Consider the following 97,710-nt stretch of genomic DNA (forward strand, 5'->3'; position numbering starts at 1 on the left):
GCGATTGGCGCAGCGGTAGCGCGCTTCCCTGACACGGAAGAGGTCACTGGTTCGATCCCAGTATCGCGCACAGCAAAACGGCTTGTCACCGCAGGGTGACTGGCCGTTTCTTGTTTTCCCAAACCCCGCCGCGTGTTCCTCGTGTGTTCAGAGACTCGACCAGCGGCCCGCAGCGCTTCAGCGCGGGCCTGAGTTGGTACGCAAAAGGCCACTGATCGAGGCGGTTCTTGGTCTTTTGCGTACCGAATGAGGACGAATGCGGACCGCAGGTGGAAGCACCACGACGGGGCGGGTGCTCCGCCGTCGTGGTTACTGACTGGCGTGAGGCGAAGCATCCCCCGGAACTACCAACCCGCATGAAAGGCCCGCTGCGTCCCCACAGGCCGTAGTCCCGTCGGTTTTGCCCTGAGCAAACACGGCCTGGTCAGGAGGGCAAGGTGCTGGACAAGCAAGGATCACTCCAGCAGAGTTGTGGGAGTCAGATTGATGACGAGCTGACTGATCCCAACCGAAAGGAGACAACCCATGGTGGACCTCGGAGGATTTGCAGACAAGGCCAAGCAGGCCGCTTCGGACAACCCGGACGCCGTCAACAAGGGCGCTGATTTCGCCAATGACAAGACTGGTGGCAAGTACGAAGACCAGATCAATCAGGCGAAGGATTCCCTGAACGGCGATTCGGACAACAACTGATCGCTTGAGGTGTGGCGGTTGCTGTGAAGCAACCGCCACACCTCACAGGCAAGGCGCCCATCCCTCACGGGGTGGGCGCCTTGCTCATGTCCGGGTCTCACATGGGTGCAACCAACGAGGTGCATCCACCATGAGAGGTCGTCGCCCGTGGCACGCCTGCCAGGTCGGTCAGGTCTCGTGCTGTGCCACAGCCATCAGAGCGCGACGACCCATTAGGACCGCACCGGATCGGCGTTACACTTATTGCGACTGATTCGATAGTTACGATTGAGGGGGTGTCTGATGAGTGACATTGCCATTCTTGTCCCCGAGCCCACAGATGCGGCGTTGGCGGCCTCCGCTTTGCGCAGCCTCGACGGCGCGCGGGATGCGAGTATCCCGGTGCTGCTTTGCCTGGGTGGTTCGGACAGGGAGGTAGAAGTGCCGGGATCGGTGCTGACCGCACTCCTACGTGTGCTGGACAGCTTCGCCCACGGTGAGGGCGTGGCCCTCGTACCGGCAGAGGCGGAACTGACCACTCAGCAGGCAGCGGATGTGTTGAATGTGTCGCGTCCATTCCTGATCGGCCTGCTCGATGACGGGCAGATCTCCTACCGCTCAGTTGGTACCCACCGTCGAGTGAAAGCAGCCTCTCTGGTGCGCTACCTGCGGGAGGACGACACCCGTAGAACAGCGGCTGCGGATGAGCTGGCTGCGGAGGCCCAGGCGCTTGGAATGTCCTGATGCCGCAGGTCGTTGTCTATGACGCGAATGTGCTCTACCCGTCCACGCTGAGGGATGTGCTGATCCGGGCCGGGTTGGCGCGGCTGGTGCAACCCAAGTGGACGGATCGGATCCTTGATGAGGTGTTCAGCAACCTCCAAACCAACCGCCCAGACCTGGATCCAACCAGGCTGAAGCGCACCCGGTTGCTGATGAACCAAGCGATCCGCGATGTGACGGTCAGCGGCCATGAGCATCTGATCGAGCAGCTCGAACTTCCCGACCTCGACGACAGGCACGTACTGGCTGCTGCAATCCACGCCGGAGCACAGACGATTGTCACTCGGAATCTACGTGACTTTCCCGACGACGGTCTGGGCCCATGGGGTATTCAGGCGCAGCACCCGGATGCCTTTCTCACTCGGCTACAGGAAACCCACCCCGATGCGCTGAGCAGGATCGTGACTGAGATTGCCCGCGTCTGGGGTGGTGATACAGCAGCGTCAGCTGTGCTAGATCGCCTGGCCGTCGATGCACCACAGGCTGCAGACATGATCCGCCAGGCGCTAGAAAACCCCACCGCGTAATCACGATGCATCGTCAAACCTCGTGTTTGGCCCCTTGGGGGATCGCTGCCCAGCGGAGACGGGTCAGCCTTCTGCCAAGCCTTCCCGGGCCAGCGCGGTGAGGCGTGACACCGCCCGGTAGTACTTCTTCTGGTAGCCGCCGGCCATCATCTCCGGGGTGAAGATCTGATCGAACGAGGCACCGGAGGCCACAATCGGGAGGTCGCGGTCATACAGACGGTCGGCCAAGACCACCAGGCGTAGCGCCAAGGCCTGCTGATCTACCGTGTGGACGTTACGCCACACAATGCCGTCCAGATCCTTGATCAGGTGCCGATACCTGGACGGGTGGACTGCACTGAGGTGTTCCACAATGTCACTGAACTCATCCACGGCTATTGCCTGGGAGTCCGCAAAGCGCTGCTGCATGACGGACTCCACCTGATCGTCCGTCAGGGACGCCGGAGCTTCAGGCAGTCCGCGGTGGCGGAAGTCCTCCCCGTCAATGCGCAAGACCTCGAATTGATCTGCCAAGACCTGAATCTCGCGCTGGAAATCGGCAGCGGCAAAACGGCCTTCCCCCAGGGAACCTGGCAGCGTGTTGGAGGTGGCAGCCAGTTTCACGCCGGCATCGGAGAGTTCGCGCATGAGACGGGACATCAAAACGGTGTCCCCCGGGTCATCGAGCTCAAACTCGTCAATACACACCAGGCTGTACTGGCTCAAGGCCTGAACGGTCTTGGGAAATGTCAGTGCGCCCACCAGATTGGTGTATTCCACAAAGGTGCCAAAGGACTTCAGCCCCGGGGCTTCATGCCACAGGGAAGCCAACAGGTGGGTTTTACCCACGCCAAAGCCACCATCCAGGTAGATGCCTTGTTTGGAGCTGGTGGCAGCACCTCCCCCACCGAACATGCGCGCAAGGAACCCACCGCCTTTACCCGAACCACCCTTGGGGCCCGTGATGCCACCGGCAAAACGCTGCAGTTCGGCCACGGCCTGAGCCTGAGTTGGTTGCGCGGGATCTGGTCGGTACGTCTGAAAGGAAACTTCACCGAATCTCTCCGACGGCCGGAAGCCATCCAGGAGCTCTTCGGCCGACACTGCCGGACGGCGATCAACCAGGCGTTGGATCTGCGGGGACACGTAAACCTCTTTCCGCACTCACGGGTGCACAGCAGGCCTGGACACCACAGTGAGCTTACCGGCTTGCCTGCGGTTCGCCGCCCGCGCACACGGGAACTAGACGCAGGACCAAGCACCTGGACGGGGATACGCTGGTGACCAGTCCTGTACCGAATAGACCAGTCCCGCTACCGCATGGTCCCAAGCCGGTACCGGATGGCCCCAACCACATCGCATCGTCACCTCTGAGGGAGTCGCATCATGTCCGTGGAAGTAGACACCACCGATCCGAAGTTCAGCGAATACGCGCACCCCGAGCGTCTGGTTTCCACGTCCTGGGTGGCTGAGCACGGTCGGGAGGAGGGCGTCGTCGTCATTGAATCGGATGAGGACGTTCTGCTCTACGAAACCGGCCACATCCCAGGAGCCCTGAAGGTCGATTGGCACACGGACCTCAATTTGCCAGACGTGCGCGATTATCTGGACGGCGAGCAGTTTGCCCAACTCATGAGCGCCAAAGGCATCAACCGGGAAGACACGATCGTGGTCTACGGAGACAAGTCCAACTGGTGGGCGGCCTATGCGCTGTGGGTGTTCACCCTGTTCGGGCACCAGGACGTGCGGCTCATGGACGGCGGACGGGACAAGTGGATTGCCGAAGGCCGGGAACTGACCACGGAAACTGCACCACGCCCGCGCACGGACTACCCCCGCGTGGAGCGCGACGACGCCCCCATCCGCGCCTACCAGCCGCAGGTTTTGGAGGCGCTGGGAACCATCCCGTTGATTGATGTCCGCTCGGAACCTGAATACACCGGACAGCGGACCCACATGGCCGAATACCCCCAGGAAGGTGTCTTGCGCGGCGGTCACATTCCCACCGCCGCCTCTGTGCCGTGGGCACGGGCAGCCGCACCTGATTCCACCTTCAAGCCCCGAGCCGAACTGGAAGCGATTTATCAGGAGGAGATCGGCCTGAATCCGCAGGAACCAGTCATTGCCTACTGCCGAATCGGTGAGCGCTCTGCACACACCTGGTTTGTCCTCCAGTTCTTGTTGGGCTTCCCCAGCGTGCGCAATTACGACGGCTCGTGGACTGAATGGGGTAATTCTGTGCGAGTGCCCATCGTGGCCGGTGAGCAGCGGGGACAAGCGCCGGAGAGCAACCGATGACCGCCTCATCCCACACCGAACTACCCGAATCCGTGGCGGAGTTGGTGGAGGATTTTGCCGCCGTCCCCCAACAGGACAGGCTGCAATTGCTGCTGGAGTTCTCCCGGGAATTACCTGCCCTACCCGAACGCTACGGCGAGCACCCGGAGGAACTGGAGCAGGTGGTGGAGTGCCAGTCTCCGTTGTTCTTGACGGTGGAATGGGAGAATCAGGCCCCAACCGGTGATGATTCCACCCCCGTGCGCCTGTTTTTCTCTGCACCGCTGGAAGCTCCCACCACCCGCGGCTTTGCCTCCATTCTGCACAGCGGCCTGGACGGGCTCACCGCTCGGCAGATCCAGGACTTGCCTGCGGATCTCACCGAACGGTTTGCCCTGACCCAGTTGGTTTCCCCGCTGCGGATGCGCGGCATGTCAGCCATGTTGGAGCGCATCCGCCGCCAGGTCAGCAGCCTGCCCCGTACCGCAGCGTGAGGGGCTGATGGCAGTGTCCAAAAAGGCCAGGAAATCAGGGGCGCGCTCCCCCAGTGAGCCAGACGGCACAGCCGCTTTGCGATTCCTCACCGAGCACGGCGTTGTGTTCAGCCAGGCCGCCTATCACCACGACGACGCCGTCACCGACTTTGGTGCCGAGGCCGCCCAGGCGTTGGGGGTACCTCCCGATCGGGTGTTCAAAACTCTTGTGGTGAGCCCCGCGGATCACACCGAGGCGCGGGGCCAGTTCGGGGTGGTGGTGCTGCCCGTGGATCGGCGGGTGGCCATGAAGGCTGCAGCCGCCGCCTTGGGGTGGAAGAAAGCCGCCCTGGCTGATGCCATAGTGGCGGCACGCCGGACCGGTTACGTGGTGGGTGGCATATCTCCCTTCGGGCAGAAAACACCGTCTCCCACCGTGCTGGATGCTTCGGCCCTGAACCACGGGAGCATCTACGTCTCCGGGGGTCGGCGCGGTCTAGATGTTGAGGTGGCACCGCAGGATCTGATCACGGTCCTGAGTGCCTCCGTGGCAGAGATCAGTTCCTCACCCGGCGCGCACGGCTGAGCGCCCCACCTGAGCCGACAACGGCGCTGGAGCTCCGGCGTCGTCGGGCATGGGGGCTCAACGGTGCTGCATCAGCGGTCAGGTGGTGCCCTGCAGGCGCGCAGCCAGCCAGGGGCGTACCGCGTTGTCCCAGCGTTGCGAGTCCACATTCCATTCCTTGGTGTGGCGGGCTTTGCGAAAGGCCACAAAGTCCACCAGCGGAGACAACCGGGAAAGCTGCCGACCAGCGGTGTACGGCACAAATTCATCGTCCTTGGAATGCAGGATCAAAGTTGGTGTACGCAGTTCCCGGTAGCGGCTCACCCAATCCAAACTGGCCAGGTCAACAGGCGCGGCCAGCCCGGTCAGATGTCGTCCACGCCGTGAACTGATCAGTTGAGAGGCCAGCCGGCCAATGCCCTGCGGCAATTTTCGGTTGGCGGTGTGATGGGTGAACAACGTGAACCAGTCCACCACGGGACCGGTGAGGACCATGGCCGCAATGTCATCCCGGTAGAAGGATTGGTCTGCGGTGGCCATGCAAATTGCGCCACCCATGGACCACCCGAACAGCACGATCTGGGTGGCGCCACGGGACTTGGCGTAGGAGATTGCCACCTGGACGTCTTTCCACTCCGTGAAACCCAGGCCGTAGCGGCGATCCGCAGAAGACGGTGCTTCCCGGTCATTCCGGTAAGAAATCAGCATGGAGGTCAATCCGAGTTCCTGCGCCACCGCCACCGCGCGCAAGCCCTCCATCCGCTGCGCCCCACGACCGTGAACCATGATGGCCCACGGTCCCGCGATCATCCGCGGCCGTTGTCCATGGGGGGTGACCTGACCGTCTGCCGGCACCACCCACGCCGGAGCCAGCCCCACCTCAATGGGGATCTCCACGTCCTCGAAGGCGTACCCGGCATGAGCGGGATCGGGGAACACGGTTCCAGACCACCACCCTTTGGAAGCTGCGCTCAGATCACCCGAATAAACCTCTTCCACGGTGCGGACCACTTCCGAGTCGGCAGGGGACCAGGAGGTGATGGCGCCGATCCGCGCATGGCCGGCTCCGGCGTCGAACCGCAGGCTGTAGACCCCGTCCACGGTGGTTTCCACGGTGGCGGCCAAAGTGACTTCCCCCGCCCCGGGGAGCAGTCCGGCGCCGTCCTCCGGTGGGGCGGCCGGGGTGTAGCGGATGATGCTCAGATCCTCCGAACGATAGCGCGGCGGGACCACCACTTGACGGGCAAGATAGGCAGCCACCGCTGAGGTCAGCCCAAAAGACAACGACGCCGTACCCGCCATGGCCGCCGCCCCCACCACCGCGCCGCGCTTCCAGCCGGAGGGTGTGGCCTTGGTGGGGGCCGCACCAGCAGCACAACCTGCGGACCTGCGGGGGAATCGACCTTGAGTCATGCGGCCATCCTCCCACGGCATAAGCGGCCGAACGGGGGTGTTGTGTCAGGAGCAAGGCATCTGCCGAACATGAAAGGTGACACATGTCTGATTTCAGCGGATCCACAAGCCCTCAGTCCGAGCCCACCCCGGTCCCCCGGGTCAACCACACCGATGAACAATGGCGGGCCATGCTCACCCCGCAGGAGTTCCACGTGCTGCGGGAGGCCGGTACGGAGCGACCCTTCACGGGCGAGTACTGGGACACGGAAACGGAAGGCGTCTACAGCTGCCGCGCTTGCGGTGCTGAGCTGTTCCGCTCGGAGACCAAGTTCGGCTCCCATTGCGGCTGGCCTTCCTTCTACCAGCCGTTGGCCGAGGACCGTGTGCGCTACATCCGGGACACCACCATGGGCATGGAACGCGTGGAGGTCCGGTGCGCGGCCTGCGATTCCCACCTGGGGCATGTTTTCTCCGGTGAGGGCTACCCCACCCCCACTGACCAGAGGTATTGCATCAACTCGGTGTCCATGCGACTGACCCCTACGGGCGAATAGGCTCCGGACGCGCCTCCGAGCGACTTGGTCACAGTGGCGGCTTGGCGGCGTGCCACCGCGCAGCCGCCGTGAGCTGCCCCTACCCTGGAACGCGTGAGCGTGGTGACTGATTTGCACGGAGGGCTTGGCCGCTTCAGGGCGGCTGTGGCTTCCCTGCGTGCTGCGCAGTGCCGTCATGACATTGACCTCACGGAAATCACCGTTCCCATGGGGCCCAGTGACTCGGTGGCTTTTTCGGCCACCGTCACGGACGCCACCGATTCCGGCTACCGTCCGGAGCAGGTGGCGGCATGGCATGGTCCAACACTGCCCGCCACTGCTGTGGCTTCCATGCCACGCGCCTGTTCGGATGAATTGGCCACCGGCCGCTTCATCCTCAGCCATGCACCGTCCCGCCGCAGCGAGTGGGGTGGTGAGTTCCGCATTGTCACCTTTGTGAAAGCTCAGGTGGAACGTGATCTGGGGCATGATCAAATGCTGGCTTCCGTGGCGTGGAGCTGGCTGTTGGAGTCCCTGGATCGCAACGGTGCCGCATACACCGGCGAAGGTGGGACCGCCTCTCGTGTCCTGGCCGAAGGGTTTGGCCAGTTGGCGGACACGGGTGAGGACATCGACGTCGAACTGCGTGCCTCCTGGACACCCACCGATCAAGACTTTGGTGCGCATCTGGAGGCGTGGGCTGACATGGTGTGCACCTTTGCCGGGCTACCCCCGGTCACCGACGGCGTGGTACGCCTCACGGGGCGCTAGCCCACAGTTTTCTCCGGCCGGGCCACCGGCCAGGTGCCTACCGTAGGCACTGACCAGGCACAGATGTGGCCGAGCAGCGGCCGTTGGATATGAGGAATTGACCGAACCTGTGAGTGATCCCAGCCCCAACACAGCAGCGGCATCACCGGACATTGTGGTGCCGGGCTTTGAGGACTTCACCGTCCCGCAGACCGTGCACCTGGACCGTCCGCACGAGGGCATTCCGCGGGTGCTCAATTCAGTGTCCCAAGTGGAACGGGCAGCCCGTGAGCTGGAGGCCGGTCACGGCCCCGTGGCCGTGGACACCGAACGGGCCAGTGGCTTCCGCTACGGTCAACGAGCCTTCCTGGTCCAGCTGCGCCGTGAAGGTGCGGGAACAATACTGATTGATCCTGAAGCAGTGGGCTCACTGGGCATCATCAATGAGGCTCTGAGCGGCGTGGAATGGGTCCTGCACGCGGCAACCCAGGACCTTCCGTGCCTGCGGGATCTGGACATGTGGCCGGACAAGCTCTTTGACACCGAGCTCGGAGGTCGCCTGGCCGGATTGCACCGCGTGGGCCTGGCAGCAGAGACCGAAGAACTCCTGGGCTTCACGCTCTCCAAAGAGCACTCGGCGGTGGACTGGTCCAAACGCCCCCTGCCCGAGTCCTGGCTCACCTACGCCGCGCTGGATGTGGAAGTCCTGGTCCAACTGCGCTGGGCCGTGGAAGACCTGCTGCGCGAACAGAACAAACTCGACTGGGCGCTGGAGGAGTTTGAAGCCATCCGCAGTGCCGATCAACCAGTACCCCGGAAAGACCCGTGGCGGCGCACTTCTGGAATCACCAAGGTACGCAATCGCCGTCAACTCACTGCTTTGCGAAACTTGTGGTCAGCCCGTGAGGATCTTGCCCGCCACCGGGACATTTCGCCGGGGCGGCTGTTGCCCGACTCTGCGCTGGTGGCAGCTGCCATCACCATGCCGCGCACCGTGCCCCAACTGCTGAAAACTCCAGGCTTTCACGGCCGCGCCGCCTCCAGGGAGGCCCCGCGCTGGCTGACCGCTCTGCAGGCGGCCCGGCATGAGGAAGATCTGGTGCCATTCACCATCGCATCGGATGCCCTACCACCCGTCAAGGCCTGGGACACCAAACGGCCCCCTGCTGCTGCACGGCTCAAAGTTTTCAAGCCTGCCATCGCTGACTTGGCTGCAACCCATTCCATGCCCACGGAAAACTTGTTGGTGCCTGAGCACCTGCGCCGCTTTGCCTGGGAGCCACCCACGGAGACATCCGAGGAAGCCGTGGGGGCTGCCCTGGCGGAGCTGGGTGCCCGGCCCTGGCAGATTCGCCTGACCGCGCCAGTTCTGACCGAACTCTGGGCCACGCTCAGATCCCAGCCCTGAACCACACTGCGGCAGTCCCGCCCATAACCCTGAATGCACCACCAGCCCTGTCCCAAGAAAGATCTGCCCCGCACCGTGACGGTGCGGGGCAGATCTTTGCGGAGGCAGCCATCGTGGCTGCCGGGTGGTTCAAATTCAGCTGGTGGAACCGGGCAGAGGCTGGGTGGGGCCAGGCTTGGGGGTGCCGGTGTCCTGCGTGGTGCCGTCCAGGTTGGACGTGGCATCTGAGCCATGGTGGGCCTTGTCCTTGGCCGCGTCCTTGGCACCGCCCGCAGCGTCCTTGGCCTTGGCGGTGGCGGACTTGGCCACTTCCGCGGCCTTCTCCCCCACCACGGGTGCCTGTTCCTTGACGGTTGCGGCAGCCTTTTCTGCACCTTCCTGAACCTTGCGGCGGACCTCCGGATCCTCCACCACGCCGGTCACCTTGGCCTGGACCTTTTCATACGGTTCGCGGCCCATGTAGGAACCGACCAGGAAACCAGCTCCAAAACCCAGCACGAATGCAGCTTTCTTCAACATCGCTTGGTCCTTACTCCTTGTCCGACGGGTGCAACCCGCTGTCAATATCTCAGCCTACTGACAAGTGACGCGTGCGACAACGCGGGTCACCGCACGTGATTGTGAGTCTCCGCGCTGTCCTCCACGGGCCGGGCATAAGGCACCTTTGTGCCCAGTACGGAGGCCAATGTGTCTTGCGCAATGCGCTGGGCGGTCAAACCCACCCGCTGCAAGATCTGATCCCGGGAGGCATGGGTCAGGAACTCCGTGGGCAAACCCACTTCATTCAAGGCGGTGTCCACACCGGCGTCGCGCAGACTTTGCCGCACCAGGGACCCAATGCCACCGGAGCGCACACCGTCCTCCACCACAACCACAATGCGGTGCCTGGCAGCCAATTCAGCCAACGACGACGGCACCGGCAACACCCAGCGCGGGTCCACCACTGTGGAGGTCACCCCGTGGGCCTCCAACCGCTGCGCAGTTTCCAGGCAGATGGGTGCCATGGAACCCACGGAGACCAGCAGGACATCGCGGTCATGATCCGGGACTTCCTGCCCGGTTCCGGTGCGCAGGAGGACGTCCACGCCGTCGTCCAAGCGCTGGACTGCTGGAATCTCAGGTCCCACGTTGCCTTTGGGGTAACGGATCACCGTGGGTGCGTTGTCCACGGCCACGGCCTCCCGCAGCTGTTCCACCAGACTGGGTTCATCACGCGGAGCTGCCAGGTGTAGGCCGGGCACGATTTGCAGGAGCGCCAGATCCCACATGCCGTGGTGGCTGGGACCATCCGGTCCCGTCACACCCGAGCGGTCCAGAACCACTGTCACCCCCGCTTTGTGCAGCGCCACATCCATCAGCAGCTGGTCAAAGCCTCGGTTGATGAACGTGGCGTACAAGGCCACCACGGGGTGCAATCCGCCAAAGGCCATGCCCGCAGCCATGGTCAGCGCATGCTGTTCTGCAATGCCCACATCCACCACACGGTCCGGGTGCGCGGCCTGCATCTTTTGCAAGCCCACCGGAATCAGCATGGCACCCGTGACGCCCACAATGTCCTCGCGGTGATCCGCAATGGCGGCGATCTCATCACCGAACACTGCCGTCCAGGACCGCCCGGAGCTGGCTTTCATGGGCTGACCCGTCTCCGGGTTGATGGTCCCCACGGCGTGGAACATGTCCGCCTCATCGGCCAAAGCAGGCGGGTAACCGTGTCCCTTCTCCGTGATGGCGTGCACAATCACCGGTCCGCCAAAGTTCTTGGCATTGCGCAGGGCTTGCTCCAGGGCTTCCTGGTCGTGCCCATCCACCGGACCCACGTACTTCATGCCCAGATCCGCAAACAGACCGTGGGGCACCACCACGTCCTTGAGCCCCACCTTCATGCCGTGCAGCCCGCGGTAGGCGGCCTGCCCGATCGGGCCGGCATTCTTCAAACCATCTTTGACGGTGGTCAGCAGTTCCTCGTACCGCCGGTCCGTGCGTACTGCGTCCACACCCTGCTGAACGTCTGCCTTGAGGTTGTGCAGTTGGCGAGCCAACCCACCCACCGTGGGTGCATAAGACCGGCCGTTGTCATTGACCACAATCACCACACGCCGGTCAGGGTCGCCCGCAATGTTGTTGGCAGCCTCCCAGGTCATCCCACCGGTCATGGCGCCGTCGCCCACCACGACGACGACCGTGCGGTCATCCTGACCCGTCATGGCATAAGCGCGGGAGATGCCATCCGCCCAAGACAGGGAGGATGACGCATGGGAGGACTCCACGACGTCGTGCTCCGACTCCCCACGGTCCGGATAACCGGCCAGGCCCCCCTCCTGACGCAGCGTGGTGAAGTCCTGGCGGCCCGTGAGCAGCTTGTGAACGTAGGACTGGTGGCCGGTGTCAAAAACGATCGGGTCCTGTGGCGAGTCGAAGACCCGGTGCAGAGCCAAGGTCAGTTCAACCACACCCAAGTTGGGACCCAGGTGCCCACCCGTGGCGGACACATTGGTGACCAGGAAACCCCGAATTTCCTGTGCCAACTCGGCCAATTCGGCCTGCGACAGCGCGTCTAGATCCCGCGGACCGTTGATGCTCTCAAGCAGGGTCATGATTCTCCTCCCGGTGCCCCGTTGGTTTCTCACATGAGGCAACCCGTATCCGACGATCGTACGCTGTCGGTCCGCCCCATGCCCTTCAAGCCGTGCGCAGTTTGATACCGCATCAGGGCTGATGGGGTATCAAACTGCGCACGGCTTTGGCTTGAAAGGCAAGTTGGCCCGCCCCGTCTGGACGGAGCGGGCCAACACTGACTGGTGAATCAGTTGGCTGCGATCTGACGCAGCACGTACTGCAGGATGCCGCCGTTGCGGTAGTAGTCGGCCTCACCTGGGGTGTCGATGCGGACGTCGGCATCGAACTCCACGGTGGAGCCGTCTTCCTTGGCTGCAACAACCTTGACGGTCTTGGGGGTCTGACCGTCGTTGAGAGCGGTCACCCCGGTGATGGAGAAGGTCTCCGTGCCGTCCAGGCCCAGAGAATCAGCGGACTCACCGGCGGGGAACTGCAGCGGCAGCACGCCCATGCCGATCAGGTTGGAGCGGTGGATGCGCTCGTAGGACTCGGCGATCACGGCTTTGACGCCCAGCAGGGCAGTGCCCTTGGCGGCCCAGTCACGGGAGGACCCGGAACCGTACTCCTTGCCCGCCAGGACCACCAGCGGGGTGCCGGCAGCCTGGTAGTTCTGGGAGGCATCGTAAACGTAAGCCTGCGGGCCACCCTCCTGGGTGAAGTCGCGGGTGAAGCCACCCTCCACACCATCCAGCAGCTGGTTCTTGATCCGGATGTTGGCAAAGGTGCCGCGGATCATGACCTCGTGGTTACCACGCCGGGAGCCGTAGGAGTTGAAGTCCTTGCGCTCCACACCGTTTTCCACCAGGTACTGACCGGCCGGAGTGTCCGACTTGAAGGAACCTGCCGGGGAGATGTGGTCCGTGGTGACCGAATCGCCCAGCTTCAACAGCACGCGGGCGCCGTCGATGTCGGAAACCGGGGTGGTCTCCATGGTCATGCCATCAAAGTACGGTGGCTTGCGCACGTACGTGGAGTTGGCATCCCACTCAAAGACCTTGCCCGTGGGGGTGTCCAAGTTCTGCCAGCGCTCATCGCCGTCAAAGATGGTGCCGTATTCACGGGTGAACATCTCCGTGTCAATGGAGGCGTCAATGATCTTCTGCACCTCAGCGGGGTCCGGCCAGATGTCCTTCAGGAAGACATCGTTGCCGTCAGAATCCTGGCCCAGGGGCTCGGACTCGAAGTCAAAGTCCATGTTGCCCGCCAGAGCGTAAGCGACCACCAGCGGCGGTGAGGCCAGGTAGTTCATCTTGACGTCCGGGTTGATACGACCCTCAAAGTTACGGTTACCGGAAAGCACCGAGGTCACGGCAAGGTCGTTGTCCTGGATCGCCTGGGAGATCTCATCTTCCAGCGGCCCGGAGTTGCCAATGCAGGTGGTGCAGCCGTAACCCACAATGTAGAAACCGAGCTCCTGCAGGGACGGCACCAGACCGGACTTCTCGTAGTAGTCGGTGACCACCTTGGAGCCCGGGGCAATCGAGGTCTTGACCCACGGCTTGGCCTTGAGCCCCTTCTCCACCGCGTTCCGGGCCAACACGGCAGCAGCCATCATGACCGACGGGTTGGACGTGTTGGTGCAGGAGGTGATGGAAGCAATCGAAACTGCACCGGTCTCCAGCTCGAACTCACGGCCATCCGCCATGGACACGGACGCGGAATCCACACCCTTGGAGGACGGGTAGTTGGTGATGTCGGAGGCGAACTGTTCCTTGGACTTGGACAGCTCGATCCGGTCCTGCGGGCGCTTGGGTCCGGAGATGGAAGGCACCACGGTGGAGAGGTCGAGCTCCATGTACTCGGAGAACTCGATCTCCCGGGAGGGATCGTGCCACATGCCCTGTTCCTTGGTGTAAGCCTCCACCAGAGCAACCTGCTCATCGGAGCGGCCGGTCAGGCGCAGGTAGTCCAAGGTGACATCGTCAATCGGGAAGATCGCGGCGGTGGAACCGAATTCCGGGCTCATGTTGCCGATGGTGGCGCGGTTGGCCAGCGGCACAGCGCCCACACCTTCACCGTAGAACTCCACGAACTTGCCGACCACACCGTGGGCGCGCAGCATTTCGGTAATGGTCAACACCACGTCCGTGGCGGTGGCACCGGAGGGGATCTCACCGGTGAGCTTGAAGCCCACAACGCGCGGGATCAGCATGGAGATGGGCTGACCCAGCATGGCAGCTTCGGCCTCAATGCCACCCACGCCCCAGCCCAGAACGCCGATGCCGTTCTCCATGGTGGTGTGGGAGTCCGTACCAACGCAGGTGTCCGGGTAGGCGCGGTTGACACCGTCCACCTCGCGGGTCATGACCACGCGCGCCAGGTTCTCAATGTTGACCTGGTGGACAATGCCCATGCCCGGGGGGACCACCTTGAAGTCGTCAAAGGCGGTCTGGCCCCAGCGCAGGAACTGATAGCGCTCCCCGTTGCGCTGGTACTCAATGTCCATGTTGCGCTCAATGGCCTGGGAATTGCCGAAAGAGTCGATCTGCACGGAGTGGTCGATCACCAATTCGGCCGGTGCCAGCGGGTTCACGCGGGAGGGGTCCCCGCCCAGATCCGCAATCGCTTCACGCATGGTGGCAAGGTCCACAATGCAGGGCACGCCGGTGAAGTCCTGCATGATCACGCGAGCCGGGGTGAATTGAATCTCCGTGTTGGGCTGGGCCGAAGCATCCCAGTTGGCCAGTGCATCAATGTGCGCCTGGGTGATGTTTGCGCCGTCTTCCGTGCGCAGTAGGTTCTCCAAAAGAACTTTGAGGCTGAACGGGAGCTTCTTGGCCCCTTCCAGCACGTTCAGACGGTAAATCTCATACTCGTTGCCATTGACGTCTAGAACGCCTTTGGCCCCGAAACTGTCCACGGTGCTCATATTGCCCGGAACTCCTCTCGCCACGGTTGTGCTGTACCGCAGACGCCAAGGGCCGCAAGATGACCGGTGCCATGACCGGTTGGACGGCGTCGGCGTCGACGGCAGTCATGGCCCAATATACCGCTTTCAGACACCTGCACAGGTTGCCACCCCTGCCCTCCCCGCTATTTGACGACAATTTGTCAGCCAGCCCCCGGGTGAATCTGTCAATCGCCGCTGGGGTGCTCCCCGTCAACGAACCAGCGTCACCAAAGTCTCCAGGTGATGGGTGTTGGGATACATGTCCAGTCCACGCACGGCTTCCAGCTGCCAGCCGTGGTGACGGAAGCGGGCCAGGTCCCGGGCCAGCGTGGCGGGATCGCAGGACAGATACACCACACGACCCGGCGCCAGTTGATGGATGGCATCCACCACGGGCTTGCCCGCACCGGCACGCGGCGGATCAAGGACGACGACGTCGGGGCGCCTGGCCGCCGATCCCGTTCCCCGACCGCCCGTGCTGTTGGCATGCCTGCCGCGGTTGCCCTTCCCCCGGTTGCCCGTACCTGACCTGCCGCGACTTGATCTGCCGTGGCGCGGTGCTGCGATCAGGTCAGGCCAGTGGTGGGCCAGCACCCGATCCACCGCACCGCGACGAACACCTACCTGCGGCCACTGCTCAAAGGTGGATTCCGCATCGGCACTGGTCACCGGTGATCCTTCCACGGCCAGGACCGCACCGGATTCGCCGACTGCACGGGCCAGACCGGCGGTGAACAGTCCCGCCCCCGAGTACAAATCGAGGGCACATTGACCCTCTTCCAGCTGCGCGGCCTCGGTGATGGCGGGCAACAGCACGGCCGGCGCTTGCCGGTGGATCTGCCAGAATCCGCCCGCAGAGACCCTCCACCGGAGATTGCCCACCGTCTCGTGGAGAAAACCCCGCCCCATGAGCACGTGGGGCGTGCCCCGTTCGCCGTCGGCAGTGCCCAGCACCACGGAGGCATGCGGAGCCACCCGATTCAGGTAGGGCAACAACTGCTCGGTGAGATGCGCTACCAGCTGTGCATCACCTGCCTCCCGCGGCGTCACCAGGATCAGGGGGCCAGCCAGCGCAACACCGTCGGCTTCTGGCTGCTCGGCCGGTGCGGCCAGGTCCAGTCGTTGCACGCCATGCAGATCCACCTCCGCCAGGTGCAGATTCTCCAAGGCCTGTACCATCAACGGAAAAGATTTCACGGGGACGGGTTGGTCACTGCGGTGCGGATACATGGCGACGGCGCCGTCGTCCGTCACCGTGAAATGAGCCCGTGTCCGCCAGCCCAGACCCCAAGGGTGTTCCTGCGGCAGCGCGGTGACCCGTGGCGCCAGACGGTCCAGTTCTGCAGCGGGCACTGCGCCGATACCAGCCAACAGCTCGTTGAGGACGCCGGTTTTGATCTCCCGCTGCCGTGGCAACTCCAGGTGGCCCAATTCGGCCCCTCCCACGGGCAAGGTGCCGTTGGAGGCGCACAGTAGCGCATCCGCGGGTGCCCAGGGATGGGCCTGCCGCCGATGCGGGCTGGCCTCCACCACCTCCACGGTGTCCCCGCGCCAGAACTTGGCCTCCGGCTGGTGCTCCGTCAGGCGGACCCGCACCCGCTCCCCCACGTCTGCATGCCGCACGAACACCACGCGGCCATCGTGGGTCCGCGCCACGGTGTGGCCACCGTGGGCCCAGGCATGTGGGGTCACGGTCAGTTCCGGGGCCTCCGATGAACCGGTGGCGGATTGCTGGTGGTGCAAGGTGTTCACGGACCTTCCGTGGTGGGTGGGGGTGGTACGGATTCAACTCGGCCAGACGCGGGTGGCTGCCCACGACCGTGCGGCGGACCAGGGTCAAGTGCCTAACCAGGACCAAATGGCTGGCCAGGACCGAGTGACTGCCCAGGATCGTGCGGCTCACCGGCATCCTGCGGCTGAAATGTATCAACGTGCCACGGTACGGAGGCAATCATCACCCCCGGTTCCAACCTCAACTTGTGCGCCAAAGCCCGAGTGGACTGATTATGCAGGGCCCGCTCCCACCAGGAACCCACCACGTATTCGGGAATGTAGACCACAAAAAGATCCCGCGGTGAGCGCCTGCGGATACGCCGCAGGTGGTCAATGACGGGCTGAACGGAGTCCCTGTACGGGGCGTCCAGGACGGTCACCGGAACCGGAACATCCAACCGTTGCCATTCCTGAAGAATCCGGCCTGTCACTGCCGGGGAGACATCCACCACCAGCGCTTCCAACGTGGAGGGGCGGGAAGCCCGTGCATAAGCCAGCGCTCGCATGGTGGGTTTCCTGACGGAGGGCACCATGATCATGGCGTGCACCCGGGAGGGCAGTGCCCTGGCGGAGGAATCTGCGGCCAGTTTCAGATCACGATCCACGGAGTCGTAGTGCCGCCGAATGGCCAGCATGAGACCGGCCAGCACCGCCATGGCCAGCACGGTCACCCAGGCCCCCTGAGCAAATTTGGTCACCAGGACAATCACCAGGACGGTGGCGGAAAGCACCAAGGCCACGTAGGCCAGGATGGCGGGACCGATCAGACGACGTCGTTCGGCGGGATCGTGCACGTAGCGGCGCTGACGTTTCCAGTGCCGCACCATGCCGGCCTGGGTCACGGTGAAGGAGGTGAAAACCCCCACCACGTAGAGCTGCACAAGGTCGTTGACGTTGGCCCGGAAGATCACCACCAGGATGGCTGCCGCCACCAGCAGCGCAATGATTCCGTTGGTGAACGCGAATCGGTCCCCGCGGGCCTTCAACTGACGTGGCAGGAAGGAGTCCCGGGCCAACCGAGATCCCAGCGCGGGAAAACCAGAGAACGCGGTGGAGGCAGCCACCACCAGCACCAGCACGGTGGCGGCGATGACCACGTAGAACAGCGGGGTGTCCAGGCCGAAAACGGTGCGGGCCAGTTGCCCCAGAAGGGGATTCTGATAGAACTGCTCGTCCGGCACCCGGCCATCAATACGCAGCTGGGTGGCGGGGTCGGCAACCACCACGGCACCCGTGCGTTGGACCAGGTACATGACTCCCAACAGCAATACGGCGGAGATGGCGCCCATGATGATCAGGATGGTGGCGGCATTGTCTGCCCGCGGTTTCTTCAAGTACTGCATGGACCCTGCCACGGATTCCACCCCGGTCACCGCAACCGCACCGGAGGAGAAGGCCCGCAGAATCAGCATGACCATGCCCAAGGTGGTCCACACGGTCTGCGAGCCCCCTGCCGGTACCACCTCCCACGAGGCTGAGGTGGCCTGTGCCAAAGTCCCGTTGAAGGACTCCACCACGCCGGTGCCGATCAGCACCAGCATCACGGCAATGAACACGTAGGTGGGGACACCGGCTGTCCGCCCGATGAAGCGCAGACCCCGTAGGTTCAACAGACCGGCCACCAAGATTCCCGCCAGGGCCACCACCACCCGGTGCTCGATCAAGGACGGAAAGCCCGCAGCCAGGTATTGCGCGGCGGCTGACATGGAAACCGCCACCACCAGGGTGAAATCCACCATCAGGGCCGCGCCCACCACCACGCCGGCCCGCCGGCCCAAGTTTTTGGACGCGATTTCAAAATCTCCCCCGCCGGAGGGATAGGCCTGGAGATTTTGCCGATAGGCCGCCACCACCACCGCCGTCACCAGCACCACGGCCAGACCCACCCACGGAGAGATGGTCACCGCGGCCACACCGGCCAGGGCCAAGGTGAGCACAATTTCATCCGGGGCGTAGGCCACGGAGGACAGGGAATCTGCGGAGAACACGGGCAGCCCCGCGCGTTTGGACAGCGTGCTGTCAGCAAACCGTTCGTTGTGCAGCGGTCGGCCCACCAACGCAGTGCGCGCCACCTTAAAAATACTCACGGGCACAGGCTAGTCCCGGCTGGCACTACCCTGAAGCCATGCCGCATTTTGTGATCATGGGGGCGGGCCGCGTGGGAATCATGTTGGCTCACGCTTTGGAGGATTCAGGCCATTCCGTGGCCGTCATTGATCAAGATGATCGGTCACTGCGCCGTTTGCGCACCACTTTTGCCGGTAAGAAAGTGACCGGGCACGGCTTTGACCGTGATGTTCTGCGCCGAGCGGGAATTGAGGAGGCTTACGCCTTTGCCGCGGTTTCCAGCGGAGACAACACCAATATCCTGGCCACCCGCGTGGCGCGCGAAACCTTTGGGGTGCAGCGTGTGGTGGCCCGGATTTATGACCCCGCCCGGGCGGAGTTCTACCAGCGGTTGGGCATCCCCACGGTGGCGGCTGTTCGCTGGTCTGCCGATCAGGTGTTGCGGCGGATGTTGCCGGAACAACGCATTGCCGGGGACTGGCGGGAGGCCTCCGGGCGACTTCAACTCGGTGAACTCTCCCTGGATGATTCCTGGTCGGGATTTCATCTGGATGCCATTCAGGAGGCCACGGGGGTTCGGATCGCCTTCATCACACGCTTTGGCGAAGGCATCCTCCCGGGGCCATCCACCAGTTACCAAAAGGGCGACATTTTGCACGCCATGATGCACATCAACGCCATCGACGACGTCGCCCGCGTGCTCACCCAGCCGCCCACAGCTGAGATTCGGGAACTGGCTCAGTCCATGCGCCTGGGTGATGACAACGATGAAGGAGTGCAGCAAGCATGAGAGTGACTGTGGTGGGGGCAGGCTCCGTGGGTGCCTCCATTGTCCGGGAGCTGTGCGGCCACGGGCACGACGTTGTGGTCATTGACGAAAAGCCCGAGGCCATTGGTCGTTCGGACTTGCACAACAGCCATTGGATTGTGGGGGACGCCTGTGATCCCGCCATCCTGCGGGAGGCCCAGTTGGAACAGGCTGACGTGATGGTGGCTGCCACCGGGGATGACAAAGTCAACCTGGTGGTCTCCCTGATGGCACGCTCCGAGTTCGGGGTGCCCCGCACCGTGGGCCGGGTCAACAATCCCAAGAACGAATGGATGTTTGACCAGGCCTGGGGGGTGGACGTTGCGGTCTCCACTCCGCGGCTGATCACAGCACTGGTGGAGGAAGCTGTAGAGGTGGGTGACGTGGTACGGCTGCTGAATCTGCAGTCAGACCGGGCCACTCTCAATGCCTACACCGTGCCCCACGGTCACCGCGTGATTGCCTCCACCGTGGGAGATGTGCCCTGGCCACCGGATGCCACCTTGGTGGCGATCCTGCGCGATGGCACCCCGCTTGCCCCCACGCGTGATGACGTGATCGAGTCGGAGGACGAACTCTTTTTCCTGGCCACCGGCCACGGTGAATCCCAGCTTCAGGAGTTGTTCGCCCGCTGAATCGGACGGGAAACCATCCAGGCCAGCCACAGCACCATGGCGTACAGGGGAACCCCCATGACAAGGCGAGCAATTCCCAGGGCGGCGACGTCGTCGGCCAGATACAGCGGAAGCTGCACCGCCAGGCGCGCGGCAAACATGGCCACCACAAACCACGTGGCCAAACGGTAGGCCTTCATCCGAATCGGGTCTTGGCGCCAGGCAGTGCCCTCACCCCTGATGTAGCCGAAAACCACGCCCAAAATGGGCCACCGCGCCACAATGGAGATCAGCAGCGCCAGGCCATAGCCTGCGTTGATGAAAAACCCGGGAGTGTAATAGTCGCGGGCCTCCCCGGTGGTGTTGGCAAACAGGGCACAGATCCCCACCCCCACCAACCCGGAAACGGCCTGCACCAGAGTCTGTTGCTGGATCAGACGCACCACGGTGAACAGTCCGGCAACGGCCAAAGCCGCCACCAGCGCCGTCCTCAGCTGCCCGGTCACGATCAACACCACCAGGAACAGGGCACCCGGCAGCAGAGCTTCGATCAGACCGCGCCAACCCCCGATGGCGTGCATGACATCGAGTTGGCCCGCCGCATTACGGCGCATCCCCGAGCGTTGCGCATAGGTGGTGGCGGCATCAGCTGCCTGCGAATCGTGATTGCTGTCCTGTGTCACCGCTGCACCTTCTTGGCCACAATTTCATAGCGCGGATTGAAAATGGTGGGCTGACTCTCACGGTGGCACAGGAGTCCCACGCAATCCAAGACCACTCCCACGGAGACCCCGGGGACAGCACGCTGGCCCTGCCAGATCAGCCGCACGGGTTGCGTGGGTGCGGTGGCTCCCACCACCGGACCGGCCGTGAGCAGCGCGGTGAACTGGGCATTGGCTTGGGCTGGAGCAATGCCGACCTCCGTGATCACGCCCGCCGCGCGCACGGTGCGCCGGGCGCCCGTGGAAGCCGCATCAAGGTTGACCTCCCCAATGGGAGTGGCCACCGCGTCCATGGGCCGGGTGAGCACGGACTCCATGGAGGCCGTACAGGGCTGGGCTTGTTCGTTCACCGGATCTCCGCGATCTCAGGGCCGCGTTCGGGCGGTTGGGCCTGGGCTGCCTGCTGGGCCCTTTGAGTTCTGCCGGCAGCCGCGGCGGTACCCGTCTGGGCAACTTTGGCGCGGGCGGCGGGGGCACGCTGCGCACCTTCCGGAATGTTCAGCGGTAGCAGATCACGCGGTGGCATGGGGTCCTTGCCCCGCACCACCACAACACTGCGGATCAGCTCATCAAACGTCTTGGAGGCTTCCGGATCAATGGCCGCAGCCCCTGAGATGACGGTGCGCAAGAACCAGCGTGGGCCGTCGATCCCCACAAAGCGGGCTGGGCGATACCCCGTGGTGCCATCGGAAGTTTTGGCTGGGAAGCGGGCCCGCAGCTCGGTTCCGAAAGTGCCTTCCACCGCTTCCGGAGCGCCCTTGTTGCCTTCCAGGGAGGTTTTGAGATCAGCTCGAATCTCATCCCACAATCCGGAGGTCTTGGGCGCGGCAAAAGCCTGGATCTGCGCGGTGGAGCCTGCAACATCCAGATTGACAGCCCGTGGCCTCTTGGTTTTCTCATCCACCTCCAGCCGCAGTCCCACACCCTGCGGGACCTTGATCAAGATGGAGCCAAGATCCACGTACCCGTCCCGGGACTCAATTTCCGTCACGTCCAAAGGCCCCTTGGCGCGTGGGTCCATGGAATCCGCCTCGGCCTCCCGGGGAGTCACGGATTCGGCACCCGAAGGGGCGTCGTCGTTGGTTTTTTTCTTACGTCCAAACACGTTCTGTCCTCACATGTACTCAGGAATCCGCTGGGCTCCTGCTGTCCCGGTTCAGTGCTGTCCCGAAGACCCGAATCCGCGGTCGCCACGGGCCGTGGTGTCCAGTTCATCCACTTCCACGACGTCGACCACCCCCACCCGCTGCAAAACCAACTGGGCAATACGGTCACCGCGGTGCACTTCAAAACTGCGCTGGGAATCCGTGTTCAGGAGAGTGACCTTCACTTCCCCGCGGTATCCAGAGTCCACGGTTCCCGGAGCGTTGAGAACCGTGATGCCATAATTGGCAGCCAATCCCGAGCGCGGGTTGACAAATCCTCCCCAGCCAGCGGGCACCGCGATGGCAATACCGGTGGCAATCAAGGCGCGCTGACCCGGGGCAATGGTGACGTCCTCGCGTGAGCGCAAATCCATCCCGGCATCCCCCGGTCGGGCGAACTCCGGCAACGGCAAGTCCGGGTCAAGTCTCTGGACACGCACAGCCAACCGCTCAGGCTGCGCCGGTGCGGTGAGGCCGCTTGATACGGCAACGGACGGTGAGTGCTCTTGGTTCTCCAACACAATGCCCCACTCTAATCACCGCGGCACCATCTCTGGTCACCCCACTGCACGTATCGCCACCAGCTGCGGGTCCAACCACCACGGACGCAGGTCTGATGACGCCAGGCCCGGCTCCGGCCAGCACCCCGCAGACGCCACAGCAGAGGCAGACGCCAGCGTGAGAAGATGGCCTCCATGACCTCGGAGCACAACTCTTCCCACGCCGCTGACCACCATCACGTTCACCAGGCTGAATCCACCCACACCGCGCCGGAGTTGGACGCCACCAACCACGCCGTGGTGTACCGCGAACGCTTGAACCCCGCGTGGTGGATGTGGTTGCTCTTTGTGGGTTTTGCACTCTCCGTGCTGATTGCATTGGCGCCCATTGCCATGTGGTTGGGAGTCACGGGTGCCGTGCTGGCCGTGGTGATTTGCGCAGCCGTGGCTTACACCCGCGCCACGGAGATTGTGGTGACAGATCAAGACCTTCAGGTGGGCCGTGCCCGCATTGAACGCCGGTTTGTGGGATTGGTGGAGCCATTCACGGATGCCCAGGAGATTCGCCAAGTGCGCGGCCCCCAGCTTGATGCCCGCGCCTACATGAACTTCTCCGCCTCCGTGGGCCCCATCTGCAGAATCGAGATCACTGACCCCGTTGATCCCACGCCGTACTGGTTGGCTTCCACCCGCCGCCCGCACGAGTTGGCCGACATCCTCAACACCTGACCCCACCACCACTCCCCGCCACAGCGTGTACCCCCCGCCAAGCCCCGTCCGAGCGCCACCACCCCCGCCGACTTCCCATCTGATTGCCAGATCACCGCCTACAACGTGGGAACTCGGCGAAAAAGTGGGAGGTCGGCCACAACGTGGGAGGTCAACAGCAAAAGAACCCCACGTGGTCACGTGGGGTTCTTTGACTCTCATTGCTTCAGCGGTTGATCAACCAGCGCACTCCACGCAGATCTTCAAGCCGTTGCGTTCCTCGGCGATCTGCGAACGGTGCCGCACCAGGAAGCAAGAACCACATGTGAACTCGTCTTCCTGGGCCGGGAGAACCACCACTGAAAGCTCTTCATGCGAAAGATCAGCACCGGGCAGTTCAAAACTCTCAGCCGCTACGGCTTCATCCTCGTCAACGCTTGCCGACTGAGTGCCGCCGCGCCGTGACTTCAACTCCTCAATGGAGTCTTCCTTGAGTTCTTCATCCTGCTTACGCGGTGCATCGTAATCTGTGGCCATCTCGTTCCCATCCATGCAAAGAACTGTGTGTAACCACAGGCGGGGATCACACCCTCCAGGGGGATGTTGGGTGCCACCGTTGGCCTGTGTCGCTGAGATTGTTCACCATGGAGTCTCAAAAATCCAACCACATTCGCTGACAACTTAAGGTTGGCCAGTATATGTGAGCTAAATCACGTTAACTGCGCGTCAATTCACGCACTAACCCACCCATTGTCCCCGCGATCAGCCCCAAAACGTCTTGCTGCTTCACGCCATATTAGGCACTGACGCAGCGCCCATTAGACTGGCCCGAGTACCGAGTGCCACTTCCCCTGGCTGGGTCCCCCATACGCCGTCGTCAGCATTGCGCCGGACGTGCCCAGGAGGACATCTCACCGCACTCTAGAACCACAACCTGTAGCGGAGGCTGGAGAAGCATGGAGGAATTGCGCCTGGTGGGCGTTCACGACGACGGTGAGCACCTGATTGTTCAGGATGCCTCCGGACGGCGTTTCCTGCTGCCCCTGGATCAACAACTGCGTGGCACCGTGCAGCGCGCTCGCCGTGTGGCCCCGCGGCGCAACTCCGGTACGTCAGCCACCTTTGGGCCCCGGGACATTCAGGCGCGTTTCCGAGCCGGTGCCACCGTGGATGAAATCGTGGAGGAATCCGGCTGGGAAGCTGCCCGCGTCAAGCGCTACGAATGGCCCATTCTGGCGGAACGCGCGCATGTGGCGCGCGAAGCCCAAAAGGTTGAGCTGCTCCCCCGGACCCCCCGCAGTGGCAGCTTCCGCTCAGTGTTCGACGGCGAACCCCAAACCTTGGCGCAGACCATCACCTCCCGCTCCGCTGATCTGGGAATTGCCACCACCTCCCTGGACTGGGATGCCTGGCAACGTCCCGATCAGCAGTGGCAGATTTCTGTGCGTTTCCGCATCAGCAATCCGAGTGCAGCACCGCAGGACGTGGTGGACCAGGAACCAGCTGCGCAGTGGATCTTCAATCCAGCAAGTCTCACGGTCGCGGCAGACAATCAATGGGCACGCCGACTCACCGACACCGCCGAGGATCACCGCGGCCTCAGCGGAAGCGACAGCCTCTTTGGCGCTCCCACCACGGACGCCTCCACCACGGCTGAACCGAATGCCGCCGCACCGCGTGCCGCTGGTACCCCTGATGCCGCTGGCACCGCTGCACCAGCCAATGACGACGGCGCCGTGGATGCCGCCACTGCTGCCGAGCCGAGCACCGGTGCCACCCAGCAGCCAACTGCTGCGCCACGCGAACCCGCTACTGCATCTGCCACACCCGTGGCCCCCCAGCAGGACACAGATGAATTGCTGGATGTTTTGGATGCCCGCCGGGGGCAGCGAATTGGGCAAGACACAGAATCGGATGACCACTTGGCGGAAATTCTTGGCCGCAACATGGGTCATGTGGACCGTCGGCCCCGTCCCATTTCAGCACCCCAGGACTCGGCCCTCTTCGACCGTCCCGCACATCCGGCTTACGCTTCAGCTCCAGATGCAGCGGAGCCAACAGCGGGTGCGGATGGCGCCCAGGCGAACACCACAGGCACGTCAAGTGACAGCCCGGCTGATGTTCCCCCCACCGACGCCGAGCAGACTTCTGGGGCCCCCACTGCAGAGTCGGAGGCACCGGAAGCCACCATTCATCACCTGGGCCGTGCCGACGAGCGGGTCAAACCATCCACGCCGGTGGTTGAGATCACTGATGAGGACCACGGCACCCAGAATTCAGCCACCGTCACTCCGTTGCGCCAGAACCGCGCCGCCCAAACACCTACCCAGCAGCCGGGTGAATCCCAAAGCTCTGCCGAAACCCAGCCGGAGGGTGAAGGTGGTGACTCCGCGCCGGGTCAGAACGTGATGGTGGAGGCCAACCCGCAGACCAGCGCACCGCAGCAAGAACGTGCAGCGCAGAAGGAACATGCAGCGCAGCCGGAGACCCCGACTGAGGGCGAATCCGATGCCGCGACTGACACGTCTGCTGCCACTCGCCCTCGCCCCCGCGGCAAGGTTGGCACCAAGCGTTCGCGTTCCTCAGTTCCCAGCTGGGACGAGATCGTCTTTGGGGCCAAGACCGATGACTGAGCGGCCCGAGGACACCGGCACGGCTCCACTGCCGGAACAGGTGCCCACGCAGCGCTCCGGGATCACCGGCCGCAGCAAGGCTCTGGCCGCCGCCCTGCTGGCCCTGGTGGCCGCGGCAGTGTTGACAGGTGCCGTCTACCTTGTTGTGCTGGCAACGTCCGGTGGGGATGAAGACTCTGTTCCGGCCGGAGAAATCAGCCCGAGCGCCACCCCTGGGCCCGCTGGAACAGTTGGCGTTGGTACGCCCACCCCGTCCACGTCGGCGTCACCAGAGGATGACACCACGCAAGACCCCGCGCAGCAGCCGGCCCAGGGGGAAACAGCTCCGGGCCAAGACCAATCCGTTGAAACCCCGTCAGAACAGGATCCGGCGCTGGAGCAGGATCCAACCTTGGGGCAGGATCCAGCGAACGAGAACAACCCGGCTCAGGACCAAGTGCCTGCAGTACCCGGTGACACCACCGTCCCCGGCCAGCCGGCTGCACCAGTCCAGCCCGTTGTCCCCGCGCCACCCGCAGCACCGGCCCAACCTGCGGTCCCCGCGCAGCCGGAGCAACCTGCGGACCAGGGCAACCCTGCGGAGCAGGAGAATCCGGTGTCGGAAGATCCAGCCGCAGGGGAACCTGCCCCGGATGCCCCCAGCGCCTCCGCCACGCAGAGCAGCAGCGATTCGGCCCAGAACACCGATTCCGCCTGAAGCCGCAGTTCTACCTGAAACCTCCCACACCATCCGCCACTGCACGATCAGCTGACGGTGCGGAAGGTTCAGCTGAATCCTTTGACCCCCATGAGCGGAACCACTGACTCCGCGCGGGTCAGCCCGCCGTGCTGGCCCACCATCTCCAGTGTGTTCTTGCCGATCCTGGCGATGTCGTGAAAGGCAATGTTGTCCCGGGCCGGTAGCAGTACCACGTCCCCAATGCGTTGCACCACGGTCTCTCGGACATCGTCCGGAGGCCCGTACCAGCCACCGGTGAGCAACTGTTCACGGGTGGCTGCGTGCACCTGGTCGCCGAACTCCTGCGTCCAGCGCTGGACCACCTCAGCCTGCCGTGCACTGCGTTCTTCACCGTGAACCCCGGGGTCCAACCGCAGTTGCAAGCACCGGGGCTCCCCAAAACTGGTCTGTACGCCCTCCAGGAGACCTGGGATACGTGAGACGTCCAAGCGACCCTCCCGCGGGATGTCCACCATCCCGTGATCGGCGGTGAGCAGAATCAGGGTGTTTTTGGGTACCCCCGCCGCCAGTCGTCGTAGGGCTGCGTCCAGTTCCTCCACTTCCTCACTCCACTGGCTGGACTGCCAACCGCGCTGGTGGCCGGTCTTGTCCAAGTCGTCCCAGTAGAAGTACATCAAAGCTCGGGTACCTGCACTCAGGTTCTCCAGGGCTGCACGGACCCGGGCTTGCGGGGTGTCCGCGCCCACAAACCGACCACCACGCAACGCGGCAGTGGTCAACGGTGAATCACGAAACTTCTTGCGGCTGACGGTCACCGCATCCACCCCGGCTGCGTGGGCTCGTTCCAGCACCGTGGGGTGGGGTTGCCACTGGTGGGGGTCCACGCGCCGGTCCCAGTTGCCCAGCATGTTCACCGCCTGACCCAACTCCGGTGAGTAGGAGTCATAACCGGTCAGCCCGTGGGTACCCACGGGAGTGGCCGTACCCAGGGAAGCCAACGACGACGCCGTCGTGGTGGGGAACGCGGCATCCAGTTCCGTGATCAGTGGTGAACTGCGCAGCACCGGGGCGTAGCCCATACGTGCCTGTAGTTGCTCCAGCCCCAGGCCATCGACCAGAACCACCACCACACGCTGGGCTGTCGGAAGGTCCAGGACGTTGGTGAATCCGGGTACGTCCAGAACAGCGGCGGCACTGCCCAGAACATCCGCAACACTGCGGTGTCCGTAGCGCGGGGCAGGGGGGAAATCAGCGGGTGCTGAGTGCGGTGCGCTGTCTGCGCGACTCACGGAGTGTCCGCGCGGTTCAGGGCAGCGCGGCGCAGCTGACGAGCGAACTCGCGGGCACCTTCCACGGCCTCCACCCCGTCGGCTTCCGCGCTGATGCGCAACACCACGTCCTGCACAGCGGACATGCCCGTGTAGCCGTGGTCAGCCTCGCATTGCGGATCCTCACATCCGGCCGGCTGCACATCCAGGTTGCGGGTTCCAGTCCAGGCCACGGAGAGATTGACCTCGCTCACGGGGTGGCCCGGGCGGTATTGCTGGGGCTTGTAATAGGCGTAAGTCAGCGTGACCGAATGCACGCGCGTGGCAGCCACCGATTCGGTGGACACCAGCGCCATGACCTCATGTCCGGCCTCGTCATACTGCTGATCATCCACGTGGGTGATGTGCAAGGCACCACCGGCCAGAACCAAGACCGTGATGTGGCGGTGAATTTCGTCCCGGTCAAAGGTGGTCTCCAACTGCACCAGGTGTGAATCGGGCGTGGCCCCGTCCAGGGCGTCAGCCACCACGTCATGGACCAGTTGGGGGTAAAATCCGGCCCGTTCAATGTCCTGGTGCAATCGTTCGCCGCGCAGTCCGGACTGAGTCATGGTTCAGGTACTTTCTTGACGTGGGATGGTGCCGTGGTCTACGGCGCTCAGGGTGTTTTTACCACCGGGAGGTGGGAATCGTGCCTGGTCGCATCAGGTTACTCCCCCACCCGGCCGGGTTGGTTCCCGCCAAAGCCGGAACCGATGGTGGGCTCACCACCGTTGAAGCTGTTGGACGTGGATGCAGGTGACGGAGTGGTGGTCTGGGTCGGTTGGGAGGTCTGCGTGGGTGAGGGTGTCGGTGCGGGCTGCGAACCTCCGGCGTTGTTGAGCGCCAGAAGGCCGAACAACAATCCGATGGCCAGCAGCAACCCCACCACGCCGATCACAAGCCACCCTGTGGCACCGTGAACACCCAGGCGGGAGAGCGGGCCATTTCTTGCGGACTTGCCCCGCTCGGGTACGCCAGCCCTGGTTCGGGCGCCACCACCGGGCGTCCCCGACGACGACTCGGAAGCGGCCGCCTGGGAACCGCTCACGGATTCCTGGGTGGTGTCATCGGCCGTCAGGTGGGACACATTGCGTCGCGCTTGACCGTTACCACTCCAGCCAGCCACTGCGTTGGGGCCGCCACCGATCAACGTGGCCCGCGAATCCTGGCCTTGCGGAAGGGGCCCCTGGACCACGGACCCCGTGGTGGCACCCTGCGTGGGTGGAGCCGCAGACGGTGCCACTGCGCCGTCGACCGTCAAGCCGGAGGGCATTCCGTGCAGCGCACCGCCTGCGGGGCCGCTGGCTGGCCCAACCAGGGGCTCACCGCCGGGGGCAGGGGTGGAGACCAAACCGTAGTTGGTCCGGATCCATCCGCCGCTGGGCACGTCCTGGATGCTGATGGGCGCCTGGGGCGCCACCTGAGTGGCTGGGCCTGAGTCCTCCCCGGCCTCTCCGCTGCGTGCTGCCGTGACGGCACCGGTGCTGGGCTGCTGCGGAGCTTCGCGGGCACCTTCGGCGATTTCCTGCCACTCCGGCGGCAAGGGGTCCAAGGTCTGAAAGACCTCCAGCGGCTCACCGTCACGGGTGTGGGCGGGGTCAAAGCTGCGGTGCGTGGATTCGCCGGCCAGGCGCTCCTGCAGGGCCAGTGCGCCGTCGTGGCGCACTCCGGGATCGGGGTCCAAGAGTGCGGCGATCTCGGCCCCCAGCAGGGAATCGTGCCCGAATGCTTCGAGTGCATTCTCCGGCGTGGGGCTTTGGCCGCGGCCCTGGTGCGGCTGGGCCATGCGCATGGCCACCACGCCTGCGGCAAAGAGGTCCTGAGCCGGGTTGGGGTCTGCACCGTCCAGCAGTTCCGGGGCAATGTAGCCGGGGGTGCCCACCACGGTGCCAATGCGGGTCAGACGGGCGTCTTCCATCTGCGTGGCAATGCCAAAATCGGCCAGACGGGACAGGGGCCGCCCGGTGCCCGTGGCGTTCATCATCAGATTGGCGGGTTTGACGTCGCGGTGAATCCAGCCCTCAGCATGCACGAACTGCAAGGCTCGCAGCAGTTGCAGCATGACTTCTTCAATGACGTCATCGGCCAGCGCACCGTGATCCTGAAGCACCGTTTCCAATGTTCCGCCGTCGCAGAGGTCCATGGCGATCACCACGTGTTCGTCCTCTGCCGCCCAGCCATAGGGAGCCAGAACGTGCGGGTGCTCCAACTTGACGGATTGTTCGCGGACAAAACGCAGCAGATCGGCGGAGTCGCGCTGCCGCAGCACCTTGGCGGCGCAGAGGTTACGACGCCGCTGATCCCAAGCCCGCCAGACCGTGCCGGAGCCCCCGCGGGCAATGGGGTCAATCAGGGTGTACCGACCAGCGATTGTGTCGCTCATGGTTCACCTCCGCATCGCGCGCCGTGCACTGTCTGTCCGTTCCTTGGGGTCCCCCAGTCGCACATCCGCTGAGAGCACGGTGAGGTGTTCGCTGGACAACAGTACCGGGTTCAAATCCAGGCGCGCGATGTACGGGTGCCGGTCCTTCAACAACGCCACCCGGATCATGAGGTCTTCCAGGGCCTCCACGGCAACCGGCGGCTGGCCCTCGTAGCCAAAGAGTTTCCGGGCGGCCTTGGGCTCCCGGACCATGTCGTGAATGTCCTGATCGGTCAGCGGCGGCACCCTGTGCGCGCGGTCATCCAGAAGTTTCACGGCATCTCCCGCGATCCCGAAAGACAGCACCGGCCCCACCAGAGGGTCTTCGGTTGCCGTGACCACCACAGCCTGTCCGGTGGGCGCCATGGCTTGCAGGTCCAGCTGATCGGAACCAACGGGAAGGGTGCGGCGCATGGAGGTGATGGCATCTCGCAGTTGTTCCGCCGAGTCAATTTGCAGCCGCACTCCACCTAGGTCCAGGCGGTGGCGCAGGTGCCGATCCGTGCTCTTGACCGCCACCGGGTAACCGAGCTCTTCAGCTGCCGCCACGGCCTGTTCCACGTCACGGAACCGCACGGTGGGCAGCACCGAGATCCCGTAGGTGGCCAGCAGTTGCCGGGTCCGTTCGGCATCCAGGGTCAGCAGTGACTCACCCGGGATTTCGGCCGACCATTCCGCGAGCAGCTGCTCGGCTGCCTCGGCGTTGATGTCCTCCGGAACCGTGACGGCGTCGCTCTCCCGATCCCGCCAGGCCACCCACTCCTGGATACGGTGCAGGGCCTCCACTGCGGAGGACGGCGCAAGGAACACGGGAAGTTCAAGATCCCCGTGGCGGTGCACGTGGGATGGTGCCCGCACCTCCGTGCTGCCGGTCATGGCCAGCACCACAGGTTTGCCGCCGTTCCGGCCCGCCTGGGCCACGGCATTGGCCCAGTCCTGCTCACTCACCCCGGGTGCCGGGATCAAAGAGACAACGACGGCGTCCACGTCCGCATCCGCCAGTAGTCCGGCAAGGGCTGTCCGGACGTTTTCCAGAGCCCTGCCGCCACCGAGTGAGGTGTCCAGGTTGTCCCGTACGGCGGTCACCGGCATGCCCAGGATGGCTGCGGTGTCCTCCATCAGCCGACCCAGCGCCATGGCATTTGCCAGCAGTGCTGTGCGCACGCCACGGGGCCACGGCTGGGCGGAAGCCACGGCAGCCAGGTCCATCAGCTGATCGGACGTGGCCACCTGCAACACCCCGGCCTGCTGCAACATGGCGTTCAGCGCTCCTGCTGGGGCTTCGGTTGTGCGCCCTGTGTGCCCCGGTGGCAGCCGCAATCCGGTGACCTCTGACTTGGCAACGATCACCGGTTTGATCCGGGACAGGCGCCGCGCAATCCGGGAGTACTTGCGGGGATTTCCAAAGGACTGCAGTGTCATGCCGCAGACCTTCGTGGCGGAGTCGTCCTCCCAGAACTGCATCATGTCGTTACCGGAAACATCCGCTCGATTACCCGCGGACACAAACGTGGAGATGCCCACTGCGTGGCGCACCGCAGCGGAGGCTTGGAGGGTGCCCAGAGCCCCCGACTGGGTGAACAGGCCCACGGTACCGTGGCGCAGAGCGGCAGGCAGCACAGTGGCGTTGAATCGGTGTTCTGCCGCGTTGTTCAGCACCCCCAAGCTGGCCGGGCCCACCACACGCATGCCGTAGCCGCGGGCCAACCGCACCAGTTGCCGTTGCCGCAGGGCACCTTCAGCTCCCGCCTCTGCCCAGCCGCCGGTCACCACCACCACCGCGTGGGCACCGGCACGGCCACATTGATCCACCACCTCCAGCACGGCGTCATACGGGACGGCCACCACCGCCAGGTCCACGGGTTCTCCGATGTCAGCCACCGAAGCCTTGTGGATCATGCCCTCCTGGGCAAACTCCACCGGGTTGATGCCGTACAGCGCACCGGAAAAGCCGGAGGCCACAATGTTGTTGACCACCACGTGCCCGCCGTTCGAGGGATCGGCGGAGGCACCCACCACGGCAATGGAACTCGGAGTCAAAATGCGTGCCGTGGAGCGGGCCTCGGCGCGGTGTTCACGAGCCACCATCACGGACCGTTGTTTCTCCGTGGGGTCGATGGAGAACTCCAGGGCCACGACGCCGTCGTCAAAATGCCTGGCGACGTCGTAGCCGGCCTCCACGAACACCCGCAGCATGGCCCGGTTCTCCGGCAGGACCTCCGCGGAGAAGTGGTCAATGCCGTTTTCCAAGGCTGCCGCAGACAGATGTTCCAGCAGAATGGAGCCGATGCCGCGCCCCTGGTGGGCATCCGAGATCAGGAAGGCAACTTCTGCATCGTTGGGTTTCTGCGTGCGGTCATAGCGGCCAATGCCGATCATGGACCCACCCAACATGATCACAAAGGCCACCCGATCACGGTGATCCACCGTGGTGTAACGTTCCAGCTCTCGCTTGGTCAACGTGGTCTTGTGGGAGAAGAACCGCAGATAGATGGTGTTCTCCGACTGCCCGTGGAACATCTCCAGCAGGGCGTCCTGATCATCCGGGGTGACCGGGCGCAAGTTGGCCGTGGCGCCGTCGCGCAGCACCACATCCGCTTCCCAATGGGCGGGGTAACCCTGTTGCAGAGCAATAGCAGCCGTGTCAGGGCCAGCGGTACCACCGGGCGTGCGGGCGTGGGTGTCGCCACCCTGATTCGAGGACTCGGAGACCATAGACTTCAGCGTATCGAGAATCCCCGCTGACCGTACGGTACACGTCTGCCCAGCACACCCCGCGGGAGTAACAAAGGAGCGTCCCCACCCATGGCCCCACGCAGGTCAGGATCACGATCACCCCGCCAAGAACTTCCCGCGGACTTCCGGGAGAATGTTGTTGACATTGATGTCACGGCGGAAATGGAAACCAGCTTCCTGGAGTACTCCTATTCCGTGATCTACTCCCGGGCTCTGCCGGACGCCCGGGACGGCCTCAAGCCCGTCCAGCGCCGCATCCTCTACATGATGGATGACATGGGCCTGCGCCCAGATCGCGGGCACGTGAAGTCTGCCCGCGTGGTGGGCGAAGTCATGGGTAAGTTGCACCCGCACAGTGATTCCGCGATCTATGACGCCATGGTCCGCCTGGCCCAGCCCTTTGCCATGCGCACGCCCCTGGTGGACGGCCACGGCAACTTTGGCTCACTGGATGATGGTCCCGCCGCCTCCCGGTACACGGAGGCGCGTTTGGCCCCGGCGGCGCTGACGCTGACGGCGGACCTGGGTGAGGACGTGGTGGACTTCATCCCGAATTACGACAACCAGTTCACCCAGCCTGCCGTACTGCCCGCAGCCTTCCCCAACCTTCTGGTCAACGGGGCCTCCGGTATTGCGGTGGGCATGGCCACCAACATGGCACCGCACAACCTGCGTGAGGTGGTGGAGGGAGCCCGCCATCTGATTGACCACCCGGATGCCACCTTGGCCCAGGTCATGAAGTTCATCCCGGGCCCGGATCTGCCTTCCGGTGGCCGGATTGTGGGGCTGGACGGAATCCGTGACGCCTACGAAACCGGACGCGGTTCCTTCAAGACCCGCGCCACCGTGGCCGTGGAACAAGTCACCGCACGCAAACAAGGCATTGTGGTGACCGAACTGCCATACATGGTGGGCCCGGAAAAGGTCATTGAGAAGATCAAATCCGCAGTCCAGGCCAAGAAACTGGCCGGAATTTCCGATGTGGTGGATTTGACGGACCGCACCAACGGGCTGCGGCTGGTGATCGAGCTCAAAAACGGCTTCAACCCGCAGGCGGTGCTGGCCCAGCTCTACAAGCACACACCGCTGGAAGAGTCTTTCGGGATCAACAACGTGGCCCTGGTTGACGGTCAGCCGCGCACCATGGGGTTGCTTGACCTCTTGCGCGTCTACGTGGAGCACCGTCTCACGGTGGTGCGGCGCCGGACCGAACACCGATTGGGCAAACGTCAAGATCGCCTCCACCTGGTGGAGGGTCTGCTGATCGCCATTGTGGACATTGACGAGGTCATTCAGATCATCCGGTCATCCGATGAAACTGCGGAGGCCCGTACGCGGCTCATGCAGGTCTTTGACCTCTCCCAGGCACAGGCAGATCACATCCTGGAACTGCGACTGCGCCAACTCACCAAGTTCTCCCGCATAGAGCTGGAAGCCGAGCGGGATGAGCTCCAGCGTGAGATTGCCGAGCTGGAGGCCATTTTGGCCTCGGACACGCGACTGCGGGCCGTGGTTTCCCAGGAACTGGCGGAGGTTGCCACCCAGCACGGAGATGAGCGCCGCACCACACTGCTGACCTCAGAGGATCTACCGGAAATCACCGCAGCCACGGCAAACGCCAAGAAAGCCGGTCCCACCCTGGAGATCACCGACGATCCCTGCTGGGTGTTCCTCTCCACCTCCGGGCAGCTGGCACGCACCACGGACCGCACCCCCCTGGCTGAGCCCGGGCGCCGGATCAAACATGATGCGCTGCGCTCGCAAGTGGCCACCACAGCTCGCGGGGAAATTGGGGCTGTGACCTCTGCTGGGCGCATGATCCGGGTCCCGGTTCTGGACGTTCCGGTGCTGCCCGATTACGACGGCGTGGCCAAGCTCTCCGACGGCGTTGCAGCCAAGGATTTCCTGAGCCTGGCCAAGGGCGAAGCGCTGGTGGGGCTGGCACCGCTGAATGCGGTCTTGGCGTTGGGAACCCGGCAGGGTGTGGTCAAACGGCTCAACCCCGAGCACCCTTTGAACCGTGACGACTGGGACATCATTTCCCTGAAGGGCACCGGTCGGGACCAGGATCAGGTGATTGGCGTGGAGGTTGCCGATGACTCCGCTGATCTGGTGTTCATCACCGCGCAGGCCAAGCTGTTGCATTTCCCGGCCGCCTCCGTGCGCCCGCAAGGAAGGACGGCAGGTGGCGTTGCGGGGATCAAGCTCGCCGAAGGCGATGCCGTGATCTTTTTTGGCCCGGCCCACAGCCAGGATCCGAACTCCGTGGTGGTCACCGTGGCCAAGGCGGATGAAGTCCTACCGGGGATGTCCGAATACTCCGTCAAACTCACTCCCCTGTCCGAATACCCGGCCAAGGGCCGCGCCACGGGCGGTGTCCGGTGCCAGCGGTTCTTGCGTGGCGAGTCGGCGCTGACCCTGGCTTGGGCCGGCCTGGGACCGGCCAAGGCAGCGTCCACTGCCGGTGTGGCGCGGTCCCTGCCCACGGAATACGGCCGACGGGACGGCTCCGGTGTCCCGCTGGAGCAGGTCATGGACGCCATTGGACCTGCCTGGGTGGAGCCGACGACGACGCCCCGCTCCCCCGCCGTCGTCGGGGACTCTGATGCCGATGCTGCTGTGGAGGGCGATCAGTGAACCAGGGAGTACGCGCCGGCCGTCTAGGTGATGGTTTGCTGCTCCACGAATTGGCCGCAGCCACCTTCCACCATGCCTGCCCGCCAGGCGTTTCAGCTGCCACGGCTGCTGCGCACGTGCAGCGGGAGCTGTCCACTGACAGGTTTGAGCAGTGGTTGGCAGACCCGGATCACCACATCCAGGTCATGACCCATGATGGCGCCCCGGTGGGGTACGCGGTGGCGGTGGCAGGCCGTCCGGTGGCTGTCACCGGCGAGCTGGCCGATACCCAACTGCTGGAGGAGACCACCCTGTGGTTTCTGTCCAAGTTCTACGTCCTGGCGCAGGCCCGCGGGTCCGGTGTGGCCGGGGAGCTCATGGACTCCGTGATCCAAGACGCCACGGTGAATGGGTCCACCGGACTGTGGCTGACCGTGAACCAACTCAATCCGCGCGCCAATGCCTTTTATGAACGCCGCGGTTTCCGGGTGGTGGGAACCACCACCTTTCCCATGGGTGGGCAGGTCCACGACGACCACGTTCGTTTGCTGCGGCTCTGACCTTTACGCCGAAACAACTGCCTGTCCGGCGCCACTGGGCGCTACTTGGTGCTGTCCGGCGCTGCTCGGTGCTGTTACGGCGGGGGTTCAGGCACCGGGGCCCAGGAGGCCCAGTTCCTCCACGGCTGCGCGTTCGACCACCAATTCCGCAACGGAGCGGTCAATGCGTTCCCGGGAAAAAGCATCAATCTCCCAGGGTTCCACAATGCTGTAATCGCCCTCTGAACAGGTCACGGGGAAGGAACTGATCACTCCGGCCGGCACACCGTGGGCGCCCGTGGAGGGTACGGCCATGGAGGTCCACTGCCCTCGATCCGTTCCACGCAACCAGCTGCGGATGTGATGCAAGGTGGCATGCGCGGCCGAGGCCACGGACGATCCGCCGCGCACCGCAATGATTTCCGCACCGCGTTTGGCCACCTTGGGGATGAAAAACTCATCAATCCACTGCCGGTCGTACCCGCGTTCGGCCAGCACTTCCTCCGCGGAACGCCCCAGCACCGTGGCGTGGGTGAGGTCCACGTACTGGGAAGCGGAGTGGTTTCCCCAGATGGCAATTCCCGCCACGTCATTGACGGACACCTCGCAGGCCAGCGCCAACTGAGCTTCTGCCCTGTGATGGTCCAGACGGGTCAGCGCGGTGAACCGTTCACGGGGTACATCCGGGGCGTGGGAGGCAGCAATGAGAGCGTTGGTATTGGCTGGATTTCCCACCACCACGGCGCGGAAAGCATCCGCAGCAGCGTGGTTGATGGCACGGCCCTGGACCGAAAAAATCCCGGCGTTGGCGCTGAGCAGATCAGCACGCTCCATGCCCTTGGAGCGCGGTTTGGCCCCGATCAATAAGCCAACTTCTGCGCCGTCGAACGCCTGATTCGGGTCATCAAAAACATCCACCGACTCCAGCAGCGGCATGGCTCCATCCAGTAGTTCCATGGCCACGCCCTCGGCAGCGCGTGCCGCTTCCGGGATTTCCAGCAGTCTGAGCCGCACGGGAGTGTCCGGTCCCAACAGCGCACCTGCAGCGGCACGAAAAACAGTGGAGTAACCAATCTGACCAGCGGCACCGGTGATGGTCACCGTCACTGCGGGGATGTGTTCCGCGCAGCCCTGTGCACTGGACGCATCGGATGGGAGGGTGCTGGCCATGGTCAACTCCTGCGTTGCTGGGACCTGCCGCGGATTTTTCCGGTGCGGCACAAGAACAAAGGGTCTGTGGTGACTCACATCACCACAGACCCTTCCATCCTAGACAGGTCTCAGAGCACCAGCGACAGCACAAACACCCAAGCACACAGCACGGCCAGCAGACCCAGGCTGTAGAGCAGAACCTGGCGGGTCAGATCCGCCTCCTTGCCCTGCTCCCCCACGGCAGCCGTGGCAATGGCAATCGACTGCGGTGAGATCACCTTGGCCATCACACCGCCTGCGGTGTTGGAGGCCACCAGCAGTGTCTGGCTGGTCCCGATCTGCCCGGCGGTCACGGCCTGCAAGGAGGCGAACAGTGTGTTGTTGTTGACCACGGAACCGGTCACGAACACCCCGATCCAGCCGATGATCGGGGACAGCAGCGGGAAGACGCCACCCGTGGCCGCCAGTGCCAGGGCCATGGCGGAAGACATCCCGGTAAAGTTCATCACGTTGGCCACCGCCATGACCATGCAAATCATCAGGATGGGACCCCACAGCTGCCGACCTGCCCCCAACAGCTCCTCACCGCTTTGTTTCCACGTGATGCTGGGGGTCACCAGGATGGTGAACAAGGCTGCGCACAGGATGGCGGTTCCGGAGGCCGCAAGAATCCCCCAGCTCCAGAGCACGTCCACAGCCGTGGTCTCCGCCACGATGGGGGCTGTGCGCGCCACCGCCTGGTGCAGGAACGGCATGGGGACAGCCACCGTGGCACGGCCCAGGAAGTCAACGACGGCGGTCACGGACCACAGCAGGATGAAACCGGAAAGAATGTAGAACGGCGACCACGCCTGAACCACTTTGCCGAAGGTGACGGGCTGTTGGTCAGCGCGCAGATCCTCCAGTGCCGGGGCGTGAGCCTCCCGGTAAATGGTGCGGGGGCTCCACCGGCGCAGCAACAGAGCCATGGCCGCCATGCCCACCAGCGGCGGGATGATGTCCACCAACTCTGGTCCTGCCACCCACAGGATGATGGATTGCAGGCCGGACACCAGTATGCCGATGGCCAGGGCCACCAACCCGGTTTCCTTCACACCGCGCCGTCCGTCCAGGATGGCCACCAGCAGAACGGGGATGAACACCATGATCCCCTGGATCACCAGGACCATCATGCGGGACAGGTCAGTCAAGGGAACATCACCCTGCGCGGCACCCACGATCACGGGGATGCCGATGGCGCCGTAACCGCCAAAGGCTGCGTTGGCCACCAGAGCAATACCTGCTGCTCGCAACGGCCGGAACCCCAGGTTGACCAGAAGTGCGCCGCAGATTGCGATGGGGATGCCGAAGCCTGCGGCCCCCTCCAGGAATCCGCCGAAGCAGAAGGCGATCAGCAGCACTTGCAGCCGCTGATCTTCCGAGATGGCGGAAATGGAAGATCGAATGACGTCAAAATAGCCAGCGCGCACGGCGATCCGGTACAGCCACACCGCCATCAGCACAATCCAGCCGATCGGCCACAAGCCACCCAGGAAGCCGTAGACGACGGCGGATCCGGTGGCCGCCAACGGAAGCCCAAAGACCAGTGCGCCCAGACCCACAGCCAGGATCAAGGCGATGAGGGAGGCTTTGAGGCCGGTGAGTTTGAAGACGGTGAGTCCCAGGAGGAACACAATGATCGGTAGAGCGGCAACGAGTGCGGAGAGCAACGGTGACCCGAGCGGGTCATAATCCTGGAGCCACATGAGGTGAGCAGCCCTTTCGGGACGTGATGACAGGCCATCAACAACTACCCAAGAACTCACGCAACACGATCCACCGTTGGCTGGTTGCGCTTATGTTGTGATGCCTGGTGAACACCTCAAATTTTACGGAAAATACCCTTCCAAAAGCATCCAGTTGCCACAGGTTCCCAACACAACCCAACAGAAACCCACTGTTTGCCACCTGGTTGATCTGTGTCAACCACGGTGGCGCACCTCAAGCGTCGATCCGCTCCGTGTCCAGCTGGGCAGCTCCGGCAATGATGAAGTCCTTGCGCGGGGCAACTTCTGAGCCCATCAACAGGGAGAAGGCGCGTTCGGCCGCCTCCGCGCCCTCCACGGTCACCCGGCGCAGCATACGGTGACGGATGTCCATGGTGGTTTCCGCCAGTTGGTCAGCGTCCATTTCGCCCAAGCCCTTGTAGCGCTGGATCGGCTCCTTGTAGGACCGGCCCTCCGCTTCCAGATCGGACAGCAGCGTGTGTAGCTCACGCTCGGAGTAGGTGTAGACCATCTCATTGGGCTTGGAGCCCCGATTGACAATTTCCACCCGGTGCAACGGCGGGACCGCCGCGTACACCTTGCCGGCCTCCACCAGCGGCCGCATGTAGCGGTAGAACAGTGTCAGCAACAGAGTGCGAATGTGGGCGCCGTCCACGTCTGCGTCCGTCATCATGATGATCTTCCCGTAGCGGGCAGCTTCAACATCAAAGGTCCGGCCGGAGCCGGCGCCGATCACCTGGATCAATGCGGCGCATTCGGCATTGGCCAGCATGTCCGTGACGGAGGCTTTCTGCACGTTGAGGATCTTGCCGCGGATGGGCAGCAATGCTTGGTTCTCAGAGTCCCGGGCCAACCGTGCCGTCCCCAGTGCGGAGTCGCCCTCCACAATGAACAGCTCCGATGCGCCCACGTCCGTGGAACGGCACTCCACCAGCTTGGTGGGCATGGAGGAAGTCTCCAAGGCGTTCTTGCGCCGTTGGGTTTCCTTGTGGAGCCGCGCGGAGATCCGCGACTTCATCTCCGCGACCACCTTTTCCAACACCGCCGTGGCTTGGTTCTTTTGATCTCGCTTGGTGGCGGTCAGGGCCTTGGTCAGTTCTTTCTCCACCACCTTGGAGACAATTTGGCGCACGGCCGGGGTGCCCAAGATCTCCTTGGTCTGGCCTTCAAACTGGGGTTCGGCCAACCGAACGGTCAGCACCGCGGTGAGGCCCGCCATGACGTCGTCTTTGTCGATCTTGTCGTTGCCCACCTTCAAACGTCGGGCATTGGCTTCGATCTGCTTGCGGAACACTTTGACCAGGGCTTGTTCAAATCCGGTCTGGTGGGTTCCGCCTTTGGGCGTGGAAATGATGTTGACGAATGTACGCACCGTGGTGTCGTACCCGATTCCCCAGCGCAGCGCCACATCTACCTCGCAGTCACGCTCCACCTCCTGCAGACGCGAGTGTCCGCCGTCGTCAAGCACCGGAACGGTTTCCGTGAAGGAGGCTTCCCCCTGGAAGCGCCAAATATCCGTGACGGATTCGTCCGTGGCCAGGAAGTCGGCGAATTCGGAGATGCCGCCGTCGTGTTGGAAGACCTCCTCGTGGGTTGCCAGCTCCCCCGCGGTACCGGGCGCGCGGCGTTCATCCCGCACCGTGATCCGAAGACCGGGGATCAAGAATGCAGTGGTGCGGGCACGGTTGACCAAGTCCTGGTACGCGAACTGGGCATCCGGGGTGAAGATTTGGCGGTCTGCCCAGTAGCGGATTCGGGTACCCGTCACACCGCGGCGTGCTTTGCCAACCACTTCCAGTTCGGAGCCTGACACAAAGGCGGTGAAGGGTGCCTCCGGGGACGGTGCGCCCTTGTCCGTGAACGTGCCGGGCTCACCGCGTCGAAAGGACATCTGATAGGTCTTGCCACCACGGTCCACTTGCACGTCCAGCCGGGAGGAGAGCGCGTTGACCACGGAGGCGCCCACGCCGTGCAGGCCGCCGGAAGCCGTGTAAGAACCGCCGCCGAACTTGCCGCCGGCGTGCAGTTTGGTGAACACCACCTCCACGCCGGAGAGCCCTGTACGCGGTTCCTTGTCAATGGGGATGCCACGGCCGTCGTCGTGAACCTCCACGCAACCATCCCGGTGCAGGATCACGGTGATGTGATGCCCGTAACCGGCAAGGGCCTCATCCACGGAGTTGTCGATGATCTCCCACAGGCAGTGCATCAACCCCCGAGAATCCGTGGAGCCGATATACATACCGGGGCGCTTGCGCACAGCCTCCAGCCCCTCCAGGACGGAGAGGTGGCGGGCGTTGTACTCGGATTTGGTGGGGCTCACGTTGAAGGAGTCTCCTGCTGACGCGGGGAAGGTCCGCACCGGTGGTTGGGCGGACACCCGGCGGGTAGTCCGGGCGCCCTTACTCTAATGCGCTCGCCTGCACAGCAGCCCCGGAAGACGACGACGCGGCGCGTCACCACCGCACCGGGATCACCCTGTGGCGCGCATCAACGTGGTTGAGGCCCGTAGCAAGGCAGTTGAGCTCGCCACCAACGTGAGCCACGTGCGCGGTGGGCGAAAACACCTTCGGGGTGGAATGACTTTTCGGGTCCGCGTGGTTGTATGGACGTACTCGCGTGGAGGGTGAGACCGCCGTGCGAAGTTTCAGAGTCTGAAGGAGGATGTCTGTGAACGCCACACTAGAGACCCCTAAATTGAATGCCACCCATCGCTGCGATGCCTGCGGCGCCCAGGCCTACGTGCGGGTTGTCCTCCAGTCCACCGGAGGGGAACTCTTGTTCTGCGCCCATCACGCACGCGCCAACGAGGACAAATTGCGTCCCATGGCCGCGTCCTGGGAGGACGAAACCGAACGCATCAATGCCTGAGAGCATGATCTTGGCGGACCGGGTGGTGTGACCCGGTTGACATGACGGATGGCCCGGTACGGACGTACCGGGCCATCCGTTTGTTCTCAGCGCCTACCTACCCTCCGCCGAGTTGCCAGTTGCGTGGCCGCTGGGTGTCTCAGGGGCCACACCACTGACAACTCGGCGGAGGGTGAGGGGTTAGTTCAGCGCAGAATCGTCCAGGTGGGCAGCCAAGTCCACGTTGTCCGTGTAGTCCACTGCCACGTCCACAATGGAGACACCCGGAGTACTCGTGGCCTCAACGAAGGCCGACTTGAACTCCTCCAGGGTGTGCACCCGGTGGCCATGAGCATTCATGGCTTCAGCGAACTTCACGGAGTCATAATCCCCCAGCTCGACGCCGGAGGTGCGGCCGTATTTCATCACCTGCTGGAACGCCACCATGTCATAGGCGTTGTCCCGCATGATCACGTGTACCAGGTTCAGCCCCAAACGAGTGGCTGTTTCCAAATCCTGAGCGGAGTAGAGGAAGCCACCGTCACCAGAGATGGACACCACGGGGTGCTCCGGGCGGACCAGTGCTGCTGCAATGGCCCACGGCAGCGCCACGCCCAAGGTCTGCTGGCCGTTGGAGAACAGCAAGGTGCGCGGTTCATAGGTGCGGAAATAACGGGCCAGGTAAATCGAATGGGAGCCAATGTCGGCGGCCACCGTGGTCTTGTCATCCTCAATGAGGTCCCGGATCACATAGGCCAGGTGCCCGGGATGAACCCCCAGCTGCGTATCCGGCTTGGAGCGTGCCTGCGTTTCAAAAGCCGCCAAAGCATCCCGCTGCACGGCGATTTCATCCTGGGCCGCCTGGTCCAGCTCCACACCTTTCAACTGCTCGGCCAAGATCTCCAGGGTCTGGGCGATGTTCCCGCGCAGCTCCAAATTGGGCTGGTACGCGTTGTCCAGGTCCGCAGGGATGGTGTCCAGGTGAATGATCTTTCGATCCGCGCGGGTGTTCCAAATGATGGGGTCGTATTCCACGGTGTCGTAGCCGATGGTCAGCACAACATCCGCCCTGGAGAGCAAGATGTCCCCGGGCTGATTTCGGAACAGACCTACCCGGCCCAGGAAGTGCTGCTCCAGATCACGGGAGATGGCCCCGGCAGCCTGGAAGGTTTCCACCACGGGTAACCCGGTGGCTCGAACCACGTGGCGCAATGCTGCCGTGGATTCAGGGTCAGAGGCTCGTAGACCCACCAGCAGCACGGGACACGCGGCCTCTTTCACCGCCTGGACCGTGAGATCAATGGAGACCTGGGCTGCGGGCCCCTGCGGCGCCACGTGCTTCTTGCGCAACGCGGATTTGGTGGTGGGCGCGTTGGTCACGCTGGCCGGAAGCATCACGGCAGCCGCACCTTTGGGCTCAGTGGTTGCCGTGCGAAAAGCATTGGCCAACGCTTCCGCCACGTCATTGGGATCCGTGGATTCCACGGAAGATTTGGTCACCGGTGCCAAAAAGTTCACCGCATCCAGTGACTGGTGTGTGCGTTTGAGCCGATCAGGCAGACCCACCGTGCCCGCAATGGCCACCACCGGGTCCTGCTCCGTGGTGGCGGTCAGTAAACCCGTGGCCAGATTGGTGGTACCCGGGCCGGAGGTCACCAGCACCACGCCGGGAACTCTCGTCAAGCGCCCTACGGCTTGAGCCATGAACACGGCATTTTGTTCGTGCCGGCACACCACCAGTTGGATCTCCGGGGCATCCACCAGTGCGTCATAGACCGAGTCGATCTTGGCGCCAGGCACTCCGAACACATATCTCACCCCCTGCTCACGGAGAGTGTCGACCACCAGTTGTGCGCTACGAACACTGCTTTCACTCATGAGTCACCAGATTTGCGGTTCAGTTGGGGTTAGAACTCTTTGATCGTATGACTCCGCGTGGGGTTTGGTTGCTTTCTGCGGGGTAATTCACGTCATCCCATGACTCACCTCACACCCCGCAACCACAACGACGCCGGTGGCGCACCGTGCAAGGTGCGCCACCGGCGTCGTCGTTGGGAACCAGCTCAGGCTGCGGTATCAGTCCAAGTAATCGCGCAGCACTTGTGAGCGGGACGGGTGACGCAGCTTGGACATGGTCTTGGACTCTATCTGCCTTATCCGCTCACGGGTCACCCCATAAACCTTGCCGATCTCATCCAGGGTCTTGGGCTGTCCATCGGTCAGCCCAAAGCGCATGGCCACCACTCCGGCCTCCCGTTCGGAGAGGGTGTCCAGCACCGAATGCAGTTGCTCCTGCAGCAGGGTGAAGCTGACGGCATCTGCCGGCACAACGGCCTCAGAATCCTCAATCAGATCACCGAATTCGGAGTCACCGTCCTCACCCAGCGGCGTGTGCAAGGAGATGGGCTCACGGCCGTACTTCTGGACCTCAACCACCTTTTCAGGCGTCATGTCCAGTTCTTGGGCCAACTCTTCAGGAGTTGGCTCGCGGCCCAAGTCCTGCAACATCTGCCGCTGCACACGGGCCAGCTTGTTGATGACCTCCACCATGTGCACCGGGATACGGATGGTACGGGCCTGGTCAGCCATGGCACGGGTGATGGCCTGTCGAATCCACCAGGTGGCGTAGGTGGAGAACTTGAAGCCCTTGGTGTAGTCAAACTTCTCCACCGCACGGATCAGACCCAGGTTTCCTTCCTGGATCAAGTCCAGGAACAGCATGCCGCGGCCCGTGTAGCGCTTGGCCAGGGAGACCACCAGGCGGAGGTTGGCCTCCAGTAGGTGGTTTTTGGCGCGCTTGCCGTCATGGATGACCCAGCGCAGTTCTTTCTTCTGCTCCCGGGTCAGGGAATCGGCGTCGTCCTTGTACTTGTGCTCGGCGAACAGGCCAGCTTCGATCCGCAGGGCAAGATCAACTTCTTGCTCGGCATTCAGCAGGGCAACCTTGCCGATCTGCTTCAGGTAGTCCTTGACCGGGTCAGCAGTGGCTCCGGCGGAAACCACCTGCTGAGCGGGGGCGTCGTCGTCATCATTGGTGGAGAGCACAAACCCGCGAGCCGACTCCTGAGATGCCGTGGTCTTGCCGGTGGGCTTGGCCACCACCTCAGTTCCGGACTTGGCATTCTCAGCGTCCTCCGGAGCAACGGCCTCGTCCTCCTGATCGTCCTCGGCCTCATCGGCGGAGTCCTGGGAGTCCGAGTCCTCCGAGTTGTCCTCCTCCAGGGAGTCATCAACGTCGAATTCGTCGTCCTCATCCAGGTCTTCGGCCTGCGAGGCAGCTGACGCGGCCTTCTTGCCACCACGAGCGCCGGTGGCCTTCTTCTTGGTGGAAGCCGCCTTGGCTGCTGTCTGCTCCTGCTCCTCACCAACCTCAGAGGCGCCTCCGGCTGCGGTTGACTTGGCAGCGGACTTCTTGGCCGTTGCCTTGGTAGGCGCCTTGGAAGAAGTCGCCCGAGCCGCCGTACCGGCCTTGGCAGCAGTGGTTTTCTTGGCTGCGGTCGTTTTCTTGGCGGCAGTGGTCTTTTTGGCTGCAGTGCTCTTCTTGGCGCTGGTCTTGGCCGCACTGGTGGTGCCCGACGACGCCTGATCCACGTCCGCGCCATCTTGAGGCTGTGCGGATGCAGTCGTCTTGTTCGTGACAGCTGGTGACACTGGGAACCTTTCGTTGCTCGACACGGTGCTGTGACTTCCGGTCATAACACCTATGACCCTGTCAAGTCCCACCGGCGATCATAACCGCCGTGGAGGACAAGAAGGGTCTTCAGGTGGTTGCAACCAACACCCGGTGTGTCTTGTTCCCGTTCTGCAGAAAAACTCCGCAGAAATTTCCACGGCCGCTCAGCGGCGCCACGCGGTGTCCCGGCGGGATGCCCACACTGGCACCGGTCGCGTGGCAAAAAGTTGCCGAAGGCGCTGGATTCCTGGATGCCAGGGTGCCACCGCTTCTGCCCTGGACAGACAGTATTCAGCGCGGGAACCGCGAGCGCGGAAGCGCTCCAGATGTGCCCGCGCTATCCACAAGGAGGCTTCCATGGTGGGTAGTGGCGAGGCGGTACCGGGGGCAGACAGCGAATCGACGGTCAGACTCAGATGTTCCAGGACAATGGCGCACCGATCCACGGAATCCCAGTCAGGTGTTCCTTGCCATTCACCCAACATCACCTGCGCAACGTGGAGCAGTTCATGACAATCTGCATATTCTGCGGGGTATTGGCAGTCCTGGCTGGACGACGGTGAATCGGCAGTGGGCAGCGGGGTTTTTGCCTGAGATTTTTCCCCCTGGGATGCCGCCTGCCACTGGACCCACGCGGTGCTAGAAGCCTCCATCTCACCGGTCAGTGCCATGGCCAGCACCAGATCAGCACCTATGGGGTCCACCACGGCCAGCAGCAGTTCCGTGAGTTCTCGGCTGGTTCCCGCAGTGGTGGGGGCGCCCCGCTCAACGCTGGTGATGGTGGCCTGCCACTGCTCCAGAAAACTGAGCCGCCATGAGCAGTCCGTCCAATCATGCTCGGGATGTTGGTCAGTCCAGGCGGACTGCATGCTCGGGGAGTTGGCCCAAGCAGCCGGGTCTTCCTCCACCACACTGCCGTCACACACCAACGCCGCGTACATGCTGCTGTTCCGGATTTTGGCCACGTCATGGAGGTCCCGGGGCTCTTCCACAGGCCACCACTGGGCGCCTTGCAGACACCAAGCATCTTGCACCTCATGTCCGGAAAGACCACCGGCCTTGGTCACTGCCTGAGTCACCACCTCCGCCAAGGCCTGGGCTTGCTCTCTCTCCCGGGCCGAGTGATAACCGGCCTCCGGGGCCGCACCGTAAACCGCAATGAACATTGAGGTGCCCACGGTGTCGTACTCCAGAATCTCCCTCATCTGGGTGATCCAGGAGAGCAAAAACTGCTGATCTGCCAACTCTTCAAGCGTGGGTAATTCCAGACGCAGGCAGGGCCCCACGGAGTTCGACGTCGTGGTGATCACTGCCACCGAATGCTGCGGCCAGAAGCCCAGGGTGTGCGGCAGGATGGCCAGAACATCCGCGGCGGTTCGTGCCACCGGACGATACGGGTCTGGGTGTGCGTGGGCTCCGGCGGTGGGGGCCTGCCCCCGCCCTTGCCGTGTCCGGGATGATCGGGATGCGGAGGCGGTCCTCCCAGCGGGGCGACGGCTGGATCGGTGACTACGGTTCTTTTTACGGGAGTGGCTGCTCATGGACCCACTGTGAGTGCCACATCACCGCCCTGTCCTGGGCTTTGCGTAATCTGTGGACTGTTCAGGGCAATGATCGGCACTCAACGCGGCCTGTGGAGGTTCCTCCACTGGTGGGGGGCAAAACCCGGCGCGTGAGATGCCCGGCACTCACACGGATTGCGCTCCGTACCGGGCGCGAACGCGCCGTGCGCTGACGGCCATACCAGCCACACCCACCGCTGCCACCACAACCTGCATGGCCATGGCCACCCTGAAAGCCTCCGGCGCATAGGCATCGGTGACCCAGCCCCAGTGCACCTGAAGATCCAAGGTGAGCCCAATCAGATAAATGGCCGCCAGGGACGCCACAAAGCCGCCAACGTTGGTGATCCCGGTGGCTGTACCGATCCGACGTCGCGGAGTGAAGGACTGCACAATGTTGAAAGCAACCATTGAGGCCGGAAGGCTCATGGCAATGGCCACCACCGCAGCAAGCACCACCAGGAATGGTGCGGTGCCCGGCCACAGGATCAGCACGGCCCACGCTGTGAAGCCAGCCGCGATCACAGCGTAGGACAGCTGCACGCGACGATTCGGGCGGCGAGCCACCCAGCTGCCAATGCTCATTCCCACCAAGAAATTGGTCAGCACAAAAAATGTCATCACAAAGGACGCCTGCCCCAAGGACAAGCCCTGGGCATTCTGCAAGTAGGGATACCCCCACATCAGGGCAAAGACCGTACCGATGAATTGCACCGTGAAGTGGACCCAGAACCCCAATGCCGTGGCGGGCTCGCGGAGGCATCGAATCACTGCGGCACGCGTGCGGCGCACCGCCAAGGACGTGTTGACCGGCCCCTGGCCATCTGGGGTGTCCCGCAGGAACGCGACCACCAAGACTGCCACCACCACGGACAAAGCGGCCATGGCCAGGAACGACGGCGTCCACCCCACCCACCCGAGCAAAGCGCTGAACGGGACCACGGAAAGCAACTGGCCAAAGTTTCCCGCCGTGCCCACCAGCATGGTCATCACAGGGGTCTTGGACAGCGAAAACCATGCCGGGATGATCCGCAACACACAGATGAAGGTGGCGGCATCGCCCGCCCCAACCAGAACACGGCCCGCAACTCCCCACCCCAGGGAATCGGCCAGCGCCAGGACCACCTGCCCAGCAGCCATCAGAACAGCGCCAACGGCCACCATCATGCGCGAACCGAACCGATCCACCAGAACCCCTACGGGGATTTGCAGGCCCGCATACACAAAGACCTGCAACATGGTGAACAGGGACAATTGAGAAGCCGTGGCTTGGAAACGGTCCGCCGCTTCCAAGGAGGCCACACCAAAAGAGGTGCGCTGCGCCACCGCTGTGAAATACGCCAGAATCCCCACCGCTATGACCAGGTAGGCCATGGCGGAGTCGCGGCCGTAACGCTTCTGTGGTGACATCAGGGATCGAGCAGGCCGTTCAGGCCTCAGTTCTCATCTGGTTGATTGGCCAGAAACGCCTCCACAGCTGCACCGATTTCATCTGCGTCAGGCAGTTCGGATTCATCCCCGGCCAACAGGGAGCGTTGCTCACTGTGATCCACGATTTCGTCGTAACGCGTTTCCATGGACTCAATCACGGCCTGGACCTCCGGCGCCCCGGAGACTTGCTCCTCAATACGCTGCATCACATCCGCACCGGCATCGCGCAGGGAATCGGTGGGCAGGGTCAATCCCGTGGCCGCAGCAACGTGTTCAAAGGCAGTGACTGTGATCTGAGGCAGCCGGGCGTCCGCCAAGTACTGCGGCACATGCACACTCAAACCAATGGTGTCCACACCCAACTCACCGAACCGGATTTCCAGCTGCTGGGCCATGGACGAACTCATCTCCGCCACGGGCCGTTGATGATGATTCTGCGCCACCAGATCGGTACGGGTGCCGTGCACGGAGACCAGGAATGGGCGGGTGTGCGGCACGGGCATGGGAATCCCCGTCACATTCACCACCAAGGAGGTGTCAAGGCGCTGCGCCAATTCCACAACGGCCTCCGCAAACCGATTCCACTGCAGGTCAGGTTCCGGGCCCGTCAGCAAGCTGAAATGACGGCCCAGCGGGTCAGTCAGACCGTAAAGAGTCAGTTCAGGGTTGTCCACGCGCTCAAAGTGGTCCTCCACAAAGCGCACGTGTGGACGGCGTGCCCGGTAATCCTGCAGCTCATCTGGATCAAAACGCGCCAAGACATCGTGTGGCAGGGATTCCAACAAGGTCTCGCGGATCTGCCCGCTCACCTGTCCGCCTTCGGCATAGCCGGACAGGGAGATCAGCAACGGAGCCCCGTGCAGACGCGGGTCATCCAGAAGGCTGGGATTGCCCAAATACAACTCGGAAGGTTCAGCCACAGTTCACTCCTGGTCTTGACGTCTACCCAACTCTATGTGGGGCCTCAGCTACCTGGGGCTTGCGCCGCGCAGCCACGGACCTACGGATCGGTAACACGGATTGACGACGTCGATATTCCCGCACCCCTCGCCGTCAGCCACCCTGTACTGGGCCTCCAGCCTCAAGTCGGGACCTCCAGCCTCCATGTCTGCGGCCCTGGAGGCCCATGCTCCGGGCGAACACCTCATGTGCTGTCCGAGGCCAGCGATACCATCGCAAGAGAACCCCGGCCACAGCTACACCGGCCGCACCAGCGCTGGCGGCACAACCGTCCAGCGCACCCGACTGGAAGGTGATTGTCCACATGCCACGCACCACGTCCCGCCGTCGCTCTGCCCGTGCAGCTGAGAACACCACTGCCTCCGCACCTGCGCTGATCGAACTCCTCCCGCAGGAATCAGTGGCCGTGACCGCCACGGACAAGAAACTGGCCAAACTCTCCGCCGACGCCCTTGTGGTGGCCGTGGCCAAAACCCCCGCCGGCCCTGATGTACTCATGCCCCTGGATGCCAAGGGCTTGCCGGAGAACCTTCAAGAACAGGCGCAAACAGTCGGAGCCTCCGGTGCTGCGGATGAAGTGCTCAAAATCGCAGCCCCCAAAGGTTCTGCGTGGTCTCTGATCGTCTTGACGGGTCTGGGCACCGGGGAAGAGTCCGGCTCGGAAGTGGAGGCTTTACGCCGAGCTGCTGGTGCAGCCACCCGGGCCCTCACCAAGACCCAGCACGCCGTGTTCGCTCTCCCGGTGGAAACCCTGGAGGAGGCTGGCGCTGTGGCGGAAGGAATCGCCCTGGGCGCCTATTCCTTTGCTGCCCAGAAGGGCAAAACTGCGCACACCGTTGGAGCACCCTTGGCCAAGGCCACGGTGCTCGCCCCGGGACTGGACAGCAAGGCTCTGGTTGCCGCCTGTAGCCGCGCAGACACCGTGGGACGTGCGGTTTCCCGCGCTCGTACACTGGTCACGCTGTCCCCGGACACGGTCTACCCGGCCGCCGTGGCGCAGTTGGCGGAGGACCTTGCCGAACGCAGCTCCGGCGCTGTCTCCGTGGAAATCCTGGATGAGGCTGAACTCGCCCAGGGTGGTTTCGGCGGTTTGATCGGCGTGGGCCAAGGCGCCTCCCGGCCTCCCCGTTTGGTCCGCGTGGGCTGGGAGCCCAAGAACCCCGTGGAATCCGTTGCTCTGGTGGGCAAGGGCATCACTTTTGACTCGGGCGGCCTCTCCCTGAAGCCCGCTCAGTCCATGGAGACCATGAAGTCGGACATGGCCGGCGCTGCGGCTGTTTTGGCCACCGTGTTTGCGGCGGCAGAAGCCGAGCTGCCCGTGTCCGTGACCGGATGGTTGTGCCTGGCCGAAAACATGCCGTCATCCACCGCCACTCGTCCGGGGGATGTGATCCGCATCCGTGGCGGCCGCACCGTGGAAGTTCTCAACACGGACGCTGAGGGCCGACTGGTCTTGGCAGACGGGCTCGTGGCTGCGCGGGAAGAAGACCCCGGTCTGCTGCTGGACATCGCCACCCTGACCGGCGCCCAAATGGTGGCCTTGGGTACCCGCACCGCAGCGGTCATGGGTGACGACGACGCCGTCGAAACCGTCCTGGCCGCATCTGTGGCCTCCGGTGAAGACCTGTGGCCCATGCCCTTGCCGCATCATCTGCGAGCTTCCCTGGATTCCGAGGTTGCAGACCTGAAGAACATTGGCGACCGCAACGGCGGCATGCTCTCTGCGGGACTTTTCCTCAAAGAATTTGCCGGAGCCCAGGAGGCCGCGGAGGAATCCGCCGTGGAGCCTGTGGGGCCTTGGGCACACCTGGACATTGCCGGGCCGTCCTTCAACGACTCCAAGCCCTGGGGTTACACCCCCAAGCAGGGCACGGGCTTTGGGGTCCGCACCATGTTTGCCGCCGTGGAACTGGTGGCCGGCCAACCAGTGTGACGTCCCCGAGTACGCCGCGCCTGGTTCGTGTGGCTGAGCGCCTACCGGCTTGACTAGAGTAGGCCTGAACCACAGTGAGCCTGGTGCGGCGCAAAGGGCGGCTGCCACCAGAGGATCAATGAGCAAGGGAGCATCATCCGTGGCGGAGAATGAGTTTGACATCCTGGTACTGGGCGGCGGCAGCGCCGGCTACGCAGCAGCGTTGCGGGCCGTGCAGCTGGGATACACCGTGGCCCTGTTTGAAAAGAGCAAGGTGGGCGGCACCTGTCTGCACTGGGGCTGCATCCCCACCAAGGCATACCTGCACTCCGCCGAGCTGGTGGCTGATGCCAAGGAATCTGAGAAGTACGGCGTGAAGCTGTCCGTGGATTCCGTGGACATGGGTGCGGTGCGGGATTACAAGAACGGCATTGTGGCCGGGAAGTACAAGGGTCTCCAGGGGCTCTTGAAGTCCAAGAAGATCACTGTGGTGGATGCTTTCGGCAAGCTCACCGGTGAAAACACCATTGAGGCTGATGGCACCACCTACACCGGCAAGCACATCATCCTGGCCTCCGGCTCCGTGTCCAAGACCATGGGCATTGAGATCCGGGACCGCATCATGACCTCCACGGAAGCCTTGGAGATCGACTGGACGCCCAAGTCAGCGATTGTGCTGGGGGGCGGCGTGATCGGCTGCGAGTTCGCGTCCATGTGGAACTCCTTTGGCGTTGAGGTCACCGTGATTGAAGGTTTGGATCACCTGGTGCCCAATGAAGATCCTTCGATCATCAAGATCCTGGAAAAGGAATTCAAGAAGAAGGGCATCAAGTCCAACTTGGGCACCTTCTTCGAGAAGGTTGAACAGGATGAAAACGGCGCCAAGGTGACTCTTGCGGACGGCAAGGTCTTTGAAGCGGACGTGGTCCTGGTGGCCGTGGGACGGGGACCCAACACCGCTGAGATGGGTTATGAAGAAGTCGGCATCCCCATGGACCGTGGATTCGTGACCCCGAACGAACGCCTCCACACCGGCGTCGGCAACATCTACGCCATCGGTGACATTGTCCCCGGCGTCCAGCTGGCCCACCGCGGCTACCAACAGGGCCGTTTTGTGGCGGAAGAGATTGCCGGTCTCAACCCCGCGATCGTGGAAGACGTCAACATCCCCAAGGTCACCTTCACCGAACCGGAAATCTCCTCCGTGGGCTACTCCCAGCCCAAGGCTGAGGAGAAGTTCGGCAAGGAGAACATTCAGACCGTGGAGTACAACCTGCTGGGCAACGGCAAGTCCTCCATCTTGGGCACCGGCGGCATCATCAAGCTGGTGCGGGAAAAGGATGGTCCCATCATTGGGTTCCATGCCATCGGCAAGCGTATTTCCGAACAGATCGGCGAAGGCCAACTGATCGTCAATTGGGAGGCCTATCCGGAAGATCTGGCTGCCTTCATCCACGCTCACCCCACGCAGAATGAAGCCATCGGTGAAGCCGCCATGGCTCTGGCCGGAGCACCACTGCACGGCTGAGTCCTCCCGTGGCCCGGTTCGTTTCAGAACCGGGCCACGGGACTCGGGCCATCACCCGAACTCCTACGCACTAACGCACAAGCTGTCCTAAGCGCACAGAAGAAAGAGACGGTCAGACAATGTCCGAAACCGTGAACCTTCCGGCCCTCGGTGAATCCGTCACCGAAGGCACCGTGACCCGCTGGCTCAAGGAAGTCGGAGACGAGGTTGCCGTTGACGAACCCCTGGTGGAAGTTTCTACCGACAAGGTGGACACCGAGGTTCCCTCCCCCGTGGCCGGCGTGATCGAAAAGATCTTGGTCGACGAGGATGAAGACGTTGAAGTCGGTGCACCCCTGGTGGTCATCGGTGACGGCTCCGGTTCCGGAGACTCCGGTTCCGATTCTGGCGACGCTGATGCTAAGGACGCCCAGGAAGAGTCAGAGGACTCCGCAGATTCCGGTGAAGCTGATTCCTCCGCGAGTGATTCCCAGGAGGACCAGCAGGAAACCTCCCAGCAGTCCTCCGACTCCACCCCCAAGAAGTCCTCGGGTGGCTCCGGGACCGAGGTCACTCTCCCCGCGCTCGGCGAGTCTGTGACCGAAGGCACCGTGACCCGCTGGCTCAAGGAGATCGGCGAAGAGGTTGAGGTTGATGAACCTCTCCTGGAGGTCTCCACGGACAAGGTGGACACGGAAGTCCCCTCCCCTGTGGCCGGCACGCTGTTGGAGATCAAGGTCCAGGAAGACGAAGACGCAGAAGTTGGCCAGGTGTTGGCGCTGATCGGTGATGCCGATGCCGCCGGCTCCTCCGATGACTCCCAGGATTCTGCCGATTCGGGTGACTCTGCGGATTCCGGTGATTCTGCCGACTCCGCCAAGAGTTCCGATGAGGACATTGAGGATGCGGCAGCATCTTCGGCCACTCCGGAGGCCACGGATCAAGCTGCCGAGGAAAAGTCCTCAGCTTCAGCCAAGGATGACTCCGCCCAGAACGCGCAGAAGGAAGAGACCAAGAAGTCTTCCGAGCCCTCGGGTGAGAAGAAGGACCGGGAGGCGGCATCGGCGTCGTCGAACTCCGATTCCGGTTCTGAATCCACCACCGCCTATGTGACTCCGTTGGTGCGCAAACTGGCCAAGTCAAAGGGCGTGGACCTGAGCGCGGTCAAGGGAACCGGTGTTGGCGGACGCATCCGTAAGCAGGATGTGCTGGCCGCCGCAGAATCGGCTCCGGCCTCCTCGGGTGCTGCTCCCGCTGCCGCACCGGTGGCTGACAACGGTGAGCCCACCACCATCCTGCCGGTTTCCGACAAGCGCGGCACCACGGAGAAGGCTCCGCGCATCCGGATGACCATTGCCAAGCGCATGCGCGAATCCCTGCAGGAATCTGCGCAGCTCACGCAGGTCACCGAGGTGGACATGACCCGTGTGGCAACGCTGCGCAACAAGGCCAAAAACGCGTTCCAGGACAAGCACGGCGCCAAGCTGACTTTCCTGCCGTTCTTTGCCCAGGCTGTTGCGGAGGCTTTGAAAGCCAACCCCGCACTGAACGCCACGTTCAAGGAAGCCGACAAGGAAGTGGTTTACAACGGCTCGGAGGATCTGGCCATTGCGGTGGACACTCCGCGCGGCCTCCTGGTCCCCGTGATCCGCAATGCCGGTGACATGCAGCTGCCGGGTCTGGCCTCCTCGATCGCGGATCTTGGAGCACGGGCCAAGGACGGCAGCATCGGCCCCGATGAACTGACCGGCGGCACGTTCACCATCACGAACATCGGTTCCTTCGGTGCGCTGTTCGACACCCCCATCATCAACCAGCCGCAGGTTGCCATTTTGGGTACGGGAACCATCGTCAAGCGCCCCATGGTCATTCAGGACGCCGACGGCAATGACGTGATTGCCATTCGCCACATGTGCTACCTGTCGCTGACCTACGATCACCGGATCGTGGACGGTGCCGACGCCGGACGCTTCCTGCAGACCATGAAGGCCCGTCTGGAAGAAGGCCGGTTTGAAGGGGCACTGGAACTGTGATGTGACGGGGATTCGCCGCACGCGCAACTGCAACCGCAGTTGAAGTAGGCGGTTCCCTGTCAGCACGGTGTTGCGTTGCTCACCCCAGCGGTGGCGCGTTGTGAGGAATCACAGCGCGCCACCGCTCTTTAGTAGGCTGAAAAACATGGATTTTGTGCATTCTCTGCTTGTTCTGATTCACCTCTTTGGTGCCGCGGTGATCATCGGCACCTGGATCGCCACCTTCAAGAAGCCCACCGTCACCGGGTGGCAGTTCGGCGCAGCCATCGCCATGCTGGTCTCCGGCCTGCTGCTGGTCACCCTCAATGAGTTCAACCCGGACGTGACCGTCAACCACGCCAAGGTGGGGGTCAAGTTGATCCTGGCTCTCGGTGTGTTCGTGGCGGCTCTGATTGGTTGGCGCAAGCAGCGCAAGGGTGAGCCCGTCTCCACCGGCTTGGCGCACGGCACCGGCGGCACCGCTTTGATTGCCATGATTGTGGCAGTCATGTGGTGACTCACGGCCTTTGACCTTCGGTCCTGTACGGACCGCACCTTCAACCGCGGTAAACCGTTCTCCCCTCCAGGGGGTCGGTTCACCGCGGTTGTACTGTCTCCAGCCGCCATCCCTGATCGGTGAGAACCAGCGTGAACTCGGCCCGTTGTTCGGCGGGTTGACCTTCCGCCACACCGGCCGCGCTGACCGTGGCCATCAAACGCGCCTGGGTGTCCGTGGACTCCACCACCTGCGGGGTGTCTTGGAGCTGCATGGTCAGCTCGGAAAATGCGTGATCACCTTGCGCGGGATCAGCTTCCACCGTCTCCAGAGTTCGCCGGTCCGCCTCCAGTGCCGGTGATCCTTGGGTGTAAATGGCACTCAGCGCCTCCGGATCATCGTCCCTGAAAGCCTGCACCCTTGCCGCAATCAGCTCGCCCAAAGCAGCCTCGGGAGAATTGGAGTCTGGGCTGCTGGTACCAGCAGGCGGGGCGGCAACATTCGTTTCCCCAGCTGAACTTTCCGTCACTCCACCATCTTGCTGGTTCTGCGCCACCTGCAGGTCGGCATCCGTTCGGGACTCCGGCCACAAGGTCCAGACGGCCGTTGCACCCCCTGACACCACCAGTGCGGCCGCCAGGACCAGTACCAGACCTGGGCGGCGCCGCGCCGCTGTGTCCTCCCATTCCGTTGCACCCCAAGGACGCCCACCAGCTGCCCGGCCTGTCAACGCAGTACTTTCAGCCCCGGCATGGCGGCGGCCACCGCGGGCCGCCTCACTCCCTGTCTGGTTCAGCCTGGACCCGTGACCACGTGCGTCGGCCTGTCCATCGGCTGATCTTCTTTGACCGCGGTCCCACCCGGCTTCATGGGCCTCCGATTCATGGGCTTCTCCGCGTAAGACGGCGAGCACCCGCTGCGCGGACCCGGACCCGGCGTCGTCATCGCGCTGCGCCTGGACCTGCGCCGAGGACTGGACCTGCGACTGGGATTGGGGCTGAGTCAGGCCCTCCGAATCCATGAGTTCCAGAGACTCCGTGTCGGCCTCTTCCTGACCGGGAAAGTCGCCGTCGTTCGGCTGCACCTGACCCCGTCCCTCCAAGGTCTCCGCCAGGTGCCGTGCCTGTTCCCCCGGCGGGTTTGCACCGACGCCATTGGGCACCGTGACCGCTTGCCCGCTGGCAGGCAGGTGATCAAGCAGCTCATCCAGAGCATCCAGAGCCTCCCCCGGCAAGGTGGGACACACCGACCGCAGGGGTGCACGTACCCGCCCCGCCACTGGACGGCGGCCGGTGAGCACTGTGGCGGCAGCAGCGGCCACCATGATCAAATCCCCCTGCACCTCCTGATCTTGGGCACCGGGGGTGAACCTCCGAACACCAGAATCCGGGCTCAGCAGCAGCCGCCATTGTTCCGGTGTTCCGTCATGGCTGATCACATCCCGCAGTGACAATCGACGCAGGGTCAGCCCGTGATCATGCAGAACACCTACGGCCCGCAGGGCTTGAGCCATGACCGGCAACACCTGCGCCTGGACTGCCCCGCCCTCCTGCCCGATCAGTGCCGCAAAGCTGCGCTGTGGGAGGTCGTCGTAGAGCAGCCAGGCGGATTCGTCGTCGTCAACAACGGCCCGCGGCGGAGCCAGACAGGCGTCATCTGCGGCAGCCAGGGTGGCGACGACGTCGTTCCACTCCGTGATTGCCCCGCCACCTGCGGGCAGGGGCAACAGCACATGAGTGCTGCCGCTGACGGGCTCGGTCACGCGGCGACCGCGCTGTGCCCAGGGCCCACGGTCTCCGTAGTCGTGGATGCTTGCCGGCGGAGTAAATGGCTGCCAGGTGTTCATCTCTCTAGCATGCTGCCCGCGAACGGGTCAGATGGAGTTATCCACAGGGCGAATTCGCCGCGTATGGTGGAGCGCATGTCTCTGTCCTTTGAACGCCTGGGGATGGCACCAGATTTGGTGCCCTACCGTCCCGCGCTGGAATTGCAGAAGACCGTGCACCAAGAAGTGGTGTCAGGCATACGCGGGAACACCGTTCTGATGGTGGAGCACGAACCCGTTTACACGGCGGGACGCCGGGCCGCTGCGGAGGAATACCCCACCGATGGCACCGAGGTGGTGGAGGTCGGCCGGGGTGGCAAAATCACGTGGCACGGCCCGGGCCAGCTGGTGGCGTATCCCATCATGCGCCTGCCAACACCCATTGACGTTGTGAAGTTTGTGCGCGTCATGGAGCAGTTGGTGATTGATGTTCTGGCCGAATTCGGGCTCCGGGCGGTGACGGTCGAAGGCCGTTCAGGGGCATGGATTCCAGCCGACCACCAAGGTGGAGCACGCAAGATCTCCGCCATAGGCGTGCAAGTTTCGCGGCGCACCACCATGCACGGCATCGCCTTGAACTGCAGTAATGACCTTGCCCCGTTCGGTGGCTTCATCCCCTGTGGAATCTCGGATGCCGGAGTGAGCTCCATCAGCCGTGAACTGGGGAGGAATGTTGAGCCATCCGATGTGGTTGAGGTGATGACCCGTCATTTTGTGGCCCGTGAAGCCGAACTGTGCGCTGTAGCCGAGACCCCGGCCGATCAGCCATCGCTACCGTGGCCACCTGCCGCACCGCCAACCAGCATCAGCACCACATCAGGAGTTCGCCGATGACCATTGCACCCGAAGGCCGCCGACTGCTGCGCGTGGAGGCCCGCAATGCCGAGGTCCCCATTGAGAAGAAGCCCAACTGGCTCAAAAACACCGCGCACATGGGGCCCGAATACACCAAGCTGAAGTCCATGGCCCGCGGCAAGGGTTTGCACACGGTGTGTGAAGAAGCCGGGTGCCCCAACATTTACGAGTGTTGGGAGGACAAGGAGGCTTCATTCCTGATCGGCGGGTCCGTCTGCACGCGGCGCTGCGATTTCTGTGACATCGCCACCGGCCGCCCCGAGCCGATCGACCGTGACGAGCCCCGCAAGGTTGCCGAGTCCGTCCGGGACCTCGATCTGCGTTACGCCACGGTCACCGGTGTTGCCCGCGATGACTTTGAGGACGGCGCAGCCTGGCTCTACGCGGACACCATCCGCGCTATCCATGAGATCTCCCCCAGCACGGGCGTGGAGATCCTGATCCCTGACTTCAAAGGCAGGCCGGAATCCCTGCAGATGGTGGTGGATGCCCAGCCGGAGGTCTTTGCACACAACCTGGAGACCGTTCCGCGCATCTTCAAGCAGATCCGTCCGGCTTTCACCTATGAACGCTCCCTGGATGTGCTCAGCTACGGCAAGGACCGCGGTCTGATCACCAAATCCAACCTGATCTTGGGGATGGGGGAAACGGACGAGGAAATCTACGAGGCCCTGTGCGATCTTCACGACGCCGGCTGTGACATCATCACCCTCACCCAGTACCTCCGGCCCTCCAAGCTCTTCCATCCCATCGACCGTTGGGTCAAGCCCGAACAGTTTGTGGAGTACGCCAAGCTGGCTGAAGAAATCGGTTTCCTGGGTGTGATGTCCGGGCCCATGGTGCGCTCTTCCTACCGCTCCGGCCGTTTGTGGGCGCGCGCCATGAACAAGCTCGGGCGTGAGATCCCGGCCAACCTGGCCCACATCACGGATGAAGGTTCCACCGCGCAGGAGGCCTCCAGCTTGATCGCCAAGTTGGGCCGCTGAACGCGCTGTCTGCCAACCCGGTGTACCTGCCCGTCCGTACCGAGTGGGTGGTACCGGGCAGGGACCACCTGGCGAACCGCTAGAATGGTGGCGCTGACGGGCCAATGGCGCCCCGGAGCACCACCTGCCGCATCATAACCACGGTTGTGTGCGGCACCATGACCTACCCCTGATTACGACCACGAGGTTTCACCGTGTCCCCTTCCACCTCCGCGGGCTCCAACCGGCCCACCAACGACGCCAAGTCCACACGGGCAGCGGCCAGGGAGCAAAAGCGAGAGGAAAAGGCCCGCAAAAAGGCGGCCAAGGGCCCCGGCTACATCGCGCAGATGAAGCAGGTCTACAAGATCACCAAGGAGCATGACTCCAACATCACGCTCAAGTTGGTGGCTATCGCCTTGGGCATCCTGGTGCTCTTCTTGCTGCTGGGCCTGCTGCTCAACAACTGGATCACGTGGCTGCTCATCGGTATTCCGTTTGCCGTCCTGGCCGCCATCTACTTCCTCTCCCGCCGGGCCGAAAAGGCCGCGTTTGCGCGGATCGAGGACCAGCCCGGCGCCGCCGGGGCTGCCCTGTCCACGTTGCGTCGCGGGTGGATCGTGGAGCAGGAGCCGGTGCAGATTGACCCGCGCTCCCGCGATCTGGTGTATCGCGCAGTGGGGCGTCCCGGCGTCGTTCTGATCACCGAAGGCCCCACGGGGCGAGTCAAGAAGCTGGTGAGCAAGGAACGACGTCGTATCGGTCCCATGATCCAGAACGTGCCGATCCACGTGATCCACGCGGGCAACAAGGAGGACCAGGTGGCGCTGTCCCAGATTGCCAAGCGGATGAAGAAGCTGGACAAGGCGCTGACCCGTGAAGAGGTCAACAAGGTTTACAAGCGGATCTCCACCTTGCGCAACAATGCGCTACCGATCCCCAAGGGCATTGACCCCATGCGGGCCCGCCCGGACCGCAAGGCAATGCGCGGCCGCTAACCCCACCCCCACTCCGCCGAAAACATGGTTTGACCTAATTTCAGGCCCGGATTTCCCAAGAATCCATGTTTTCGGCGGAGTTAGCGGGTTTTGACCAGGATGGTGCCCACCGCGCGATCCTGCAGCCCGCGTTGGTCCGCATCCATGATCAGCGCCGGAATCACCGGGACGATCAATGCGGTCCGCACCAATCCCCGCCACAACCCGGGCGCATATCCGTCCATGGTTTGCACCTGCATGCCCAGCAGGAAATGCCCCAAGCTGTGTCCGGTGAACCCCACGGCAACGCCCGTCAGACCGAACCAAATCCAGATGGTCACCAGATTCTGCAGGTCATACGGCACCAGAAGAGCAGCAAGCCCCAAGGCCACGAGCCAGTCGATCAGGATGGCCAACAGCCGCGGCCCAAAACGTGCCACCGACCCCGGCCCACTGTCCGGGCGGCCCAGACGTTGCCCCGGATACTGCTGTGCGGGCGGAGGGCCATCGAGCCAGCTGCCAAGATCGTCACGATTGATCATGACGCCAGCCTATCCACAGCATTCGTGCCCGTAGCTTTGCTGCATTCCGCGTGGTCACGTGCGCCGCACCACACCGGCGTGAAAAGGTGGTGTGTAACCCGCGCGAAACATGAGAGACACGACCGGGCAACGGCCCGTGCGTAGCGTGGATTGCGCCCCAAGGGTACCGGTTCTGGTGGCAGGTTGCCCCGGTGCGGTGAGGACCCGCAGATCAAAAGGAGTACGTCAGTGTTCAAGACACCCGAAGAAGTCCTGGCCTTCATCAAGGAAGAAGAAGTCGTCTTCGTGGACATTCGCTTCACCGATCTTCCCGGCGTGCAGCAGCACTTCAACCTGCCGGCCAAGGCTGTGGATGATGACTTCTTTGAAGACGGTCAGTTGTTCGACGGTTCATCAATCCGCGGTTTTCAGGGCATTGCCGAATCAGACATGCAGCTGATCCCGGACATCGCCACCACTTACGTGGACCCCTTCCGCGCGGAGAAGACCCTGGTGGTGACCTGCTCGATCGTGAACCCGCGTACCGGTGAGCCCTATCACCGCGACCCCCGCGGCGTGGCCGAGCGGGCCGAAGCCTACATGGCTTCCACCGGCATTGCCGATATTGCCAACTTTGCCTCTGAGGCCGAGTTCTTCATCTTCGAGGACGTCCGTTACGACGTTCAGCCGCAGGGCTCCTTCTACGCCGTGGACTCCGATGAAGCCATCTGGAACTCCGGGCGCAAGGAAGAAGGCGGCAACCTGGGTAACAAGACCGCCACCAAGGGTGGCTACTTCCCGGTCTCCCCCGTGGACAAGCAAGCTGACCTGCGTGACGCCATCTGCGTGGCCCTGGATGACGTTGGCTTGGAAGTTGAGCGCTCCCACCATGAGGTGGGCGGTCCCGGCCAGGCGGAGATCAACTATCGCTTCAACACGCTCTCCCACGCCGCCGATGACCTCCAGAAGTTCAAGTACGTGGTCAAGAACACCGCGGACATGTTCGGCAAGTCCGCCACGTTCATGCCCAAGCCGATCTTCAACGACAACGGCTCCGGCATGCACTGCCACCAGTCCCTGTGGAAGGGCGGCGAGCCCCTGTTCTACGACGAAAAGGGCTACGCAGGTCTCTCCGACCTTGCGCGCTGGTACATCGGTGGTCTGTTGGAGCACTCGTCCGCTGTGCTGGCCTTCACCAACCCGACCGTGAACTCCTACAAGCGCCTGGTCAAGGGTTTTGAGGCCCCCGTCAACATGGTGTACTCGCAGGGCAACCGCTCCGCCGGTATCCGCATTCCGATTACGGGCACCAACCCCAAGGCCAAGCGCCTGGAGTTCCGCGCACCGGATCCCTCCTGCAACCCGTACTTGGCCTTTGCCGCCCAGCTGATGGCCGGCCTGGATGGCATCCGCAACCGCATTGAGCCCGCGGACCCCATTGACAAGGACCTCTACGAACTGCCTCCGGAGGAGGCCAAGGACATCAAGAAGGCCCCCGGCACGCTGGATGAGGCGCTGGATGCCCTGGAGCAGGACCACGAGTTCCTGCTGGCTGGTGACGTGTTCACCGAGGACCTGATTGAAACCTGGATCTCCTACAAGCGGGAGAACGAACTGCTTCCGCTCTCCGTGGTCCCGCACCCCATGGAGTTCGCCCTGTACTACGGCGTCTGAGCCTGGAAACATGGCCGTTCTGGGAGTAAAAGTGACAGTGAGTCGCTTTTACTCCCAGACGCGTCTCCGGCCACTTTTTCACACCCCACTGACGACGACGCCCCATCCGAAAGGACATCCCCATGGCTACCGGTCCCAAAGAACTTCACGGCGAGATGATGTTCCGTAACGAGGTCTTCCAAACCGGGCTCATGGCGGGCCTGCTGGATGGTGTCTACGACGGTGAGATGACCATTGGTGAGCTGCTGGGTCACGGCAATTTTGGGCTGGGCACTTTTGACGGCCTGGATGGGGAAATGGTGGTCCTGGACGGTGTGGCGTATCAAATGCGTGCTGATGGCACGATTGAACCGGCACAACTCACCCAGAAAACGCCGTACGCCGTGGTGACCAATTTTGTCCCCACCATCCAGCGGGAGCTGCCGAACTCCCTGTTACGCAAAACTGCCTCCCAAGTGCTGGATGACCTCACCGTTTCCAAGAACTACATGTATGCGTTGAAGATCACCGGCAGCTTTGAATGGATCCGCACGCGCACCGTGATCAAGCAGTCCAAACCGTATCCGCGGATGGTGGATGCCACGGAGAACGAGGACATTCTGCAATTCGATGACGTGGACGGAACCATTGTGGGGTTCCGAACTCCCATCTATGAACAAGGAATCTCGGTCCCGGGCTGCCACGCACATTTCATTGACGATTCGCGGACCCAGGGCGGGCACGTGGTGGACTTCAAATTGCGGGAAGCCAGGGTGGAAATCTGCCCCGGTACGGAGCTGCGCCTACACCTTCCGGTGACTCCGGAGTTCTCGGCAGCCAACCTCTCCCCCGAAGACCTGGCGGATCAGATCTCCAAAACAGAGAAACACTGAGTCGGCGCTCACCTCATGCGTCTGAATCAGAACTCTCTGAGCTTTCAGAATTCTCAGAGCCCAGTCCCAAGTCCAAGACGGGTGACTCATTCCAGAGACGTTCCAACGCGTAATACGCCCGGTCCTCATCGTGCTGCACATGCACCACAACATCTCCGTAGTCCAGCAGCACCCAGCGCCCCTCCCCCTTGCCTTCACGGCGGATGGGGCGTAGGTCATGCTCCTGGATCAGGGCATCCTCAATGGCGTCAACGATTGCACTGACTTGGCGTTCGTTGGAGGCCGAGGTCACCAGGAACGAATCGACAATTGCCAAGGTGTCGCTGACGTCCAGGGCAACAATGTTCTCTGCCTGCTTTTCATCAGCTGCACGAGCGGCCGTGCGCAGGTAGGCCATGGAAGTTTCGGGCACAGTCATGGGTGGTGAGTTCCTTTCTCACAGCAAAATCATGAGGACGGTGACGGCAACTGCCAGTAGCACAACCGCTGCCAGCACCAGCAAGAATGTCTTGACGTGGGAAGACTGGCGGTACTCCGCCGGATCCAGCAGTTCCAGCCCCTGGGCGTCCAATGCGCTGACGGGTTGGGCGGGCTCCTCCACCGTTTCTGTGGCGCTTGCAGGCTCAGCCTCCGCAGAACCGTCTGCAACGCTTTCGGAGTCGGGGGCTTCCTCACCGGCAGGTGATGCGACGTCGTCCTCGGCAGTTTCCGGCGCGGGGTGGGCCGGCTCATCCGGCGACTCGGTGATTGCCTCCGGCTGGTCTTCGGCGATTACCTCCGGCTGATCCTCCGGGGTTGCTTCCGGCCGGTCCTCGGAGATTGCCTCCGGCTGGTCCTCAGCGACGTCGCTGGCAGGGACCTCGGCATCCTCAGTCACCTGGGGCTGTTCCGGGGCCTCGTCTGGCTCACGCAAGTCACGACGTCGTACCTGATCGGCCGGGATGGAGGCAGTGTGCGGCTGTGCATCGTCAGGGTCCACGAGCCCCGCAGCCATGGCGCGCTCGGCGGCCTGGCGGTCTTCCTGTGAGGACAACGCGGCGCGCGAGCTGAGTTCCGCAATACGGCGTTGCTTCTGGGCCAAGTCCTCATCCACGTACTCGGGATCCTCAGACTGGTTCTCCGCCAGCTCCCGGACGTGCTGCTCCATTTGCTCGCGCAGCAGCGCAAGGCGTCGCGGCCCCAGAGGTTTGTCAGCGTCCGGGGACGCAGTGGTGCCGCCCAGGTCAATCACAGGGGCCGGCAGGTCCAAGGTGTTGGACTCAAAGTCCACCACGTCCGGCACGCGGATGTCATCCGGTGACGGTTCACCGTGGTCAAGAAAACGGTCCTGGCTCATACGGTGGCCTCTTTCGGGTCCTGCACGGGATCGGTCACGGGTTTGGTGTCCGCCTCCTGATGGAGCGCAAGGTGTGGATGTGAGTGATACAGCCCGTATTTGGCGATGTACTGCACCACGCCGTCCGGGACCAGGTACCAAACGGGCTTGCCATCCATCACGCGATCTCTGCAATCGGTGGAGGAAATGGCCATGGCAGGTACTTCCATCAGGGTGACGCCACGGGCGCCGTCGGGAACAGTGAGTTCATGACCGGGGCGGGTGACGCCCACAAAATTGGCCAGATCCCACATCTGTTCGGCTCCGTGCCAGCTGAGGATTTCGCTCATCACATCAGCGCCGGTGATGAAGAACAGATCCGCTTCCGGCCGCTGCGCGTGCAGATCCTTCAACGTGTCAATGGTGTAGGTGGGGCCGTCACGGTCAATGTCCACCCTGGACACACTGAACCGGGGATTGGAAGCCGTGGCAATCACGGTCATCAAATAGCGGTGCTCCGCGTGCGAAACCCTCTTGCCGGCCTTTTGCCACGGCTGGCCGGTGGGCACAAAAACCACCTCATCCAGGTCAAACATGGCGGCCACCTCTGAGGCAGCCACCAAGTGACCGTGATGGATGGGGTCAAACGTGCCACCCATGACCCCCACCCGGGTGCGCCCGGCAACTCTGGGGGGGATGTCGATGGTGGGGGCAGACTTCACGTGGGGACTACTGCTCAGTGACCGCGCTTGGCTTCATAGCTAGCCACCGCGTGGGCTTCATCTGCGGGAAGGGCCGCTGGGTCCACATGGTGCTCCGATGCCTCCGGCAGGGAACTGCGCGGGCTGAAGGTCCAGGTGATCAAGAACATGCCGATGAACGCCAGGAAAGCAATGATGCCGAACCAGTGGGCCTCTATGGGAAGTTCATTCACAACGTGGGCGCCTTCTTCGGCCGCCTGGATCACGGGGCTCAGCTGCAGCATGTGAGACCTTTCGGTAGCAGTTGCTCTACAAACGCGGTGCCGGCGCGGTCCACCGCAACAGCACAGCCATCCTCAAGAATGTTTACGACCCATGGTAACCGCACGCACCCGCTGCAACACGCGACCGCGTGCGGTTACCACACCACAGATCACTTTCTGATGTGGCCATCTCCTTGAACAATCCACTTGGTGGTGGTCAGTTCTTCCAGCCCCATGGGCCCACGCGCGTGCATTTTTTGCGTGGAGATTCCAATTTCGGCGCCCAATCCCAATTGGCCACCGTCCGTGAAGCGGGTGGAGGCGTTGACCATCACAGCCGCAGCATCCACCGCGGCCATGAACTCATCCGCGTTGGCCAGGTTGTTGGTCACAATGGCTTCCGTGTGGCGAGTTGTCCAGCGCTCAATGTGCGCCAGGGCTTCCTGCAAATTGTCCACCACCTTCACGGCCATGTGAGCATCCAGGTATTCAGCCGCCCAGTCGTCCTCGGTGGCGGAGACGGGCTCGGTTCCGGTGGGCAGCATGGCGGCAGCGCGCTCGTCCACGTGCAATTGGACGCCGGCCTTCACCAGTGCTGCCAACACCGCGGGCCCGGCCGCAGCACCGCTGTGCAGAATCAGAGTTTCAGCGGTGTTGCAGGTGGAATTGCGGTGTGTCTTGGCGTTCACCACAATGTCCACCGCCATCTTCTCCGGCGCTGACTCATCCACAAAGACATGCACATTGCCCTCCCCGGTCTCGATGACCGGCACGGAGGCATTCTGGACCACGGACTGAATCAGGCCGTGACCGCCGCGTGGAATCAACACGTCCACCTTGCCGCGGGCCCCCATCAGGGCAGTGGCACCGTCGCGCGCGTAGTCGTCAATGGACTGCACCACGTCCACGGGTAGCTTCTGATCCGCCAGGGCGTCACGCATGATGCCCACCAGTGCCCGGTTGGATTCAAGGGCGGCTGAGCCTCCACGCAGCAGGACCGCGTTGCCGGATTTCAGGGCAATCCCGGTGATGTCCACGGTGACGTTGGGGCGGGCTTCATAAATGGCACCCACCACCCCCATGGGCACCCTGACCTGGCGCATACGCAGCCCGTTGGCCAGGGTCTGTCCACGAACCACGGAGCCCACGGGATCGGGGAGGGCAGCCAACTCTCGCAACGCATCAGCCAAGCCTGTGATCCGCCCCGCATCCAACTTGAGCCGATCCAGCAAAGCCGCGGACGTCCCGTTTTGCTGCCCGCGGGCCAGGTCCTTCTTGTTGGCTTCGATGATGGCAGCTGACTGTTCCTCAATCCGCTGGGCAATGTGCAGCAGCGCAGCATCCTTGCGTGCACGGGTGGCGCGGGCCAGGCCGCGGGCGGCCACACGGGCGTCGTCGGCCATGAGGCCAACGCCTACAACGGGATCTTCCCCGAAGGTCTGCCGGGTGAGATCAGTGATGGTGTTCTGTGACATGAATTTTCGCTCCTGACATGTCAGGTGGATTCTTCAGGTTGTGATGGGGCCGCGGTCAGGCGGCACCCGCTGTTGCAGGCTTCAGACCTGCGGAATGGGTTGGGTGTGAAAAGTGGGCTGAGCCTGTGCGCCGCGACGCACCTTGGTCTTGGCAGACTTGGCGCGCATGGTCACCAAATTGTCCACGTGGACCAACTCGCGTTCATAGCGTGCGCCCTTCTCCTCCCCCAGTTCAGCGGTGGATTTACCGAGCATGCCGGGGATTTCATCGGCGGCGTAGTTGCAAATGCCGTGGGCCACTTCCCGGCCCGTGGCATCCACCAGGGACACGGGGTCTCCCGCGTCAAACGTGCCTTTCACGCCCGTCACACCAGCCGGAAGCAGTGATTTCCGTTGCCCCACGGCGCGCACTGCGCCGTCGTCGAGCACCAAGGAACCCTTGATGTCGGCAAGGTGGGCAAGCCACAGCAACCGGGCGTTGCGCCGGCCTCCCGTGGTGGCAAACCAGGTTCCCACGTCTTCACCGTTCAACGCCGGTTCAATGTTCTGCGCGGAGGTCACCAGAGCGGGGATTCCGGAGGAGGCCGCAATCCGAGCAGCCTGTACCTTGGTCACCATGCCACCGGAGCCCACACCAGCGCGCCCCACCGTACCGATCTGCACGCCTTCCAGATCCCGAATGGGATCCTCCACCACGCTGATCCGCTGACCGCCGTCCTGGGGCGGCTTGGTGTAGAGCGCATCCACGTCGGAGAGCAGCAGCAAAACATCGGCCTTGATCAGGTGCGCGGTCAGTGCGGCAATACGGTCGTTGTCACCGAACTTGATTTCCTGGGTGGCCACGGCGTCGTTCTCATTGACAATGGGCATCACCCCCAGATCCAGCAGCCGCTCAATCTGACGGTGCGTGTTCTTGTAGTGGTGACGCTTCATCAAATCCTCGGCCGTCACCAGAACCTGCCCCACCGTGACCCCGTAGCGGGCCAGTGAGTCTATGTAGCGGCCCATCAGCAAACCCTGTCCCACGGAAGCGGCGGCCTGCTGGGAGGCAAGGTCTTTGGGGCGACGCGAGAAGCCCAACGGGGCCAGGCCCGCAGAAATGGCCCCCGAGGAGACAAAGACCACCTCCTTGCCGTCCGACTTGAGTTTCCCCAAAGCAGCCACAATCCGCTGCACCGCGGCTTCATCAATGGAGTTCTGGATGCTGGTCAGGGAGGAGGAACCCACCTTGACCACAATGCGCTTGGCCAGCTTGATCTGGCTCGGTTCCTCAATGGGAGAACGCCGGTTCTTACCGCGATTCTCGGAACTGAGTTGGGAAGCGGACTTGTCGGCGATCCCTTCCAGGGTCTCTACATCAATAACGTGCTGCTGTGCAGGCATACTTGCCAGCGTCCTTCCTGTTGCGATCAGTCCTGTTGCAGTCAGTCGGTTTCGGTTTTTGGTGCGCGGGAACGGCGTTGATCCACGGATTCGGTCCACAGACCGGCCAAGCGCTCTGCTTCAAGTTCGTCGCGGGCCGCTGTCTTGGCGTCCATGCGCTCGTAGTATTCCCGACGACGTTCCCCACGCGTTGGCCGGTGATCCTCCGACAATCTTGGGTCCGTTCCACGCGGTGAGGCCAGTAGTTCGGCACCGCCCAGCATGGTGGGCTCCCAGTCGAAGACCACGCCGTTTTCCTCCGGCCCGATCAGGACGGCATCACCGGGACGGGCGTTCATCTTGAACAACTCTTCCTCAATGCCAAGTTTGGCAAAACGGTCAGCCAGGTAGCCGATGGCTTCCTCATTGTTGAAGTCGGTTTGCTGCACCCACTTCTCCGGCTTGTCTCCGCGGACATGCCAGATGGGTTCCAAGGAACGTTCCTCCCGGGTGATGGTGAACTCCTTGGCGCCGCCACGCACCGCCTTGGGCCGCAGCACCACACGGGCCGGTTCCGCCGGGGGTTCCTGGTCCCGGCCCTCCTGGACGATCTGGCCCATGGCAAAGGTCAAAGACTTGAGACCTTCGTGGGAGGCCGTGGAAACCTCAAAGACCCGGTAGCCCTTTTCTTCCAGCATGGGTCGGACAAACTCGGCCAGCTCCCGGGCCTCCGGGACGTCAATCTTGTTGAGCACCACCAGTCGGGGTCGCTCCAGCAGGGGAACGGCGCGTCCCCCGTCCAGACGACCGTCCACGGCGTAGGCGGCGAGTTCCGCCTCAATCACCTCCAAATCGGAGATGGGATCACGGCCCGGTTCCAGGGTGGCGCAGTCCAGAACGTGCACCAGAGCGGCACACCGTTCAACGTGGCGCAGGAACTCCAAGCCCAGGCCCTTGCCTTCGGAGGCACCCTCAATCAGACCGGGAACATCCGCCACGGTGTAGCGGTAGTCACCTGCCTCCACCACGCCGAGGTTGGGGACCAAGGTGGTGAACGGGTAGTCCGCAATCTTGGGACGCGCCTTGGAAATAGCCGCGATCAGAGAGGACTTGCCGGCTGAAGGGTAACCCACCAGAGCAATGTCCGCCAAGGACTTCAGTTCCAACACAATGTCCTTGGCCTCACCGGGCAGACCCAGCAGGGCAAACCCCGGTGCCTTGCGCTTGGGAGAGGCCAGATGGGCATTGCCCAGACCACCCTGACCACCCGAAGCCGCCACGAACTCCGCACCCACTCCCACCAGGTCCGCCAGGACGTTGCCGTCACGGTCCTTGATCACGGTGCCGTCCGGGACGGAGAGAATCAGATCCTCCCCCACAAATCCTTGACGGTGATCGCCCATGCCGGGGCCACCGTTGGGCGCTGAACGGTGCGGGGACCGGTGGTAGTTGAGCAGCGTGGTGGTCTGGCCATCCACACGCAAGATGACAGAACCGCCGTCGCCGCCATTGGCGCCGTCCGGGCCGCCCAGGGGCTTGAATTTCTCGCGCTTGACGGACACGCAGCCGTGGCCACCGTTACCGCCCGTGGCGTGCAGCACCACGCGGTCGATGAACTCTGCCATGGAATTCTCCTGGTGTCTGATGCGCGTGAGCCTCTCAGCATCACGCGACTGCATGAGCAGGCGGCGTACCGGCGCCTGCCGAAGGGAAAGGGGCCTCAAAACAAGAGTAGAGGGCGGGCGCACGTGGCACCCACCCTCTACGTCCTGCGGTGAGCGTGACACACGGAATGAGCGTGCGTCAGCGGGACCGGACAGGTTCAGCTGAATCTGGCTGCTGAACCCGCTACCGGTCTGAGATCATTCGGCGGCTACGGCCTCAACCACGTTGACCACCTTGCGGCCACGCTTGGTGCCAAAAGCAACCTCGCCGGTGGCCAGCGCGTACAAGGTGTCGTCCTTACCGCGGCCCACATTGGCGCCGGGGTGGAACTTGGTACCGCGCTGACGCACGATGATGGAACCGGCGTTGACCTTCTCGCCACCAAAGCGCTTGACGCCAAGGTACTGCGGGTTGGAGTCACGGCCGTTACGGGTGGAGCTGGCGCCCTTCTTGTGTGCCATGTCTAATGCCTGCTTTCGCTAGGAGGCCCATGTGCTCGCATCATGTGATGACCGCGAGCGGGCCGGGCTGGATGGAATGGGGAGGACCGAACGCCTCAAACGTCGATGCCGGTGACCTTCACGGTGGTCAACTCGGCACGGAAGCCCTGACGCTTCTTGTAACCGGTCTTGTTCTTGTACTTCTGGATGCGGATCTTGGGACCGCGCAGATCCTCGACCACCTCAGCGGTGACCTTCACACCGGAAAGTGCCGAAGCATCCGAGGTGACTTTGTCGCCGTCAACCAGCAGGACTGCCGGAAGCTCGATGGTGCTGCCTGCATCACCAGCCACACGGTCGATGGTTACCAGGTCTCCAACTGCAACCTTCTCCTGGCGGCCGCCAGCGCGGACAATCGCGTACACCACTTGGAACTCACTTCTCTCGACTTAACAAATTCTGTCTTGGGCGAGTGTGTTCCCTGTTTGGACCAAGGAGTCGTGTGCAACTGCATCAGGACCGGCCAGTGGGATGGAGACGCTGGTCAAGACCGTTCGCACAAATGGTCAGGAACTACACCCGGGTTAGTGCCACCAGCTCCGCGCTCAGACCATGGACGGTGGTCGAGGGGATTGCCGGTTTGTGCACCAGGGGTCGAGAATACGGCATGTGCACAATCTGCGGCAAGCATGGGAGCCCAGCGAGTCGCGGGTGCGAGCAGGCTCACGTTCCGTTGTACCGCGCCCAGGGATCCTCGAAGAACCGGAACTCCAACTCGCAAGCTCGGTGAAAAGCTGCCCGCATGGCGTCCCGGACGTCGTCAGTGGATTGCGCCGCAAGCTCATCAACCACCGCTCGAACTTTTTCGGCAGCCGCTGCGAACTCGGGGTCAGCATAGGAATCCAGCCACGCTGCGTAGGGGTGATCAAGGTGAGTCGCGCTGTGCTGTCGCTGCTGTTGCAACTCCACACCGATCCAGGCGTAGAGCCAGTAGCAAGGCAGAACAGCGGCCACGCCCACCGCCCAGTTGCGGGTTTGTGTTGTAGCCAGCAGGAAGTCGGTGTATTCAGCGGTGACCGCACTGGGGCGCACCTGGGCATCAGCTGCCACAAGTGTTCGATGCAGTCCGGCCGTCTCCTCCGCACAGCCCGCAGCTCCGGCGGCAAACAAAGCTCGCCAGGATTCCGACGGCGCCCGAACGGCCAGTTGTGCCAAAGCCCGCGAGTAGTCCTGAAGATAAGCCAAGTCTTGAGCCAGATAATCGAGGAACGCGGACTGCGGAAGTGAACCGTCCGCCAACCGTGGAACGAACGCACCTCTTTGAATGCGTGAGCGAACATCAGCCGCCTCCGCCCAGAGCTGGCCGGTGAATGAATCATCCGCGCTGAGGTGGGACCAATCAGAAGCAATAGGTACGGCATTCTGCTGCGATTCTGCTGATTCAGCGTCCGATCCCGTCGCAGCTTCCCACAAGCTCGTGTGCTTTGTGAAGGACACCGTGGCTGGTACCCGCGTGGTCCACGTCCGGATGGCTTCATCCACAGCATCAGCCAGGTGGTGACCGTGGTGCACGGGACCGTTGCCCTGCCCAACCTCCAATTCGTCAGCGTGCTGGAGGGCTCCCCGCAACCACTGCCTGGCCAGGCCAACCGCCGTCACCCAATCTCCGGTCCGGCTTGCCAGCACGGCAACGGCGCTGGAGATGGAGCATCCGGTGCCGTGGGTGTTGGCTGTGACGATTCTGGGGTCATGCGCTACGAACAATGGACTGCTGTGGCCGGGAGCCACCAGAGCATCCGGGACATCCGGACCGGGCAGATGCCCACCTTTGACCAGGACCTGCACCGCGTAGGTGTCCGCAAGTCGCTGGCCCTGGGCCAGAGCTCCCGACCACGTTTGGGCCACTTCTTCATCCAACAGCACTGCCAATTCGGGCACATTGGGGGTGACCAGATCAGCACGGTGCAGCAGGCTCCTCATGGCGGCTTCGGCGTCGTGATCCAACAGACGACCCCCGGTGGTGGCCACCATGACCGGGTCCAGGACCACCACCGGCGGCCTGTGCTCCGCAAGCCACGCGCTCACCTCCTGGATCACAGGCACCGAACCCAACATGCCGATCTTCACGGCATCCACCACGACGTCGTCGGAAACTGCCTTCAACTGGGCCACCAAAACTTCCCGCGGGGGAACGTGAATGGAACGCACGCCGGTGGTGTTTTGCGCCACCACCGCAGTGATCACGCTCATGCCGTAGCCGCCCAGGGCTGTGATGGTTTTCAGATCCGCCTGCTGACCGGCGCCACCTGTGGGATCGGTGCCCGCGATGGACAAGACCCGCGGTGTATCTCTGGGCGTGATGCCCGTGTGGGGAATGGGGATGGCAGGAGTCACCGTTGCATCGCCTTCCGGTAAGCACGTGCCGCCGCCAGTGGGTCTGGCGCAGCGCAAATTCCGGAGACCACCGCCAGGCCATCCGCGCCGGCTGCCATCAGCGCCCCAGCATCCTGCACCCGGACACCGCCTATGGCCACCGCGGGTACCGGGCACAGTGCTCGCGCACGGGCAAAACCGTCAAGGCCCAGTGGCTGGGGATGATCCGGTTTGGTCTGCGTGGCATGCACCGCGCCGATCCCCACGTAGTCCACGGTTCCGGGTGGCAACTGCTCCAACGCCTGAAACTCGGTTGGGGTGACTGCAGACAACCCGATCACCGCAGCGGGGCCGCACAGCACACGAACATCCTTTACGGGCAGGTCAGACTGACCCACGTGAACCCCGGCCACGGCCGCACCGCGGGATCGCGCAGCCAGGAACACATCCACGCGGTCATCCACCAGAACGGGAACCCGCTCCCCCACACGCTGAGCCACCTGCAAGGTCAGCTCCAGCAAGTCCCGACCACCCATGGTTTTGGACCGCACCTGGACCATGGTGGTGCCACCCTCCACGGCGGCCTCCACCACATCCGAAACCTCACGGGGGCTGCTCAGTGCGTCATCCGTGACGTGGTACAGCAGCAGGTCACTGGGCTCAAAATGGTTGACAGTGGCCATCACAGAACCACCTCCGCGGCGGTGACGGCAGCGCAGCGTGCGACGTCGTCGGCGTTCAATGCCGCCACCTCATCCAGCAGCGCCACGGCAAAGGAGCCGGGACCGCCGCTGCGCCGGGCTGCTCGCTCGGCGGCCAGTTCCCACACCACGCTGCCCACCACGGCGGCATCCACGGGGTCCGGTACCACGGCGGTGAAAGCCGCGATGACCGCTCCCAGTGCGCAGCCACCGCCGGTCACGCGCGTCAAGTATTCGTGGCCGTGGGGAATCCGCCACGCCGCATCTGCCCCCAAGACAATGTCGACTTCACCGGAGATCGCCACGGCTTGGACTCCGTGACCGTTGATCAACTCGCGCGCAGCGTCCAGGGCCGCGGTGGGGTGCTCCGTGGAGTCGGTGCCACGCCCACCGGCCCCGCCGCACAGGCCAATCACTTCCGAGGCATTGCCACGAACCACGGTTGGGGCATGCGCCAGGAGGTCTCTGGCCAGGGTGGTTCGCACGGGCAGCGCCCCCACGGCCACGGGGTCCAGCACCCAGGGGGTGCCGACCTCGGCACATGCCGCAGCGGCTTCCAGCATGGCGTGGCGTTGCTCGGGAGTGGGAGTGCCAAGGTTGATCAGAACGGCATCTGCCATCCGGGCAAAAGCTCCCGCCTCCCCCACAATGTCTGTCATGGCAGGCGGGGCACCCAAAGCCAGCAGGGCATTGGCGGTGAAGTTGGTGACCACGGCATTGGTCAGGCATTGCACCAGGGGATGCTGGGCTCTCACCTCAGTCAGGCCGGTTGCAAGAACGCTGTCCGGAAAGCGGGTGCCGGGTGCGTGGGTAGGCGTCATGGCGACAATCCCTTCGCTAGTACAAGCTAGATCAGGTTCAACGGGTCTGCTCTCAGCCGCAGATTGCGGCACCCCGTGTCACGCCCCACCCTACGCCGCCCCACTCCGCCGAAATCATGGTTTGTCCCAAAAATTGAGCGATTTTTTGGGTCAAACCATGATTTCGGCGGAGTGGGGGGCGGTTATTCCGGCTTGGGGGCCGCTGCCGGAGCGGAAGCCCTCCGGGAGCGGCGCGGCTTGCGCACCGGGGGCTGTTCCGGCCCGCGCTCCCCCAAGGAATCAGCCAACGAATCCAACGACGGCACCCCATTGGCCCCCGCCGCGGCACCATCCGCGGACTCCGCGCCACCGGCCCCGTGGGGCAGATCAATGACCTGCCCGTTAATGGTCACCTTGGACTGATCCGCCCGCGCACCAGTCACTGCCACGGCCGTACCGGAGGTCACGGTGGCACCCTGATTCTGCGGTGCCGCAGCAGCATCCGGTGTTCCCACCGGCGCGGCAGCCCGGCGCGCTCCACGGGTACGACGGCGAGGAGTCGCCTCCGCCCCGGACGCAACCGAATCCGGTGCACCAGCGGAGGTCGCAGACGCCGAACCGGTACTCGGCTGACTGGTAATCGACTGGCTCAAAGCGCCCGCGGTATCCGATGCTCCCGGCGCGTCATCCGATACACCGGGCCGATGCTGAGTCTGGTTCCGACCCTGTGCTGCCGCAGCTCGACCTTGGTTTTCCCCGGTGTGATCCTGTGTCTCCGATGTCTCGGAGTCATTCTGTCCGCGGTTGCGTGAGCGCTTTCCACGCCGCTTACGACGACGCTTGTTGCCTTCGCGCCCCGAGTCCTGGTTGGAGTCCTCCCCCTGACTTGGACCATCTGCTGTGGAGCTGTCCTGATCCTCCACATGATGCGAGTGGGCATCGGCGCTCTGGCCGGACACCGCACGCTCATTCTCAGCAGCAGACCCTGAAGGATTCTCACCCTCTTGGTTCGCGTCGGTTTCTGCCACCTCTTGGGAAGCACGGCCCGCGTGGTTGTCCCTTCCGCGACCGCCACGCCGTGATCCCCGCGATCGGCCGCGTCCGCCACCCGAGCGCTCCTTCTGCTCCGTGGAGTCGGTGGCATCCGCTGAATCTTCGGATGCAGCAGATGTGGCGGGGGCGTCGTCGTGCTGAGACGCGGATGCGATCGCAGCAAAAGCGTTACGCGTGGCTTGGGCGCGCTTGGCCTGCTCTGGATCCTCCACCAAACCCAAACCCGAACCCGAACCCGCACCCGCACTTGAACCCGAATCCGAACCGTTCCCTGATCCCGAGTCAGACCCGTTCGCCTGATTCGAGTGGTGCGCTGTGGAGTGCTCCTGCCCACCACCACGCCGATTGCGCTTGCGTTCGTTACGGTCCCGGCGGGAGGTGTCCGTGGAAATCCCGCCCTTGCCCTTCAAGGGGTGATCGTGAATGACCACACCGCGGGAATCACAGGCCTCGCACGGCTCGGAGAAGATCTCCAACAGCCCGGTCCCCATACGTTTACGGGTCATCTGCACCAGGCCCAGGGAGGTCACCTCAGCCACCTGATGCTTGGTGCGATCCCGCCCCAGGCACTCCACCAAACGCCGCAGAACCAAGTCACGGTTGGCTTCCAGCACCATGTCGATGAAGTCGATCACAATGATTCCGCCAATGTCACGCAGCCGCAGCTGGCGCACAATTTCCTCGGCGGCTTCCAAGTTGTTCTTGGTCACGGTTTCTTCAAGATTGCCGCCGGAGCCCGTGAACTTCCCGGTGTTCACATCCACCACGGTCATGGCTTCGGTACGGTCAATCACCAAGGAACCACCGGAGGGCAGCATGACCTTGCGGTCCAACGCCTTGTAAATCTGTTCATCCACCTGGAAGTGCTCGAACAGGTCCTCGTCCTCAGTCCACTGGGTCACCCGATCCAGCAGATCCGGTGCCACGTACATCACGTACGCCTCAATGTTGTCCCAGGCTGCCTGCCCCTGGACGGTCATGGAGGTGAAGTCCTCGTTGAACACGTCTCGGACAGTCTTGATGGTCAGATCCGGCTCCGCGTACAGCAGTTCAGGGGCCAGGGTTTTGCCCTTTCCGGCCTTCTCCTGGATCTGCTCCCACTGCGACCGCAACCGGTTGATGTCATTGGTGAGTTCCTGTTCGGAGGCACCTTCGGCAGCCGTTCGCACAATCACCCCGGCGCCGTCCGGCAGATGATCTTTGAGGATCTTCTTCAACCGTTGGCGTTCCACATCCGGCAGCTTCCGGGAGATTCCGGTCATGGAACCGCCGGGCACGTACACCAAGTAGCGGCCCGGTAGAGAGACCTGGCTGGTCAACCGCGCACCCTTGTGGCCCACGGGGTCCTTGGTCACCTGGACCAGCACGGAATCCCCGGACTTCAGGGCGTTTTCGATCCGCTTGGCGGAGCCGCCCAGTTCAGCGTCATCCCAGTTCACTTCGCCCGCGTAAAGCACAGCATTGCGTCCGCGACCAATGTCAATGAAGGCGGCTTCCATGGAGGGCAGCACATTTTGCACTTTGCCCAGGTACACATTGCCGATCAACGAATCCTGCTGTGTGTGAGACACAAAGTGCTCAGCCAGCACGCCGTCTTCCAGCACCCCGATCTGAATGCGGTCATCCTTCTCCCGCACCACCATTTTGCGTTCCACGGACTCACGCCTGGCCAAGAACTCGGCCTCCGTGATCACCTGACGGCGGCGCCCGGACTGACGCGATTCGCGCCGCCGCTGCTTCTTGGCCTCCAATCGGGTGGAGCCCTTGACCGACTGCACGGTGGTGGGCGCAGCACTGTCCACCACACGCCCGGTGCGGATACGGGTCACGGTACCGGGGGGATCGTCGTCGTTGCCGCCCTCCAGTTCCATGTCCACAGACCCACGACGACGCCGACGCCGCCTCTTGCTGGTCACACCCGTTCCCGGGGCGGGATCGTCGAACTCCGCCTCTTCGGCGGCTTCTGCCTCTTCGATTGCGGCTTGGCGGGCTTCCTCCCGCGCTTGGGCTGCGCGCTCCGCGGCGGCCTGGATGGCCTCCGTGTCCGGGGCGTGGAACATCAGCGAGGTGGCCGAGGCGGAGCTGAAGTCCGCGAACGGATCGGCCGCCGGCGATTCCTGGGAGTCAGGTTCCTCTGGAGTGTCCTGCGTGGTGTGTTCGTCTGACCCATTCTGCTCAGTGCCCTCAGCTGCAACAGAACTGGGAGCGTCGGAATCGGTGGGTTTCTCTGACTCGCTGGGACTGCTGGACTCGCTGGGTGCCACGGTGGAGCCCAACGGCAATTCGGTCTGCTCCTGAGAGGTGACCGGGGCGTCGTCGTCCTCGGTGGTCTGGGCAGGAGTTTGTGGGTCCGGGTCTTCTGCGGGAGGAAGTGTGGTGCTACCCGCTTCCGCCGCCTGTAGCGCCTGGTAGGCAGTCTCAGCGGGAGTCTGTGCTGCGGGCTGGCCGGTCACGGCCTGGGTTGAAGCTGAACCCTCCTGTGCGGGGTTCACCTGCTCGGTGGTCATGTATTCGCCATATTTCTGCGGGTACCGCCGTCTACACCCGGGGAACCGCCGGTCGGTGGCGCCGTGCGGGGCCCGTGGAGGGTCGCGCGGCTGCCAAAAGTCGCTGTGTGCACCGCCTGGCGCTCAGCGGTAGCTGGCTCACCCGGCGGGCCGTCCAGTGAGCCGAGCCACCGGGCCGCCTGCCGTGCAGGGGCACTCGGGTGGTCTTCACGCCGGTGGACGCGCTCAATCTTCCTGAGAGCTGCGGCCCACCGTGCGCTGGATCGGCACCGGTACGGATCACGCATCAGGTGCAGCCAATGCGTGACCGGAATCATTCTGGCACACACAACCCATGGCAACGCGTTCAGCAGCTACCCATGTGCCCTGCTTATGATCACGATGTGATGACAATTCCCACCGAAACCAACACGCAGGACACGCTGGAGAACTCCGCGCCCACCACCCGGGTGCCACGCGGGGACCTGTCCTGGGCTGTGATTGCCCTCCTGACTGCCGCGCTGGGGCTCTACGCCTCGATTTCCCTGGTGATCGAAAAGTGGCAGATCTTGGCGGACCCCCTGCATGTGACCTCCTGTGACTTCAACGCCACGCTGTCCTGCGGGACAGTCATCCGCTCGTCACAAGCCAATTTGCTGGGTTTCCCCAACCCCTTCATTGGGCTGGTGGCCTACACGTTGGTGATCGTGATTGCCGTTGGAGTCCTTGCCGGGGCCCGCTACCGTGCCTGGTACTGGCTGGGCCTGATCGGCGGGCAATTGCTGGGTCAGATCTTCCTGCTGTGGCTGTGGACCCAGGCCACGTTTGAAATCAACGCGCTGTGTCTCTACTGCATGTTGGTGTGGCTGGTGCACCCGATCCTGCTGATGGCCACGGTGGCACGGTGTGTGCGCACCGGCGCGATTCCTGCCCCGGCGGGTGTTCGTTCCACCGCACGGCTCTGGGCTGCCGGCGTCGTGGTACTGATCTGGCTGGTGGTCTTTGGTTCGGTGCTGGTGCGTTTCTCCGGCACCATGTTCGGCTGAGTCGGGCCTCTTCATGTGACGAACCCTCACGTCACTCGTTGATCAGCATGTGATCAACGAGTGACGTGAGGGTTCGTTGCGTTGCGCGCGGTTCAGGCGAACCAGATACCGATTTCCCGCTCGGCAGATTCCGGAGAGTCGGAGCCGTGCACAATGTTCTTCTGCACTTTTTCGCCCCAATCGCGTCCCAGATCTCCACGGATGGTTCCGGCGGCCGCCTTGACAGGGTCAGAAACGCCGGCCATGGCGCGGAAGGACTCAATCACGGAGTCACCCTCAAACACAGCAGCCACCACGGGACCGGACATCATGAACTCCACCAGAGGTTCAAAGAACGGCTTGCCTTCGTGCTCCGCGTAATGCGCGGTCAGGATTTCCCGGGTGGCATTCAGGTACTTCAGCTCCACCAGCTTGAAGCCGCGGGCCTCAATACGAGCCAGCACCTGGCCGGTGAGGTTGCGCTGCACACCATCCGGCTTGACCAGCACCAACGTACGTTCTGTCATGCGTGTTCTCCTTGCACTCATGGGGGATCTCCTGCAGCGACCGCACCAGCGCGCCGCCTTGTCCGGGCACCAGCCTACTGCGCCCCCTCAGCGCTTCACGGTCGCCTGGTGACCCACGGTTGAGGGGACGACGACGGCGGGAGGAGGCCGCAGGCGTCGTCGTCCACCGGAGGTGTGGGTCACGCTTGCGGCATGAGGCGATCATGAAACGGTGCGCGGAAGATGCCCCGGGGATCGAGCGCGTTCAACGCCTGAGCACTCTGCTGCCATCCGGGAAACTGGCCCGGTATCCAACGGTCCAGGACATCCGCGTTGGTCCACGGACCGGCTGAACTGTGGGCGAATCTCTTGGACCATTCGGGCCGGGCCACACCAAGTTCGGCGGGCAGACCGGTGAACCAGGTTTCCAGTTGCGTGTAGAACTCGGCCGTATGGGGTGTGCCGGGAAGGTTGAGCACATCCAGCCATATTGCGGTGTCCAGCTCTGGACGACCGGGCACTGGCTGAGCGGCTGAAAGCGTGGCTGTGGCAGCGCCCGCAACACCTATGTCTGCGGGGTTGTCCACGCCGGTGATGCGAATTTCGCACACGTTGTTGGCGGGGAACTGACCGCGCCACCGGAAGGTGTTGATCACGTTCTGGTAGTGCTGTGTGAACTGGTGAATCACCCGCTGAATCTGGTCCCGCCGGGTGATCACCACGTGGGAACCGGCTGACACCAGCAACGTGCTGGGCCGGACAAAGTGGATGAAATTCTTGGCCTCACCCCACATGTCCAGGGCTGCGGTGTTGATCAGTCCAGATCGTGTGGCTTGCAACATGGTTTCCGTGGCCACGGGGGTCAACGCCCGCGACTCCTGCGTCACGCGCGCAATGGCATTGGCCACGTCACCGGGCAGTCGATCAGCAAAGGGGTAGTTGTAGGGCGAGTTCCGCGGCCAGGATGTCAAGGGCTTACGCGGGCTGACCTCCCACGTCTGCACCCAGGGGAAGGTTGTCATGGCGTACCAGATCAGCCCCACCGTGCCGCGGCTGTTGAGCAACGCACTGACCGACCGTGGACCCGCGTGCTCCGGGCGAGCAAAAAGCTCCCACGTGGGAATCAGCGTGGTGTTGCGGCAGCGCAGGTTGTAATTGGCCACGGTACTGAGCACCACTTCGGTCACGAATGCCCGCCCCAGGTGCGTCAACAGGGGTCCAATCTGCGGATCTGCTCGGTGGAACGTGCGTTGCGCATACCGGCCTGCGTCCTCATCCCACACCACAGCCGTCAGTTCAACGACGGCGTTGCTCACCGTGCCGTACGTACCCCCGGCAGGCTTAGCCGCACCGGATTTGGGTGTGCTGGAACCGTGTCCGTTCACGGCCAGGATTCCGCCGACGGTCACATCTCCCGGGGCGGGTGCTCCCAGCAGGCTGCGTCCGTTGGCCGACAGGAAGGCCATGACCTGACCCATGTCAGCACCAGCCTGCAATCTGACCTGCTCAGCATTGACCATGCTCATGCTTGTCATCCGGGTGGTGTCCACCAGGACCACAGCGGTGTCCGCGGGAGTTGCAGGGTTCACGATGAGCGGGGCCCACGTATGCCCCTTGCCCACGGCACGCACGCGGTACTGCGCTTGGGCTGCCCAGTTGACAATGCGCTCCACCTGTTCCGGTGTGGTCACCGTACTGGTCCACAACTGATCCGTGACTGTGGTTCCGTCCCAATTACGGAAAACGTTACGGTGCAGCTCCACATCTGCGGGGAAGTCCGGCAGAAGGTCTGTTTCCACAGCCTGTGCGGGGGTTACCGTTCCAATCAATGCCCAGGCCCCAGCTGCCACACCGCCCTTCAAGAGGGTGCGCCTGGTGGTCATTCCTTGATCATGTGTTTTCACAATAACCCCCGCTTTCCTGGACCCCTCCAGTTGAACAGCGATCCCTCAGCAGTATTTGGCGGGATTGGTCAGGCCGCCAGCCGTGGCAATCGTGGCCGGAATGTGAAAGAGGGTGTCCCGCAACGCATAGGAGAAGATGTGGTATCCACTCCAAGGGCTCAGCCGGTAATTGGCAATGTCATTGCCATGATCCGCAAAGTTGGCTTGCAGCCACCCGGGGAGGTTGCAGACCGGAATCACAGCCAGACCAGGGTCATGAGATGGTGCAGTGACCCCATCCCCGATGGGGTTGGCGTTGGCTGCCGGGGCGGAGACCAGGGCGGCACCGGCCACCAGAGAGACCACAGCACAAACAGTGGCAAAACGACGACGAACAGACATGAGATATTCCTCCTGTGAAATGCCGAGCGATTCAACGGAACCCTGATCTTCGCCCAATCGAAATTTCAGGGTGCATTGAGAAATTAGCATGACACCGGATATGGAAATTCTTTTATATTCATGGACCCCGCTTCCCCGTCCCCCCATCCATGGATTGAGATTATTGACGTAAATCTGGCAGTAACTTTTTGTGCGCAGTGATCAGGGGGATTTTCGGCAGCAAACGATGCTCGGTCAACTGATGTGACCACAAGGCAATGCACATGGTGTCCGAAGGGACAAACAGCCTCTTGACAGGCGTGGTCAGAGCTGTTGTTGCACCCACTGCTGCAGTACCCGGGCAGCTTGGTCGATCTTCTGACTGAATTCAGCCACGACGGGAGCCAGATGGGCGTGGGAATTGATGACGTATTCGTAGTGATCCGGATACTTGATATATCCAATACCCAAGCCATCCTGCGATGCGGGAGCAAACGCGTAACGGCTGATGGGCTCGGCGACCCCCAGGGAGGTGGTGGACAAGAAGTTCTCCGTCACGGTGGCCCTACCCTCTCCTACCAGGAAGTCAGGTACCGCCTCCCCCGGGTTCACCATCAGTTCGAGTCCTGTGAGATGCCGGTCTATTCCCGCCCCCGCTTTGCACGCCTTCACCCAATCGCGGTGAGCCTCCATGGCGGCGGCACACTGGTCCAATGTGGCGCGTTGGTTGACCAGGGCTTGGGCAAACTCCACGGCTTCCGGCGTCACAGGTCGCAGACATTCGGTGCGGCCGGCTTGATATTCGCGCATGTCAACGGATTCGTAGGCTGCGCGGACTTTACCGAACGTTGCCAGCTGTGCGTAGGTGAGCAGAAGTTGCTGCACGGCGTCGTCGCTGATTTTGATGCCCAAGGCCTGCAGGTCCGGGCGGTCCACGGTCACAGAATCCACCCGCAGTTGCGCACTGCGCTCTCGATACCGTGCCATGTGGTCCTCAATGCGATTGCGCAACTCAGCGCTCATCTCCCACCGCAGCTCGGCCACTTCCGGGGTATGCTCCGCGCCTGGGGCTTCCGGGCCGTCCACATCCAGTTCGCGCATGCGTTGCACTGCAGCCCGGATGGTGGCACCGTCAGCCGCGCTGTGCTCAAAGTGGATGCCCAACCACGGGCTGGCCAGGTCGATCTGATAACTCACCGGCTTGTACGCCCATGAATGTCCCGGCTCAAAAGCCAGTGATCTCAGGCGATCTGACTCACTCAATGTTGGGGTGCCGCTTGCCGCGGGCAAGATGTCGACGACGAACAGTAACCGACTCAGCTGTTCGTAGGTCTCCGCGTTCTCTCTGGTGGACAACAGTTCTTCCAGCAGAGGGGCAGCAATCTCGCTGCCCAGATAGGACAAATCCACGAAACTCAGGTCATCCGCCGGCGCAGTGCTCAGCTCAGTCCGCTCGCTGCGTGTGCGGTCGCACAGGTGGGCCAGGGCCTTGGCGAGGGTTGCGGGTGGAAGGAGTGCGGCGGCGTCGTCAGTGATGGGGGTGGTGAACAATCGCCCGCCGAACAGCAGTCCAATGCGGGCGGCGGCCGGGTCCACCTTGGGTCGGCGAATCTGGTCCCGGTCAGTCATGGGGTGACGAATGCCCGGCGCCAGAACCCCCCACTGGTCCATGTCCAGTGCGGTGCCGCGCGGGTCAATTTCTTGGGGAGTCTGGCCGCGCAGTTCCAGGAGGTGAATCGCAGCGGCTCGGTGCAAGAAATCTGCCACCCTATTGATCCCGGGCTCCAAGGCGAAACCCGACAACTGGAAAGACACACTGGTGGTGAGCGGGAGCGGCGTGCGAGTTTTGAGGTAGCTGTCCTGCCATTCCCGGGAGAGGTAACTGGCACCCTCCCGACCCTGAGCAGCCGCAAATGCAATCAGCCGCTCTTGCAACCGTGGCCCCTCACCCTCCACGAACTCCCGCGCCTGTGCTTCACACCGCTGCATCTGCGGCTCATCCAACAGCGCGCTGGCTGCATGAAGGGTTCGCTGCACGGTCTCCTGCAGATCCGGGACAGGCAGGGGCTTGGGCACCATGGAGGCAAACCTTCCGTCAAGGACCGGGGCGCGCGCTGATTCCGCTGCCTGACGATCAGGGGGCCGGTCTTCGCGCAACTTCTTCCCGTTGAGCTTACCCATGGAGTACGCCATGGCTTGTGCGCGATAGTTACCCCATGGACCTGACCCGACACATCACCGCCGAGGGCACGGATTACACCGTTGACCGTGCACGTGAACACGACATCCAAGACATCGTGACACTACTGAGGGACGATCCCCTGGGGAGTCAGCGTGAGTCCGCAAACCCGCAGGACTACCTGGCCGCCTTCCGCCAGATCGACGCCGATCCACACCAATTCTTGGGCGTGGTCAAAGACGACCAAGGTTCGATGGTGGGCACCATGCAGCTGACTGTGATCCCCAGCCTTTCCCGAAGTGCATCTCAACGCATGCTGATCGAGGCCGTACGAATCGCAGCGGATCATCGCGGCTCAGGTTTGGGTTCGGCAATGTTCGCCTGGGTCCATGAATATGCTCGCCGCCGGGGTGTTGCCTTGGTTCAACTCACCACAGACCGCTCCCGCTCCGATGCCCAGCGCTTTTACGAGCGTTTGGGATATGTGCCCAGCCACATTGGCTACAAGCTGGATCTCAACAACAGCCCGGCCCGCAGGATTGAGCTGCCTGCGCACACCGCGCCGTGGGATGAAGTTGGCTGAGTGCCGACGATGGACTTCAGCCCTCCTGCGCCGCCCTGTGGTCCAGCTCCGCCTGGTAGCGCTCAGCGTTCTCCCGGTCCATGGCCGCGCCCTTGGTCACGGCGTACCACCACAGGAGAACGAACAACGCACCCAACACAAACATGGCAGGCAGGAAAAACCCGGTCAGCATCATCCACACCTGAAGCACCCAGCCGGCTGCCACACCCCACGGCTTGCGCAGGACCGCGCAGCACAGAATGAACAACACGGCCAGCACGGACCCGCCGATCAGCACCCACAGACGGTTGGGATGTTCTGGCCCCCACAGGCCAAAGACCGTGAGTGCACCGAAGAAGACCACAAAAGCCTCCATGGTCAGCACGGTGGAGGCGAACATCATTTTGATAGATCGCGGCTTTTTGATCTGGTTGGGTCGCCATTCACGCTGGGCCTTGGTCATGCGAGCCATGCGGTCAGCCTTTCAGAATCTGCCGGGCTTCACCGGCAACCGTCACGGAGCCTGTGATCAACACGGCGGTTTCGCCCTTCTCGGCATCTTCCATCCGGGCGGCTTGCAGTGCGGCGGCTACGGCGTCGTTCACCGAATCCGCGCTGTGCACCGAGCCCTCCGGGAAACCCAAGTCAACGGCCGCCTGGGCCAGTGCCTCCGGCTCCACGGCGCGCGCCGAGTCCGACGCCGTGAACCACCACTGAGTGTCCACATGCGCGTAACCGTCCAGGAGCCCTTGCAGAATGCCGTCCACGTCCTTGTCACCCAGCACACCGACGACGCCGTACAGCCGTTCCGGATGAAATGTCTCCACCAGAGCTGCGGTCGAGGCGGCGATACCGTGCGGATTGTGGGCGGCGTCAATCACCACGGGCGGGGAGGGCTGTATGAGTTCCAAACGCCCGGGAGAGGTCGCTGCCCCCAATCCGTCACGCACAATGTCCTCGGCCAGGGGTTTCTCTCCCCCACCCACAAACGCCTCAACCGCAGCAATCGCCAAGGCCGCATTGGAAGCCTGGTGCGCGCCCAGAATCGGAAGCAACAGATCTGGATAGGTCGCAGCCAGTCCGCGGACCGTGATCTGTTGGCCGCCCACGCCCGGCAAGCGTTCCTCAACGCCGAACTCCAATCCCTCGAACCGGAACGGCACGCCCAACTCCTGCGCTTTTTCGAGAAGCACCTGAGCGGCGTCCGGGTCCTGGGCTGCGGAGACCAGGAAGCCCTCAGACTTGATGATCCCCGCCTTTTCGTGGGCGATGTCCTCCACCGTGTCCCCCAGCAGATCCGTGTGGTCCAGGTCGATGGGCGTCACCACGGACACCGCCGCATCAGCCACATTGGTGGCATCCCACACCCCGCCCAGTCCCACTTCCAGGACCATCACATCCACGGGAGCATCCGCAAACACCGCAAAGGCCAACACCGTCATCAACTCGAAATACGTCAACTGAGGTGCCCCGGCCTCAGCCAGCCGCGCATCCACAACGACGACGTACGGCGCCACCTCATTGAAAACCCGCACGAACGTTTCATCATCCACGGGTTCACCGTCCACGCTGATGCGTTCGGTGACTCGTTCCAGGTGGGGTGAGGTGTAGCGCCCCACCCGCAGGTCTTGGGCCAACAGCAAGGACTCAATCATCCGTGCCGTGGAGGTCTTGCCGTTGGTCCCCGTGATGTGGATGGCCGGTGCTGAGCGGTGGGGATCGCCCAAGACCTCCACCATCTGCTGCATGGCATCCAAGCGCGGGGCCATCTTGTTCTCGGGCGCGCGGTCCAAGAGGAACTGGTAGACGTCCTCAACCGTTTCGACCTCCGGGAGATCCCAAGGATCGTTGCTCATTCAGTTGGCCTTCCTGATTCGCACAACCACGACTTCGCCCGACCCTAGCCGCGCCGCCGTGCCCTCACCACTCGATGCACTGCCGGTAGCTAGCGGCCCCTCATCGAGACCATCGAAAGTCGCTTGATCCCCATCGGAGACTTTCTCATTCGTCCACAAGACGAAGTTCGCAAGTGTTGCCTGGGCGACAAGTTCCTCAAATTGCTGCACTTGCTCTGCCCATTCTTGGCTTCCCTGGACCAAGACCATAATCCGGTCGGAAACTTGCAAGTCCTGCGCTCGACGGTCGGCTTGGATCGCGCGGATCAAGTCACGGGCATCACCTTCGGCTTCAAGTTCCGGAGTGAGTTCAGTGTCCAGAACCAGGAACCCGCCACCGGGCAGCACGGACACGGCACCTGAACCGGCGTCGTCAGAGACCACCGTTTCCAGTTGGTACTCACCGTCCACCAGTTCAACGCCACCGGCGGTGACGGTGCCGTCGTCGTTGATCTGCCAGTCCCCGGTCTTGGTGGCCTTGATGACTGACTGCACGCCCTTCCCCAGGCGCGGACCTGCGGCGCGGGCGTTGACCTTGATCTGCTGGGAGATGCCGAAGTCAGCGGGGCTGGTGTCAACAGTGTCCAGCAAGGTGACGGATTTGAGGTTGAGCTCATCAGCGATGATCTGCTCGAACGTCCCCGCCAAGTCCTTGCCCCCGGGAACGGCCACGGTCAGACCAGCCAAAGGCTGGCGGACGCGCAGCTTGTGGGCCTTGCGCAACGCCGAACCGGCAGAAGCCACCGTGCGGGTGGTTTCCATGCGCTCCACCAGAGCAAGGTCCTCGGCACCATGCGGGAACTGGTCCGCCTCCGGCCAGTCCGTGAGATGCACCGAACGGCCGCCGGTCAGTCCGCGCCAGATCTCCTCCGAGATCAGCGGCAGCAAAGAAGCTGAGAGCCGTGTGGTGGTTTCCAGCACGGTGTAGAGCACGTCAAAAGCAACCGGGTCTTCGTCAAAGAACCGGTCACGCGAGCGGCGCACGTACCAGTTGGTCACCAGCTCCATGTGGCTGCGCAGGGCATCGGCGGCCCCCCAGATGTCGTAGTCATCGAACTTCTGACCCACCTCCCGCACGGTTGCCCCGGTGCGGGTCAGGACGTAGCGGTCCATGACGTTCTCGGAGTCATAGCGAGCAGACGCCTGGTAGCCAGCACCGTTGTTCGCGGCGTTGGCGTAGAGGCTGAAGAAGTACCACGTGCTCCACAGCGGCAGCAGCATTTGCCGGGTGGCCTCCCGGATGCCTTCCTCGGTCACAATCAGATTGCCGCCGCGCAAGATGGCACTGGAGAGTAGGAACCAGCGCATGGCATCGGCGCCGTCACGGTCCAGAACCTCGTAGACGTCAGGGTAATTGCGCAGGGATTTGGACATTTTCTGCCCATCCGAGCCCAGCACAATGCCGTGAGAAATCACGTTGCGGAAGGCCGGACGATCAAAGAGAGCCGTGGCCAAGATGTGCAGGGTGTAGAACCAGCCGCGGGTCTGGCCGATGTACTCCACAATGAAGTCGCCCGGGTTGTGGGTGTTGAACCACTGTTCGTTTTCCATGGGGTAGTGCACCTGGGCGTAGGGCATGGACCCCGAATCAAACCAGACGTCCAAGACCTCCGGCACGCGGCGCATGGTGGCACCGGCGGCAGCGGCCTCCGGATCGGGGTGGGGCCGGGTCAGATCGTCGATCCAGGGACGGTGCAAGTCAACCTCGCCTGCGGCGTTGAGCGGAAGCCGCCCGAAATCACGTTCCAGCTCCGCCAGTGAGCCGTACACGTCCCGGCGCGGGAAACGTGCATCATCCGACTCCCACACGGGGATGGGTGAACCCCAGTAGCGGTTACGAGAAATGGACCAGTCACGGGCATTTTCCAGCCACTTACCAAACTGGCCGTGCTTGACGTTGCCTGGAATCCAGTTGATCTCTTCGTTCAGTTCCAGCATCCGGTCCTTGATCCGGGTGACCTCCACAAACCAAGAATCCACGGCCCGGTAGATCAAAGGGTTACGGCAGCGCCAGCAGTGCGGGTACGAGTGCAGGTAGGAGTCCTGCTTGACCAGCAGGTTCCGCTCCCGCAGATTGCGAATGATGGTTCGGGACACCTCGGGGTTGAACACATTGAGCCCTGCAATCGGGGCCAAGGCAGCCTCAGTCGACACGGACGTGTCAGCCAACCAGGGCAGGAACTCCCCCGAATCCCCCACGGAGAGCACCACGGGGATGCCGTATTCAGCGGTGGCCTTCTGGTCATCCTCACCGTAGGCCGGAGCCTGGTGCACCAGGCCGGTGCCGTCCGTGGTGGTCACGTAGTCGGCAACGATGATCTGCCACGAGTTCGCCACGTCTTGCCCCGGCCCCAGTTCCACCAAGGTGGTGGGCAGATTGCCCAGGTAATCCCACAGCGGCTCATACTTCAGCCCCTCCAGTTGCGCACCCTGGTACCGAGCAACCACACCGCCCTGCGCAGCCTCAGCGTCCTCATATCCCAGGGCTTTGGCGTGGGCGCCCAGCAGGCCCTCGGCCAACAGGAACTTCCGCCCCTCCAACTCGCCGGCACCAGCGACCACCACGTAGTCGATGCCTGGGCCGACCGCGAGCGCCTGGTTGGTGGGCAACGTCCAGGGGGTGGTGGTCCACGCCAGAGCCTCGACCCCGGCCAGCTCGGAGGCCAGTTCGGCGGTGGCGGCAGGTGCGGCGTCGTCGTCTATCTTCCCGTTGACAGCCAACTCGCCGGTCAATCGGAAGGCGACCGTGACGGTCTGATCGGTGCGGTCCTGGTAGACGTCGTCATCCATGCGCAGCTCGTGGTTGGACAGAGGGGTCTCGTCCTTCCAGCAGTACGGCAGCACGCGGTAGCCCTTGTAGACCAGACCCTTCTTGTCCAGCTCGGCGAAGGCGTGGATGACCGACTCCATGTAGTCCACGTTGAGCGTCTTGTAGTCGTTCTCAAAGTCCACCCAGCGGGCCTGGCGGGTGACGTAATCCTGCCATTCGGTGGCATACTCCATCACGGATTCACGGCAGGCGTCGTTGAAGCGGTCGATGCCCATGGCCTCGATCTGCTTCTTGTCATTCATGCCCAGCTGCTTCATGGCCTCCAGCTCGGCGGGCAACCCGTGGGTGTCCCAGCCAAAGCGACGCTCCACGCGCTTGCCCTTCTGCGTCTGGTAGCGGGCCACCAGGTCTTTGGCGTAGCCAGTCAGCAAGTGTCCGTAGTGGGGCAGGCCGTTGGCGAACGGGGGGCCGTCGTAGAACACGAACTCGTTGGAGCCGTTCTCCCCCGCCGGGCGCTGGTCAATACTGGCCTGGAAGGTGTTGTTTTCCTTCCAGTAGGCCAGCACACGCTCTTCAATCTCCGGGAAGCGCGGGGAGCTGGGCACGCCCTGGTTGTCCGGGTTGGTGCTCGCCTGGGGATACAGCGGCTGGTTCACTTCGCGTACGTCCTTGCCTTGGTGCTACGTCTTTCGACTTGGCTGCAAGGACGCCTCCGGCCCGGTGGGGCAGGTGACGCGGTACCACCTCGCTTGCATCCACAGGGATTCACGACGACGGGCGCGCTGCGCCGTCGTCGGTTGCCCCCAAGCGGATGCCGCTTGATTGCAGGCTGTCACGGGCCTGACCCGTTCGGTTCTACTGAGGTCCGCGTTGGCGCGGGCCCGTTCTTCCGAAGAGCTCCCCGGTGATGGCCGGATCAGTGCTCAAGCTGGGGTCCAGTGTACGCGCTCAAGGGGTGATCATCATTCACGGAGGGGTTCGATGGCGATCAGATCCGAAAATCGCTGAAAATGGCGGATATTCGCAGTCACAATCGCGTTCGCGCCGTGTTCCAAAGCCACGGCCACCACATTGGCATCATGAACTTGTTTGCCTTGTGCATTTTCGCGCTGAATCATGTGCTTGAGCCGGCTTGCACTGGCAGAGTTTTCGGGCAGCAGAACCATGTCCTCAAGGAGTTGGTCAAGGTTTTCGACCGCGAAAGCTCCGGACATGCCCAGGCCGTTCGCTTCAGCAGGTCTCGTCGCTGTGGCCAGGTACTCCCGCATGATCTGCGACGTGATGGCCAAACGCCGAGTGTCGAAATTCAACAGATCCAAGGCCTCGCGATGCGCCGTACGGGCACGGCTGGTTGCTGTTATGAGAACGTTGGTGTCGACCACCACCAGGTCCGTCGGGCTAGCGTTCGTCATCGCCGTAGTGAGTGGATCGGTCGAACTCAAGATCACCACCAGTGTCAACCGTGTGCAATTGGAGCCGACGCGGACGCGCCCCATGGAGAGGTTCCGCTGCTAGTTGCTCTAGGGCATCACGCAGTTCCTGCTGAACAGAAACACCATGTCTCGCGGCGCGACGCTTGATGGCAGCGACCGTCTCGTCGGGTACATCACGAATGTGTAGAGCTGGCATAACTAGACGGTAGCACCGAGTGCTAGCGGAAAGATAGGTCAAGGCTGACCACAAGTGGACGATCACGACCTCTCGCCAACCAGCCGCGTGTCACAGTGAACGCTGCACGCGCAACATCCCACGCACTGACCTGTGGGACCATGGTCGGCAGCCATCATCCGCACACAGTTCTATGGAGGCCGCAGCTTCATGGCCCAGCGCATTGTCCGCGTCACCTGCCCCGACCGTCCCGGCCTGGTGGGCACCATCACCACCGCGTTTGCGGACAGAGGTATGAACATCCTTCAGCTGGACCAGTTCACGGACGCGGACGCCCTCCCCCAGACCGGCGCACCCGTTCACGGCTCCTCGGGCGGTTCCTTCTTCTTCCGCGCCGTGGTGGACTCCCCCGCTGATCGCACCCCCAACGACGACGCCGCTGACGCGGAGTTCCACCGCCTTCACGAACGCCTGACCAACTCCGTGGACGAATCCACGGTGGAGATCCAGCCGCACCCGTCACACCTGCGGGTAACGGTGTTGGCCTCCAAAACCGATCACTGCTTGGTGGAAATGATCAGACGCGCCCAGACCGGCCAGTTGGCCGGAGAGGTCGTCAAGGTGGTCTCCAACCACGACTCCCACCAGGCCCTGTGCGACTTCCACGGCATCCCCTACCAGGTGGTCCCCAACGCTGACCTCACCAAAGAAGAGCATGAAGCCGCTGTGCTGGCGGCGATTGGCGACGACGTCGATGTCATCGTCCTGGCCCGTTACATGCGAATCCTCAGCGATGACTTCCTACAGAAGGCCCCCACTCCAATCATCAACATCCACCACTCATTCCTGCCGTCGTTCATCGGCGCCAACCCGTATCAGCGGGCCCATGACCGGGGCGTGAAAATGATCGGTGCCACCGCCCATTACGTCACAGCAGACCTGGATGAGGGACCGATCATTGAGCAGGACGTGGTGCGGGTGGATCACCGCCACAGCAAGGATCAGCTGGTGCAGTCGGGCGCCGACGTCGAACGCAGCGTGCTCTACCGCGCGGTGAAAGCCCACTGTGAGGGCCGAATCTTCCTGGATGGGGACCGCACCGTGGTTTTCGGCTGAGGCAGCAAGACTGAACCCTCACGTGACTCGCCCATCAGATGCTGATGGGCGAGTCACGTGAGGGTTCAGCGTAGGGACCACAACCCTTACTTGCGGATGACCTTGTGCTGGGCTGCCTGGGCCACGGGGCGCATGGTGATCAGGTCCAGATTCACGTGGTGGGGCAGATTCAGTGCGTACGCGCAGACACCAGCCACGTCCTGGGAGGTCAGAGGCTTCTCCACGCCGGCGTAAACCTTGTCCGCCTTGGACTGATCCCCCAGTCGCATGAGCGAGAACTCAGGGGTGTGCACCATGCCCGGTGCCACCTCGATCACCCGGATGTTGTGCTCAGCCTCTTCCAAGCGCAAAGCCTGAGTCAGCGCCCGCTCGCCGGACTTGGCCGCGTTGTACCCGGACCCACCCTCATAGGCGTGCTCTGCAGCGGTGGAGGTCAGGTTCAGGATGGTGCCCTCACCGTTGGCCCTCAATGCCGGCAGGAACGCCCGCACCACACGCATGGTGCCCATGACATTGACCTGGAACATGAACTCCCAGTCATCATCTTTGGCATCGCCCACCGGGTCGGTACCGCGAGCGCCACCGGAGATGTTCACCAACGCGTCCACCGTGCCCTGCTCCTGCAGCACCCGGTCCCGTAAGGCTTCTACTTGTTGCTGATCCGTGAGGTCGGTGGCCACCGGCACCACCCCGATCTCCTGGGCCAAGGCGTCCAGGCGGTCAGCGCGGCGAGCCACCGCGTAAACAATCCACCCATCAGCTCTCAGTTTCCTGGCTGTGGCTTCTCCGATTCCGGTGGATGCACCGGTCACAACGGCCACCGGGGAACGGTCGTCGTCGTTGCTTGTGGAAGTCTCAGCAGTGTGGGGCAGCGCGGTGGCGTTGTCAGTCATGGTCCCCACGGTAGCGGGCGGGCGCGTTGTGTTGCCAGGATCACCGGGCGTGGGGGCTTTGAAATCGGCTACTGTAAGGCGGCTGCATTCCGGCAGCGCAGCCCAGGAGCGGGGGGAAACGTGGCACATCAAGGTTCGGAAATCACCGCACACATTTCTGGCACAGCCAGCGCGTATGCGGAATTGGTGTTCTCCGTTGCAGTGGCCCATGGGACCGAGGTGGACCAGGAAAACATCACCTGCACCCTGGATGGCCAGCCCGTGGAACTGACGGAGATCGAATCGGTGCACGGGACCCGCTTGCACAAAGCCGTGGTGGAGGCCGGTGAGGTTGACTTCAGCTATCGAGCCGTGACCGGGGAATCCGGTGCCGCAGCAGACTTTGACGACAATCAGGACATTTTGTATCGGCGGCCTTCGCGCTACAGCGAGTCCGACAAACTGACCCCGCTGGCCAAGGAGTTGTTCGGGAATCTCTCCGGGCAGGAGTTGGTGACTGCCGTGGGGCAGTGGGTGCACCGGCATCTGAGCTACGTGTTGGGTTCCTCCGGCCCCACCGACGGCGCCGTGGACACCTACCTTGCGCGCAGTGGCGTGTGCCGGGATTTTGCCCACCTGACCGTGGCTCTGCTGCGGGCCTGCCAACTGCCCGCACGCCTGGTGTCGGTCTACGCACCGGGTTTGAGTCCCATGGATTTCCACGCGGTGGCGGAGGTTGCCGTGGACGGGGCCTGGCAGGTGGTGGACACCACGCAGTTGGCCCCGCGGCAGTCACTGGTGCGGATTGCCACGGGCCGGGATGCTTCAGACACCGCTTTCTTGACCTCAATTCACAGTGACTTTGACCTGAACTCCATGAACGTCACCGCCGTTGCGTTGGGTGAGCTTCCCTACGACGACGTCACTCAGCCCGTCAGCCTGTGAACACCCGTTCAGGGGCGCGCGCCCGTCACTGCCCCAAACGCTCCTGCAACCAATCGCGCAGCACCACGGCCTCATTGTGCTCGGTGTCCTTGGCGTCAAAGAGCAAAGTCACCGTTGCCCGGTCCTTGATCTGATCAGCCAACTCGGCCGCCGCACCATTGGCATCCAGTTCCTTGCGGTACCGCTTGACGAACTCGTCCCACTTGGCGGGATCGTGGCCGAACCATTTGCGCAGTTCGGTGGAGGGCGCCACCTCCTTGTCCCGTTCATCCAGGTCGGCCTTTTCCTTGGACACCCCCCGCGGCCACAGCCGGTCCACCAGGATCCGCTCGCCATCCTGATCGCTGGGCGTGTCACGTACTCGCTTGATCTTGATCTCAGTCATGCCACCACGCTACTCCCCCGGTCACTGCCGCTCCTTGACGGGCGTCACCTACGCTGGAACGACGACGACGGAGGAAGCCACGTGACTCATTCGCCCACAACCCACCCCACGGAGATGCCATCGGCAGCAGATCGGCCGTCAACCTCTGATGGGTTGCCGACCGGGGTCTGGCTGCGCCAGCTCCAAGAGGATGGTTACCGGCCTTACACCTGGTCCAACCGGGCGGGACTGATCCCGGTGGGGATCGGCGTCGTGGTGGTGCTGGCCACGTTGGCGGTGGCGTGGCTGGTGTGGGACCGGTTGCCTGAGCAGGTGCCGCTGCACACCGGTGCCGATGGTCAGGTGACACGGTGGGGAGAAAAGACCGTGGGCAATGTGCTCATGGGACCGCTGATGGGCGGTGGCGGCATGCTGCTGGCCATGGTGGTGGTTTTGGGTGTGGCCGGATTGCTCCGGCCACGGCCATCCACTGCCCCGGGAACAGGTGCCGACAGTCTGGGAACCATGGTGCGGCAAGCAGCCACCATGACCGCCATGATGCAAGCTGCTGGGTGGGGATGTCTGGGTTTCCTGCTGGCCATCACGGCATTGGAAGTTCCCCGGTGGATATGGGGATATGACACTGCATCGCCCGTGTGGCTCTTTGGCGTGGGCATCCTGGTGCTGGTGGGACTGCAATGGGTCTTCGGGCGCCGTGTCCGGAGCAGGATTGAAGGTGAGCTGGCTGCCCTGGAGGTTCCGGTGGGGCCGCAGACCGAGCGTGAGCTGGAGGCTTGGCGTTACGTCACCGTGGTGGATGATCCGTCAGGGCCGCTGTGGGTTCCTCTTGGCGTCCCCAGCACCAACTTCACCGTGAACATCGCCAAACCACTGGGCAAGGTATTGGCTCTGGGCTTTGTGGGGTTGCTGCTGGCACTGGCTCTGGGGCTGCTGCTCATGCCTCTGCTGCTGGGTAGCTGATTCCTCTGGATGTGTGAGGCCCGGCGGATGTGCTGGAGTGTGCGTTCAGGATCATGGCCGGAGCCCTCAGACAATCGCCGTGCAGAACCGTCAAACATGAAAGACTGGCCCGCATGGCTGAAAACACGCAGGGCACAGACACGCCCACCACCGTGAATTACCCGGACAAGCCCGCATTGGAGGGTCTGGAGGAGAAGTACTCGCAGCAGTGGCGCGAGCACGGCACTTTCGCCTTTGATCCAGACACCACCCGCGAGCAGGTTTATTCGATTGACACTCCCCCACCCACAGCTTCAGGATCGCTGCACGTGGGGCACATGTTCTCCTACACGCAGACCGATGTGATCGCCCGCTACCAGCGGATGACCGGCAAAAACGTGTTCTACCCGTTGGGCTGGGATGACAACGGTTTGCCCACCGAACGCCGCGTGCAGAACTACTACGGTGTGCGCTGCGATCCCACCTACACCTACGTTGAGGGCTATCGCCCGCCGGAGAAGCCCGCCAAGAACCAGCGCGACTGGGACGTGGTCTCCCGCCGGAACTTCATTGAACTCTGTGAGGAATTGGCGGTTGAGGACGAAAAGGTCTTTGAGCACCTGTTCGCCACCTTGGGTCTCTCCGTGGACTGGTCCCGGACGTACCGCACCATTGACGACCACTCGCGCAAGGTGTCCCAGCTGGCCTTCCTGAAGGATCTGGAAGCGGGCAACGCGTACATGGCCGAGGCCCCCACCATGTGGGACGTCACCTTCCGCACCGCCGTGGCTCAGGCCGAGATCGAGGACAAGGAACGCGACGGCGCCTACCACCGGGTCTCCTTCCACGGGGCCGACGGTGCCAAGGTGTTCATTGAGACCACCCGCCCGGAACTGCTGCCCGCCTGTGTGGCCCTGGTGGCTCACCCGGACGATGAGCGCTATCAACCGCTGTTCGGCACCACGGTGCGTTCGCCGCTGTTCGACGTCGAGGTGGAGGTCAAAGCTCACCCCCTGGCTCAGCCTGACAAGGGTTCGGGCATTGCCATGATCTGTACGTTCGGTGACCTGACGGACGTCACCTGGTGGCGTGAACTGGAGCTGCCCACACGCGCGTTGATCGGCCGCGACGGCCGCTTTGCCTCAGAGACTCCGGAGTGGATTCACGACGGCGCCCCCACCGAGCGCTACGCCAACGTGGCCGGCAAAACCGTGTTCTCCGCCCAACAGGCCGTGGTGGAAATGCTGCGGGAATCCGGCGATCTGGAGGGCGAGCCCAAAAAGATCACCCACCCGGTGAACTTTTACGAAAAGGGCGACAAACCCCTGGAAGTGGTCACCTCCCGCCAGTGGTACATCCGCAACGGTGGTCGGGACGCTGCGCGTCGGGAAACCCTGATCAGCAGAGGCCGGGAGATGTCTTGGCACCCGGCTTTCATGCGCTCCCGGTACGAAAACTGGATCGAGGGCCTCAACGGAGACTGGCTGGTGTCCCGCCAGCGCTACTTTGGCGTGCCCATCCCGGTCTGGTATCCGGTGAACAACGACGGCGACCCGGACTACGCCAGTCCCATTCTGCCCGCCGCTGACCATCTGCCGGTGGACCCAGCCGCCGAACCGGCACCGGGCTTCACGGAAGATCAGCGAGATGTTGCCGGTGGCTTCACGGGTGATCCCGATGTCCTGGACACCTGGGCCACGTCCTCCCTGACACCGCAGATCGCCACCGGCTGGGCTGTTGACGATGACCTGCACAAGGTCACCTTCCCCATGGACCTGCGCCCGCAGGGGCACGACATCATCCGAACCTGGCTGTTCTCCACGGCCGTGCGCTCGGACTCCCTGGAGAACTCCGTGCCCTGGACCAACACCGCGCTGTCCGGCTGGATTCTGGACCCGGACCGCAAGAAGATGTCCAAGTCCAAGGGCAACGTGGTGGTTCCCAACGAGGTCCTGGAGAAGTACGGCTCGGATGCCGTGCGCTACTGGGCTACTTCTGCCCGTCTGGGTGCTGACACGGCCTATGACGAAGGCCAGATGAAGATTGGCCGTCGTCTGGCCATCAAGCTGCTCAACGCCTCCAAGTTTGTGCTGGGGCAGGGCGTCACGGAGGCTTCCGTGATCGGAGGGGATCTGGCCTCCGCGGCTGACGCCTCCGTGCTGACCAACGGCCTGGACCGGGCACTGCTGGCGCGGCTGCGAGAAGTGGTGGCCCAGTCCTCAGAGGCTTTTGCCAAGTACGAATACGCCCGTGCCCTGCAGCTGACGGAATTCTTCTTCTGGACCTTCACGGATGACTACGTGGAGCTGGTCAAGGACCGCGCTTACGGTGCCCGCGGTGAAGCTGAGCAGGCTTCCGTCCACGCGGCCCTGGCCACCACCTTGGACACCTTGCTCCGTCTGTTCGCCCCGTTCATCCCGTTCGCCACGGAAGAGGTCTGGTCCTGGTGGCGTTCGGGTTCCGTGCACCGGGCTGCATGGCCCACGGCGGAGTCCTTTGCCTCGGCAGTGGCCGACGCCGATCCGGGCGTGCTCACCACTGTGGGCCAGGCCCTGTCCGGTCTGCGCAAGTCCAAGTCGGAGGCCAAGGTCAAGCAGCGCACCGAGGTTCTCTCCGGCACGGTCACGGGGTCTGCCGCCCAGGTGGCTCAGCTGCAGGTGGGGTTGGATGACCTCAAAGCAGCTGGCAATGCCCGCGAGCTGACCCTGGCCGAAGGTGTGATTGACGACGGCGGCCTGCTGGTCACCGACGTCGTTCTGGCCGAGCCGGAGGAAGCTCCCGCCAACTGAGACCTGCCCGAGTGTGCCGAGTGGCCGGTTGTGTGGCTCCTGAACTGTTCAGGAGCCACACAACCGGCCAC

Annotated in this window: 82 protein-coding genes, 1 tRNA gene and 1 riboswitch; of the genes, 33 read left to right on the forward strand and 50 right to left on the reverse strand. The window is 63.2% G+C overall.

Going from position 1 to position 97,710, the window contains the following annotated elements:
* From Q4G32_RS11360 to Q4G32_RS11375, 4 genes are all read left to right on the forward strand, one after another.
* Window positions 1–70 (forward strand) — tRNA-Val (locus Q4G32_RS11360).
* A 455-nt stretch (window positions 71–525) separates the two neighbouring features.
* The gene (locus Q4G32_RS11365) at window positions 526–693 is read left to right on the forward strand and encodes an antitoxin (protein ID WP_303351503.1); all 168 of its coding nucleotides are present in this window, start codon (window positions 526–528) and stop codon (window positions 691–693) included.
* A gap of 282 nt (window positions 694–975) precedes the next feature.
* On the forward strand, window positions 976–1,416 hold the full coding sequence (locus tag Q4G32_RS11370; RefSeq protein ID WP_303351505.1) for a helix-turn-helix domain-containing protein: 441 nt from the start codon (window positions 976–978) through the stop codon (window positions 1,414–1,416).
* A complete protein-coding gene (locus Q4G32_RS11375; protein WP_303351507.1) occupies window positions 1,416–1,982 on the forward strand; it encodes a PIN domain-containing protein in 567 nt (188 codons plus the stop codon). Before Q4G32_RS11370 ends, Q4G32_RS11375 begins: the two co-directional genes overlap by 1 nt.
* Window positions 1,983–2,045: 63 nt before the next feature.
* Here the strand turns inward: Q4G32_RS11375 and zapE are convergent, their stop codons facing one another.
* Entirely contained in the window at window positions 2,046–3,107 is a 1,062-nt protein-coding gene (zapE, locus tag Q4G32_RS11380) for a cell division protein ZapE (RefSeq protein WP_303351509.1), read from the reverse strand.
* Between the two features lie 240 nt (window positions 3,108–3,347).
* Between zapE and Q4G32_RS11385 the strand changes: the two genes are divergently transcribed.
* The 3 genes from Q4G32_RS11385 to ybaK are packed head-to-tail and all read left to right on the forward strand — an operon-like array spanning window position 3,348 to window position 5,297.
* Window positions 3,348–4,259 (forward strand): sulfurtransferase, encoded by a 912-nt coding sequence (locus tag Q4G32_RS11385; RefSeq protein WP_303351511.1) that lies wholly within the window; start codon window positions 3,348–3,350, stop codon window positions 4,257–4,259.
* Complete coding sequence (locus Q4G32_RS11390) at window positions 4,256–4,732, forward strand: SufE family protein (RefSeq protein ID WP_303351513.1); 477 nt, start codon at window positions 4,256–4,258, stop codon at window positions 4,730–4,732. Before Q4G32_RS11385 ends, Q4G32_RS11390 begins: the two co-directional genes overlap by 4 nt.
* Window positions 4,733–4,739: 7 nt before the next feature.
* Entirely contained in the window at window positions 4,740–5,297 is a 558-nt protein-coding gene (ybaK, locus tag Q4G32_RS11395; RefSeq protein WP_303351515.1) for a Cys-tRNA(Pro) deacylase, read from the forward strand.
* Window positions 5,298–5,375: 78 nt separating this feature from the next.
* Here the strand turns inward: ybaK and Q4G32_RS11400 are convergent, their stop codons facing one another.
* A complete protein-coding gene (locus Q4G32_RS11400) occupies window positions 5,376–6,689 on the reverse strand; it encodes an alpha/beta hydrolase family protein (protein WP_303351517.1) in 1,314 nt (437 codons plus the stop codon).
* An 83-nt stretch (window positions 6,690–6,772) separates the two neighbouring features.
* On the opposite strand from Q4G32_RS11400, the gene msrB reads away from it, so the two are divergent.
* From msrB to Q4G32_RS11415, 3 genes are all read left to right on the forward strand, one after another.
* The gene (gene msrB, locus Q4G32_RS11405; RefSeq protein WP_303351519.1) at window positions 6,773–7,225 is read left to right on the forward strand and encodes a peptide-methionine (R)-S-oxide reductase MsrB; all 453 of its coding nucleotides are present in this window, start codon (window positions 6,773–6,775) and stop codon (window positions 7,223–7,225) included.
* 93 nt (window positions 7,226–7,318) lie between these two features.
* The gene (locus Q4G32_RS11410; RefSeq protein ID WP_303351521.1) at window positions 7,319–7,975 is read left to right on the forward strand and encodes a DUF3000 family protein; all 657 of its coding nucleotides are present in this window, start codon (window positions 7,319–7,321) and stop codon (window positions 7,973–7,975) included.
* Between the two features lie 109 nt (window positions 7,976–8,084).
* Window positions 8,085–9,362, forward strand: coding sequence for an HRDC domain-containing protein (locus Q4G32_RS11415; RefSeq protein ID WP_441327501.1), 1,278 nt, complete (start codon window positions 8,085–8,087; stop codon window positions 9,360–9,362).
* A gap of 135 nt (window positions 9,363–9,497) precedes the next feature.
* On the opposite strand, the gene Q4G32_RS11420 is transcribed toward Q4G32_RS11415, so the two are convergent.
* The 5 genes from Q4G32_RS11420 to Q4G32_RS11440 all read right to left on the reverse strand — a co-directional run bounded on the left by Q4G32_RS11420 (window position 9,498) and on the right by Q4G32_RS11440 (window position 18,728).
* Window positions 9,498–9,881 carry a hypothetical protein gene (locus tag Q4G32_RS11420; protein WP_303351522.1) on the reverse strand — a complete coding sequence of 128 codons (384 nt, stop codon included), beginning with the start codon at window positions 9,879–9,881 and terminating at the stop codon, window positions 9,498–9,500.
* A gap of 86 nt (window positions 9,882–9,967) precedes the next feature.
* Window positions 9,968–11,956 carry a 1-deoxy-D-xylulose-5-phosphate synthase gene (dxs, locus tag Q4G32_RS11425; RefSeq protein ID WP_303351524.1) on the reverse strand — a complete coding sequence of 663 codons (1,989 nt, stop codon included), beginning with the start codon at window positions 11,954–11,956 and terminating at the stop codon, window positions 9,968–9,970.
* Window positions 11,957–12,165: 209 nt separating this feature from the next.
* Window positions 12,166–14,847, reverse strand: coding sequence for an aconitate hydratase AcnA (gene acnA / locus Q4G32_RS11430; protein WP_303351526.1), 2,682 nt, complete (start codon window positions 14,845–14,847; stop codon window positions 12,166–12,168).
* Between the two features lie 231 nt (window positions 14,848–15,078).
* Window positions 15,079–16,620, reverse strand: coding sequence for a class I SAM-dependent RNA methyltransferase (locus tag Q4G32_RS11435; RefSeq protein ID WP_303351528.1), 1,542 nt, complete (start codon window positions 16,618–16,620; stop codon window positions 15,079–15,081).
* 92 nt (window positions 16,621–16,712) lie between these two features.
* Window positions 16,713–18,728 (reverse strand): APC family permease, encoded by a 2,016-nt coding sequence (locus Q4G32_RS11440; RefSeq protein ID WP_303351530.1) that lies wholly within the window; start codon window positions 18,726–18,728, stop codon window positions 16,713–16,715.
* A gap of 38 nt (window positions 18,729–18,766) precedes the next feature.
* On the opposite strand from Q4G32_RS11440, the gene Q4G32_RS11445 reads away from it, so the two are divergent.
* Window positions 18,767–19,498: a potassium channel family protein gene (locus tag Q4G32_RS11445; protein ID WP_303351532.1), complete on the forward strand. Its 732-nt coding sequence runs from the start codon at window positions 18,767–18,769 to the stop codon at window positions 19,496–19,498.
* A complete protein-coding gene (locus Q4G32_RS11450) occupies window positions 19,495–20,151 on the forward strand; it encodes a potassium channel family protein (RefSeq protein ID WP_303351534.1) in 657 nt (218 codons plus the stop codon). Before Q4G32_RS11445 ends, Q4G32_RS11450 begins: the two co-directional genes overlap by 4 nt.
* On the opposite strand, the gene Q4G32_RS11455 is transcribed toward Q4G32_RS11450, so the two are convergent.
* From Q4G32_RS11455 to dut, 4 genes are read right to left on the reverse strand one after another with little or no spacing between them, the layout of a single operon-like run.
* The gene (locus Q4G32_RS11455) at window positions 20,130–20,813 is read right to left on the reverse strand and encodes a DUF3159 domain-containing protein (protein ID WP_303351536.1); all 684 of its coding nucleotides are present in this window, start codon (window positions 20,811–20,813) and stop codon (window positions 20,130–20,132) included. The two genes, Q4G32_RS11450 and Q4G32_RS11455, sit on opposite strands and share 22 nt — an antisense overlap.
* Window positions 20,810–21,202, reverse strand: coding sequence for a hypothetical protein (locus Q4G32_RS11460; protein WP_303351537.1), 393 nt, complete (start codon window positions 21,200–21,202; stop codon window positions 20,810–20,812). The genes Q4G32_RS11455 and Q4G32_RS11460 overlap by 4 nt, the downstream gene beginning before the upstream one ends.
* Window positions 21,199–21,957: a DUF3710 domain-containing protein gene (locus Q4G32_RS11465; protein WP_303351539.1), complete on the reverse strand. Its 759-nt coding sequence runs from the start codon at window positions 21,955–21,957 to the stop codon at window positions 21,199–21,201. Before Q4G32_RS11465 ends, Q4G32_RS11460 begins: the two co-directional genes overlap by 4 nt.
* 51 nt (window positions 21,958–22,008) lie before the next feature.
* Window positions 22,009–22,515 carry a dUTP diphosphatase gene (gene dut / locus Q4G32_RS11470; RefSeq protein WP_441327504.1) on the reverse strand — a complete coding sequence of 169 codons (507 nt, stop codon included), beginning with the start codon at window positions 22,513–22,515 and terminating at the stop codon, window positions 22,009–22,011.
* A 177-nt stretch (window positions 22,516–22,692) separates the two neighbouring features.
* Between dut and Q4G32_RS11475 the strand changes: the two genes are divergently transcribed.
* The gene (locus Q4G32_RS11475; RefSeq protein ID WP_303351541.1) at window positions 22,693–23,226 is read left to right on the forward strand and encodes a DUF3093 domain-containing protein; all 534 of its coding nucleotides are present in this window, start codon (window positions 22,693–22,695) and stop codon (window positions 23,224–23,226) included.
* Between the two features lie 216 nt (window positions 23,227–23,442).
* Here the strand turns inward: Q4G32_RS11475 and Q4G32_RS11480 are convergent, their stop codons facing one another.
* Window positions 23,443–23,742, reverse strand: coding sequence for a DUF4193 domain-containing protein (locus tag Q4G32_RS11480; RefSeq protein WP_303351543.1), 300 nt, complete (start codon window positions 23,740–23,742; stop codon window positions 23,443–23,445).
* Window positions 23,743–24,161: 419 nt separating this feature from the next.
* Here Q4G32_RS11480 and sepH point away from each other — a divergent pair, with 419 nt between their 5' ends.
* Both sepH and Q4G32_RS11490 read left to right on the forward strand, forming a co-directional pair.
* Complete coding sequence (gene sepH / locus Q4G32_RS11485; RefSeq protein ID WP_303351545.1) at window positions 24,162–25,838, forward strand: septation protein SepH; 1,677 nt, start codon at window positions 24,162–24,164, stop codon at window positions 25,836–25,838.
* A complete protein-coding gene (locus Q4G32_RS11490; protein ID WP_303351547.1) occupies window positions 25,831–26,535 on the forward strand; it encodes a hypothetical protein in 705 nt (234 codons plus the stop codon). Before sepH ends, Q4G32_RS11490 begins: the two co-directional genes overlap by 8 nt.
* Before the next feature lie 68 nt (window positions 26,536–26,603).
* Here Q4G32_RS11490 and Q4G32_RS11495 read toward each other — a convergent pair whose 3' ends face one another.
* The 4 genes from Q4G32_RS11495 to Q4G32_RS11510 form a co-directional block, all read right to left on the reverse strand.
* Window positions 26,604–27,806, reverse strand: coding sequence for an alkaline phosphatase family protein (locus tag Q4G32_RS11495; protein WP_303351549.1), 1,203 nt, complete (start codon window positions 27,804–27,806; stop codon window positions 26,604–26,606).
* Window positions 27,803–28,396, reverse strand: coding sequence for a DUF5998 family protein (locus tag Q4G32_RS11500; protein ID WP_303351552.1), 594 nt, complete (start codon window positions 28,394–28,396; stop codon window positions 27,803–27,805). Before Q4G32_RS11500 ends, Q4G32_RS11495 begins: the two co-directional genes overlap by 4 nt.
* Before the next feature lie 98 nt (window positions 28,397–28,494).
* Entirely contained in the window at window positions 28,495–30,210 is a 1,716-nt protein-coding gene (locus Q4G32_RS11505) for a serine/threonine protein kinase (protein WP_303351553.1), read from the reverse strand.
* Window positions 30,211–30,213: 3 nt separating this feature from the next.
* Entirely contained in the window at window positions 30,214–32,964 is a 2,751-nt protein-coding gene (locus tag Q4G32_RS11510; protein ID WP_303351554.1) for a bifunctional acetate--CoA ligase family protein/GNAT family N-acetyltransferase, read from the reverse strand.
* Between the two features lie 90 nt (window positions 32,965–33,054).
* Here Q4G32_RS11510 and Q4G32_RS11515 point away from each other — a divergent pair, with 90 nt between their 5' ends.
* Window positions 33,055–35,622, forward strand: coding sequence for a DNA gyrase/topoisomerase IV subunit A (locus tag Q4G32_RS11515; RefSeq protein WP_303351555.1), 2,568 nt, complete (start codon window positions 33,055–33,057; stop codon window positions 35,620–35,622).
* A complete protein-coding gene (locus tag Q4G32_RS11520) occupies window positions 35,619–36,161 on the forward strand; it encodes a GNAT family N-acetyltransferase (RefSeq protein ID WP_303351557.1) in 543 nt (180 codons plus the stop codon). Before Q4G32_RS11515 ends, Q4G32_RS11520 begins: the two co-directional genes overlap by 4 nt.
* Window positions 36,162–36,248: 87 nt before the next feature.
* On the opposite strand, the gene Q4G32_RS11525 is transcribed toward Q4G32_RS11520, so the two are convergent.
* The 3 genes from Q4G32_RS11525 to Q4G32_RS11535 all read right to left on the reverse strand — a co-directional run bounded on the left by Q4G32_RS11525 (window position 36,249) and on the right by Q4G32_RS11535 (window position 41,381).
* The gene (locus tag Q4G32_RS11525) at window positions 36,249–37,310 is read right to left on the reverse strand and encodes a malate dehydrogenase (protein ID WP_303351559.1); all 1,062 of its coding nucleotides are present in this window, start codon (window positions 37,308–37,310) and stop codon (window positions 36,249–36,251) included.
* Between the two features lie 110 nt (window positions 37,311–37,420).
* A complete protein-coding gene (locus Q4G32_RS11530; RefSeq protein WP_303351561.1) occupies window positions 37,421–39,037 on the reverse strand; it encodes an L-lactate permease in 1,617 nt (538 codons plus the stop codon).
* Between the two features lie 235 nt (window positions 39,038–39,272).
* A complete protein-coding gene (locus Q4G32_RS11535; RefSeq protein ID WP_303351563.1) occupies window positions 39,273–41,381 on the reverse strand; it encodes a DNA gyrase/topoisomerase IV subunit B in 2,109 nt (702 codons plus the stop codon).
* 347 nt (window positions 41,382–41,728) lie between these two features.
* On the opposite strand from Q4G32_RS11535, the gene Q4G32_RS11540 reads away from it, so the two are divergent.
* The gene (locus Q4G32_RS11540; protein WP_303351565.1) at window positions 41,729–41,929 is read left to right on the forward strand and encodes a DUF7455 domain-containing protein; all 201 of its coding nucleotides are present in this window, start codon (window positions 41,729–41,731) and stop codon (window positions 41,927–41,929) included.
* A gap of 180 nt (window positions 41,930–42,109) precedes the next feature.
* On the opposite strand, the gene alsS is transcribed toward Q4G32_RS11540, so the two are convergent.
* The 5 genes from alsS to Q4G32_RS11565 form a co-directional block, all read right to left on the reverse strand.
* Window positions 42,110–43,786: an acetolactate synthase AlsS gene (gene alsS, locus Q4G32_RS11545; protein WP_303351566.1), complete on the reverse strand. Its 1,677-nt coding sequence runs from the start codon at window positions 43,784–43,786 to the stop codon at window positions 42,110–42,112.
* A 198-nt stretch (window positions 43,787–43,984) separates the two neighbouring features.
* A complete protein-coding gene (locus tag Q4G32_RS11550) occupies window positions 43,985–45,559 on the reverse strand; it encodes an RNA polymerase sigma factor (RefSeq protein WP_441327502.1) in 1,575 nt (524 codons plus the stop codon).
* A gap of 186 nt (window positions 45,560–45,745) precedes the next feature.
* Window positions 45,746–46,966, reverse strand: coding sequence for a DUF4192 family protein (locus Q4G32_RS11555; protein ID WP_303351568.1), 1,221 nt, complete (start codon window positions 46,964–46,966; stop codon window positions 45,746–45,748).
* A 303-nt stretch (window positions 46,967–47,269) separates the two neighbouring features.
* Complete coding sequence (locus Q4G32_RS11560; RefSeq protein WP_303351570.1) at window positions 47,270–48,553, reverse strand: MFS transporter; 1,284 nt, start codon at window positions 48,551–48,553, stop codon at window positions 47,270–47,272.
* A gap of 26 nt (window positions 48,554–48,579) precedes the next feature.
* Entirely contained in the window at window positions 48,580–49,494 is a 915-nt protein-coding gene (locus Q4G32_RS11565) for a PAC2 family protein (protein WP_303351572.1), read from the reverse strand.
* A 344-nt stretch (window positions 49,495–49,838) separates the two neighbouring features.
* Here Q4G32_RS11565 and Q4G32_RS11570 point away from each other — a divergent pair, with 344 nt between their 5' ends.
* From Q4G32_RS11570 to Q4G32_RS11585, 4 genes are all read left to right on the forward strand, one after another.
* On the forward strand, window positions 49,839–51,467 hold the full coding sequence (locus tag Q4G32_RS11570) for a leucyl aminopeptidase (RefSeq protein WP_303351574.1): 1,629 nt from the start codon (window positions 49,839–49,841) through the stop codon (window positions 51,465–51,467).
* 118 nt (window positions 51,468–51,585) lie between these two features.
* Window positions 51,586–52,974: a dihydrolipoyl dehydrogenase gene (gene lpdA, locus Q4G32_RS11575; protein WP_303351576.1), complete on the forward strand. Its 1,389-nt coding sequence runs from the start codon at window positions 51,586–51,588 to the stop codon at window positions 52,972–52,974.
* 119 nt (window positions 52,975–53,093) lie between these two features.
* Window positions 53,094–54,986, forward strand: coding sequence for a 2-oxoglutarate dehydrogenase, E2 component, dihydrolipoamide succinyltransferase (gene sucB, locus Q4G32_RS11580; protein ID WP_303351578.1), 1,893 nt, complete (start codon window positions 53,094–53,096; stop codon window positions 54,984–54,986).
* A gap of 145 nt (window positions 54,987–55,131) precedes the next feature.
* Window positions 55,132–55,482 (forward strand): hypothetical protein, encoded by a 351-nt coding sequence (locus tag Q4G32_RS11585; RefSeq protein WP_303351579.1) that lies wholly within the window; start codon window positions 55,132–55,134, stop codon window positions 55,480–55,482.
* Window positions 55,483–55,561: 79 nt separating this feature from the next.
* On the opposite strand, the gene Q4G32_RS11590 is transcribed toward Q4G32_RS11585, so the two are convergent.
* Window positions 55,562–57,307: a hypothetical protein gene (locus Q4G32_RS11590; protein WP_303351580.1), complete on the reverse strand. Its 1,746-nt coding sequence runs from the start codon at window positions 57,305–57,307 to the stop codon at window positions 55,562–55,564.
* Window positions 57,308–57,382: 75 nt separating this feature from the next.
* On the opposite strand from Q4G32_RS11590, the gene lipB reads away from it, so the two are divergent.
* The 3 genes from lipB to Q4G32_RS11605 all read left to right on the forward strand — a co-directional run bounded on the left by lipB (window position 57,383) and on the right by Q4G32_RS11605 (window position 60,104).
* Window positions 57,383–58,120 carry a lipoyl(octanoyl) transferase LipB gene (lipB, locus tag Q4G32_RS11595; RefSeq protein WP_303351582.1) on the forward strand — a complete coding sequence of 246 codons (738 nt, stop codon included), beginning with the start codon at window positions 57,383–57,385 and terminating at the stop codon, window positions 58,118–58,120.
* On the forward strand, window positions 58,117–59,127 hold the full coding sequence (gene lipA, locus Q4G32_RS11600) for a lipoyl synthase (RefSeq protein ID WP_303351584.1): 1,011 nt from the start codon (window positions 58,117–58,119) through the stop codon (window positions 59,125–59,127). Before lipB ends, lipA begins: the two co-directional genes overlap by 4 nt.
* Window positions 59,128–59,321: 194 nt before the next feature.
* The gene (locus tag Q4G32_RS11605) at window positions 59,322–60,104 is read left to right on the forward strand and encodes a DUF4191 domain-containing protein (RefSeq protein WP_303351586.1); all 783 of its coding nucleotides are present in this window, start codon (window positions 59,322–59,324) and stop codon (window positions 60,102–60,104) included.
* Window positions 60,105–60,184: 80 nt separating this feature from the next.
* On the opposite strand, the gene Q4G32_RS11610 is transcribed toward Q4G32_RS11605, so the two are convergent.
* Complete coding sequence (locus tag Q4G32_RS11610; RefSeq protein ID WP_303351588.1) at window positions 60,185–60,625, reverse strand: RDD family protein; 441 nt, start codon at window positions 60,623–60,625, stop codon at window positions 60,185–60,187.
* Window positions 60,626–60,853: 228 nt separating this feature from the next.
* Here Q4G32_RS11610 and glnA point away from each other — a divergent pair, with 228 nt between their 5' ends.
* Window positions 60,854–62,278 (forward strand): type I glutamate--ammonia ligase, encoded by a 1,425-nt coding sequence (gene glnA / locus Q4G32_RS11615; protein WP_303351590.1) that lies wholly within the window; start codon window positions 60,854–60,856, stop codon window positions 62,276–62,278.
* Between the two features lie 122 nt (window positions 62,279–62,400).
* Window positions 62,401–63,150 carry an acetolactate decarboxylase gene (gene budA, locus Q4G32_RS11620; protein ID WP_303351592.1) on the forward strand — a complete coding sequence of 250 codons (750 nt, stop codon included), beginning with the start codon at window positions 62,401–62,403 and terminating at the stop codon, window positions 63,148–63,150.
* A 13-nt stretch (window positions 63,151–63,163) separates the two neighbouring features.
* On the opposite strand, the gene rsfS is transcribed toward budA, so the two are convergent.
* The 13 genes from rsfS to Q4G32_RS11685 all read right to left on the reverse strand — a co-directional run bounded on the left by rsfS (window position 63,164) and on the right by Q4G32_RS11685 (window position 77,805).
* Entirely contained in the window at window positions 63,164–63,568 is a 405-nt protein-coding gene (rsfS, locus tag Q4G32_RS11625; RefSeq protein WP_303351593.1) for a ribosome silencing factor, read from the reverse strand.
* 18 nt (window positions 63,569–63,586) lie between these two features.
* A complete protein-coding gene (locus tag Q4G32_RS11630; RefSeq protein WP_303351595.1) occupies window positions 63,587–64,486 on the reverse strand; it encodes a hypothetical protein in 900 nt (299 codons plus the stop codon).
* The gene (nadD, locus tag Q4G32_RS11635; RefSeq protein WP_441327505.1) at window positions 64,483–65,169 is read right to left on the reverse strand and encodes a nicotinate-nucleotide adenylyltransferase; all 687 of its coding nucleotides are present in this window, start codon (window positions 65,167–65,169) and stop codon (window positions 64,483–64,485) included. The genes Q4G32_RS11630 and nadD overlap by 4 nt, the downstream gene beginning before the upstream one ends.
* A gap of 32 nt (window positions 65,170–65,201) precedes the next feature.
* Window positions 65,202–65,450 (reverse strand): hypothetical protein, encoded by a 249-nt coding sequence (locus Q4G32_RS11640; protein ID WP_303351599.1) that lies wholly within the window; start codon window positions 65,448–65,450, stop codon window positions 65,202–65,204.
* A 149-nt stretch (window positions 65,451–65,599) separates the two neighbouring features.
* A complete protein-coding gene (locus Q4G32_RS11645) occupies window positions 65,600–66,904 on the reverse strand; it encodes a glutamate-5-semialdehyde dehydrogenase (protein WP_303351601.1) in 1,305 nt (434 codons plus the stop codon).
* Between the two features lie 81 nt (window positions 66,905–66,985).
* Window positions 66,986–68,287: a glutamate 5-kinase gene (gene proB / locus Q4G32_RS11650; RefSeq protein WP_303351602.1), complete on the reverse strand. Its 1,302-nt coding sequence runs from the start codon at window positions 68,285–68,287 to the stop codon at window positions 66,986–66,988.
* A 41-nt stretch (window positions 68,288–68,328) separates the two neighbouring features.
* On the reverse strand, window positions 68,329–69,891 hold the full coding sequence (gene obgE / locus Q4G32_RS11655) for a GTPase ObgE (protein WP_303351604.1): 1,563 nt from the start codon (window positions 69,889–69,891) through the stop codon (window positions 68,329–68,331).
* A 237-nt stretch (window positions 69,892–70,128) separates the two neighbouring features.
* A complete protein-coding gene (gene rpmA / locus Q4G32_RS11660; protein WP_303351606.1) occupies window positions 70,129–70,392 on the reverse strand; it encodes a 50S ribosomal protein L27 in 264 nt (87 codons plus the stop codon).
* A 95-nt stretch (window positions 70,393–70,487) separates the two neighbouring features.
* On the reverse strand, window positions 70,488–70,799 hold the full coding sequence (gene rplU, locus Q4G32_RS11665) for a 50S ribosomal protein L21 (protein WP_303351608.1): 312 nt from the start codon (window positions 70,797–70,799) through the stop codon (window positions 70,488–70,490).
* A gap of 295 nt (window positions 70,800–71,094) precedes the next feature.
* On the reverse strand, window positions 71,095–72,765 hold the full coding sequence (locus Q4G32_RS11670; RefSeq protein ID WP_303351610.1) for a bifunctional hydroxymethylpyrimidine kinase/phosphomethylpyrimidine kinase: 1,671 nt from the start codon (window positions 72,763–72,765) through the stop codon (window positions 71,095–71,097).
* On the reverse strand, window positions 72,762–73,427 hold the full coding sequence (thiE, locus tag Q4G32_RS11675) for a thiamine phosphate synthase (RefSeq protein ID WP_303351612.1): 666 nt from the start codon (window positions 73,425–73,427) through the stop codon (window positions 72,762–72,764). The genes Q4G32_RS11670 and thiE overlap by 4 nt, the downstream gene beginning before the upstream one ends.
* Window positions 73,427–74,266: a hydroxyethylthiazole kinase gene (gene thiM / locus Q4G32_RS11680; protein WP_303351614.1), complete on the reverse strand. Its 840-nt coding sequence runs from the start codon at window positions 74,264–74,266 to the stop codon at window positions 73,427–73,429. The genes thiE and thiM overlap by 1 nt, the downstream gene beginning before the upstream one ends.
* Window positions 74,257–74,352: riboswitch (TPP riboswitch) on the reverse strand. It overlaps the preceding gene by 10 nt.
* Before the next feature lie 96 nt (window positions 74,353–74,448).
* Window positions 74,449–77,805, reverse strand: coding sequence for an Rne/Rng family ribonuclease (locus tag Q4G32_RS11685; RefSeq protein ID WP_303351616.1), 3,357 nt, complete (start codon window positions 77,803–77,805; stop codon window positions 74,449–74,451).
* A gap of 386 nt (window positions 77,806–78,191) precedes the next feature.
* On the opposite strand from Q4G32_RS11685, the gene Q4G32_RS11690 reads away from it, so the two are divergent.
* The gene (locus Q4G32_RS11690) at window positions 78,192–78,830 is read left to right on the forward strand and encodes a vitamin K epoxide reductase family protein (protein ID WP_303351617.1); all 639 of its coding nucleotides are present in this window, start codon (window positions 78,192–78,194) and stop codon (window positions 78,828–78,830) included.
* A gap of 92 nt (window positions 78,831–78,922) precedes the next feature.
* On the opposite strand, the gene ndk is transcribed toward Q4G32_RS11690, so the two are convergent.
* The 4 genes from ndk to Q4G32_RS11710 form a co-directional block, all read right to left on the reverse strand.
* Window positions 78,923–79,336, reverse strand: coding sequence for a nucleoside-diphosphate kinase (gene ndk, locus Q4G32_RS11695; protein ID WP_303351619.1), 414 nt, complete (start codon window positions 79,334–79,336; stop codon window positions 78,923–78,925).
* 179 nt (window positions 79,337–79,515) lie between these two features.
* The gene (locus Q4G32_RS11700; protein ID WP_303351621.1) at window positions 79,516–81,198 is read right to left on the reverse strand and encodes a cholesterol oxidase substrate-binding domain-containing protein; all 1,683 of its coding nucleotides are present in this window, start codon (window positions 81,196–81,198) and stop codon (window positions 79,516–79,518) included.
* Between the two features lie 66 nt (window positions 81,199–81,264).
* Entirely contained in the window at window positions 81,265–81,690 is a 426-nt protein-coding gene (locus Q4G32_RS11705) for a hypothetical protein (protein WP_303351623.1), read from the reverse strand.
* Between the two features lie 213 nt (window positions 81,691–81,903).
* Window positions 81,904–83,760, reverse strand: a complete 1,857-nt coding sequence (locus Q4G32_RS11710; RefSeq protein WP_303351625.1) for a choline/carnitine O-acyltransferase — start codon at window positions 83,758–83,760, stop codon at window positions 81,904–81,906.
* A 35-nt stretch (window positions 83,761–83,795) separates the two neighbouring features.
* Here Q4G32_RS11710 and Q4G32_RS11715 point away from each other — a divergent pair, with 35 nt between their 5' ends.
* Entirely contained in the window at window positions 83,796–84,341 is a 546-nt protein-coding gene (locus Q4G32_RS11715; protein WP_303351626.1) for a GNAT family N-acetyltransferase, read from the forward strand.
* A 16-nt stretch (window positions 84,342–84,357) separates the two neighbouring features.
* Here the strand turns inward: Q4G32_RS11715 and Q4G32_RS11720 are convergent, their stop codons facing one another.
* The 5 genes from Q4G32_RS11720 to Q4G32_RS14035 form a co-directional block, all read right to left on the reverse strand.
* Window positions 84,358–84,792 (reverse strand): DUF4233 domain-containing protein, encoded by a 435-nt coding sequence (locus Q4G32_RS11720; RefSeq protein WP_303351627.1) that lies wholly within the window; start codon window positions 84,790–84,792, stop codon window positions 84,358–84,360.
* A gap of 4 nt (window positions 84,793–84,796) precedes the next feature.
* Complete coding sequence (locus tag Q4G32_RS11725; protein WP_303351628.1) at window positions 84,797–86,176, reverse strand: bifunctional folylpolyglutamate synthase/dihydrofolate synthase; 1,380 nt, start codon at window positions 86,174–86,176, stop codon at window positions 84,797–84,799.
* Window positions 86,177–89,641, reverse strand: a complete 3,465-nt coding sequence (gene ileS, locus Q4G32_RS11730) for an isoleucine--tRNA ligase (RefSeq protein ID WP_303351630.1) — start codon at window positions 89,639–89,641, stop codon at window positions 86,177–86,179.
* 306 nt (window positions 89,642–89,947) lie between these two features.
* Window positions 89,948–90,427 (reverse strand): type II toxin-antitoxin system VapC family toxin, encoded by a 480-nt coding sequence (locus tag Q4G32_RS11735; RefSeq protein ID WP_303351631.1) that lies wholly within the window; start codon window positions 90,425–90,427, stop codon window positions 89,948–89,950.
* Window positions 90,384–90,614: a FitA-like ribbon-helix-helix domain-containing protein gene (locus tag Q4G32_RS14035; RefSeq protein WP_441327503.1), complete on the reverse strand. Its 231-nt coding sequence runs from the start codon at window positions 90,612–90,614 to the stop codon at window positions 90,384–90,386. Before Q4G32_RS14035 ends, Q4G32_RS11735 begins: the two co-directional genes overlap by 44 nt.
* A 189-nt stretch (window positions 90,615–90,803) precedes the next feature.
* Between Q4G32_RS14035 and purU the strand changes: the two genes are divergently transcribed.
* The gene (purU, locus tag Q4G32_RS11740) at window positions 90,804–91,709 is read left to right on the forward strand and encodes a formyltetrahydrofolate deformylase (protein WP_303351632.1); all 906 of its coding nucleotides are present in this window, start codon (window positions 90,804–90,806) and stop codon (window positions 91,707–91,709) included.
* Between the two features lie 86 nt (window positions 91,710–91,795).
* Here the strand turns inward: purU and Q4G32_RS11745 are convergent, their stop codons facing one another.
* A complete protein-coding gene (locus tag Q4G32_RS11745; RefSeq protein ID WP_303351633.1) occupies window positions 91,796–92,602 on the reverse strand; it encodes an SDR family oxidoreductase in 807 nt (268 codons plus the stop codon).
* Between the two features lie 120 nt (window positions 92,603–92,722).
* Here Q4G32_RS11745 and Q4G32_RS11750 point away from each other — a divergent pair, with 120 nt between their 5' ends.
* Window positions 92,723–93,526 carry a transglutaminase-like domain-containing protein gene (locus Q4G32_RS11750; RefSeq protein ID WP_303351634.1) on the forward strand — a complete coding sequence of 268 codons (804 nt, stop codon included), beginning with the start codon at window positions 92,723–92,725 and terminating at the stop codon, window positions 93,524–93,526.
* Window positions 93,527–93,551: 25 nt separating this feature from the next.
* Here the strand turns inward: Q4G32_RS11750 and Q4G32_RS11755 are convergent, their stop codons facing one another.
* A complete protein-coding gene (locus Q4G32_RS11755) occupies window positions 93,552–93,911 on the reverse strand; it encodes a DUF488 domain-containing protein (protein ID WP_303351635.1) in 360 nt (119 codons plus the stop codon).
* An 81-nt stretch (window positions 93,912–93,992) separates the two neighbouring features.
* Between Q4G32_RS11755 and Q4G32_RS11760 the strand changes: the two genes are divergently transcribed.
* Both Q4G32_RS11760 and valS read left to right on the forward strand, forming a co-directional pair.
* Complete coding sequence (locus Q4G32_RS11760) at window positions 93,993–94,871, forward strand: DUF1648 domain-containing protein (protein ID WP_303351636.1); 879 nt, start codon at window positions 93,993–93,995, stop codon at window positions 94,869–94,871.
* A 113-nt stretch (window positions 94,872–94,984) separates the two neighbouring features.
* Complete coding sequence (valS, locus tag Q4G32_RS11765; protein WP_303351637.1) at window positions 94,985–97,639, forward strand: valine--tRNA ligase; 2,655 nt, start codon at window positions 94,985–94,987, stop codon at window positions 97,637–97,639.
* Window positions 97,640–97,710: the final 71 nt, after the last annotated feature.

The organism is Kocuria sp. (genome assembly GCF_030538595.1).
In the GTDB taxonomy this organism is placed as follows: Bacteria; Actinomycetota; Actinomycetes; order Actinomycetales; family Micrococcaceae; genus Kocuria.

Bases quoted from the DNA above. Each gene is read 5' to 3' on its own strand.
- lipA (WP_303351584.1), top strand. From the start codon at position 58,117: ATGACCATTGCACCCGAAGGCCGCCGACTGCTGCGCGTGGAGGCCCGC.
- Q4G32_RS11715 (WP_303351626.1), top strand. From the start codon at position 83,796: ATGGACCTGACCCGACACATCACCGCCGAGGGCACGGATTACACCGTT.
- Q4G32_RS11590 (WP_303351580.1), bottom strand. From the start codon at position 57,307: ATGAACACCTGGCAGCCATTTACTCCGCCGGCAAGCATCCACGACTAC.
- proB (WP_303351602.1), bottom strand. From the start codon at position 68,287: ATGCCTGCACAGCAGCACGTTATTGATGTAGAGACCCTGGAAGGGATC.
- Q4G32_RS11475 (WP_303351541.1), top strand. From the start codon at position 22,693: ATGACCTCGGAGCACAACTCTTCCCACGCCGCTGACCACCATCACGTT.
- Q4G32_RS11530 (WP_303351561.1), bottom strand. From the start codon at position 39,037: ATGTGGCTCCAGGATTATGACCCGCTCGGGTCACCGTTGCTCTCCGCA.
- lpdA (WP_303351576.1), top strand. From the start codon at position 51,586: ATGAGCAAGGGAGCATCATCCGTGGCGGAGAATGAGTTTGACATCCTG.
- Q4G32_RS11640 (WP_303351599.1), bottom strand. From the start codon at position 65,450: ATGCTGCAGCTGAGCCCCGTGATCCAGGCGGCCGAAGAAGGCGCCCAC.
- lipB (WP_303351582.1), top strand. From the start codon at position 57,383: ATGTCTCTGTCCTTTGAACGCCTGGGGATGGCACCAGATTTGGTGCCC.
- Q4G32_RS11390 (WP_303351513.1), top strand. From the start codon at position 4,256: ATGACCGCCTCATCCCACACCGAACTACCCGAATCCGTGGCGGAGTTG.
- Q4G32_RS11700 (WP_303351621.1), bottom strand. From the start codon at position 81,198: ATGACCACCAGGCGCACCCTCTTGAAGGGCGGTGTGGCAGCTGGGGCC.
- Q4G32_RS11705 (WP_303351623.1), bottom strand. From the start codon at position 81,690: ATGCTAATTTCTCAATGCACCCTGAAATTTCGATTGGGCGAAGATCAG.
- Q4G32_RS11505 (WP_303351553.1), bottom strand. From the start codon at position 30,210: ATGAGCGACACAATCGCTGGTCGGTACACCCTGATTGACCCCATTGCC.
- Q4G32_RS11745 (WP_303351633.1), bottom strand. From the start codon at position 92,602: ATGACTGACAACGCCACCGCGCTGCCCCACACTGCTGAGACTTCCACA.
- Q4G32_RS11420 (WP_303351522.1), bottom strand. From the start codon at position 9,881: ATGTTGAAGAAAGCTGCATTCGTGCTGGGTTTTGGAGCTGGTTTCCTG.
- Q4G32_RS11510 (WP_303351554.1), bottom strand. From the start codon at position 32,964: ATGGTCTCCGAGTCCTCGAATCAGGGTGGCGACACCCACGCCCGCACG.
- sepH (WP_303351545.1), top strand. From the start codon at position 24,162: ATGGAGGAATTGCGCCTGGTGGGCGTTCACGACGACGGTGAGCACCTG.
- Q4G32_RS11610 (WP_303351588.1), bottom strand. From the start codon at position 60,625: ATGATCAATCGTGACGATCTTGGCAGCTGGCTCGATGGCCCTCCGCCC.
- dxs (WP_303351524.1), bottom strand. From the start codon at position 11,956: ATGACCCTGCTTGAGAGCATCAACGGTCCGCGGGATCTAGACGCGCTG.
- budA (WP_303351592.1), top strand. From the start codon at position 62,401: ATGGCTACCGGTCCCAAAGAACTTCACGGCGAGATGATGTTCCGTAAC.
- Q4G32_RS11720 (WP_303351627.1), bottom strand. From the start codon at position 84,792: ATGGCTCGCATGACCAAGGCCCAGCGTGAATGGCGACCCAACCAGATC.
- acnA (WP_303351526.1), bottom strand. From the start codon at position 14,847: ATGAGCACCGTGGACAGTTTCGGGGCCAAAGGCGTTCTAGACGTCAAT.
- Q4G32_RS11515 (WP_303351555.1), top strand. From the start codon at position 33,055: ATGGCCCCACGCAGGTCAGGATCACGATCACCCCGCCAAGAACTTCCC.
- Q4G32_RS11400 (WP_303351517.1), bottom strand. From the start codon at position 6,689: ATGACTCAAGGTCGATTCCCCCGCAGGTCCGCAGGTTGTGCTGCTGGT.
- Q4G32_RS11685 (WP_303351616.1), bottom strand. From the start codon at position 77,805: ATGACCACCGAGCAGGTGAACCCCGCACAGGAGGGTTCAGCTTCAACC.
- Q4G32_RS11525 (WP_303351559.1), bottom strand. From the start codon at position 37,310: ATGGCCAGCACCCTCCCATCCGATGCGTCCAGTGCACAGGGCTGCGCG.
- Q4G32_RS11370 (WP_303351505.1), top strand. From the start codon at position 976: ATGAGTGACATTGCCATTCTTGTCCCCGAGCCCACAGATGCGGCGTTG.
- Q4G32_RS11365 (WP_303351503.1), top strand. From the start codon at position 526: ATGGTGGACCTCGGAGGATTTGCAGACAAGGCCAAGCAGGCCGCTTCG.
- thiM (WP_303351614.1), bottom strand. From the start codon at position 74,266: ATGACGCCTACCCACGCACCCGGCACCCGCTTTCCGGACAGCGTTCTT.
- Q4G32_RS11445 (WP_303351532.1), top strand. From the start codon at position 18,767: ATGCCGCATTTTGTGATCATGGGGGCGGGCCGCGTGGGAATCATGTTG.
- rsfS (WP_303351593.1), bottom strand. From the start codon at position 63,568: ATGACTGTGCCCGAAACTTCCATGGCCTACCTGCGCACGGCCGCTCGT.
- msrB (WP_303351519.1), top strand. From the start codon at position 6,773: ATGTCTGATTTCAGCGGATCCACAAGCCCTCAGTCCGAGCCCACCCCG.
- rpmA (WP_303351606.1), bottom strand. From the start codon at position 70,392: ATGGCACACAAGAAGGGCGCCAGCTCCACCCGTAACGGCCGTGACTCC.
- thiE (WP_303351612.1), bottom strand. From the start codon at position 73,427: ATGGCCACTGTCAACCATTTTGAGCCCAGTGACCTGCTGCTGTACCAC.
- Q4G32_RS14035 (WP_441327503.1), bottom strand. From the start codon at position 90,614: ATGCCAGCTCTACACATTCGTGATGTACCCGACGAGACGGTCGCTGCC.
- Q4G32_RS11385 (WP_303351511.1), top strand. From the start codon at position 3,348: ATGTCCGTGGAAGTAGACACCACCGATCCGAAGTTCAGCGAATACGCG.
- Q4G32_RS11450 (WP_303351534.1), top strand. From the start codon at position 19,495: ATGAGAGTGACTGTGGTGGGGGCAGGCTCCGTGGGTGCCTCCATTGTC.
- Q4G32_RS11500 (WP_303351552.1), bottom strand. From the start codon at position 28,396: ATGACTCAGTCCGGACTGCGCGGCGAACGATTGCACCAGGACATTGAA.
- Q4G32_RS11375 (WP_303351507.1), top strand. From the start codon at position 1,416: ATGCCGCAGGTCGTTGTCTATGACGCGAATGTGCTCTACCCGTCCACG.
- Q4G32_RS11585 (WP_303351579.1), top strand. From the start codon at position 55,132: ATGGATTTTGTGCATTCTCTGCTTGTTCTGATTCACCTCTTTGGTGCC.
- Q4G32_RS11645 (WP_303351601.1), bottom strand. From the start codon at position 66,904: ATGTCACAGAACACCATCACTGATCTCACCCGGCAGACCTTCGGGGAA.
- ndk (WP_303351619.1), bottom strand. From the start codon at position 79,336: ATGACAGAACGTACGTTGGTGCTGGTCAAGCCGGATGGTGTGCAGCGC.
- Q4G32_RS11490 (WP_303351547.1), top strand. From the start codon at position 25,831: ATGACTGAGCGGCCCGAGGACACCGGCACGGCTCCACTGCCGGAACAG.
- sucB (WP_303351578.1), top strand. From the start codon at position 53,094: ATGTCCGAAACCGTGAACCTTCCGGCCCTCGGTGAATCCGTCACCGAA.
- Q4G32_RS11630 (WP_303351595.1), bottom strand. From the start codon at position 64,486: ATGAGCCAGGACCGTTTTCTTGACCACGGTGAACCGTCACCGGATGAC.
- Q4G32_RS11480 (WP_303351543.1), bottom strand. From the start codon at position 23,742: ATGGCCACAGATTACGATGCACCGCGTAAGCAGGATGAAGAACTCAAG.
- Q4G32_RS11755 (WP_303351635.1), bottom strand. From the start codon at position 93,911: ATGACTGAGATCAAGATCAAGCGAGTACGTGACACGCCCAGCGATCAG.
- purU (WP_303351632.1), top strand. From the start codon at position 90,804: ATGGCCCAGCGCATTGTCCGCGTCACCTGCCCCGACCGTCCCGGCCTG.
- Q4G32_RS11570 (WP_303351574.1), top strand. From the start codon at position 49,839: ATGCCACGCACCACGTCCCGCCGTCGCTCTGCCCGTGCAGCTGAGAAC.
- Q4G32_RS11560 (WP_303351570.1), bottom strand. From the start codon at position 48,553: ATGTCACCACAGAAGCGTTACGGCCGCGACTCCGCCATGGCCTACCTG.
- Q4G32_RS11710 (WP_303351625.1), bottom strand. From the start codon at position 83,760: ATGGGTAAGCTCAACGGGAAGAAGTTGCGCGAAGACCGGCCCCCTGAT.
- Q4G32_RS11725 (WP_303351628.1), bottom strand. From the start codon at position 86,176: ATGAGCAACGATCCTTGGGATCTCCCGGAGGTCGAAACGGTTGAGGAC.
- obgE (WP_303351604.1), bottom strand. From the start codon at position 69,891: ATGGCAGAGTTCATCGACCGCGTGGTGCTGCACGCCACGGGCGGTAAC.
- ybaK (WP_303351515.1), top strand. From the start codon at position 4,740: ATGGCAGTGTCCAAAAAGGCCAGGAAATCAGGGGCGCGCTCCCCCAGT.
- valS (WP_303351637.1), top strand. From the start codon at position 94,985: ATGGCTGAAAACACGCAGGGCACAGACACGCCCACCACCGTGAATTAC.
- alsS (WP_303351566.1), bottom strand. From the start codon at position 43,786: ATGAGTGAAAGCAGTGTTCGTAGCGCACAACTGGTGGTCGACACTCTC.
- Q4G32_RS11690 (WP_303351617.1), top strand. From the start codon at position 78,192: ATGACAATTCCCACCGAAACCAACACGCAGGACACGCTGGAGAACTCC.